This window comes from Algoriphagus aurantiacus (assembly GCF_035156405.1).
GTDB classification, from domain to species: Bacteria; Bacteroidota; Bacteroidia; order Cytophagales; family Cyclobacteriaceae; genus Algoriphagus; species Algoriphagus aurantiacus.
Genome location: NZ_JAXRUT010000006.1, coordinates 115,343 through 230,685, shown reverse-complemented (window position 1 = coordinate 230,685; position 115,343 = coordinate 115,343). Strand labels below are relative to the sequence as shown.

Annotated in this window: 83 protein-coding genes, 1 pseudogene and 1 riboswitch (1 of these 85 cut by a window edge); of the genes and pseudogenes, 29 read left to right on the top strand and 55 right to left on the bottom strand. The window is 41.3% G+C overall.

What is annotated here, in order from left to right:
• Nucleotides 1-377: 377 nt before the first annotated feature.
• The 7 genes from SYJ56_RS08710 to SYJ56_RS08680 form a co-directional block, all read right to left on the bottom strand.
• Nucleotides 378-1,208, bottom strand: coding sequence for an endonuclease/exonuclease/phosphatase family protein (locus SYJ56_RS08710; RefSeq protein WP_323833499.1), 831 nt, complete (start codon nucleotides 1,206-1,208; stop codon nucleotides 378-380).
• A 31-nt stretch (nucleotides 1,209-1,239) separates the two neighbouring features.
• Entirely contained in the window at nucleotides 1,240-2,013 is a 774-nt protein-coding gene (locus tag SYJ56_RS08705; RefSeq protein ID WP_323833497.1) for an endonuclease/exonuclease/phosphatase family protein, read from the bottom strand.
• A 15-nt stretch (nucleotides 2,014-2,028) separates the two neighbouring features.
• Nucleotides 2,029-3,195: an Sb-PDE family phosphodiesterase gene (locus tag SYJ56_RS08700; RefSeq protein ID WP_323833495.1), complete on the bottom strand. Its 1,167-nt coding sequence runs from the start codon at nucleotides 3,193-3,195 to the stop codon at nucleotides 2,029-2,031.
• Nucleotides 3,196-3,212: 17 nt separating this feature from the next.
• Nucleotides 3,213-4,967, bottom strand: a complete 1,755-nt coding sequence (locus tag SYJ56_RS08695) for a RagB/SusD family nutrient uptake outer membrane protein (RefSeq protein ID WP_323833493.1) — start codon at nucleotides 4,965-4,967, stop codon at nucleotides 3,213-3,215.
• Nucleotides 4,968-5,077: 110 nt separating this feature from the next.
• Nucleotides 5,078-8,596, bottom strand: coding sequence for a SusC/RagA family TonB-linked outer membrane protein (locus SYJ56_RS08690; protein ID WP_323833491.1), 3,519 nt, complete (start codon nucleotides 8,594-8,596; stop codon nucleotides 5,078-5,080).
• A 116-nt stretch (nucleotides 8,597-8,712) separates the two neighbouring features.
• On the bottom strand, nucleotides 8,713-9,681 hold the full coding sequence (locus tag SYJ56_RS08685) for a FecR family protein (protein WP_323833489.1): 969 nt from the start codon (nucleotides 9,679-9,681) through the stop codon (nucleotides 8,713-8,715).
• A gap of 109 nt (nucleotides 9,682-9,790) precedes the next feature.
• Complete coding sequence (locus tag SYJ56_RS08680) at nucleotides 9,791-10,378, bottom strand: RNA polymerase sigma factor (protein WP_323833487.1); 588 nt, start codon at nucleotides 10,376-10,378, stop codon at nucleotides 9,791-9,793.
• Between the two features lie 266 nt (nucleotides 10,379-10,644).
• On the opposite strand from SYJ56_RS08680, the gene SYJ56_RS08675 reads away from it, so the two are divergent.
• Nucleotides 10,645-12,321, top strand: a complete 1,677-nt coding sequence (locus SYJ56_RS08675) for an alkaline phosphatase D family protein (protein ID WP_323833486.1) — start codon at nucleotides 10,645-10,647, stop codon at nucleotides 12,319-12,321.
• A gap of 315 nt (nucleotides 12,322-12,636) precedes the next feature.
• On the opposite strand, the gene SYJ56_RS08670 is transcribed toward SYJ56_RS08675, so the two are convergent.
• Entirely contained in the window at nucleotides 12,637-12,909 is a 273-nt protein-coding gene (locus SYJ56_RS08670; protein WP_323833484.1) for a hypothetical protein, read from the bottom strand.
• 228 nt (nucleotides 12,910-13,137) lie between these two features.
• Here SYJ56_RS08670 and SYJ56_RS08665 point away from each other — a divergent pair.
• Both SYJ56_RS08665 and SYJ56_RS08660 read left to right on the top strand, forming a co-directional pair.
• Nucleotides 13,138-14,703 (top strand): annotated as a pseudogene (locus SYJ56_RS08665) (TIM-barrel domain-containing protein); the annotation flags it as partial.
• A gap of 54 nt (nucleotides 14,704-14,757) precedes the next feature.
• Entirely contained in the window at nucleotides 14,758-15,306 is a 549-nt protein-coding gene (locus tag SYJ56_RS08660; protein ID WP_323833529.1) for a DUF5110 domain-containing protein, read from the top strand.
• Nucleotides 15,307-15,430: 124 nt separating this feature from the next.
• On the opposite strand, the gene SYJ56_RS08655 is transcribed toward SYJ56_RS08660, so the two are convergent.
• Genes SYJ56_RS08655 through SYJ56_RS08615 form a run of 9 tightly spaced genes read right to left on the bottom strand, consistent with a single transcriptional unit; the run spans nucleotide 15,431 to nucleotide 24,252 of the window.
• Nucleotides 15,431-16,198 (bottom strand): ABC transporter permease, encoded by a 768-nt coding sequence (locus SYJ56_RS08655; RefSeq protein WP_323833482.1) that lies wholly within the window; start codon nucleotides 16,196-16,198, stop codon nucleotides 15,431-15,433.
• Nucleotides 16,182-16,934: an ABC transporter ATP-binding protein gene (locus SYJ56_RS08650; RefSeq protein ID WP_323833480.1), complete on the bottom strand. Its 753-nt coding sequence runs from the start codon at nucleotides 16,932-16,934 to the stop codon at nucleotides 16,182-16,184. The genes SYJ56_RS08655 and SYJ56_RS08650 overlap by 17 nt, the downstream gene beginning before the upstream one ends.
• Nucleotides 16,921-18,159 carry a nitrous oxide reductase family maturation protein NosD gene (locus SYJ56_RS08645; protein WP_323833478.1) on the bottom strand — a complete coding sequence of 413 codons (1,239 nt, stop codon included), beginning with the start codon at nucleotides 18,157-18,159 and terminating at the stop codon, nucleotides 16,921-16,923. The genes SYJ56_RS08650 and SYJ56_RS08645 overlap by 14 nt, the downstream gene beginning before the upstream one ends.
• Before the next feature lie 18 nt (nucleotides 18,160-18,177).
• Entirely contained in the window at nucleotides 18,178-18,609 is a 432-nt protein-coding gene (locus SYJ56_RS08640; RefSeq protein ID WP_323833476.1) for a nitrous oxide reductase accessory protein NosL, read from the bottom strand.
• Nucleotides 18,610-18,627: 18 nt separating this feature from the next.
• Complete coding sequence (locus SYJ56_RS08635) at nucleotides 18,628-19,212, bottom strand: hypothetical protein (protein WP_323833474.1); 585 nt, start codon at nucleotides 19,210-19,212, stop codon at nucleotides 18,628-18,630.
• Between the two features lie 57 nt (nucleotides 19,213-19,269).
• Nucleotides 19,270-21,228, bottom strand: a complete 1,959-nt coding sequence (gene nosZ / locus SYJ56_RS08630; protein WP_323833472.1) for a Sec-dependent nitrous-oxide reductase — start codon at nucleotides 21,226-21,228, stop codon at nucleotides 19,270-19,272.
• Nucleotides 21,229-21,270: 42 nt separating this feature from the next.
• The gene (locus tag SYJ56_RS08625) at nucleotides 21,271-23,055 is read right to left on the bottom strand and encodes a c-type cytochrome (RefSeq protein WP_323833471.1); all 1,785 of its coding nucleotides are present in this window, start codon (nucleotides 23,053-23,055) and stop codon (nucleotides 21,271-21,273) included.
• Between the two features lie 3 nt (nucleotides 23,056-23,058).
• On the bottom strand, nucleotides 23,059-23,778 hold the full coding sequence (gene ric, locus SYJ56_RS08620) for an iron-sulfur cluster repair di-iron protein (RefSeq protein ID WP_323833469.1): 720 nt from the start codon (nucleotides 23,776-23,778) through the stop codon (nucleotides 23,059-23,061).
• 42 nt (nucleotides 23,779-23,820) lie between these two features.
• Nucleotides 23,821-24,252, bottom strand: a complete 432-nt coding sequence (locus tag SYJ56_RS08615) for an RrF2 family transcriptional regulator (RefSeq protein ID WP_323833467.1) — start codon at nucleotides 24,250-24,252, stop codon at nucleotides 23,821-23,823.
• A gap of 385 nt (nucleotides 24,253-24,637) precedes the next feature.
• On the opposite strand from SYJ56_RS08615, the gene SYJ56_RS08610 reads away from it, so the two are divergent.
• Complete coding sequence (locus SYJ56_RS08610) at nucleotides 24,638-26,293, top strand: hypothetical protein (RefSeq protein WP_323833465.1); 1,656 nt, start codon at nucleotides 24,638-24,640, stop codon at nucleotides 26,291-26,293.
• A 349-nt stretch (nucleotides 26,294-26,642) separates the two neighbouring features.
• Nucleotides 26,643-27,083: an RrF2 family transcriptional regulator gene (locus SYJ56_RS08605; RefSeq protein WP_323833464.1), complete on the top strand. Its 441-nt coding sequence runs from the start codon at nucleotides 26,643-26,645 to the stop codon at nucleotides 27,081-27,083.
• Between the two features lie 258 nt (nucleotides 27,084-27,341).
• Here SYJ56_RS08605 and SYJ56_RS08600 read toward each other — a convergent pair whose 3' ends face one another.
• The 24 genes from SYJ56_RS08600 to SYJ56_RS08485 form a co-directional block, all read right to left on the bottom strand.
• On the bottom strand, nucleotides 27,342-29,138 hold the full coding sequence (locus tag SYJ56_RS08600) for a glycoside hydrolase family 2 protein (RefSeq protein ID WP_323833463.1): 1,797 nt from the start codon (nucleotides 29,136-29,138) through the stop codon (nucleotides 27,342-27,344).
• A gap of 48 nt (nucleotides 29,139-29,186) precedes the next feature.
• On the bottom strand, nucleotides 29,187-29,969 hold the full coding sequence (locus tag SYJ56_RS08595) for an SGNH/GDSL hydrolase family protein (RefSeq protein WP_323833461.1): 783 nt from the start codon (nucleotides 29,967-29,969) through the stop codon (nucleotides 29,187-29,189).
• Nucleotides 29,970-30,103: 134 nt separating this feature from the next.
• Nucleotides 30,104-31,573 carry a cellulase family glycosylhydrolase gene (locus SYJ56_RS08590; RefSeq protein WP_323833459.1) on the bottom strand — a complete coding sequence of 490 codons (1,470 nt, stop codon included), beginning with the start codon at nucleotides 31,571-31,573 and terminating at the stop codon, nucleotides 30,104-30,106.
• A gap of 73 nt (nucleotides 31,574-31,646) precedes the next feature.
• Complete coding sequence (locus tag SYJ56_RS08585; RefSeq protein ID WP_323833458.1) at nucleotides 31,647-33,098, bottom strand: cellulase family glycosylhydrolase; 1,452 nt, start codon at nucleotides 33,096-33,098, stop codon at nucleotides 31,647-31,649.
• A 274-nt stretch (nucleotides 33,099-33,372) separates the two neighbouring features.
• Entirely contained in the window at nucleotides 33,373-37,038 is a 3,666-nt protein-coding gene (locus SYJ56_RS08580; protein ID WP_323833456.1) for a T9SS type A sorting domain-containing protein, read from the bottom strand.
• A gap of 544 nt (nucleotides 37,039-37,582) precedes the next feature.
• Nucleotides 37,583-38,785 (bottom strand): hypothetical protein, encoded by a 1,203-nt coding sequence (locus SYJ56_RS08575; RefSeq protein WP_323833454.1) that lies wholly within the window; start codon nucleotides 38,783-38,785, stop codon nucleotides 37,583-37,585.
• Between the two features lie 9 nt (nucleotides 38,786-38,794).
• Complete coding sequence (locus tag SYJ56_RS08570; RefSeq protein ID WP_323833452.1) at nucleotides 38,795-40,387, bottom strand: RagB/SusD family nutrient uptake outer membrane protein; 1,593 nt, start codon at nucleotides 40,385-40,387, stop codon at nucleotides 38,795-38,797.
• An 11-nt stretch (nucleotides 40,388-40,398) separates the two neighbouring features.
• Complete coding sequence (locus SYJ56_RS08565) at nucleotides 40,399-43,569, bottom strand: SusC/RagA family TonB-linked outer membrane protein (RefSeq protein WP_323833450.1); 3,171 nt, start codon at nucleotides 43,567-43,569, stop codon at nucleotides 40,399-40,401.
• A gap of 300 nt (nucleotides 43,570-43,869) precedes the next feature.
• On the bottom strand, nucleotides 43,870-47,865 hold the full coding sequence (locus tag SYJ56_RS08560; protein ID WP_323833448.1) for a hybrid sensor histidine kinase/response regulator: 3,996 nt from the start codon (nucleotides 47,863-47,865) through the stop codon (nucleotides 43,870-43,872).
• Between the two features lie 1,085 nt (nucleotides 47,866-48,950).
• Nucleotides 48,951-51,032 carry an alpha-L-fucosidase gene (locus SYJ56_RS08555; RefSeq protein WP_323833446.1) on the bottom strand — a complete coding sequence of 694 codons (2,082 nt, stop codon included), beginning with the start codon at nucleotides 51,030-51,032 and terminating at the stop codon, nucleotides 48,951-48,953.
• Between the two features lie 247 nt (nucleotides 51,033-51,279).
• The gene (locus SYJ56_RS08550; protein WP_323833444.1) at nucleotides 51,280-52,299 is read right to left on the bottom strand and encodes a zinc-binding alcohol dehydrogenase family protein; all 1,020 of its coding nucleotides are present in this window, start codon (nucleotides 52,297-52,299) and stop codon (nucleotides 51,280-51,282) included.
• Nucleotides 52,300-52,347: 48 nt separating this feature from the next.
• Nucleotides 52,348-54,264 (bottom strand): alpha/beta hydrolase-fold protein, encoded by a 1,917-nt coding sequence (locus SYJ56_RS08545; protein ID WP_323833442.1) that lies wholly within the window; start codon nucleotides 54,262-54,264, stop codon nucleotides 52,348-52,350.
• A gap of 51 nt (nucleotides 54,265-54,315) precedes the next feature.
• Complete coding sequence (locus SYJ56_RS08540) at nucleotides 54,316-55,158, bottom strand: sialate O-acetylesterase (protein WP_323833440.1); 843 nt, start codon at nucleotides 55,156-55,158, stop codon at nucleotides 54,316-54,318.
• Nucleotides 55,159-55,428: 270 nt separating this feature from the next.
• The gene (locus SYJ56_RS08535) at nucleotides 55,429-56,388 is read right to left on the bottom strand and encodes a ThuA domain-containing protein (protein WP_323833438.1); all 960 of its coding nucleotides are present in this window, start codon (nucleotides 56,386-56,388) and stop codon (nucleotides 55,429-55,431) included.
• Nucleotides 56,389-56,394: 6 nt separating this feature from the next.
• Complete coding sequence (locus tag SYJ56_RS08530) at nucleotides 56,395-58,911, bottom strand: glycoside hydrolase family 95 protein (protein WP_323833436.1); 2,517 nt, start codon at nucleotides 58,909-58,911, stop codon at nucleotides 56,395-56,397.
• A 138-nt stretch (nucleotides 58,912-59,049) separates the two neighbouring features.
• The gene (locus SYJ56_RS08525; RefSeq protein ID WP_323833434.1) at nucleotides 59,050-60,165 is read right to left on the bottom strand and encodes an alpha/beta hydrolase-fold protein; all 1,116 of its coding nucleotides are present in this window, start codon (nucleotides 60,163-60,165) and stop codon (nucleotides 59,050-59,052) included.
• Between the two features lie 123 nt (nucleotides 60,166-60,288).
• Nucleotides 60,289-62,427 (bottom strand): endo-1,4-beta-xylanase, encoded by a 2,139-nt coding sequence (locus SYJ56_RS08520; protein WP_323833432.1) that lies wholly within the window; start codon nucleotides 62,425-62,427, stop codon nucleotides 60,289-60,291.
• Between the two features lie 105 nt (nucleotides 62,428-62,532).
• Nucleotides 62,533-63,567: a DUF5627 domain-containing protein gene (locus SYJ56_RS08515; RefSeq protein WP_323833430.1), complete on the bottom strand. Its 1,035-nt coding sequence runs from the start codon at nucleotides 63,565-63,567 to the stop codon at nucleotides 62,533-62,535.
• Nucleotides 63,568-63,622: 55 nt separating this feature from the next.
• Complete coding sequence (locus SYJ56_RS08510) at nucleotides 63,623-65,380, bottom strand: RagB/SusD family nutrient uptake outer membrane protein (RefSeq protein ID WP_323833428.1); 1,758 nt, start codon at nucleotides 65,378-65,380, stop codon at nucleotides 63,623-63,625.
• A gap of 22 nt (nucleotides 65,381-65,402) precedes the next feature.
• Nucleotides 65,403-68,447 (bottom strand): SusC/RagA family TonB-linked outer membrane protein, encoded by a 3,045-nt coding sequence (locus SYJ56_RS08505; RefSeq protein WP_323833426.1) that lies wholly within the window; start codon nucleotides 68,445-68,447, stop codon nucleotides 65,403-65,405.
• A gap of 42 nt (nucleotides 68,448-68,489) precedes the next feature.
• A complete protein-coding gene (locus SYJ56_RS08500) occupies nucleotides 68,490-70,385 on the bottom strand; it encodes a RagB/SusD family nutrient uptake outer membrane protein (protein ID WP_323833424.1) in 1,896 nt (631 codons plus the stop codon).
• A gap of 12 nt (nucleotides 70,386-70,397) precedes the next feature.
• Nucleotides 70,398-73,829 (bottom strand): SusC/RagA family TonB-linked outer membrane protein, encoded by a 3,432-nt coding sequence (locus SYJ56_RS08495; protein ID WP_323833422.1) that lies wholly within the window; start codon nucleotides 73,827-73,829, stop codon nucleotides 70,398-70,400.
• A 146-nt stretch (nucleotides 73,830-73,975) separates the two neighbouring features.
• The gene (locus SYJ56_RS08490) at nucleotides 73,976-75,043 is read right to left on the bottom strand and encodes a FecR family protein (protein ID WP_323833420.1); all 1,068 of its coding nucleotides are present in this window, start codon (nucleotides 75,041-75,043) and stop codon (nucleotides 73,976-73,978) included.
• A gap of 1 nt (nucleotide 75,044) precedes the next feature.
• Nucleotides 75,045-75,701, bottom strand: coding sequence for an RNA polymerase sigma factor (locus SYJ56_RS08485; RefSeq protein WP_323833418.1), 657 nt, complete (start codon nucleotides 75,699-75,701; stop codon nucleotides 75,045-75,047).
• 200 nt (nucleotides 75,702-75,901) lie between these two features.
• Here SYJ56_RS08485 and SYJ56_RS08480 point away from each other — a divergent pair, with 200 nt between their 5' ends.
• Nucleotides 75,902-76,249: an alpha/beta hydrolase gene (locus tag SYJ56_RS08480; RefSeq protein WP_323833416.1), complete on the top strand. Its 348-nt coding sequence runs from the start codon at nucleotides 75,902-75,904 to the stop codon at nucleotides 76,247-76,249.
• On the opposite strand, the gene SYJ56_RS08475 is transcribed toward SYJ56_RS08480, so the two are convergent.
• From SYJ56_RS08475 to SYJ56_RS08460, 4 genes are all read right to left on the bottom strand, one after another.
• Nucleotides 76,246-76,551: an AtuA-related protein gene (locus SYJ56_RS08475; protein WP_323833414.1), complete on the bottom strand. Its 306-nt coding sequence runs from the start codon at nucleotides 76,549-76,551 to the stop codon at nucleotides 76,246-76,248. The two genes, SYJ56_RS08480 and SYJ56_RS08475, sit on opposite strands and share 4 nt — an antisense overlap.
• 1 nt (nucleotide 76,552) lies before the next feature.
• On the bottom strand, nucleotides 76,553-77,893 hold the full coding sequence (locus tag SYJ56_RS08470) for an acyclic terpene utilization AtuA family protein (protein ID WP_323833412.1): 1,341 nt from the start codon (nucleotides 77,891-77,893) through the stop codon (nucleotides 76,553-76,555).
• A 96-nt stretch (nucleotides 77,894-77,989) separates the two neighbouring features.
• Nucleotides 77,990-79,267 (bottom strand): CitMHS family transporter, encoded by a 1,278-nt coding sequence (locus SYJ56_RS08465; RefSeq protein ID WP_323833409.1) that lies wholly within the window; start codon nucleotides 79,265-79,267, stop codon nucleotides 77,990-77,992.
• Between the two features lie 39 nt (nucleotides 79,268-79,306).
• A complete protein-coding gene (locus tag SYJ56_RS08460; protein WP_323833407.1) occupies nucleotides 79,307-80,329 on the bottom strand; it encodes an alpha/beta hydrolase in 1,023 nt (340 codons plus the stop codon).
• Between the two features lie 178 nt (nucleotides 80,330-80,507).
• Between SYJ56_RS08460 and hrpB the strand changes: the two genes are divergently transcribed.
• Nucleotides 80,508-82,994, top strand: coding sequence for an ATP-dependent helicase HrpB (gene hrpB / locus SYJ56_RS08455; RefSeq protein ID WP_323833405.1), 2,487 nt, complete (start codon nucleotides 80,508-80,510; stop codon nucleotides 82,992-82,994).
• On the opposite strand, the gene SYJ56_RS08450 is transcribed toward hrpB, so the two are convergent.
• Together SYJ56_RS08450 and SYJ56_RS08445 are read right to left on the bottom strand one after the other, a co-directional pair.
• Entirely contained in the window at nucleotides 82,991-83,623 is a 633-nt protein-coding gene (locus tag SYJ56_RS08450; protein ID WP_323833403.1) for a hypothetical protein, read from the bottom strand. The genes hrpB and SYJ56_RS08450 overlap by 4 nt on opposite strands.
• A 52-nt stretch (nucleotides 83,624-83,675) precedes the next feature.
• Nucleotides 83,676-84,203 (bottom strand): HEAT repeat domain-containing protein, encoded by a 528-nt coding sequence (locus SYJ56_RS08445; protein ID WP_323833401.1) that lies wholly within the window; start codon nucleotides 84,201-84,203, stop codon nucleotides 83,676-83,678.
• 48 nt (nucleotides 84,204-84,251) lie between these two features.
• Here SYJ56_RS08445 and SYJ56_RS08440 point away from each other — a divergent pair, with 48 nt between their 5' ends.
• The 5 genes from SYJ56_RS08440 to SYJ56_RS08420 all read left to right on the top strand — a co-directional run bounded on the left by SYJ56_RS08440 (nucleotide 84,252) and on the right by SYJ56_RS08420 (nucleotide 88,531).
• Nucleotides 84,252-84,962 (top strand): hypothetical protein, encoded by a 711-nt coding sequence (locus SYJ56_RS08440; protein WP_323833399.1) that lies wholly within the window; start codon nucleotides 84,252-84,254, stop codon nucleotides 84,960-84,962.
• A gap of 219 nt (nucleotides 84,963-85,181) precedes the next feature.
• Entirely contained in the window at nucleotides 85,182-85,631 is a 450-nt protein-coding gene (locus SYJ56_RS08435) for a GNAT family N-acetyltransferase (RefSeq protein ID WP_323833397.1), read from the top strand.
• 344 nt (nucleotides 85,632-85,975) lie between these two features.
• Nucleotides 85,976-86,989 carry a DUF3500 domain-containing protein gene (locus SYJ56_RS08430; protein WP_323833395.1) on the top strand — a complete coding sequence of 338 codons (1,014 nt, stop codon included), beginning with the start codon at nucleotides 85,976-85,978 and terminating at the stop codon, nucleotides 86,987-86,989.
• Between the two features lie 31 nt (nucleotides 86,990-87,020).
• Complete coding sequence (locus SYJ56_RS08425) at nucleotides 87,021-87,251, top strand: alpha/beta hydrolase family protein (protein ID WP_323833393.1); 231 nt, start codon at nucleotides 87,021-87,023, stop codon at nucleotides 87,249-87,251.
• 314 nt (nucleotides 87,252-87,565) lie between these two features.
• Nucleotides 87,566-88,531 (top strand): c-type cytochrome, encoded by a 966-nt coding sequence (locus tag SYJ56_RS08420; protein ID WP_323833391.1) that lies wholly within the window; start codon nucleotides 87,566-87,568, stop codon nucleotides 88,529-88,531.
• A 119-nt stretch (nucleotides 88,532-88,650) separates the two neighbouring features.
• On the opposite strand, the gene SYJ56_RS08415 is transcribed toward SYJ56_RS08420, so the two are convergent.
• The 3 genes from SYJ56_RS08415 to SYJ56_RS08405 form a co-directional block, all read right to left on the bottom strand.
• Nucleotides 88,651-89,031 (bottom strand): TM2 domain-containing protein, encoded by a 381-nt coding sequence (locus tag SYJ56_RS08415; protein ID WP_323833389.1) that lies wholly within the window; start codon nucleotides 89,029-89,031, stop codon nucleotides 88,651-88,653.
• A complete protein-coding gene (locus tag SYJ56_RS08410) occupies nucleotides 89,024-89,329 on the bottom strand; it encodes a DUF2752 domain-containing protein (RefSeq protein WP_323833387.1) in 306 nt (101 codons plus the stop codon). The genes SYJ56_RS08415 and SYJ56_RS08410 overlap by 8 nt, the downstream gene beginning before the upstream one ends.
• A gap of 109 nt (nucleotides 89,330-89,438) precedes the next feature.
• Nucleotides 89,439-90,518 carry an oxygenase MpaB family protein gene (locus SYJ56_RS08405; RefSeq protein ID WP_323833385.1) on the bottom strand — a complete coding sequence of 360 codons (1,080 nt, stop codon included), beginning with the start codon at nucleotides 90,516-90,518 and terminating at the stop codon, nucleotides 89,439-89,441.
• Nucleotides 90,519-90,568: 50 nt separating this feature from the next.
• On the opposite strand from SYJ56_RS08405, the gene SYJ56_RS08400 reads away from it, so the two are divergent.
• Both SYJ56_RS08400 and SYJ56_RS08395 read left to right on the top strand, forming a co-directional pair.
• Nucleotides 90,569-91,447: a TolB-like translocation protein gene (locus SYJ56_RS08400; protein ID WP_323833383.1), complete on the top strand. Its 879-nt coding sequence runs from the start codon at nucleotides 90,569-90,571 to the stop codon at nucleotides 91,445-91,447.
• Nucleotides 91,448-91,456: 9 nt separating this feature from the next.
• Nucleotides 91,457-92,371, top strand: coding sequence for an SMP-30/gluconolactonase/LRE family protein (locus tag SYJ56_RS08395; protein ID WP_323833382.1), 915 nt, complete (start codon nucleotides 91,457-91,459; stop codon nucleotides 92,369-92,371).
• A 267-nt stretch (nucleotides 92,372-92,638) separates the two neighbouring features.
• Here SYJ56_RS08395 and SYJ56_RS08390 read toward each other — a convergent pair whose 3' ends face one another.
• The 4 genes from SYJ56_RS08390 to SYJ56_RS08375 all read right to left on the bottom strand — a co-directional run bounded on the left by SYJ56_RS08390 (nucleotide 92,639) and on the right by SYJ56_RS08375 (nucleotide 98,737).
• Nucleotides 92,639-93,973, bottom strand: a complete 1,335-nt coding sequence (locus tag SYJ56_RS08390) for a hypothetical protein (protein ID WP_323833380.1) — start codon at nucleotides 93,971-93,973, stop codon at nucleotides 92,639-92,641.
• A 17-nt stretch (nucleotides 93,974-93,990) separates the two neighbouring features.
• Complete coding sequence (locus SYJ56_RS08385; protein WP_323833378.1) at nucleotides 93,991-96,414, bottom strand: TonB-dependent receptor; 2,424 nt, start codon at nucleotides 96,412-96,414, stop codon at nucleotides 93,991-93,993.
• A gap of 303 nt (nucleotides 96,415-96,717) precedes the next feature.
• Nucleotides 96,718-97,827, bottom strand: coding sequence for a BamA/TamA family outer membrane protein (locus SYJ56_RS08380; protein WP_416377792.1), 1,110 nt, complete (start codon nucleotides 97,825-97,827; stop codon nucleotides 96,718-96,720).
• A 205-nt stretch (nucleotides 97,828-98,032) separates the two neighbouring features.
• Nucleotides 98,033-98,737, bottom strand: a complete 705-nt coding sequence (locus tag SYJ56_RS08375) for a DsbA family oxidoreductase (RefSeq protein WP_323833374.1) — start codon at nucleotides 98,735-98,737, stop codon at nucleotides 98,033-98,035.
• A gap of 715 nt (nucleotides 98,738-99,452) precedes the next feature.
• On the opposite strand from SYJ56_RS08375, the gene SYJ56_RS08370 reads away from it, so the two are divergent.
• The 12 genes from SYJ56_RS08370 to SYJ56_RS08315 all read left to right on the top strand — a co-directional run bounded on the left by SYJ56_RS08370 (nucleotide 99,453) and on the right by SYJ56_RS08315 (nucleotide 112,969).
• Complete coding sequence (locus tag SYJ56_RS08370) at nucleotides 99,453-100,136, top strand: GNAT family N-acetyltransferase (protein WP_323833528.1); 684 nt, start codon at nucleotides 99,453-99,455, stop codon at nucleotides 100,134-100,136.
• Between the two features lie 130 nt (nucleotides 100,137-100,266).
• Nucleotides 100,267-101,460 carry an argininosuccinate synthase gene (locus SYJ56_RS08365; RefSeq protein WP_323833372.1) on the top strand — a complete coding sequence of 398 codons (1,194 nt, stop codon included), beginning with the start codon at nucleotides 100,267-100,269 and terminating at the stop codon, nucleotides 101,458-101,460.
• Complete coding sequence (argC, locus tag SYJ56_RS08360; RefSeq protein WP_323833370.1) at nucleotides 101,453-102,421, top strand: N-acetyl-gamma-glutamyl-phosphate reductase; 969 nt, start codon at nucleotides 101,453-101,455, stop codon at nucleotides 102,419-102,421. Before SYJ56_RS08365 ends, argC begins: the two co-directional genes overlap by 8 nt.
• A 153-nt stretch (nucleotides 102,422-102,574) precedes the next feature.
• On the top strand, nucleotides 102,575-103,720 hold the full coding sequence (locus SYJ56_RS08355; protein ID WP_323833368.1) for an aspartate aminotransferase family protein: 1,146 nt from the start codon (nucleotides 102,575-102,577) through the stop codon (nucleotides 103,718-103,720).
• A 3-nt stretch (nucleotides 103,721-103,723) separates the two neighbouring features.
• Nucleotides 103,724-104,695, top strand: coding sequence for a Rossmann-fold NAD(P)-binding domain-containing protein (locus SYJ56_RS08350; RefSeq protein ID WP_323833366.1), 972 nt, complete (start codon nucleotides 103,724-103,726; stop codon nucleotides 104,693-104,695).
• A 12-nt stretch (nucleotides 104,696-104,707) separates the two neighbouring features.
• The gene (gene argB / locus SYJ56_RS08345; RefSeq protein WP_323833364.1) at nucleotides 104,708-105,508 is read left to right on the top strand and encodes an acetylglutamate kinase; all 801 of its coding nucleotides are present in this window, start codon (nucleotides 104,708-104,710) and stop codon (nucleotides 105,506-105,508) included.
• 21 nt (nucleotides 105,509-105,529) lie between these two features.
• Nucleotides 105,530-106,600, top strand: a complete 1,071-nt coding sequence (locus SYJ56_RS08340) for a M20 family metallo-hydrolase (protein WP_323833526.1) — start codon at nucleotides 105,530-105,532, stop codon at nucleotides 106,598-106,600.
• 2 nt (nucleotides 106,601-106,602) lie between these two features.
• Nucleotides 106,603-107,946, top strand: coding sequence for an argininosuccinate lyase (argH, locus tag SYJ56_RS08335; protein ID WP_323833362.1), 1,344 nt, complete (start codon nucleotides 106,603-106,605; stop codon nucleotides 107,944-107,946).
• 99 nt (nucleotides 107,947-108,045) lie between these two features.
• On the top strand, nucleotides 108,046-109,587 hold the full coding sequence (locus SYJ56_RS08330) for a SulP family inorganic anion transporter (protein ID WP_323833360.1): 1,542 nt from the start codon (nucleotides 108,046-108,048) through the stop codon (nucleotides 109,585-109,587).
• Nucleotides 109,584-110,231, top strand: coding sequence for a carbonic anhydrase (locus tag SYJ56_RS08325; protein WP_323833358.1), 648 nt, complete (start codon nucleotides 109,584-109,586; stop codon nucleotides 110,229-110,231). Before SYJ56_RS08330 ends, SYJ56_RS08325 begins: the two co-directional genes overlap by 4 nt.
• Nucleotides 110,232-110,323: 92 nt before the next feature.
• Nucleotides 110,324-110,432, top strand: a riboswitch (SAM riboswitch).
• 168 nt (nucleotides 110,433-110,600) lie between these two features.
• Nucleotides 110,601-111,905 (top strand): O-acetylhomoserine aminocarboxypropyltransferase/cysteine synthase family protein, encoded by a 1,305-nt coding sequence (locus SYJ56_RS08320; RefSeq protein ID WP_323833356.1) that lies wholly within the window; start codon nucleotides 110,601-110,603, stop codon nucleotides 111,903-111,905.
• 8 nt (nucleotides 111,906-111,913) lie between these two features.
• Nucleotides 111,914-112,969, top strand: coding sequence for a homoserine O-acetyltransferase family protein (locus tag SYJ56_RS08315; protein WP_323833354.1), 1,056 nt, complete (start codon nucleotides 111,914-111,916; stop codon nucleotides 112,967-112,969).
• 47 nt (nucleotides 112,970-113,016) lie between these two features.
• Here the strand turns inward: SYJ56_RS08315 and SYJ56_RS08310 are convergent, their stop codons facing one another.
• Nucleotides 113,017-113,460 (bottom strand): DUF2147 domain-containing protein, encoded by a 444-nt coding sequence (locus tag SYJ56_RS08310; protein WP_323833352.1) that lies wholly within the window; start codon nucleotides 113,458-113,460, stop codon nucleotides 113,017-113,019.
• An 80-nt stretch (nucleotides 113,461-113,540) separates the two neighbouring features.
• Between SYJ56_RS08310 and pdeM the strand changes: the two genes are divergently transcribed.
• The 3 genes in view from pdeM to SYJ56_RS08295 are tightly spaced (at most 49 nt apart) and all read left to right on the top strand, a layout consistent with a single transcriptional unit that may run on beyond the window.
• Nucleotides 113,541-114,197: a ligase-associated DNA damage response endonuclease PdeM gene (pdeM, locus tag SYJ56_RS08305; protein WP_323833351.1), complete on the top strand. Its 657-nt coding sequence runs from the start codon at nucleotides 113,541-113,543 to the stop codon at nucleotides 114,195-114,197.
• A 49-nt stretch (nucleotides 114,198-114,246) separates the two neighbouring features.
• Nucleotides 114,247-115,137, top strand: coding sequence for a cell division protein FtsX (locus tag SYJ56_RS08300; protein ID WP_323833349.1), 891 nt, complete (start codon nucleotides 114,247-114,249; stop codon nucleotides 115,135-115,137).
• 2 nt (nucleotides 115,138-115,139) lie between these two features.
• Nucleotides 115,140-115,343, top strand: the 5' portion of a protein-coding gene (locus SYJ56_RS08295; RefSeq protein ID WP_323833347.1) for a DUF3098 domain-containing protein. Its footprint extends 6 nt past the window's final position; only the first 204 of its 210 coding nucleotides appear in the window; the start codon lies at nucleotides 115,140-115,142; the stop codon falls past the right edge of the window.

Here is a 115,343-nt window from a genome sequence, read left to right as displayed (position 1 = left end):
GCAGTGATTTGTAATATTCTGCTGTCTCTATAGGTAAAGAACGATCTTCCGTTCCTACTTGAATTAAAGTTGGAGGTGACTTTAGTTATATTGCGTAAAGGGGAAATATCCCTATACCTGACACAAGAACTCTAACATAGTACAACTAAACGGAACGCAGCACAAACAATCTTTAGTCCTAAATATTGTTGGAAAACCCAAACTGTAGGGATAACCAACTTATTCACCTTAATAGGTGCAAAACCCTGTACAGAGTGGTTAAAAGCAATTTTATAAATAAACAGAGGCTATCCCATCTTTGGGACAGCCTCTGTTTTTGATTGTGGTAAAAAAATACCATATATAAAAGAGTAAAATATGACAAATAACCCGAAGGTTCAAAGTCTTAGTTTGGCCAATACCGGCAAATGATCCGACGCGTAATGTTCTTGAATCACCTCATGGAACATGGTCTGAATTTCAAATCCTTTGGAATACAAAATAAAGTCAATTGCTTTTCTAGGAGTAACCACTGGAATTGTATTTGGACATCCTTGCTCACAGGTCCTGTCAAAAGTCCTATCCAGATGAGCCATCGTCATGCTACTTGCCTCCACATTGAAGTCTCCCACTAGGATTATCGGCAATTCTTCCTTTTCAAAATAGGTGGTGATTGCTTTGGCTTGGGCAAGTGCGTTAGTATCACTGGTAAAGTCCAAATGTATGTTTCCAAACCTGACTGGGACTTCACCAGGTAATTCCACAGTAAGCACGGATAGCGTTCTTCTCTCGGTTCCGGCTTCCTCTGGTAAATGAATCGTCTCCATTTCTGAAATAGGGTATTTGGAAAGGATTGCAGTTCCATATGCCCCACCTTTATAATCAATGCCTTTTGAGAAATAGAACTTCATTTCCGTGAGCTCGGCAAGCTTTGCGGCTTGATCCAGATGCATACCAGACCGCTCATTATTCACATCTATTTCCTGCAAGCCTATCAAATCCGCATTTGAATCTAAGATCACCTTCGCTATACCATCTACATCTATCAGCCCGGGTTTACTTGGGGGATTGCAATGATGCACATTATAACTCAATACTTTAATATCCAGACCTTCTGTGATTTCTGGTTGTTGGATTGGATCTGACTCGATTGCAGGGTCCTGAGCCTTAGCACACGAAAGAATCAAACAAGTCAGCAATAATATTGTAAAGAAACGTAGTCTTTTCATATGAACTTTAAAAACGAAAAATTAAAAGAATTCAATTGGATTTGAGAGTCAATTCTGCTTCCAGGGGTAGGTGATCTGAATACTGAATAGTTAAAGGTACTTTGACATGGGATATATTCTTGCTATGGTCTTTACTGATCCAGATATAGTCTATCTTTTTGGAAGGATTTATGACTGGGAAAGTGTAGTCCAACTTATCATCCGCCATTTTCATTTGCTCTGAAAACAATTCGATTTCTTCTGTTCCGGGCTCTGAGTTAAAATCACCCGTGAGGATAAGTGGCAAGTCGGACTCTAGAAATTCCAGCGTTTCATCCGCCTGAATCAATCGCGTAGATTGATCCAGGGCTAAGTGAACGGTGGCAAAGACAATCTCTTTTCTATCCGGCAAGGAAATTTTGGCAGAGAGCAATGCCAAGGATCTATTTTCTCCATTTTTTATAGAAGTGATTTGGTTATGTTCTTCACTGATAATTGGATATTTAGACAAAATCCCCAAACCGTATGCACCGCCGTCGTATTCAAAATGCCTTTGAAAAGCATAATGCATTCCGGTAATTTCTGCCAAAATCTTCATTTGATCCACACTTCCAGAGCGGTTGCACATGCTATCCACTTCTTGTAAACCCACCAGATCTGCATTGGAGACTTTGATATATTCCCCCATTTCCTCTAGCGTATTTACCTCATTCTTATCAGCACCATGATGGATGTTGTAAGAAATAACTTTTAGGGATTGCGCTGAAGAGCAATGCACATCGAGTAAGATTACAAACAGAACAAGAAGGTGGCTCTTGAAAATCATAGTGGCAATTTCAACTTAGTCTTGATTCGTAGTTACTATAAATTCAGTCTGTAATCCTGAATCAGGCGTTACCAGTATATTCTCTACCAATACTTTCATTTTGACTTCCTCAGGATATTTCCAAACAGCTTTTAGGATCACTTGAACCGAATCCTGGGCTGGAATAGTGACCTTTCCCAATGGAGCCCCTTCTATATCATATGCCGCTTGCATTTTGGTCTCAAAGGGAATATCACTGGAATTTACAAAGTTTAGTATCAAAAGAGGTTCGGCTTTTCGCAACCTACGCTCCGTACTCACCTGGATAGCGGATTTAAATAGTGCTTCTGCTTCCGGCTGTCTGGCAACAACATAGTCACCAAAATACAAGGCTGTTCTCTTGGCAAATAACGCTTCCTCCACTCCTTCCGCAGTTTTTTCTTTTGCAAAAACCAACGTCATCGGTCTGTGGGTTTCCTTGTACCTAGGATGGTTATCGTAATGCTCATCAGTATTGCATAGCATGGTGAGGTTATGCTCCATAGCCAACCTATGTGCAATCACATTATAATTACCCGAATTGACGACTTCGACTCCTTTAAGAATATCCAAATCCAATAATTCTTGATGGAAGGAAGTAAACAGCACTGTATCTTTCTTATCCCACCATCCCCAGCTCGGGTGATTATATACTACAAATGCATCTTGCTTCTTGGCAGCGAGAAATGGTCCCATCAGCTGGTCATGTGTAATGCTGTCTTTCATCACAAATTCCGCCTTACCACTCTTCATATACTCGGTAGGAAGAGCATTGGCATCTTCCAGAAACAACGCATTGTGATGATACGGGGCTACCCTAGGGGATATTTCCACACCTTTAATTATTATCAAACCTTTACTTTCAGCAGCTTTAGATGCGATTTCATAGGACTTATTGTAATCTTTCTCTATCAGATCAGGAAAGCCTTCGTAATCGATGTGCTCTGTAAGAGAAATAACATCAAGATCATCCCGGATAGCTTCATTCACCCGAAAGGTCGGCCAAACATGTCCATCAGAAAAGACAGTATGCATGTGAAAATCACCTTTTAGAGTATAAAACCCAGGAATATCGGGAAGGATAACCGAACTTTTTTGTGCGAATGAAACACTGCTGATGACCATGGTCATCAGCAGTAAATATCTAAATTTTAGTTGCATCATTTTTTTTGATTTTATGATCAATCCCAGCCTGGGTTTTGCTCCAGATTTGGATTAAGAACTATATCCGTGTTTGAGATTGGGTGCAGGTATTTTTTCTCGGAGAATTCTCTATCCTCATCATCTCTCCAGATCAAATGTCCTTTAGTTCCTTCAGAAAGCTGAGATGCAGTGCCATCAATTATAAAGTAGATAACACCGGGAACTTTTGACTCCGGCACTGTTTGAACAAAAGCTACATCAGGTGTACCATTGCCATCAAGGTCCATTGGTATATCCAAGCCCGGAACGTAAATCCCTTTCCATTGCATTTCTATCAATTCTCCTTTTTTCCAGCGAAGCAAATCATCGTATCGAAATCCCTCATAACAAAGCTCAATGGCTCTTTCTCGTCTTACTTCAAGTAAAAACTTATCACTTATACCAGGATAATAAGTGTTTTGAAGGTAGCTATCGGAAGTGGACGGCAGCATTGAATTTACACCCGCCCGTTCACGAAGGGGAGCGATTGTTTGATTCCATACACTTTCATCAAACTGCCCAAGTTCTGCCTTTGCCTCGGCATAATTCAAGAGAACCTCTGCATATCGGATTAAAGGAATGGAATTATAGGATTCAGATATCCCATCCAGCGCTTTATTGTCCAGGCTATGTTTCAATATATGATATCCAGTGAAGGTATATCCGAAATTTGGAGGTGCAGGACTTCCGTCACTACGGGTATACCCAAGTGAACGGACTGTCTGGCCAAGTCTATAATCACGGTTTTTCATTTCATCCACAAACACTAATTCGTCAAACCCTGCCTTATCTGAAAAACGTGTTCCATCTGTCATCAGGTAAGTATTGACGAACTGCTTGTTCAATCCCCAGCGTGCACCATAGGTAGCGCTGTTAAACTTCCAAGTGATATTATGCCACCTTCTTAATGCGTTATTGTACACCACAGCTAGCATCACTTCAGTATTAACTGGATTTTCACTGGTAAATAGTGCCCTATAATCAGTCGCAGGGCTTCCTGTACTGAAGATAGAATACATTCCAGTTCCTATTACCTTATTGGCTGCATCCGCCGCTTCTGTTAAAAATTCATTTGCCGAGGCACTAAGTCCTGCTTCAGGATGGTATTTCCTGAACGTTCCCTCGAAAAGCGCAACTCTTGACTTGAATACCAATGCAACCTGTCGGGTGATCATAGAAGAAGTGTTGTCCTTGGTATCCCGGATATGCTCCACTGCAAAATTCAGGTCTTCCATTACGTTGGCCATTACCAATTCACGTGGATCCCTAGGCTTATACAATTCTTCTTCATCTGAAGTATCCAATGTTTGCCCATACCAAGGCACATCACCGTAACGTTTTACCTTATCGAAATAAAACCAGGCCCGGAAGAATCTTGCGATGCCTTCATAGTGATCTCTGGCTTCCTGTGGAATGACTTCCTGATCAAAATTTTCGAGGAAATAGTTAATGTTCCTTAGATCTGTCCAGTTCCATGCTCCTTCATCTACTGATGAGTAGGTTCCCGAGATGAAAGTCGGAGATTGGTTTTTTGAAGTAAAATCTCCCAATTCATCGCTTTGAACGACTTCGAGACCTCCAGGAAGCATCCTTTGGTAAAAAGAAGTGGTATATAATTCTAAGTCTTTTTCGGATTGGAAAAAGGTATTTGGCACCAGTCTATCCACTGGCTCAGTATCCAGAAAGTCTTCGCAAGAGCTGAATGACATAATGGAAAGTATAGCCGTAGAAAGTATTATCAATGATTTTTTCATATGATTATAATTTGTTTTCAATGGTCATATGGAATCTTACAAGGGGAATAATCACCCCTCTGTGTGTCGCCTGCGACATGCTCGATTTCATGATCAAATAGATTCAATAATTAGAAAGAAAGATTCAAACCCACAGTATAGGTTTTGAGCATGGGATAGGCATCACCCTGTCCATGGCTATTCGTCATATCTCCTGTAGGGACTTCGATGATTTCCGGATCAAAATTATCCGTGTGTTTGTATAGACCGGAGAAGGTCAGGATATTCTGTCCACTCACATAGACGAGTGCCTTCTTCATCCCTATTTTGCCTAGGAGATGAGCAGGAATGGAGTAATCCAACGTCACATTTTTCAAGCGTAAGTAGCTGGCATCCTGTAAATATCTTGTTTGCGGTGCGCCAAGAGATCTGCCAGTTCCCAACGCAGTATATCCTCTGAATCTTGGAAAATAGGCATCAGGATTCTCTTCTGTCCAAATATCATCCATCATCATTTTTGGCTGGAAACCATACGGCCTGTTGTATGGACCGTAGAATAAATCCGCCTCAGGTGCGAAATACCAATCACGCTTGCCTACTCCCTGTAAGAATGCTGAGATCCCAAAGCCATTCCAGTTACCGGAAAGTGTAAACCCAAACTGATATCTCGGCGCACTGTTGCCGATGATTTTTCTGTCGCCAGGATTATCTACTGTATTTGTCCCTTGATTTATAACCCCATCATTGTTCAGATCTGCATACTTCAAATCACCGGCTAACCATTGTCTGTTATTTGAGTTAACCAGAAAGCTTTGATCTGCATGATTGGCGACGTCTTCTTCAGATGTGAAAAAACCCATCGTTTCATATCCCCAGATTTCTCCGATTTTTGAGCCCTCATAATAGGTACTTGAGATCAGTTTGTTGGGATTGTTGAACTTGGTGATTTCTGCCTGGCTGTCCCATAGAGAACCTGAAATACTATAGCTGAAAGGTTTAGAACCCAAGGCGAATTCATCTTTCCATGCCATTGTATATTCCCAGCCTTTGGTGGAAAGATCAGCGAAGTTGCCGTAAGGGACAGTTGCCCCGAATACATTTGGAAGAGGCTCACCATAGGTAAACATGTCCGTGGTCAATCGATTATACCAGTCAAAGCTTAGTGTGAATTTGCCAGAAAATAAGGAAGCATCCATACCTATGTCAAAGGTGGTGGCCTTCTCCCAAGTCAAGCCATTTGGAATCGCACCAGGCAGGTAGGTATAACCTTTCTGTATTCCATCTAAAATCACGCTGGTCTTGGCTACTGTCATTGTTTCCATATAGCGATAGGGTGCTACATTTCCATTTCCTAGCGTTCCATAGGAAGAGCGGATCTTCAGATTGTCCAACCAGTTTTTTGTATTGCTCATGAAGCCTTCCTCAGAAATATTCCATCCTGCCGACACTGACGGGAAGAATCCAAAGCGCTGGTCACTTGGGAATTTGGATGAGCCATCATAGCGTCCATTGAATTCCAACAAGTATTTCTCTTTAAAACGATAGTTTAACCGATAAAAGACGCCCATGTATTTCCATTCACTTCCGCCACCCCGTATGGTATAATTGAGCCCATCCATTAGATTAAAATCAGGCTTGGTCTCAACCAGTAATCCATCCCGTTGGGAATCCAGATTTTCTAATCGGTTGCTCTCCACATTATAACCCAACAGCAAGGTGAAGTCATGCACCTCATTCAAGTTCTTTTTAAGCTCTGTGGTGATATTTGATCCCCAATAGGTGGTCTCATCCGTAAGTTGACGGAGTAAGCTTTGTCCGAAGCGGGAGGATTGATCAGGGGCTGTGCTAAAGTCCACGAAATTATTGTAGCGAACGTCTTTGTTGAAATTCTTGGAGAAGGTGAAATTGGCTTTGAAAGTCAAAAGATCGCCAAAGGGAGTTGCAGTAAGCGAAGGTGTGTTTCTGATAAAGAATTTACTCTGATCTGACTTGCTGCTGCCATCCACATAAGAAGCTCCTATGTAAGACCCTGATCGTGTAAAGCTACCGTCTGGGTTTTGCATCACCGCCATAGGAAAGCCCTGCACAGCCAAGTATCTCCAAATCCCGGCATCGCCATTTGCAAGGAGTGGATATTCATATTTATAAGTACTGAGATCAAAATTGTTTTCGAGAGACAACCAATCTATAATGTTTACTGCTCCTTTTGCACGGAGGTTGTATTTGTTGAAGTTATCCGAAGAATAGTTGAAAATCCCATCCTGATGATAATAAAGGCCTGAGATATAATAGCTCGCTTTGTCAGATGCACCTGATGCGCTGATAGATGCCTCCGTAGCAGGCATATTGTCTTTGTGCAGGTATTTGAACCAATCAGTATTCCCAAAATATTCATACCTGTTCAGCTCTTCGTTAAAAACCGTCTCTGGGAGATTTGGGTTTTCGTTGTGGTTTTTCAGTTCTTCCAGGTATTCCAGGGAAAAAGGAAAAATACTGTTTACAGAGATCGGATGGGTTTTGTAATCGTACCATGCAAAGAATGCCTCATCAAAATTCTTAGCCCATTCATAGCCATTGGTAACGAGATTGGGCACTACTGTCCGTTGATTGACCGAATGGCTGATTTTCACATCCACACCAGAAGATCCTTTTTTAGGGTTTTTGGTAGTAATCAAAACCACTCCAAAAGCTGCTCTAGAACCATAGACTGCTGCAGAAGAAGCATCCTTCAGGATAGTTACACTTTCCACATCATTAGGATTCACCAAGTTGGCATCTCCCTCTACCCCATCGATCAATACCAACGCATCCCCGCCTGCTCCTATGGAAGTAGCACCACGGATATTGAAAGCTGCTGAACGAGTGGGGCTACCATCCACCATTTTGATATTCAAGTTGGGAAGAGCTCCCTGAAGCATTCTGGTCAAGTTTGGCGAAGGCCTATTTTCAATAGCCTCTGAACCAATCTGAGAAACAGCTCCCGTCAGATTGATTTTTTTCTGTGTACCATAACCTACTACCACTACTTCTGCCAACTCCTGTGGAATCAGTAAAAAAGTCATTTCATCTTCACTGATAGTAGTCATTTCCGGATTATATCCTAAAGCTGAAGCCTTGATTTCTTTCCCCAAGAGGGTTTCATCGATTTCCAGTGACCAATTGCCATCCAGGTCTGCCATGGCACCTTGGCTGGTTTCGGATATAAAAACGCTTGCCCCCATGATGGGCTCTTGAGTCTCTACGTCCACTATCCTTCCTGAGATTTTTATTTTCACTTCAATAGCCTCCTGGGATTTCCTATCCGTTTGTTTTACTGCAATGGATTCATTGACCTGCTTAAAGCCAAGCCTTGTCTGGGCTGCCACTTCATAAAGCAAGGTTTCCAGATCGGCATTGCCTGAAAGTGCGATTTGCTTATTCTCTACTACTTCAGGATTGAAGTGAAACCTAAATTCAGATTGTTTTTCCACCAGGTGAAAGAAATCCAGAACTGAAGTTTTTTTGGACTGTATTGTAATCTGTGTCAGATTAAGATGTTGCGCATATGAGCTATTGGCCAAAGCCAGACCACTTAGGCAATAAGTCATCGTGAAGACTACCATGAGGCACTTGGATGTATCCCACATGAGTTGTAGTAATTTTTTTTTCATAATTTTGATAAATAAAGGTTGAGACTTGGAGGTGCCGCATCGCCAAAATTGTACACCATCAAGTCAGTTAATTCATTCGATCTTTGATCCGGTGGTTCTTGAAATCACCGGATTTTTCATTCGCAGTGGTTTACATGGATTGTCACATTGGCATCATTTATTTTATAGGTTAGGTTTAGAGCGTAGCTGAGGGTTTCAAGAATTTGCTCCAGGCTTGCCTGCTGAAATTCTCCGCTATAATTACAGTTTGTCCCATATCCCTTTACTTCAATAGATACATCATACCATCTTTTCAAAGTAGATTGGATCACCTCAATACTTGCATTGTCAAAGGTGATTTTGCCAAGTCTCCAATCAGGAAGCTCCGCTACATCAAATAGCTCAGGCTCACTAAGACCTGCCTGAGCTGTCCAGCTGATTTTTTCACCCATCAGCAGAATGGCAGAATCCAGCTTGGAGTGCTGATCAGAAAATTTAACGCTTCCGGAATAAACAGACAGTTCTACTCCCGATTGATTGTAAGATTTAAGGTTGAAGGATGTGCCGAGAACTTCCGTAGCCACAGCCCCCGTCATAATCTTAAAAGGTGATTCAGGATTACGGATGACTTCAAAAAAAGCTTCTCCGGATAAACTAACCATACGATTAGATGGAAAGTCTTCTGCATACTCCAGTTTCGACCCTGTACTTAGCCAGACTTTACTACCATCAGGAAGTAGAAAAGCAGATACCTTCCCGATGTCATTGCTATATGATCCTGCTGCCAGTTTTGCTTTTTCTGGAGGCTCAGGCAGCGTAGTAAATAGCCCATAGCCAGCTCCGCAAAATATGAGAAGAATTGCCGCTTTCCAGAGCCAACTTCCGAAAACTGTCTCCTTCTCATTCCTATCCAGTACTTTGACAGCATGAATTTCATTGAAGATATTTTCCCAAGCCTGCGATTTAAGCCGGTCGTTATCTATAGGTCTGGTTACTTCCTCATTTAATGAGTTGTACCATTGATTCAGTTCTTCAAGCTGAGATCTATTCTGCTCTTTTTTACTAAAAAGATTCCTTAACCGTACTTTAATTTTGTGTGAATTCATATACTGTCTCTTCCTACTTAAGAGACATGATCCACTGCTTTCATCTAGTCACAATTCATTATTGAATCATGAATAAAAAATTCTGTTTAGTAACAAAACAATAATCAAGTCAAGCTATCATTAGTGAGATTAATGCACCAGCCATCAAATTGTTTTCCAGTTGTGCCTGAAGTTTGGAATTGGCCTGGCTTAGATGATTTCTTACAGTGGACTCCGCGATGCAGTAGGTTTCGGCCAGTTCTTTTACAGTCTTGTTTTCAAACCTGTTCTGGATAAAAATCTGTTTGCTTCTCACTGGCAACTCCTCTATTCTATCCATTAAAAAAGTATAGAGTTCATTAAACTCCATAATCTTAAAACCGTCAATTGAATCGGTATGGGAACCGTTAAGCTGGGAAGAATCCAACTCATCAAATATTATTTTCTCTTGATCTATCCATTTAAAAAACTGATACTTAAGCATGGTGATCAGGTAGCTTTGGAGATTCTGTATTTCGCCAATACGCTTTCTATATTTCCAGAAATTGATAAAAGTCTCCTGGGCCAGGTCCATAGCCAAATCCTGGGATTTGGTTTTTTTGAGGGCATGATGAAACAGCATATCCCAGTACGAATCGAAGAGCAGCCTGAAGGAAGCATCATCATCCTCGTCTTGGATTTTGCGGAGGAGCAGCTGTTCGTTTAGTATAGCTTTCATGCACTTATATTTGAAGTAAAGTTACCTGAAGCAGCAATGCCTGAAGGAATAATGATGTTAAGAATAGGTTATGATTGGATACAGATACCTATCTAATTAAGGTATGCATATTCCGTTTAAACAGTGAAAAACAAAAGCCTGCCTCTTTTTTTCAACTTATTTGAAGCAGTAAAAACAAAAGACTTGCACACTGACTTTTGAAGGCAATAGGAAGCCAAATTAAATACCTAATTAATAATTTGGTAAAGAGTATATCCTTTAAAAAAATGTGGAATGAGATATTTTTGGCCAGCCTAAAGGCGTACTTACTTTTCACTTTACCTATCTCTCTGCCCATGGATTCCTCACCTCATATTAAGCAATCTCAGTTGTTCATCAGTTCTGAAAAAATAGACAGAAGGACATTTCTGCATAAGACAGCAATTACCTTATCCGGTGTAAGTCTTATTGGGTCAATCCCCTATTATTCAAAAGCAGGAGAACTCAGTGACTATCCTTTTACACTTGGGGTCGCTTCAGGAGAGCCTTTACCTGATGGCATCGTACTCTGGACCAGACTTGCTCCCAAGCCTTTAGAAGGCGGAGGTCTCACAGATCAGGAGCTGGAAGTGAGTTGGGAAATAGCGTCAGATCCCGGATTCAGAGATATAGTGCAGCATGGAAAAGAATTGGCCACCAAAAATTTTGCACATTCTATCCATGTGGAAGTAGCTGATCTATCACCTTCCAGCTATTACTACTATCGGTTCAAGACTGGAGGCTTTATATCACAGACAGGTAAAACAAAAACTGCTCCTGACTACGGTGCCGATCTGGCTGAATTACGGTTTGCCATCACTTCATGCCAAAACTACGCCGCTGGATTATATACGGCCTATGATCATATGGTAAAGGAAGACCTGGATGTAGTTTTCTTTTTGGGTGACTATATCTATGAAAAGGGAAGTGGTGCAAATGCACTTCGAAAGCATCTCCCGGAAAAGGAGATTATGACATTGGAGGATTACAGGATCAGGTATGGACAGTATAAGAGTGATCCTTCCCTAATGGCAGCGCATGCAGCTTTTCCTTGGATAGTAGTCCCTGATGATCATGAGGTCAAAAACAACTGGGGCGGGCTTGGCCCTCCTTATGATGACAATGCTGCATTTCTGCAACGGAGAGCGGTGGCATTTCAGGCTTATTATGAACATATGCCCTTGAGAAAAACTTCGATCCCAGAAGGCATAGCTATGAATATTTACAGAAAATTCAGTTTTGGTAATCTAGCGGAATTTTCCATGCTGGATACCCGTCAATTCAGAACCGATTTTGCATGCAGCGGTAACTGGGAAGAAAATTGTGCTGCACGCTTTGATCCAAGTAGAACGATGCTGGGTGAAGCACAGGAAAATTGGTTGACAGAAAACCTTTCGCAATCAGCATGTACTTGGAATATCTTGGGACAACAGGTTAGGATGGCCCAAGTTGGTAGAAAAATGGACGGTGCTATAAAGTATGCTGCTGATTCCTGGGATGGGTATGCCGCTACCAGAAATAGGCTGATGAATAGTATCAAAGAAAATCAGGTAAAGAATCTGGTTGTGCTTACGGGTGATTCCCATAAGAACTGGGTCAATGAACTTAGGCTGAATCCTGATGATCCTCAATCTGAAGTAATGGGTACGGAGTTTATGGGCACCAGCATAAGCAGCGCTGGAGATGGAAATGAATTTTCTACAGTTGGTTTGGAACTGATGGAGGTCAATCCGGACATCAAGTTTTATAATGAGCAGCGAGGATATGTAGTATTGGTAGCCAAACCTGATGAGCTTAAAGCTGACTTCAAAGTAATGCCTTTTGTCACACGACCCGATGCGCCTATTTATACTATTGCTTCATTTACGATTGAAAATGGAATAGCTGGGCTATATAAAGCAAGCCAATACGAAAAAATAACTTGATGAGGACTCCTTATAAGGATTGCCTTTACGATCTAACCGTTGATGATTGCTTTTCCTCTTACATTTTATTTAAAGAAAGTCAATTCTTAAAAAAAAATCTACAAACGTCATAATTCGAGACAATATCGGGTTGAGCATTTTATACTCCACCTAGAACTCCACCTGCTCTTCAAGTGGATTTCTTGTGAAATTAAAAGAATACATTCTAATAATAGGAAGGGTCATTTTCTTTTATATACCACCTTAAAATTATCTCTATCAGTTAATAAAATGGCTTGGGAAAAAGATCCGCCAACAAAATAGTCTAATTAATCTCTATACCTTGAGGCAATTTGCTATAGTGCTATAGGTATGTGAATAATATCTCCAAAAGCTCATAATCTTACTCAAATTTATTCGTCTTCTGTATTGCCAGCTCCACTCAAAAAACTCCAGATTATTGTAAAAATGGGTAGTCGCAAAAACCGCAGAAATTAAAGAGACGATCATGATCATGATATTCATTAGACTGAGTGAAACCTTGCTGAGATCATCCGATACCTGATAAATTGATACGGCAGCCAAAATCATAAACAAGGTATAAATCATCGCAAAACGAAGTTTCAAAAAATCGTAAAAGGCATATTTAAGTAGAGGTATTTATGAAAAATCCGGTAATCACTCCTTTTTGAAAACAACTTGTCAAAGGATATTTTCACTCACCCTACTCGCCTTTCAGCATTATTAATTGGGCAACCTCATAAATGAAGCAATTATATTATATTGAAAATAAAATTCATTTATGGCAGATAATTTAAAATTTACTAATCCCTGAATATGAAAAGGAAATCGGAAAGGAGTCTTTTTAAACCCTATTTGCTTCTACTGGTGCTAATCCCGTTTTGTTCGAAAGTACGTGCACAAAATACCCTGATTTCAGAGATGGATGATTTGAAATGGGAAAAGATTATGCCTGGCATTTGGAAAGCAAGTTTAGGCGAAATGGGATTAAATCCCATGGACTATGCCAATGCCCCCAAAACAGATGCTATCAAGGAGTTGGGAGATGCTCCATTTCCCTTTGCTCAAGATGCCAGTAGAAGCCTTCTTACTCCAAATCGAGCAAGTATAAGATTGCCATTGAATGAAACAGAAAAAATCTATGGCTTAGGATTGGAGTTTGAAGGAATAAACAGACGTAGTAATGTTTATTCTCTAAAAGTGGACCATTATGGAGGGATAAAAGGATACACTCATGCACCGGTTCCCTTCTATATTTCAAGTGGGGGGTATGGTGTTTTAATTAATTCGTCAAAACGTATAAAAATACATGTTGGGGTTGGTAACAGAAAAGACAGTAACCTTCCTGAACGCATAGACCGGACAACAGGGGAAAATTGGGCTGCACGCCCGTTGTCTGATGCAGTTGAAGCAAGTGTCGAAGGAGGCGGAATGGAAATATTTGTTTTTTCCGGACAAACAACTCTCGAAGTAGTGCAGCGCTATAACCTGTTTTTTGGAGGCGGAATCATCCCCCCTAAATGGGGCTTAGGATTCTGGCATAGAATGCACACCGAAAGTACGGATGAGGACGTGTTGAAAGAGATAAAGGATTTTGAAGAAAACAAGTTCCCTTTGGATGTAATAGGACTTGAACCGGGCTGGCAAAGTTTTGCCTACCCTTGCTCTTTCGATTGGGACAGTACACGCTTTCCTGATCCCAAAAACTTTGTCCAGACTTTAAATGAAAAAGGGATAAAAGTAAATCTCTGGGAGAATCCGTATGTAGCACCAATTTCAACTATGTATAAAGATATCAGGCCTTTTACAGGAAGTCATACGGTCTGGCTAGGGGAAGTTCCTGATTTTACTATTCCTGAAGCCCAAGAAGTATTCTTAAAACACCACCAAAAGAATCATTTAAATTTAGGCGTGAGTGGATATAAATTTGATGAGGTTGATGGCTACGATGTTTGGTTATGGCCCGATCATGCCACCTTCCCTTCAGGTAATGATGCGGTAGAAATCAGACAACTTTATGGCATGACGATGATGGACATGTTTGACCGTCATTTCAAGGAACAAAATCAGCGGACTTACAATCTGATCAGATCCGCTTATATAGGAACAAGTAATCATAATTTTGTGCTGTACAGTGATTATTATGATCATATAGGCTATGTGACTGCATTAGCCAATGCTTCCTTGTCAGGACTTTTATGGACTCCTGAAATTCGAAGCGCTGATTCCGCAGAGGAATGGATTCGCTGATTTCAAACGGTTAGTTTTTCTCCACTCATGATGCTCAATGCATGGTCTTCTGGCAAAAAACCTTGGAGCTACCCCGAAGTAACAGACATGGTCAGAAATACTATAGAGCTTAGATTGAAACTGCTCCCCTACCTTTATACCGCCTTTTATGAATACAATCAAAAGGGCATACCTCCTTTCCGAGCTATGGTATTGGAGAGCGGATACAATTCTCAGGAGACATTGTCTGGAAGTGAACTTGATCATGCGAAAAATCCATACGCTGAGCAAAAAAGACTGGAAGTCACCGATCAATACATGATGGGTCCTTCCATATTGGTAGCCCCTGTGTTTACCGGACAAGAGGAACGTACAGTTGTTCTTCCAAAAGGGAATTGGTTCGATTTCTATACCGGGGAATATGCAGGCAATGATGAGACTATTACCATTAAAACTAAGCTCGAAGAAATACCGCTTTTTGTGAAAGATGGTGGAATCATCCCAATGTTGTCAACAATAGACAACAAGTCAGATCAAACCTTAGAAGTCAGGCATTACGGTACAAAGGAAAATTCCTATTTACTATACAATGATGACGGAATCAGCTATGACTATGAGCATGATGAGTATTCCCTGACAGAACTCAAATCGAGCCTGAACTCGGAAGGGGAGTTGAAAGGAAGTTCTAAAGCATTGAAAGAAAACAAATATAACTATGGAGATATTGTTTGGCGCCGAATGACAGTCAAGCAATAGTTAAGAGCAAAATATGGTTAGGCGTATTTCAACAGATGGAAACTAGGCGGATGATCCTAAAAATAAAAAAGCCCACAAAGGAAACTTCCTTCGCAGGCCTTAATCAAATCACAACCATATTACTTTAGAAATCTCTCTTCTTAAACACCCGCATGGCAAGTAGATTTGGCCAGAGTACCCATATTAACAAGGTTCCTCCCGCTATGAGAATTCCCATGGAGCTGTTGAAAAACTGCTGAAAAAATGCTCCGGTATAGCCCATCAATGCTGAAATATCCAGCTGCATAAGCATAAGAATTCTTCCTAGATCCACAGGATTCAACATGACCAAACCAAGGGTGACTTTTTCCAAGGGATAATCCGCAAAACTGTAAATCAGATACAGGACAAAACCATCATAGACTAGGGAAAAGTAAATCCAAAGTCCCAAACTAATTCCGATAGCTTTTGCTTTGTCACGCGTCAAAACACTGGCGAGAAAGGCAAATCCTGCAAAAACCGCACTCAGGACCACTCCCACTCCAAGCAAGGTTATCAAACTGCTATCCGCTCCCCACAGCAACATCGGCAGTCCGAATCCAATCAAAATCGATAAGCTCAGCATCAAGATCACCGCCAAAAGTTGGCTGAGAAATACATGTGTACGCTTCACGGGCTGGGCAAGTATCAACTCTATAAACTCCAAGTTGTTGTAAAAATGGGTTGTTGCAAAAACCGCAGAAATTAATGGGACGATCATGATCATGATATTCATCAGACTGAGCGAAACCTTGCTGAGATCATCCGAGACTTGGTAAATAGACACTGCTACCAGAATCATAAACAAGGTATAAATCATCGCAAAACGCGATTTCAGAATATCGTAAAGGGCGTATTTAAGTAGTTTCAACATGGCTCATTTCCCGTTTAGTTGTCTTTTTCTTTAATGTCCATTGCATCAGTTTGGCAATGGCCGATGAGAATCTGTCTTCCCCGGTTAACTCTTTGAGGTTTTCAATGGTGTCATTGAAATAGACCTCTCCTTCGAAAATATAAACCGCTTGATTGGTGAGTTCCTCTAGATCGCTCATGATGTGCGAAGTGATCAAAATGAGCTTACCTGAGACTCGTTCCTTTTTGATCTTAGCTTTAAGAATCTCCACCGCAATCGGATCAAGGCCAGCCGTAGGTTCATCCAAAATCAAGATGTCCGGAGTAAACAAAAAAGCCAAAGCTGCACTTACTTTTTGCCGGGTTCCACCAGAAAGTGTGCCAATGGATTTGTCCTTCATTTGATCAAGTTCGAAAGCTTCCACCAAGCCCAAGTCATAATTCTTTATTTCAGGACGCATATCTTTCATCATGGAAAAAAGCTGCCCAATTTTCATATTTGATGGGTATCGGCCAATCTGCGGCATGTATCCGATGTCTTGCCGATAGGAATGGCTTCCCTTAATGGAATTACCTTTTACTAATATTTCACCACTGTCCGGCATTACCATTCCCAGGATCGTCTTGATTATGGTAGTTTTTCCGCTTCCATTGGGGCCCATCAAAGCATAGCTGTTTCCAAGCTGAAATTCCAGATTGAAATTTTTCAGAACTTGCAGTTTGCCAAACTTCTTGGATATATTTTTAACCGAAATCATAAGGTCTCATTTTTGGGGATTCATCAATCATTTCATCGGGTGTAAGTGTTGGGATGATTTTCTCCATCCGATCCAAAAGAGTCACCATGAAACTCCTCCAAAGGATTACTGCCGCCGGGATTTTTTCCACAATCACGCTGTAGAGATTAACAGGGCGATAGCCAATATCACCGACCTGATCCCGGTCCAAGTCATAGCCCTCATATTTATCCCAATAGTTTTCTGTCAAGGTATTTAGAACCAGTGAGCCATTTGTACTGATATCGAAGGTGTTTTGGGTGAAATTATTTGCTTTAAATGTGTTTTGGTCACAACTCGCCATGAGCTTGAGTGCCCAGCCATTTTCGCGGAATGTATTATTGGTAAACTCAATTCTGCTACTACCTTCCATGTAGATTCCAATGGTGTTTTTCAGGAAAACATTTCCAACAACTTCACTGTCACTGATGTCCTTCAGCAAGATTCCATAGGCACTGGAACCCCAGTTTTCCTCGAATCTGTTTTCCCTCATTACAACATTTTTAGTGTACATGACGGCGACTCCGGCACCATTTTTACGAAAAGTATTTCGGATGTAGCTGTTGTCGTGCGAAAACATAAAGTGCAATCCATAGCGCATATTATTCTCCACTACGTTTCCTTTCGCTTGCGTATTGGTCACAAACTCCAGATAAATCCCGTCTCTATGGCCAGAAACCTCGTTATTTCCGATATAGGAATTTTTGCACTTCCAAAGGTGAATGCCATTTCCAACTTCAAATTCCCGAATTGCCGAAGCTGTGATTTTATTGTTGATAATGGTCATCTGGGAGGAATTCGAAAAATGTAGACCGAAGTAGGTATTCTCAAGAATATTGTCGCGAATGATACAATCCTTGGAATCGAAGAACTTGATCGCCGCAGAATCATCCATATTCGATCTGCCCGTATTGATCAATTTCAAACCCTGAACAGTCAGGTTGGAAGTAGCGACGATCAGGATATTTCCTTTGAAATCCGCATCAATTACCGGGTAATTCTCTCCGATCAGTATCAATGGTTTTCGGATGATGATCCCGAATTGCTTGTAAGTTCCTTCGGAAATAATCAAAGTATCTCCTGCCGAGGCACGATCCACCGCTTCCTGAATCGATTGACCCGGAGTGATTCTGATGGTAGCCGCCAATATTTCTGGGGCTCCGATCAGGCAAAGAAGAAAAAAGAATGTAAGTGTTAAAGTTTTCATGGATTCCTGCGAATCAGGCTATTTAAACTGTGTGGTAAGCTCTCCCCATGCGAGGTATACTCCTCCTGATTTATTCTTGTATTCCTTTAAAAGATCATAATCCGGAAAGGCCACGATGTTACTTGCCATTGGAGTTTTGAATTCCTCGGACTTAAGATAAAAGGCGAAGTTTGCATCTAGGAGAACACCTGGATTCAAATAATCCGTCACGAGAATATGCTTGTACATCTGGCTTTTTCCATCTTCGGAATCCATGTATTGCAGCATGCAGTTGACATCATCGAAGATGAATACTTTACCTTTCTCGGTGACTAGTTCAGCTCCGAATTTCGGATCCATCAGGGTCATTTTGCAGTGATGGCATCCATCCTGACCAAAGGCGATTGGTCTCGGATCTGCGGAACAGGATGCCAAAATGATCAAAATACAAAGTAGTGATAAGCTTCTCATAGTTTCTGGGATTAAGGGTTAAATGGCCTGGACAGGTTTTTGAAATCGGTCTCTGAGAATTGCCAGAATGAGTAGACCCACTCCTGCTATCAGGATCCAGCTTCCCGCGTCCGGGCCGGAATAGGCTAAGAAATTCAACAACTCTTTATATCCAATCAATGGAGGCTGATAACTCATCCCTTCCACTTTTATGGCTGCTTTGGGATCAAGGTTGTGACCATATTGATATCCCCAGCGGTACATATCTGCCAATACTGCCATCCCGAAGAGTGACATCAGACCAAAAAAAGCATAGAGACTCCATCTTTTCCCAATCAGAAAAGCAATAACTCCTAGGGCAATCAATGCCCCGATCACATAGATCAGGAAGGTGAACTCAGGAAACATTTCATCTCCGATATGTCTCATTCCGATGTAATGGTTTACCCCGTTGATCTGATCCACATTTCCGCTCAGGTGATCAATCCAAATCTTCATGTTGAGTCCCTCGGGGTATTGAGGAGCCCACAGGCTGATCTGCCAAAGCGGCGTGAAATAAGCCGGAATGATAAGAAGGGCTGAAAGTAAAATCAGGATTCTGTTGGATGTGCTGAGCGATTGCATGATTGGAGGGGGAAATAACCGTCGACCCAGGAGGAGTCGACGGTAGGGTTTGGGTGATTACTCAGCTTCTCCTGTAGAATATTTAACTGTATTGCTCGATCCCTTTGGTGATACGCGCAGGTAGCCTTGCATTTCCTGGTGCAGTGCCGAACAGAAATCTGTACAATAGAATGGGAAAATACCTACTCTATCCGGTACCCACTTCAAGGTGGAAGTCTCACCTGGCATGATCAGCAATTCGGCCGTATTGGCGCCTTTGATTGCAAATCCATGCGGAACATCCCAGTCTTGCTCAAGGTTGGTCATGTGGAAATAAACCTCATCTCCCACTTGTACTCCTTCAATATTGTCAGGTCTGAAATTGGATCTGATCGAAGTCATATAGACGTGAACCTGATTGCCTTCACGCTCCACTCGCGCATCATTAATGCCTTTCAATGCATGTGGGTGCATATTTTCCTCAATCTTGAAGAATTTAACCTGCTTGTCTTTAATCAGACTTGCCGGGAATGCTTCAGCATAGTGCGGTTCACCGATTGTCGGGAAGTCGAGCAAAAGCTGCATTTTATCACCGGAAATATCATAAAGCTGTGCAGAGTGCGCCAGTTCAGGCCCAGTTGGCAGGTAACGGTCTTTGGTGATCTTGTTGTAAGCTACCATGTACTTTCCGTGAGGTTTACCTGTTGGTCCGCCCGGGATGCTCAAGTGTCCCACAGAATAGTAAGTAGGAACTCTGTCCAAAACCTCAAGGGTTTCGATATTCCACTTTACGATTTCAGAAGACACAAACATGGAAGTGTACGCATTTCCTTTTCCGTCAAATTCAGTGTGAAGTGGACCAAGTCCAGGCTTCTCTACTTCTCCATGGAGTACTGATTCATATTTCAGGACAGGCATTCCATCGAGTGTCCCTTCGAAGTCCTTGTTTTCGATTGCCGCAAGCATTTTGGTAAAAGAGAATACCGGGATGATTGCTGCAAGCTTACCGCTACCGATGATGTATTCACCTGTCGGGTCTGTGTCAGTTCCATGAGGTGACTTGGGACAAGGGATGAAATACACAATGTCCTTCAGGATTTTCGGATCCAGCACAAGTACGTCTTCCATCATAGTGGAAGTAGCAGTGTGAGTCTCCTCATCCCATGTGTTGTGTACATAGTTGGCTTTTTTCCTGGTTCCCTCCCCTGCTTTGATGTACTCCTCAGCCTTTTTCCAATTCACAGCCATGATATAATCCTTGTCCTTTTGGGAAGCATTTACTTCCAAAAGCGTATGGGCCATCTCGGTATTGTAAGTGGAAAAGAAGAACCAGCCATGTGATTTGTTTTTACCGGCACGGGCCAGGTCAAAGTTGAATGGTGGTGCCTCAATTTGGAATGATAGGTTCATTTCGCCGGATTCCTTGTCCACGGCAATGAATGAAATATGGCCTTTGAAATTTTCCTTGTAAGAATCAATCGAAACATCCGTATTATCTCCGGTTGGCACGGAGAATCGGGTTCCTGCCACCACATACTCGGTATTTTGGGTAATGAATGGAGAGGAATGATTACCGGCTGAATTAGGAATCTCGATGATCTCCACTGTCTTGAAGGTGGTCAAATCGATCCTCGCAATTCTTGGAGTATTGTTTGCATTTGCAAAAACCCATCTTGCATCATGCTCAGCATTGGTGGTAGAGACAGCGATGTGGTGCAAGTCATCCCAGGGAACGAAGCCAAGCGAGGTGTTAAGCATTGGCTTGGTCTCTTCAGAATATCCCCATCCATTTTCCGGATGTACAGAAAACACAGGAAGTATCTTCAAGACTCGGCCTGAAGGCAACCCAACAACGGAAATTTGTCCATTAAATCCCCCGGAAACGATGTTGTAGAATTCATCGTGCTCTCCGGGAGCAACGTACACTTTGGAGGCTGCATCACCTGAGATGGCGCTTTGAGCGCTTTTCGGTTTACAACCTGGTGCTAAAACAGCCGCAATCAAGCCTGCTGCAAGTAGCCATACAATTTTTTTCATGTGATTATAATTTTTAAGACGGGGTCGAGTATTTGTTAGAACCTATATTCCGGCTCTTTCCAGATCGTTTTTCCTCATAAATTCCAAGATACCACGGGCGTCAACTGCTGAGATATTTTGATTTGGCATCCGGGTCAGACATTCTTCCAATAGTGCTTGTGCCTGAGGATCATTATCCAGCATCACATCCACATTGGTGATCATATTCATGATCCATTCCGGCTCTCTTCTGGAAGTAACCCCTTGAAAACCTGGACCTACTAGCCTCTTGTCATTTAATTGATGGCATGCAGTACATTTCATGTCCACGATAGCTTTGCCTGAGGCCGCCAATGTCTCATCTATACCTTCACCGGTTTCTACAGATTTAAATTCTCCGATTCCTTTAGGATCGGCTTGTACTTCTTCTTGGGGAGCGGTTTCGGAAGTAGCAGTACTATTGCTGTCAGCACTTCCACCTCCACATGAGGTCAGGAGTATCCCTAGAATACCCATTGACAAAATCAGTGTTCTTTTCATAGTTTCTTGATTGATTTGTTTTTTTAATTGGATTGTAGGATTAGATATAGCTTGTTTGGAAATTTCAGGAAATCGCAAACCTGCCATAATGAAGGCAAGACTGAGTGGAAAAAGGCATGAGGCCATAAAAAGCCATAAGTTGTATTCAGGTAAAAATCCCATTTCCAGCAAAACCAGTGTGCCTTGTAGAAAGAGTAAAACCTCAGTGATCACAAATCCGGCGATCAGAAGAACCCATCCTAGTTTGCTGATTGGAAGTTCATTGATCCAGCCTCGGGCTATTGCCACAGCTGAAATACCCATTGTCATTACGCCCAGTAAAACCAGGTGAAGAAATCCAATGACATAGATTCGGATAGAATAGGAAATCACTGCTATGGAAGGAAAAACCAAGAGTCCTTGTAGGATAGCTTTTACCACCAGACTGACCAAGGCCAAAATCAACAGCAGTTTGGCAATACCTCTGATACGATTTGTTTTGAACAGTTTGGAAACTGACTTCAAAATCCAGAAATAGGCAATCAGCTGAATAATAACGGCAATGCCATTGATTTGAAAGAAGATCGGTTGCGGTTCGGCCCAGGTTACCGCCAGCATGAAAGTCATGACCACAGATATCGACAGCACCCATTCCTGATAGGCTGGCCAATTGATCTGAAACCCTTTTTCCTCGAAATAAAGAAGGATCAATCCGAGCACTCCCAATACAAACCAGCCATTCAGCTGGAAGTGAAGGAACCATTGAATCGTCATAAAGTAGAGTTCATGCATCTTCCCTAGGGTCGCGGATACTGGCCCTAGCGACCAAAGACCAAACGTTGAAATCACCATAAACCAAATCGCCAGACGAATCAGACGCGTTGCTGCAGTCTTTTCACCTGACCGGATTACTTTAAGAAGCTTGTAAGCAAATCCATAGGAAATCAACATATGAAGTGTAGAAAAACTGATGCTGATGGCTCCATATCCCTGAAAAGAAAAAGAAAAAAGCATTCCCAAAAGAGGGATGACAGTTCCGAGGAAAAGCCACTTGTACTCCTTGATTTGGTCTTTTTCCTTCACAAGGCCAAAAACCATCCCTCCAATGAGCATCAAATGTCCCCAACCCAGCATGGCAAGGTGGGAATGGGTATGAAGAATATTCCGGTAGTCGAAGTAAGGGATCTCAATCACATGAAATGACCGCATCACCAATCCCAGACAAACAGCCAGAAAGAAAAATCCAAACGCCCATCTCATCCAATTCTGACGGAATTGATCCCCTGAAGAAAAAGAGAAGATGGACGATATTGGATTTTGAGTGATCATAGATCAGGCATTCAGACTGTTAAATACTTCTTTGGCCTCTGGAAAAAGGATGTTATTTTCCAGGTGGATATGCGTGTGCAGGTCAGATTCAAATTCCTGGAGCATTGCAAAAGCGACTTTGTATGTCTGGCAAGCATCTGAAGGAGGTGTATAATTGTTGCTCAATGCTGCTATTTTTCTGAAGCGATCGCCCTCGGTTTCATGCTCTTCTTCCATCATGGAGATTGGATTTTCGATGCTGCCAAAGTGGGCTGGAGAAAGCGGAAAATGGTTTTTAACTGCTGACTCCATGGCCTTGATGTATGGGAAAAGAACAAACTCTTCCTTTTTCATATGGGAAGTCAGTGCATCGGCTGTATTGAAAAACTCATCCCGGATCTCCAAAAGCTCTGGATGGTTGTCACCGTGAACCTTTGCTATTTTCTCCACATAGAATTTGAGTGATGGAATAGTAGTCTCCACATATTTATGGTGGACATTGACTATATGGTCTACCAAATCAGTCATCGAGAAGTTCTGGTAATTCTTCTCATCTTGTTGCTTCCCCGACTGAACTAGTTCTGCAGAGATTTTATTCAAATCCACCCCTTTCTTCTCACAGGCTTCGCTGAGTTTGATCCCTCCTTTGCAACAGAAATCTATTCCGTAATCGGTAAAGATTTTAGCGGTACGAAAATTACTCGCCACGATGTTGCCTACTTTTTTTTCTGCGATCTCATTCATAATATTTAAGATATTTTTGTCCTTTATTTGTTTAAATTTTTTTTAACGCTTTAGAAAATTGGTTCCGTTCTGAATCCCCATTGCCATATCTTCCAAAGAAGTAGTCATCATCATTCCGGCCAAATGTTCTCTGATTGCTTTGAATTTATTATGAACTGCGCAGGGATGGTCTTCCGAGCATTTTTCAAGGCCTAAAGCACAACCCGTGAAGATTTGATCCCCGTCAATCACTTCTATAATTCTATACAATTGGGTTCTTTTTCCGTCCTCATGGATCTCAAATCCTCCATTTGGACCCTTTACAGAGGAAAGAAGATTTTCCCGAACTAAAACCTGTAAAATCTTTGCAGTAAAAGCTTCTGGAGAATTGATTGCCTTTGAAATATCTTTCAAGCCTACTCTATCGTTTCCCTCCGGCAAGGTTGAGATGTAGATCATCGCATTGATAGCATATTTGCAGGATTTGGAAAACATCTGACCGGATTAAATGGTGATCAAATGTAAATGAAAATATTAAAGGATAAAAATATCTTTTAATATTTTTTTAAAAGATATTCAAATAGAAAGCCTCCTCATTTTTGAAAATGAAAGCTTCTGTTATTCATCACTACTAATTTATTCAGATTTGAAAAGTTGATTGTCTATCAGGTTTAAATCTACTTGAGATCCCTTTCACCGCTTTTTTTTCCAAATCAGCCCCAAAAAAAAGCAAGCTACTGCTAATCTCTGGTTCATCTAGACATATAAAATATTAAAGGATAACCTTGTCTTTTATAATCATGTCACTAACTTTGAATTAGAGGAAGGTTCTTGAGAGCCTTTATCAAGAACCTTATACAGTATTTTTTATCCTTTATTTATGATTCAACTAGCTCTACTTTCAATTCGGGAAATACTTGCCCTCTCCAGCCAATCTGAAAAGATATTTAAATCATCTGGAGTAGATATTAAAACTCATGGACATAAAACCTTGTCTGAAGTATGCCTATTTAAAAGACTTGATTTGGCTGTAATTCTGGAAAACTTAAATGATGGAATTGAAAACACTTATTCTGAGCTGTATGACTACAAAAATTATTCATTAAGTCAGCTGATCCAGTACATTAAAACAGTATATCATGACTCAATTCGGGGGAAAAGTGAGCTAATTATGAATCATCTACAAACCCTTGTTTCTTCCAAGAGTAATCCCGGAGATCAATGGAAAATAATTTTTACCAAATTTTCCATAGCATCTACGTATTTATTCCGGCACATGAAGCAAGAGGAACTGATTATTTTTCCCTATATCCGAGCTATAGAAAGGGATAATCATCGTAAAGCTTTGTTTCTCAAGCAACCTTTTCTATCCGTGGTAAAAAATATCCATCAATTAATGCAGGAGCCTTACGAGGAGGATAATTTGTTCGAACAAATCAAAATCCTGACAGAAGACTGCAGATTTTCCAATGGTTCTACAAATCATTGCCAAGAGGTATTTATCCTACTTCAGGATTTCAATTCGCATCTCTATAAACACATTCTCCTAGAGCAAAATATTTTGTTTCCAAGAGTTTTTAAACAGTTTCAAGAAGATTCAAAAACCATCTCGGCAACTTACTATTCCATGCTGATGAAAAGGAAAATCTGGCTTCTTATCCCTATCATCACCGGGACCTCTGTCTTTCCTTTTCTTTTTGGATTTACGGAATTGGGTTTGATTTTTCTTCTGGCTGGCTCCCTAGGTCTAAGTATCATTATGCACTTGCAAACCCTTAAGCACCCCGGATTTCATTCTACCCTTCTTTATATCGGGTCAGCCTTTTGGTTCATAGGCAATTTACTAGCTTTTCAAACTGGGCTAATTGCCGCAGGGAGCACTTGGTGGATCGGATTTCTTTTATTTACCATTGTCGGAGAACGACTTGAACTGAGCCAGTTTCTGCCAGTTCCAACCTGGTCCAAAATAGCTTTGAAGCTGCTACTTGCACTATTCGCTTTTGGTTTGATTATTCCTTTCCATTCTTGGGGTAATGAACTTATGGGCTTAAGCTCATTTCTAATAGCCCTCTGGCTGCTAACTTTTGATATGGCAAAAGTTGCAGCACGAAAAACCGATCAATTCCGCTACATCGGCATTGGGCTGCGGGTAGGATATGTCTGGCTGGGCATTCATGGAACGATCCTGTTGGGAATTGAAAACCATATACTTTATTATGATCTATTGCTCCATACCTTCTTTTTGGGATTTACTTTTTCCATGATTTGGGCCCATGCCCCGATTATCTTCCCTACCGTCACTGGCATCAGGGAGACACTCTACCATCCGATTCTGTGGCTTGGATGGTTACTGTTTCAAATCAGTTTAGCAGGTCGAATATTTTTCAGCCTTATCGAGGCATATGAGCTTCGCAAAGCTTTTGGCTTAGCCAACAGTTATGTGATTCTCATTCAGTTTGGTCTGATGGCAGCCATAGTCATATGGAAAATTAAGGAAAAGGAGCCGAGTGATTACCTAAACCGAGAAGATTTGTGAAAACACAACCACTTTTGGGTTGCCGTGCTTAAGCATTGGCGCCTAACCTCCGGATATATCAGATTCTAACAAAGGGGATGGATAGCAGGGTTTATTCAAGAGAATTTCCACCCTAATAGGTAATAGCGCTTGAATTTATACCAATTTGATAAGAATGAACTTTACGTTTCACAAAATGAGAATTGGAAAAGCTTCCCTTAGAAGTGTCCATAGATTAGGTACTGCTCCCGAAACGAGTCAATTTGCACAAACAGATTTTGTAGCTTTTACATGAAAGTTGGGAGGTAGTTGACGTTCAGCTTTTGTCTTATAAGTTAAGCTGGTTATATTTCGGACAAATTTATCCATTATGTTTTCCCAAGCTGCCAAGTATGCCATCAAGTCAGTCATTTATGTTTGGACCAAAAGTCTTGAAGACAGGAAGGTAGGAGCAAAAGAAATCGGAGCTGAAATTAATGCTCCGGAAGCCTTCACCGCAAAGATTCTCCAGTCTTTGGTAAAAGCTAAAATAATAGGGTCACTCAAGGGACCAAATGGAGGCTTTTTTGCCGATGAAACTCATGCTAAAATCAATTTGAAAGATGTGGTGAAAGCTATAGATGGGGATCATCTATTTTCAGGATGTAGTTTGGGTCTTCCTAAATGTTCTGAAAAAAGTCCCTGTCCCCTGCATTTTGAAGTAGTCAAAGTGCGAAGAGAAATCGACAATATGCTAACATCAAAAAGCATAAAATTATTGGCCGTTGAAGTGATAAAAGGCACGGCAACTTTGAATTACCTGATCAAATGAATTTAAAAACAAGTTGATTTTAGTTAGCCATATCAAAACCGGGACGCTTGGACTTCTCCGGATGGTGTAGGTCATAGAGGTAGTGGCATTACAAACCCTCCCTTCACCTACCAACCAAAGCCATTGCCAGAATAAGAAATAACATCATCTCATTCAATACCAATAAAGAATATAAATTGTTGATAAGCAATTAATTACATTCTGAATCAGGAAATAGTCATTCAAAACCTCTCCCCCATCTTGATCGCCAAACATTCCTTATTTACCCTCAAAATATTCCTTCATGACATACCAAGCTTTCTTTTTCTCTCCTTTTTCTGACATCAAGCCTTTTCTGTTGTAACCCTTTTGATAGACAGAATGCATCCGTCCCAGTGACCTGTAATCAAACAAAAGCCATGGGCACACTCCTACCAAGTTGGGAACTGTATTGAACATTTCAACCTGGTCGGTATAGATTTTCTCTTGATATCCCTCAGTCCAGTAAGCGGCTTCATCTGTTGGGCCATCATTATTCCCGTACACGGCTTCACCACCAAATTCAGAAATAAATACCGGCTTATTAGGGAAATTCATATTCCATTTTGTCTCAGAAGGCTTGCCTTGCCACGGCAAGTACCAGCCAAAATATTCGTTGATAGCAATAATATCAGAGTGATTGTACAGGGAATCCCAAACCTCCACCGTATTGTTTTTGTAGCTCTGTGTATTGATTACGTGGGTAATCAAACGCGCTGAATCCAGTGCCCTGCACTTTTGCGTAAGTTCGACAAGTCTATCATTTCTATTGAGCGTGCTGGGGTATGTTTCGTTTGAAAGCGCCCAAACAACAACCCCGCAACGGTTTTTGTCACGGCCAACCATTTCTTGGAGCATTTGCTCCAATTTTGCAGGCATGAGACTATCGGAAAACTGGATATGCTGATACACAGGCAACTCGTCCCAAACCATGATTCCCAATCTCTCGGCTTCCTTCACCATATTTTCACTGTGAGGGTAATGGGCTAGACGGACTAGATTACAGCCCAGTTCTTTTGCTGAATTTAGCAATAGCCTAGCATCCTCGTCTGAATATGCTCTGTTCTTTCTGTAAGGGTTCTCTTCATGGATATTGACAGCCTTGAGAAATATCGGTTTGCGATTTAGCAAGATCTGGTTACCCTGCACTTCGATGCTTCTGAACCCTATAGTGTCAACCAAAAAATCCGTGTCGCTTTTAAGAGTTACCCTATAAAGCTTGGGGTTTTCGGGTGACCAAAGCCCAAACTCTGATTTAAATTCTACAGGGGCAAAGCCATCATCATCCGTTCTTGTTTTGTAGCGTAAATTTAGTTCCGGAATTTCGATCTCGATGTCTTGTTTTTCATGGCTTCCATTCATCTTAACCCACCCTAAGACGGTATCAAGACTTCCTTTTTTTAACTGTATGAAATAATCTTCAATAAAGGTGTTGTCTGTTTCGATTAAATCCACATCACGGGTAATACCTCCATAGTTGAACCAGTCATACCCATAGCTTGGGAGGCCGTTTCCTTTGCGGTTATTGTTGACTTTCACAATAACGGTATTATCCCCATCCTTGATTTTGTCTGTAAGTTCAAACTGAAAAGGGGTAAAACCGCCTTCGTGACTGCCAATTTTCTCGCCGTTCAGATACACGTCAGCCAGATAATTAACTGCCCCAAAATGTAGAAACAGCCTTTTCCCTTCGATAATGGAGTAACTAAATTGCTTTTTGTACCAGATTGTCCCTTCGAAATAAGTCAGCTCGCTCATCTGGGAATTAAAGTCTCCGGGTACATTTAATACCGGGGCTTCTTCAAACGAATACTCATAAAAATCTGTTTTTTTCACAGGTTTTTTCTCCGCCCACAGTTGCAGATATTCACCTGTGCCGGTAGGGTCAATAATTGCTTTCCACTCCCCGTTCAGGCTCGTCAACTTTCTGGATTGGAGGTTAGTCATTGCGGTCTGCGCACAGATATCGTTTCCTAATAGGATAAAGGCTCCAAAAACCAATATCCATCCTGTATTCATTGTTTTTAAGTATTTCATCATTTTTTTATCAATCTGATCTTCTCGATCTTTAAGAATATAGTCTCTTCAATTCGCATATAATTTCAAGAATGTCAATCGATTTCCGACTTGATTTATCCATTCCCTGGCCATCAGTTCGTGACCGAATACAGTTGGGTGTACTCCATCCCAAATCCAATAATCTATAGGGGCGCTCTCCTGTGCTCTTTCAAAAACTTTAGGATAATCAATGATAACGGCATCAAAATCGACAGCAATTCTTCTGATAATTCCGTCCCGTTCAAGCGTCAAGGGGTGCCACTTTTCATATTGATCCTTGCGCCAGCCCGAAGCAAAAAAGAACGGCAATCCCAGCACGATCAAAAGTTCGGGGTTTTGATCACGACATGAGGTAAGCAGCTTACGATAAGTAGTCTCGAACGTTTTTGCATCCACAGCATCCTCCCTCCCATCGATCAATGCGTTCACATCATTGATACCGACAAGTAAGCTTAATACGTCCGGTTTCAACTCCAGCGTATCCGTTTGCCACCTCTTTTCCAGATCGCTTACTGTATTTCCGCTTATACCCCGGTTGATAAATTGAAAGCCGTATTGTGGGAAATCAGCACCGATTCTACAGGAAACTGCAAAACAATACCCATGTCCCAGAATGTGGTTCGGATCTTCGTTTCTTCCCCGGTTGCCATCCGTTATGGAATCACCCTGAAACAAAAAACAAAGGTTTTTTTCAGGCTCCGGGGATATTTTTATGGTGTTTGAGCAGGTGCCGGCCATTCCGGTCAAGGCCAAGCTACCTACCGAAATGTGTTTTATAAAATCTCTACGAGTGGAGTCTTTTGCTATCATTCAATTTTTGGTTTTTAGATAGGGCTTGCTGAAATACCTTTATCAATAAACTCTTTCTTCATTTTTAAAAAAAACCAATATGAACATTCTCTTTCCACCAATTAGGGTGAAGAAGAGAATGTTCATACTACAAATTATTGATTATATCCTTCAATAATGGCATCATACATACGCTGGTCTTTTACCACATTGTTAGACCTATCCAACATAAAACCTATCTCCCACCAGAATGGCAAAATACCATGTGCTTTAGCCTGTTTGGTCACAAATTTTGCCCAGTAATCTACAGACTGGTTGTGCATCTCCAGATCCAAAGGAAGAAAATTGCTGTTGGTGGCGGCAGTCCGTCTCCAGATTGCATATTCACCCAGCACCACAGGGATACCTTTATCAACAAACTTCTGTTTCATCTTTTGGAATTCAGCAATGACTTCATCCTCTTCTCCAAAGGTGGCGTTGCGCTCTGGCTCAATAGTAGAATGATTCCCAGCCCCCCAGTAGTAAACCATCTTGCCCCAACTTACATCTCCATTCATCACTAGCGTAAATACAGCAGGCGTATAGCTATGCACCTCGACCATCAACTTGTCAGGGATATTGTCTGTTGGAAGCTTATTCATCAGATTATAAGTTTTATTAGGGTCAGTTATAGGCCCCTGCACAACCAGCACCCGGTGACTGTTCCTGCCTCCGGTAGCGCGGACTGCATTAACAAATGTCTGGTGGTAACTGTCGAGTATGGCCATCTGCTGAGCATCTTCAACCACAGGTTCATTCGTACCGGCAAAAATAAGGTGTTCATCAAAATCACGCATGGTTGTAGCAATCTGCTCCCACAAAGCCTTTAGCTTCGCATTAACGGAATCTTGCATTGCCGCATTGACATTATTTTCCAGCCAGCCCCAATCCCCGTGAGTGTTCAGTATCACATACATATCATTGTCCACACACCATCCAACTACTTCCTTCACCCGTTCAAGCCATTCAGGGTCAATTTCCATTTTTTCAGGATCGCTTAAATGACTCTTAACCCAGCCAGTGGGAAGCCGTACAGCATTGAAACCTGCTTGTTTTACAAATTTCACATACGATTCTGTAAGCTTACTACTCTGCCACTCACCTTCGACTGGGGATTCCATGGTATTTCCAAAATTTATCCCCAAATGCATTTTGGCGGCCAACTCAACAGCATTGCTGCTCATGCCGGAAGCATCAGGCGGCAGTGGTGAAGTGTTGTACGATGGGTATAGCGCAGAAATCTGTGAAACGCTAATCCTCCGGGCCTGACCGCTTGACGAAGTGACATTTAATATGGCAGTACGGGTTAGACCAGTGGCATTAGGCACTGTGGTTAACTGTATAGTAGCATTTCCACTGGATCCGTCCATTTGGCTCACTTGTAACCAGGAGGAAGCCGGATTGGCAATACTCCATTCACTGTTACTTGATATCGTTATTTCCATTTCCCCTCCTTCTGCTTCAAAATCTGCCTTATTCACGGAAACGTCAAGTACAGGGTCTATACCTCCCTCTTCCCCACAAGAGGAAAGCAACATTATCCCCAATAACACTGTCAATAATCTGTTTAATTTTATATTCTTCATTTGGTTTATTTTTTTTCCTGTTTTTATTCTAGACAATTAATAAACATACCGGACTACCCTATTAGAAGCATTCTTATTTTCCTCCTTCAATGAGTGCATCAATTGTACGTTGGTCTTTCACTGTATAATTCCGCCTGTCCAAAGCACCGCCTGTATCCCACCAGAAGGGTATCATACCATTTGCTATTGCCTGCTTTGTAACATAAGTAATCCAATGATCCACTGAATTATTGTGGGTTTCAAGGTCAAGGGGGACATGTTGGTTATTGTCACGCCTATACGCTCCATACTCACCGAATATTACAGGGATTCCATTATCAACAAACTTTGTCTTCATTTTGCCAAAGAGTCTGACTACGTCATCCTCTTCTCCCCAAGTGGCGTTGCGGTCAGGCTCAATAGTTGAATGATACCCTTCACCCCAGTAATAAAACATCTTACCCCAACTTGCATCGCCATCCATCAACAAGCAGAATTGGGAAGGAGTATAATAATGTATCTCAGCCATCATCCGGTCCTCTACCTCATCTGTAGGAAGTTTATTCATCAGATCATTGGTCTTTTCAATATCTGTTGACGGTCCCTGAATCACAAGCACCCGATAACTATTCCTACCGCCGGTCGACCGCACTGCGTCCATAAAGGTTTGATGGAAGGTATTGAGTATTCCCATCTGTTCAGCATCCTCAGCCGGTGGCTCATTGGTACCGGCAAATAGCAGGTGCTCATCAAAATCACGCAAAGCAGTGGCTATTTGCTCCCAGTAAGCTTTCTGCTTGGCATTGACCGAATCCTGCATATCCTTGTTGATATTCTGATCCAGCCAGCCTCCATCCCAGTGTATATTGAGTAAGACATACACATCATTGTCTACACAGTACCCCACAACTTCTTTCACCCTGTCAAGCCATGCAGGGTCAATCTGCGCAGTCTTTCTGTCCATCACATGGTGCCAATCCCAGGAAACCGGAAGACGAATTGCGTTAAACCCCTGCTGTTTTACAAACTTCACAAACTCTTCAGTAATCCTAGGATTGCCCCATCCTTCCTCACTTCCAGGGGCTTCCATGGTGTTGCCGATGTTCCAGCCCAGCTTTAGTTTGGCCGCAAGCTCTACTGCGTTGCTGCCCATCCCTGTCGCATTAGGCGGCAGTGGAGAAGTGTTGTAAGACGGGTATAGCGAGGAAATCTGTGAAACGCTAATCCTCCGGGCCTGTCCATTTGGCGCGATGACATTTAATTGAGTGGATCGGGTCAGGCCTGTGGCATTGACCAAAGCAGTTATTTGAACAGAGGTACTTCCACTACTGCCTGCTACTTGGCTCAATTGCAGCCATGAAGAGGCCGGGTTGCTGATACTCCATTCACTGTTACTTGTAATTGTAATTCCCACTTCCCCTCCCTCTGATTCAAAATCAGTCTTACTCACAGAAACATCAAGTACAGGATCTATCCCGCCCTCTTCGCCACAAGAGACAAGTGCCATTATTCCAAAAATCATGGCCAGTATCCTGGTCGATTTCATCTTCTTCATTTTTGTCTATTTTTACTATTGAGTTTTATTTGCTTTCATGTTTTCCATATTCCTGTTTTTCAAGTTGAAGGCTAAGTATTGAAACCTGACAGGTTTTACGTTGATCTATAATTGGCCAAAGTAGGAATAGCTTCTATTTTTGAGTTATCCCTTTCCAATTATCCGTTCTGAACGGAACGGCGGGCAGCCCATCGGAATTTACCAGGTACATATCGGATTATCGGCCCAGGCATTTTATCAACAAAACTTGGATGGTTTAGGGATTTTAGTTAACGATTAATTTCTTGGCTATATTAAACTGGCCGGATCGTATATTGACGAGGTAAACTCCTGCATTTAAGAGCTGATCAAATTCCAGTATTTCATACCCTTCTGTAGTTTTCTGGTATAGCAATCTGCCCTCACTATCATAAACACTGATGATTGCTGTTTGTAGAGGCGCCGGTAATGCTATTGAATACCTTCCTCCTTGGGCAGGATTTGGGTATATGACAACTTCATCCGCAGTAATCTCCGGCTCTTTTGATATGGCAGGTGTATTCGAATCAAGTATACTTAGTCCTTCAAATTCATTTGAACTGAGGATTTTTACCGAAAGACTGTCAGCCGTGGCATATCGGATGTATCCATTACAGTTCAACCATTCGCTGAACGACCCTCCACAGGTATTTTGCCATACTCCCGTGTTGGTTTCCTGATCTTCTGACTGATAGGTGAGCCCATTGATGAAGACATGATCTATTTGTACATTTCTGGGGCCATTGTCATTGATATAGTGGACCTCTACTGTTCCATTTCCCGAAGCCGTGTAATCGGCATAAGAAGTAGTAAGTGTCCAGGTAGCCACCGTGTTGCCATCTACCCGCAGGTCGATGGTTTCACCTCCCTGGGTTCCCCGTGCTCTCACTACAATCTCTCCGGGAAGGTAAGGTGAGAGAAAGCTTCCGCCTATTACTTGTTGGGAAATGCCGGGATCCTGCCAGGCCACTGCTACATTGTCTCCACCACTGCCTTCTTTATGAAGCACTTCGATATAGTATTTCTGCCCTGCAACCAGATTGATGACAGCAGACTGCTGTGTGCTATACTTATTCCATTCTCTCGAATTGGTCCATCCACTCAGATAAGCTATCCTGGTGCTATTGGCGGGACTCTCATCAGAGCTCAGATACAAATCGGTGTTGTCATCTCCGGCCACCCAGAAAGTATAGTTGCCACTGGTAGCGGGATGAATAAACCCTCGTATCCTGGTTCCGTAATTGTCTCCCCAGTTCGTTGGGCCTTCCAGGCTGGTAAGCTCGTCACTACCGGTTGGGTTGTTGGGATAATTAGAGTTGGAAGTGAGATTGCTGATGCTTGATCCACTTATCCCGGTCCAGTATTCCCTCAGGATAAAACCGGTACCTCCTCCTGAGCTGGCCGTAACTGTCAGGTTAAAAGTCTGCGTACTCTGGCATCCACCGGTATTGGTGTAAGTAGCCACATAGTTTCCTGCCTGGCTGGTTTGAATGTTAGAAAGTGTCACTTCGCGCGTGGTAGCGCTGAATCCGTTGGGTCCGCTCCAGCTCCATGATCCTCCCTCGGTGGGCTGGGGGCCAAACTGCACGCTGCCACCAGGAGCGGCAGAAGCATTGGCTGTTTGCTGCCAGGATCCGACATTGATCTGGATGTAGGGAGTAATGGCAGTAGGGGTACAGGCAGCAGGCTCTCCATATACGATACCACGGCCTGCCGTACTCATATATACCCTTCCAAAGACATTCATATCTCCCTGCACGAATTGCCCATTACCCGGGCCTCCATATTGTTGCGAGTCTGTATTGATCCTGGACCAGGATGCTCCCTGGTCTGTTGAGCGATAAACACCTCTGACATTGCTGACGGTGCCCCAAATGTAGATGGTAGGATAATCTGATCCGGGAGCAGCCACTCCAAAACCAACAGCTCCACAATTGCTGATACCGCTTAGGGTTGAAAATGATTGTCCGGAATCGGTTGAACGTGCCAGCCCCCCGTTGTTCAAAGCTATCCAAACATGGCCTTCCATACCGGGAGTCAACCGGATGACTTTTGAGCCCCAGCTTGCGACTGTAGCGGCCTGGGAAAATGAAGATCCACCATTGGCACTTACCATTACCGCTCCATTTTCAGGGTTGTATGCATAAAACTTATTGGAATTGACCGGATCGCCGACCGGACGAGCTTCATTAAAACTCAAACCACTTACCGTGGACCAGGAAGATCCACTATTAGTTGACCGGTAGGAGACGGAAGATTGCCTCGGGGAATGCAAAACAGTATTGCCGTTAGCCGACAATGCTACCTGTCCTTGTGTGCCATTCATGCTGTTTTGGCTCCAGGTTAATCCCATATCAGTGGAATAATGCATGGAGTTTCCCACCCGAACAATTTTGCTTGTGTTTTGAGCAGCTACTGCCAACCCGGTGGTGGTCCCTATTTGTGGATTATGAATTGGCGCGTATTGATTAATGTTGGTGTGCCTGAATCCGTCATAGTCGCCGATGACAGAAATTACCGGGCCATTAGGGATACTTTCCAAACCAAGGGGCACTGTTTCTTCGAGCCCTTTTACCGTAAATCGCCAAGTGCCGCTGGAATTGATGTTATCATTCACAAAAATACCATTACCCGAAGTGACCCAAACCTTTTGGGTGTTGAAGGGGTCGAATTCTACTGAGCCCGCCCAATGGATGGAGTGTCCGGTAATCCATGTTACACCATTTGGATCCATGGTAAATCCCCTATCTACTACATCCACCCAGCTTGATCCACCATTTGTGCTCAGGAATATTCTGTCGCCCCATGCACTGTTTTGTTGCATATACGTGTTGATGGTAGAAGCCACAATCCTGTTCGGATCATTTGGGTCAACGCTTATTCCTCCGAATGCCCTATTGAAACCAGAAGGTGTAATGTTTGTCCATACACCTGATGAAATGTTGTATCTCCATATCTGCCCATTTTCCATTGGCTCCGGTTCTGACCAGTGCCCGTGAGGGCCAGCACCGTTGCCATAAGTGACATATAGGTTTCCGTTACTTGCCAAAGCTGCCCGATGTGGCATATAGGTGGTAGTAGCTCCAGAAACAGCAGAAAAAGACTGTCCGCCGTTATCACTTCGGTACAGATTTGTACTTCCGCTGTGCGAAACGCCAACAATGATCCTTTGGGTAGCACCGCCTGAAACACTGCTTCCGTCTAAAACCACAAAACTTATCCCGTTTTCGTTAGGGGTTGTAGTTACATTAAGTGAGCTCATCCTGCTCCATGTGGCACCAGCGTCAGTACTTCTAAATAATCCATTCCATCGCGTGCCACAGTACAGAATGTTGCTGTTATTGGGGTCTACTACAAGCTTTTCACCGGTTTGCCGCCCCATGCCATTACCATGTGCTTTGAACTGGTTGGTAACATCTGTAACGGTAAAGGTATTACCGTAATCGGTTGAACGAAGAATGGCTGTTTTCCCACTGTTGAAATAAGAGATACCTACCAGCATATAGACCTTGTTTGGTGACTGGGGATCTATGGCCAAGGACTCGACACCAAGGTACCCGACTTCATCGTCAGATACCCAGTCTAACAACGATACCCAACTCGAAGTGGAAGCGTCCCATCTGTAGGCGCCTCCCACGTCTGTCCGGGCATAAACCAGGTTTTGTTCGGTTTTACTGGTGATAATTGCAGACACAAATCCGCCACCGCCAATAGCTACATTCTTCCAATCGTAACCTGAAGTGGTCTGTCCCTCCGCTTGATGGACTTGAAATATAAAAATTACCACAAGTAGAGAAAGAAAGACAAGTAGCTTTTGCCTGAAATGCAAGAATATTGAAACGAACATGAAAAGTCCGCAAACAAAAGGTTCAAATGTCTTTTTCTTGAGCGTACTAAATGATATTATTTTCAATGTATTTTGGGTTAAATAGTTAAAATAGGTCTATAAGAAATTAAAGGAAGACATAATCATTATCGGTGCATTGTACTTTTTTCCAACCACCCCGCTACCTGACAGGCACCAACTTCCAACCGAAAGCAACCGTTAACAAAATATCTTTTATTCACCCCTTGAAGAAGTGTAACCTGCACCTGACAGTGTAATTTCCCCTGTCAATAAGTCTAAAACCGTGATTTGTGAGTAATTCTTCGACCCAGTAAAAAGGAAGGAATCAATGGGCGATTACTTGCTGTGTTACATATTTTATGTGATAATTATGGTAGATACGGATGAACTTGCGCCTCCCCCTTGCCCAGTTAATATGATGAATGAAACCTGACAGGCTTATTATTTGCCAGAAAGTGTTTATATATCTTTCCGTGAAATAAATCCTGTCAGGCTTTCATCACATTTCAAATTTGACGAAGTAGGATAATTAGAATTTTACATCTTTTAATTACCCTGAAATTATCAAAGACGGTATTTACCCCTTCAATCCGAATAAACTAGTCTTATCCTACTTCGGGATATAGTTGTAAATTTCAAATTCTGCTTTATTGGGATGTTTAAAGCCCAGTTGCATACCATCTTCAGTAAGCGTAATGATAGTTGCCTTGACAAATATCGGTTCCGACCCCATATTCAGGGGACTAACGCCAGTAAACGTAATCGTCTTCTTATCTAAATCAAGGAAGTATTCACCTGAAGACACACCATTTTTCGCATCAGTCAAACCTTTTTGATTCACCGTTACAATAGGTGCTGGTACTGGACTTCCTTTAAGTTTAAAAGTCATCGTGCCGTAGTCTTTAGGGGCAGGCATCCAAGTCTGCCATTCTGGATCATAAATCCAACAATTACCTCCATCTATTGCACATTGATTACCCCAGCCCCAACCATCGCCAGAGAAGAATAAAGGGCCTTTGAATTTTTCTGAAACACCCTCGGCATTGAAGTCAAGTCCCCAAGTCTTTTCACTACCTATACCACCTGTAAGCATTTCCCACAACGGATCACTATAATATTCCAGGATAGATGGGTCGAAAATCGGAATAAAGTAGGTTAAGGTTCCGACCTCTGTTGTATATGTAATTCTATTTGACAGAGAAGCATCGCCTTCAGAAAAATCTTCAGGCACTTTCACTATAGCACTAGAATCAGTATACACAACACTTGCTAAATCAACACTGACGCCTTGAAATGCTATTGAAGTGGGGTCTTTAAGGTTAAATCCTATCATATTGATATGCTGACCAGGAGATATCAAACTAGAAATCGTATCATTCGGTGAGGCATCAAAATTTCTTATATAAGAAATCAAGGGTTCCCCAATAATACTGATTGTATAAGTAGCGATTCCTCCAGGGTTAACCACTCTGATTTCATTAATTTTATCACCCGGTATCGAATCAAAAGGAATAGCAGGTATCTGTACCACCAGACTTGCCTCAGTGAGAAAGGTGTTGTTGATTGCTGCCGGAGTACTGCCAAAATACACCTCCGCAACCTGGCTCAAATTTCTCCCCATAATCACCACCCATTGACCCGTATTGATTGTATTTACAACAGTATCATTGGGAGATGCATCATAATTTCTAACTTCTGTAATGATAGGTGCGGGCACCTGGTCGTCCTTCTCACAGGCAAACATCAGTGTCAGAAGTATTAGCACACTCGCTAATCTCAATCGATTAACATATTTATATATAGTCTTTTCCATGATATATTATTAATTATCTCCGAATGAATACGGTACAGGGGGTTCTAACAACTTAGGATTGGCTGTCACCTCAGATGAAGGTAAAGGGAACTTGAAAGTATTGTTTGTTGCCGGAGTTATTTCCCCGTATGGCGAACGCGGTGTTACAACACCATTGCTATATTCAAAAGGCACACGTTCTTGATTATTGAGAATACTTATTGCTTTTGGAGAGTTGTAATAGGAAAGCCTCACCAAATCAGTCCAAAACTGGCCTTCTGCAGCCAACTCAATTCTTCTTTCATTCAACAACATATCACTGTCTATAGCCCCTACAGCATCAAGTCCTGCCCTTGCACGAACTTCGTTGAAATAAAATAGGGCTTCCACATCCGCCGTAATGGCATTATTGCCCAGAATGGCCTCTGCATATATCAGATAAACATCCGCTAGCCTCAACAATGAATTGTGCTGGGGAGAAGAAGTCAAGGTCATTGTGGGCGCACCGTTGTCCACATTGGTACCGACAATATGTTTCTTCAAACCCGCATCACCGGGAAATTTATAACCACCGCCCGCAGCATTCAGCTCCGGATAATAATCACCTTTTAACATAAAAGTGGCTTTGCGTCTGATGGAATCCTCCTCTGTGTACAAATTGAACAGATCAACAGTGGGCTGAATACCATACCAACCTCTCGCTCCATTGGCTGATATTTCAACACCGCCTGGGGAATATATCTGAAGCATGTTACCTTGCAACCATTCGAGACCCGGAGACCATTGCAAGGCAAACAGGGATTCAGGATTGTCATTATACTCCGTTCTGAAAAGGTTAGCATAATTATCCAGCAGTGTCAATCCACTGTTATTACAAACATTCCCTGCATAATGTCTCGCACTGTCCAGCAATACCTGATCCCGACTGCCTGAAAAATCCGAATTTAAACCCGCCCATGTCAGGTAAGTTTTACCCAACATGCCTTGAGCAGACCAAGTAGTAACCCTTCCTTTTGAATCGGAAAGCGGAAGGTGATTCGCTGCAAAAGTCAGGTCGTTCACGGCAAATTGATAAACGTCGTTAACCTCATATCTGGGAACCAGGGGAGAAGTGATCAGCGAGGTATTATCTTCTATGATCGGAACCGCCCCCCATAATAAAGCAAGGTTATAATATGCAAACCCACGCATAAACCTCGCCTCGGCAATGGCCGCATTCTTATCCTTTTCAGAAATAGAAGCAGGTGCTTTCTGGATAATGGCGTTTATGGTAGTATTGCTGTGGGCAATAATTTTGTACATGGATTTCCAGTTGGATCTCATGATTTCATTCAATCCGGTGACGGAGAATGTATTTAGCTGAACTGCATCACCCCAATAACCTAAGGCCATATTACCGCTCAGTACTTCACCCACGGGCAGGTAACAGTTATAGTTCCACTCGGCCCATGGTGAACCTCCGTATAAAGCAGCCGTTGCCAGTCTCAAATCACCGGTGGTCTGATAGAAATTTTCAGCGCTTATCTCTGACAAAGGAGGACGGTCAAGGAAGTCCTCACCACAGGACGCCAGCAAACCTATTATACCGATGAAGGAATAATTTACTATATGTTTCAATTTCATAATTCAGGATTTTATTTGTTTAGGGAGACGCTTGCACCAACCGTGAAAACCCGGGGCTGGGGATAAAAGCCACTATCCACACCCGCATTCAGAGGATTCCAAGACCCTATTTCAGGATCCATTCCTTTATAGTTAGTTAGAAGAAATGCATTTGTAACATTTACATATACCCTCAGCGAATTCATGTACGCCTTCTTAATGAGTTTTTCAGAAAAGGTATATCCTAAAGAAATATTCCTACATCTGATAAAAGATCCGTCTTCCACGAATTTGTCTGAAGTTCTATTATTATCGTTTGTATTATCATTTCTGATACCTACAATTCTGGTATCCGGATTGGATACGTACACATTGTTAATGTCGGAGGCTGAACCTTCAGGATCTATAAGTTCAAGTTTGGCATAGTTATTCAATGCTCTCATGTAACCGAAACTAGTCCCGGGAAATTCTCCATTGATGCGCATTCGGTTATAAACTTTATTCCCATAATTGGCATTGAAAAACACATTCAAGTCAAAATTCTTATATGAGAATGAATTATTTAGGCCGAGTTGAAATTTGGGAATTGGCGAGCCAAGAAAGGTCTGGTCATTTTCATCGATGATCCCATCTCCGTTCAAGTCTTTGAAAATCAGATCACCATACCATACACTTCCTCCTGCTGAACCGACATTAAGTCTCTCTCCGTTTCTTACAGGAATTGCATAAGTTTCAAAATCACTCGCTTGCGCAAATACCCCCTCAACTACATATCCGTAGAATTCACCGATTGATCTGCCCTTAATAGTTTTACTATACTGTCCATCCAGTGATGCCTCGTCGGTAAGAAGGTTAATCACTTTATTGACGTTGCGTGACACCGTAAGGTCAGTCGTCCATACGAAATTTTTGTTCCTTATATTTTTTGAACTTATTCTAAAATCAATCCCTCTGTTATTGACTTCTCCAACGTTAACAAAAGGAGCATCTATCGCACCGGGAGACCATCCCACAACAGTTCCCGAATACAGCGGTAACGGAATCTGCATCAAAAGACCCTCCGTATTTCTATCGTAGAGGTCTACCGAGAAGTTGAGACGCCAGTTAAAGAATGTTCCGTCAAGACCGATATTGGAATAGTGAGTCCTTTCCCATTCTACCAGAGGGTTAGCCATGTTTCGTGTCAATTGTGCTATGCCTGACAAGCCGGTAGCCACAGTACCCAAAGTAGATGTATAGGCGAAATCTCTGATGTTCTGATTGTTTGTCAAGCCATAACCGACACGGAGTTTAAGTTCATTTATATCCTTCAAATCCTTCATGAACCCCTCATTGTTAATCTTCCAAGCAAGGGCTCCGGAATAGGTAGTTACCCACCTGTTTCCTGCAGCAAATCTTGAAGAACCGTCTGCCCGGATGTTGCCCGTCAACAGGTATTTGTCATCCAGTCCTAAATTTATCCGGCCGAAATATGACTCTTGGGCACTATGGGTTTTCGATCCGGAATTGGTAGCCGTAAGAGGATCACCACTGCTGATTACCTGTACATTATTGGAGGGGAAGTTGTTACGGGCGGCCATCGAATTTTCAGACTTGTTCAATTGAGCTTCATGACCACCCATCACGTTTACATTGTACCTTTCACCAAACATTCGGGCATAGGTAAGGTAACTGCGTGCAGTCGAATAGAAGCTTTGCGCAAAAGTGAAAGAAGCTGAATTGATGGTTCTTTCCACAAGTCCCATGGTGTAGGTTGGAAAAAACCTATCCTGTGTGGCCATAGAAAAACTACCCGTCACCTCATTTCTTAAGGTCAAGTCTTTCGTAATAGATATCTCACTATAGACATTTCCGAACAGCTGATTTCTTCTTGCTTCATCCTTGTTGATAAGTGCTATAGCATACGGATTTACCGTATTGTTCACCCAGCCATTTGGATTAAAGGCTCCACCCCAGCTCCCATCAGCATTTGTCACAGGTATATCAGGGGTCTGGCTTAGTGCAGTATTTATTACATTTGAACTGGAAGAGTTGACATTTTCATTGATGTTTACCAGCTGAAGACTTGTACCGATTTTCAACCAATCGGTTGTTTTATTGTCTAGGTTAAGCCGTAGCGAAACTCTTCTAAAATCTGAACCCAGAGCTATCCCTTCCTGTCCGAAATAGGAACCCGAAAGCAGATATTGAGTTCTACGATCACCCCCGCTTACCGTAATAGTGTGGTTGGACATAGGAGCATTTCTGAATAACTCTTTCTGCCAATCTGTCCCCTTGCCCAAATATTCAGGATTAGCAAACTCGGGTCTTTCATCAAAACCCCATCCCATTCCTGAGTTTCTTTCATTGATAAAAGAGGCATATTCCTGCAAATTCATGAGAGGCAATTTGCTGGGGAGTTGCTGCACGCCCGTATAAAACTCATAAGTGATGCTTGGCGGTGACTCCTTTCCTCTTTTTGTGGTAATTACGATCACCCCATTGGTAGCCTGTGATCCATAAATTGCCGTTGCAGAAGCGTCTTTTAAAACATCTATAGATTCTATTTCTGATGGGTTGATTCCTGCCAAAGGATTGGTACCGGTCCCCAAGGTGGCCGTGCCACCCATAATGACTCCATCAATCACATACAAAGGGTTGGAAGCTCCAAAAGACAATCCCCTTACCTGCACATTTACAGCTCCACCCGGCTGTCCGGAAGCCTGCTGTATAACAACTCCGGGAACCTTCCCCTGCAGTGCCTGATCTATTGTGACAGGACTGGTTCTCCGGATATCTTCCCCGGAAACCGAAGAAATAGACCCTGTAACATCCTGCCTCTTTGTAGTCCCATATCCAATAACTACCACCTCATCCAGGGAATTCATTTCCGATGTCAAAACAACGTTGATGACACTTTGGCTGCCCACGCGGACTTCTTCATGACCAAATCCGATAAAACTAAAGACCAAAACAGTTTCGGGAGAAGGGACTTCGAGTGAATAACGCCCGTCCAAATCCGTAACCGTTCCATTGGTCGTCCCTTTGACAACAACATTCACTCCTGGCAGGACATCATTGTCCAGCTCCGATTTCACTACACCTGATATTTGGATGGTCTGTCCAAACATGGTTGTTGACCAGAAGCACATCAGAATAAGGCTGAGACCATACCTTAGCCTTGTACCAGGCCACTTAAAGCGTGTACACGTTTTTAACTTCATAATAGATTATTTTAGGTTATTGTTAATTCGACCATACCATCGGTCGATTGACGGTGAAATGTAGGAATCCTAATTCCGGGGGAGGGTTCGCTATGTTTTCAATAAGGGTCTTTGATGTTTTATCATGCCCTATCCCAGCGTCACTAGTGGTGTATCGTAAAAAAAAGTCCCCGAAACTGTCTAGGGCAGACTATTCCGAGGTGTGAAAAATAATAGGATGGGTCGCCCGTCCTAAATCAAAATCCCGATATCGCGATGGAGTGATGAAGCTTATTTGGAAGTTTTTACTTTCGGATCAGACTATTTTATACTACGTAAATACTCTGAAGGTAAAATACCGAATTCGTTTTTGAAATTGATGGTGAACCTTTTAGGTGAGTTGAAGCCAACGCTATAAGCAACTTCCGCTATTTGCAACTGGTTTTGCTCCAGAAGTTGCCTGCCTCGTTTTAGGCGAATGGTGCGGATAAACTCAGCCGGACCTTTTCCGGTGATATTCATTAACTTCTTATATAAATGACTTCTGCTAAGACCTACCTCACTTCCAAGATCCTCCACAGAAAACTCCGGCTCACTGATATGTTCTTCCACAACTTTAATGGCTTTTTCGATCAGTTTTTGATCCAGAGAAGTTATTGTTATTTCGCTGGGAGAAACATCCATCTTCTGACTGAATGTTATATGACTCAATTCTGTCCATTCCAAAAATTTACGGATCCGCAATTTTAAAAGATTAAAATTGAAAGGTTTGGTCAAGTAATCATCTGCTCCCATTTCCAATCCCTCAATTTGGTATTCTTCGGCCGTACGGGCGGTTAACAGAATGACCGGGATGTGTGACCAATGTATGTTTGTTTTTATTCGACTGCATAGTTCTGTTCCGGTCATCACAGGCATCATGACATCACTCACTACCACTCGAACATCATTAATTTCAAGTTGTTCTATTGCTTCCTGACCGTTATTGGCTAGTATAACGGTAAATTCATCCGACAAGCTACCTGCCATAAACTCACAGAGGTCTAAATTGTCATCAACAAAAAGTAATACAGGCTTAGAAGGAAGAACCTGTCCATCTATTTCCTCAGCAAACTCATCAATTGATACATCTTCAAATTCCAGCCCTTCTGCCTCCCCGGTTTCGATTATTGGGAGTTTGAAAGTGAATACAGAGCCCCGAGGTTCATTGTCTTTCACCGCAATGATACCCCCATGCATATTAACATACTCGCTTACAATATGAAGACCGATTCCACTGCCCAAATTATCCTGTGCTTGGGAGGCCTGATAAAACCTTTCAAATATATGTTCCTTGTCTTTGTCTGCAATTCCTTGCCCTGAGTCTGAAACATTTACACATACAAAATCGTCCTGCCGGCAAATGCTCACTTCAACTGCTTCTCCGCTCTGGGTGAACTTAAAAGCGTTGGATAGTAGGTTGAGCAAAATCTTTTGGACCTTTGCCGAATCAAACTCCATCAGAAGGTATTCCGTTTCGCAAGTGAATACAAAGTCCATATGCCTATCAAGTGCATAATTATGGAAGGGTAAACATATATTCCTTATAAAGCCAATAAAATCTCCTTGTCTCAAATTCAAAGATTCAGCCTTTGCGTCCAACTTACGAAAGTCCAATAAAGAATTTATCAACCTCAATAATTGCCCTGCATTCTTGTTGATTAAATTCAGCTTTTGACGTAGACCATCTTCGAGATCCCCTTCAAGAATTGCCTGCAATGGTGTAGTGATGAGCGTCAGAGGAGTCCGCAAATCATGACTGACATTGGTAAAAAACTTCAGCTTCATTTCATTGAGATTAACCTCCTGTTCTCTTTCCAATTGAGTCCTTTGCTGCTCAAGTCTGGTGCGATGATGGTTCCGAGTACGGAATATAGCGTACAAGATGATCCCGATACCGAAAGCTATATATAAAGCAATTGCCCAACTTGACAAATAGAAAGGAGGGGTGACTGTAATATACAAAACAGTCGGAATATCATTCCAAACCCCGTCACTGTTACTAGCCTTGACATAGAGCTTATACGTGCCCGGCGCCAATGAAGAAAACACAACCTTATTTTCTTGTATTGTAATCCAATCTGGACTGAATCCGTCCAGCTTATAGGCGTACCTTACCTTTTCGGCGTACAGCAAATCACCCGTAGTGAACTGCAATGCAATCAGTCGATCACTATGCTGAAAAGTCAGGGAATCTGTTTGTTCCATAGGGAGCTTCAGAAATGTATGACCATTGTAAAGGGAATCCACTTTAATACTATTATTCCCTACACTCAAGCCCGTAAAACTCACTTCGGCAAGCGGTTGGTTTTTTTCCACTATTTTATTTGGATTGACAATGCTAAACCCTTCTGTTCCGCCTACAAGGATATCACGGTTGCGGAGCTTATATATAGACCGATTGTTGAAATAGTTATTTTTGAATCCATCTTTGGTAGAAAAATTTCTGCTGCTTACCCTCAGGAAATCTTGACTATCACGCTCTGTGGAAAGAACCGAAAGACCATTGCTTGTGGTCACCCAAATGTTATGGTTATCATCTTCGATGATGCCGCGTACGATATTATCGGTAAGACCATTGCTCTCATCTATAAAATAAAGTGTATCCTTCTTCACATCCCAAAGGGTAACACCACTTGGATGTCCTAGCCAAATATTACCATTTTCAGCTTTATGGACATTGGATATTAGCATTTGACTGAAATCCTGAGTTCCCTGGGAATTCCCCACAAGAACAGTACAGCTGCCGGTGGTAATGTCCACCACATTGAGTCCAAAGACAGTTCCGACGTATAGCTTATCCCCACCGTCATAATGCATATCAAGAGGATGCTTCATCCACTCACAGACGGTTTCAAGGGAATCCAATCCCACTTTGTCATTGCGGAGATATTGTATTCCCCCTTCCAAAGTGCCAATCCATATATTTCCGTACCGATCTTCCTTCATGCTCCAAATGTTATTTGAAGCCAGTCCACTGTTCCTGGTTGTGTAACGCCTAAACTCCCCATTTTCATAACAAATAAGACCTTCCAAATATGTTCCGATCCAGATCCGTCCTTTATGGTCTTCCAATAAAGAAACAATAGCCGTGCTGTTGCCTATTGGCAGCTTCTTGATTTTCCCGCTAGCTGTATTTTCTTTTAAGAATAATCCATTTCCATCCGTACCCAACCAAATATTTCCTTTCAGATCCTCCAGAATCGCACTGACATCCCTGCATTCGGAATAGTCGGCATTGATGATGTTGTTAAAACTGTCATGATAATATGACATGCCTTTTTTATTATGCCCTATCCATATAATCCCGCTATCGTCCCTGTAAAGGCATGCCACATTATTGGATGATATCGATGTTTTATTTTCCTGATCCTCCAGTAGATTGGTAAGGTTCCCGCTCGCTCTATCATATATAAACAACCCGTTATGATCGGTTCCTATCCATACTTGGCCACTTTCATCATCCAGAATACCCAAAACCCTGTTGCTAGTCCCTTTGCCATTTGAACTCATCAATAATTTCTTCCAACCGGCATTTGGGTTGGTCCGATAATATACCAGACCGGATTTACCGGAAAAGAGCCATAAGCCACCGCGGCTATCTGCATATACTTTATTGTATAGTTCGGGGTGCTCTATATCTTCTAGCCTATACAGTTTCTGAGTCCCCGTCTGCTTATGCATTTGCCATAACATTCCCGGTTCTAAAACTCCATACAAATATTCTCCATCATCACTTAAGCGGACAGAAGCCACTTCATCTAACTGCACATTCAAATTGAAAACACTCACGGTGCTTGTATGTGTATTGTAGTGATGCATCTTCTTCTTATCCAGCACCCATATATCCTTTTTTTTATCCACATACACTTGAAAATCCTGATCTACAAGTATTCCCAAGCCTCGCAAAAATCCAGAAACGTCAGTTACGAAATTATCCTTGCTGCGGATGTACACCATATTAGAGAAGTTACTGATCCAGATATTGCCCAGCCCATCTTCCTTCAACCCCCATATATTATTTAATGGGCTGGTATTGGATTCTCCAAGTGCAGCAGAGTAACTTTTAAATCCATAGCCATCGTAACGGTTTAGTCCAGATTCCATTCCAATCCATAAAAAGCCATAGCTATCCTTTAAAACAGCGCTGACATTACTATTGGAAAGCCCTTCATCGGTCGTGAGATGTTGAAATTGATAATGCCGCTGCCCTATCACATTCCCTGTGAAAAAATGCACTAGTATTAATATACATAAAACACGGTTTAACCACTTCATACTTAACTGCTATAGGATAATTGTAAAATATAAGATGAAATCGAGCATGACGCAAGTAACACACGGAGGGATGATTATCAACCACCTGCCGGCAGGTGCGAGATTCCATTGCCCGCCCCGACTAATCGGGGCGACCAATAAAATCAAATTGTAAACAGGTGAAAAACAACATGATATTATGAAGCACCAAGAGATTCAGCGGATTTTTCAAACAGCGAAATCGACCCTTGGCATACATTGCTTTCTTTCAAATTCTCTTTTTCGAAACCAAACCGGATGCTTATTTACAGTTGTGATCTTCGCTAATCCCCCTGAATATTGAATTGAAAAGGCTCAGGGCATCAATACTCACAATTACAGGTAATTTCCCTAACGGGGAAATTAAGATTCTCAGAAATCCTGGTCTTATAACTTCCCAAGAAGCTGCAATATGCCAAATCCATTTGGGGTCAGAATAACACTGCAACATGGCAAATTCCAAACGGTCAAACAAACATCACATGTACTAGAAGCCACGTTTCGTAAACTGTCATAAATGCCGTGCTAGCAAAGACTATAACAAACCTAAACTTTATAATATCCCATAATTTTTTGCATAAAGATCCTAATAACAAACTTTAGTGGAGGAGCTTTATGTGTTTAATAAGGTATAGGCATGTTTCCATATTAACTAAATGAGTACTTTTCTCAGTTTAGCTAGAATCTGGATCCTAAAAAATACTTGAACAATAGGAATTTGAGGCTAAAGGTTATATATGTCAGCTATGAAAAAACTAAATAAGCTTAGGCCAAATCAAAAAGCCAACAACCCCAACTAGCAAGGATTCAGAGGGAGTATGGTTATTCCCGTATTCTTTTTTTATAGTACAATCAGCTTAACTGCTTTTGCACACACCCCACTTTTTCACCAGTAGATGATGGAGTGATTGCTGGTCTTTCGTAGTGGTTTCCAAAAACATGCTCGCCAGATTTGTTGGTTTCGAGTGATTCCGTTTCCAGCCGGCGAGCATTTCCTGGAACGTATGCAACTTACCTTTCAGCTTTTTGACAAACTATTCCCGTATCCAATGACTTCAGAATTTCTGTTACTGTGTAATCACATCAATTTCAGCATATCCGACTGTATTATTGTTGTTGGTATTTCTTAACGCTTCCAATTTGATGTAACGCGCTTTCTCCGACTTAAATGATTTGACTTGCTTTAAAGGGTTGTTTTTGATATTTGAGAATTCACCTTGGTTCACAAGTCTCCATTGGCTGCCATTCTGAGATACATAAAACCGATAATCCGTGATGATGCCGTCACCCCACCAGTTTTGGTCAGGTAGATAACTAAACCCAATCAGATTCTGTTCTTTTCCCAAATCAATCACAATACTTTTAGGAAGATTGGATTCTTTGTCCTGATACCAGGATGATCCCGTATTTCCGTCGATTACCTTATTCACCTCTCCATCTTCTACTCCCACTACTTTCCAGTTCTTTTTAGAAATATCAAATTTCTCTTCTGTTATCGGACTGCTTTTCCCTGTATTGGAATTATATGCCACAGCTTTTACCAGGATCTTACCATCGTCTGTACTGAATGGCTCAGTGTACTTACTTGAAGTTGAAGTAGGTTCAACACCATCCAGCGTATAATAAATTTCCGATTCGGAATCACCCGGGGTAATAATCACTTCACCGAATTGGTTCCGGTTAATGATAGGAGCCGTAAGAATCTGTGGAGCATGATACACTCCGACAGTTGAGATGAGCGGGCTACTCTTTGAATCGGTAATATTCAATCTTATTTTGGTCGCCTCTACTGTTGGAAAACGTAAAATCCGCTTATAGCCTATTGTCGTCTCTGAAGCCAGCTCTTCCCAATTACCATCAATAAGTGCTTCCAGTGTAAAAGTCTTCACGCGCTGGCCCAATCGAATATACTCTTGAACTAAAAATCTATTAAAGCTTGTAGACTTATCGAAAGTGATAGTTAGAGAGCCGGTAGAAACTCCATCATCGGTAGTCCAATAAGAATCAGTGTTGGTATCGATTGCTTTATCGGCCGAAAAAGTAGAGCTGTTTCCCCGCACGTTACTTGCCTCTGTCTCTGCATTTTCCACTAAATTCTCATCAAATACTTCCTTAACGGCATTTGCAAATTCCAATACTGCCTTCTCGTCTTTTTCATGTATCAGACCATTGGGCATTATCGGAAAATTCAATAACAACGTACCATTCCGACCAATAGAGTGATAATACGTATTCATTAATTCAGGTAAGGTTTTTACTTTATCATCTTCTTTGGGATGATAAAACCATTCTGGACGTATAGAGGTATTTACCTCAGCCGGAACCCAGGAGTCTCCATCTTCCACTCCATGTCGTAACATATCCTCCGGCACATCCCCGGTGGCATTCAATAAACTCCAATTGGTCTCTCCAACATATCCAGCTTCGGTACCCACCCAGCGTAAATCAGCCCTGACACCCCCATCGTTCCAGATCACTATGTTAGGCTGTAGTTTTCGAACCAAGTCATATGTATTCTGCCAATCGTAGTAAGTACTCCGATCTATTGTACGGGTCTCGTTCGCCCCTCCATAATATCCGGAACCGCCATGAGCCCCGTCAAACCATACTTCGAAAATCTCACCGTAGTTTGTCAATAGTTCAGTAAGCTGGTTTCTAAAATAGGTGATGTATTCAGGACTGCCGTACTCTGCATAATTTCTATCCCAAGGAGAAAGATAAATGCCGAGTTTAAGCCCATACTCCTTACATGCTTCAGCCATTTCGCGTACGATATCTCCCTTTCCATCCTTACATGGTGAATTTGCTATCGTATAATCGGTGTACTCGGACGGCCAAAGGCAGAATCCACTGTGGTGCTTGGCGGTTAGAATAATCCCCTTCATTCCAGCTTCCTTGGCAATCCTTGCCCATTGTCTCACATCCAACTTTTCGGGATTGAATATGGCGGGGTCCTCATCTCCAAATCCCCAAGACATATCTGTATAGGTATTGACAGAGAAATGTACAAATGCATAATATTCCAAATCCTGCCAAGCCATCTGATTTTCTGAAGGAAGGGGTCCAACGGGCTCAGGCGGTTTGACCTCTTCACAAGAGCTCACAACAACAACTAAAACGGAAAGAAAAATGGATTTTAAAAGATACATGGTAATGTTTTATAAAAAGGACTTTACAGGGCGTAATTCCGGATGGTTTTCGGTTTACAACTATACTAAAATTTTCTAGTATTACTGGAATTCAGCCAAGGCCGTACAGCAATTTCGGCTCACCTTATCCTATTGATTTATCTACTTAATACAAATGGTGAAATCGAGCATGAGTTCGAGTTACCGTCTAAAGTTAATTGAGATAGATATTATCAAAAGTCTTTGAAAAACGCTCTTGAGTAGAAGTCTATAGCTCAACCATAGCTTTGATCACACCAGATTCAGGGTTAAGAAGTGATTCAAATCGCTTAGGTAAATCCTCAAAGGGTACACGATGGGTTATCCAATGGTCAGTAGCTACTTTGTCCTCTTCCATAAGAGATATAATCTCTTCGAAGTCAGCTCCCAATGCATTTCTGCTGGCGAGTAGTGTGATTTCCTTTCTATGAAACAGCGGATCAAAAAAAGTAAAATTTCCTTGGTAAAGTCCGATGAAAACTATTTTTCCTCCAAAGGCAACATAGTCAAGGGTGTTTTTCATGGAATGCTCATTCCCGGTAGCATCCATTACCACTGTGGGAAGATCTCCATCAAAAAGATCCCTCAGTTGCTCGATGACATCAGCAGAATTAGCATTCACAGTTCCTACAAGATCCAAATTCTGGAAACAGAACCGCAAACGGTCTTCGTTGATATCCAAAGCAACAACTTTAGCCTGCTTTATCGAAGCAAATTGCATGGTAGCCAAACCAATTGGGCCAGCTCCAATTACCAAAACTTTATCCTCTGAGGTTATATTGGCCCTGCTTACTGCATGACATCCAATTCCTAAAGGCTCAATTAAAGCCAGTTGATCATAGGAGAGTTTTGATGATTTATGGAGGTACCTGGCAGACACTTTGATATACTCCTGCATGCCACCATCCTGATGAACTCCAAATACGGAAATAAATTCTCCGCAGTTGGTTTTACCCAATTTTACAGCCTGATCTTCTTTGAAATTAAAGTAGGGTTCTAGCGCACATTTATCTCCGATTTTCACACGGGATACCTGTTTCCCTATTTCAACAACCTCTAATCCAAGCTCATGACCTAATATTCTGGGATAGGAAAAAAATGGTTGTTTACCTCTAAAGGCATGCATATCAGTACCACAAACACCTATTCTGTGGACCTTCAGAAGTACTTGGTCATCCTCCAAAGATCTGTCTACGCTCGTTTCACTTACTTCCCAGCTTCCCGGCTCCTTTAGTATTACTGTTTTCATTTGCATTCCTTGTAAATTGTTTGTTACATAATTAGACTTGTCAACAATCTAAAACAATGTTTGGGAAAAGTTGTATAAATTACTTCTCCATACAGGCCAGGTATGTCCTCCCGGATATTCGGAATAGGTATAGTCGATATTTATCTCATCGAATTTTCGCATCATTATTTGACAGTTTTCGTATGCAATATCTTCTTTTCCTCCCATTGCAATCCAAAACATAGCAAGCTCTGAATTGATTTTATCTGAATTGTCTTTCATAAAGGCATATTGGGCATCTACTATTTCAGTCTGTCTTGAGGCTATCCAACCAGAACTGAATACTCCGAGATAAGCGAATAGATCAGTATTATTCACGCCTGCATACAAGGTCTGGATTCCTCCCATGGAAAGTCCTGCCAATGCCCTGCTTTGGGAGTCGGATTTAGCCCGGTAGTTTTCTTCAATGTAAGGGATAAGACTTTCTCTGAGTTCTCTTTCAAATTGTTTTAATCCATTATCTGTAAAAGCGCTTGCTGGCATATTCCCATCTGGCATCACCACAAGCATAGGATTGGCTTTTCCTTCAGCAATCAGATTATCCAAAATCAGGTCAGTTTTACCTTGCCTTGCCCAACCTGTCTCGTCTTCTCCACCACCATGATAAATATATAGGGCTGGATATTCCTCCACAGTATTCGAATCGTACCCAGGAGGTGTGTAAATGAAAAACTGTCTCCAGGTTCTCAGCACATTGGAAAAGTAACGTACTCTCCTAACCTCACCATGTGGAACATCTTTGAGCTCATAATAGCCATCTCCTTTGAATGGGATTTCAATTCCGCTAGCCATCCTGCCCATTCCATAAAAAGTTTCACTTGCCGGATCGGCTACAGCCAACCCATCAATGATCAATGAGTAATAATGAAATCCCTCACTAAGGGAATCCGTGGTAACTTCCCAGATTCCTTCCTCATTTTTCACCATATCGTATTTCTTTCCCAGATCCAGCTGCAACTTGTTAGCCTCAGGAGCATTTATTTTAAATGCCACCCTGTGATCAGGGAATATCTGAGGATAGCTTGCCGATCTAATATTTGTCTCAGCTGGTGTTCCTAGTTTACTATATTGGTTGAATTTGGATTGATCTACAGGTTTGAACAGGAGTTGGGAGAACATGTATAACCCGTTTTTCCATACCTTAAAATCATGTCCGCCGGTTTCTAGATAATAGATATGGGGCACATCATTTTCTACTAGATATTCATGCGTTTGAGTACTAAAGCGCAGCAATCCATCCGCATCTCCGCAAGAGATCCAAAGCACTTTCAGCAGCTCTTTTGCCTTTTCCGGATCAGGAACCAATTCCTCTGGAGCTTTGGTATTCGGTGCAGATGAAAACCCACCAACCCAAGCAAATTTATCTAGATTGCCCAAGCCGAAATTCAATGATTGTCCTCCGCCCATTGAAAGTCCAGCAATCGCTCGATGTTCCCGATCAGTAAGCACTGGATATTCTTTTTCGATAAAAGGAATCAAATCATTCAATAGATCCTGCTCGAAAGTCGCAAAAGCTTGTACTTTATCCGGGGCCATAATATTACCCCCCGCTCGGTCGTCCTTCATGGCTCGTCCATTTGGCATCACAACGATCATTGGCTCCAACTTTCCATCTGCATACAAATTGTCTAATATCACTTCAGGATGGCCACCATTAAGCCATTCTTTCTCATCACCACCTATCCCGTGGAGTAGGTAAAGAACCGGATACTTATTGCCTTTGGAATATCCCGGAGGTGTATAAATCAAGGCTTTACGTTCAGTACCCACCGTCTTTGAGGTATAAGTAATGGAATCAATCTTCCCGTGTTCTATGCCACCTCTGGGCTGATCAAAGCCCGCCGGAGCTTCTTTTTCCAGTTGCTGGGCCTGGATATGGCTACCAAAAAGCAACAATAGGAGTACTAGGTATTTTGAGTGTTTCATATAGTTTTATAGGTTATTGTTCTGGGAAAAGTATTGGGATACTCCATGAAATTATTCATACAACAGAAGTTCACTCATCTTTTCGCCGTATCTGGATCCCAATAATCGGTATCCTGCGGCTGAAAAATGAAGTCCATCAGCTACAGCTTCGCAATCTTTGGAGGAAATCACGTAGGAATTTGGAATCACATCTGGCAGCTTTGCGATAATAGGGTTCATACTTGCACATTTACCTCCTTCTTCAGCACTCACCAATTCTCCAGCCAATAAAGGGACTGAATTTGGTTCAAGCCCAAGGTCGCTAAGTAGATTATCGTAAACCCTGGCAACCTTATTTGGCCAAGTTGCATCGCCAGTATTTGACTCACCCTGATGAAGCAAAACACCTTTAATCACCCCATCTTGCTGTGCCTGTTTTGCAAGTTCCACCAGCCTACCATAAGGGTTACCGTCATACTGGGCAATCATTCCTTTCATCCAATCCGGTGCAGTTTCTACATAAGATTCATAACTGTCCTTTTGGAAAAGTTCAATTTTACAACCTCCAACAGACACATTGATGATACCGATCTTGATGCTGTCAGGAAGACTTTGCGCCAGCGTCTTGCCAAAATAATCTCCTGGAGTCAGTCCGGTATTGCATCGGCTGAGCGGGGGAACTGCTGGATACCAATTGCCTTTTTCTCTTTCCAGATCTGGACAGTCAACTGCCTGCATAAGCATAAATCGGTTATTGGCCACCGTGTCCTGCGCTTCAAAGCGGGCACTTCCTTCCATATTCGATTGACCGAAACTCAGAAAAACGTAAAGGTTGGGATCTTGGCAAAAACCTTTCATAGATACAAGGCAAAATACCAAACAGACAATGTAAGGGAATGATCTACTTTTTTTCATAGGAATTAATGGTAAATATGATTATCCGCAGAGATGCCAGTTGCCTCATTTTCTTTGGCTTGCTGGCAGGAAGACCGATGACGGGTGACCGAAGTAACCTCAATACTAGGGTTTACCTTATCCTTTATTGCTTTTATTACTTTACTGTCAGAAAAGCGGATATACATAATGATTAAATAGGTAATGGGTTTAGTGAATAGTAATGATTAAAGATGCTTAAGTAACGTTTTTCTTGACCAGATCGCAATAGCTAACAATAGCTTTACTGGCTTAGTCTTCGTCAACTGTAGCAAATTCCCCGGCTGGTCTTAAACTGGCATTTTTTCCATCAGGAAAACTGGCCGGCATAGGATAAGTCACTTGTCCGGTTGCCAACCATTCAGCCGCTCTTATCACGGTGGTCTGGAAACCGACACATCGATACGACTCGGGATAGGTTTCCCCATGCCATAGGTGCCCCATACTTGAATTGTAAACTTTCCCGTTGCCATATGAGACAATCCATTCTACCGGCCAAATTCTTTTGGTATCTGTGCTGTCATAGGCACTTGATAGTACCGTTATATTTTCAGCATTGCCTCTTGGAAAGCTGTACACTTCCGTATTTACCGTCTTCCAGGACTTAGGATAGCCCTTATTAATCGGATGACTGGTCATGACCTGAATGAGTGCATCGAATCGATCCCCATGACTTGTTCCTTTCCCTACTCCTCGCTCATATCTCACTAAATTCATCATAGAATCTACTTCTATAGCTATGCCCATGTCGACAGCTCTCCATCCCAGTCCAATCATTTTGTCATACTCGCGCCACTGGGGAAATGCATTGTTTGCCGAGTGCAGAATATATAGCCCCCCTCCGTTTTTTACATATTTCTCCAGATTCTTCTGAGCTTGTGTTGGCCAGCTCAAAGCTAGATTATGAATATTATTGGTATTTTGAATAACTACATCATAAGCTGCAAAATCAGGATTCCATATCTTCCAACTAGCACTGTCCAAAGGGATAGTAGTCACTTCCACATCAAATTTTCCGCTGCCTTCCAAAATCCATTTTATGACAGCAGAAGTTTGTTTCCAATCGTGGTTACTAAAACCATCGACGATAAGCGCCTTGGAGACCGATTTTTGCTGTGTCATTAACTTAGAGCCTAAGGCAGGAAAGGAGACTATGCCATAAACCAACAAAGCCATTATTAACCTGAAACCTAATGCTCTGAAGTTATTCATAGTTGCTCATCTTGGTTTTACTAAGGATAAAATCCCACCCTGTTTCATAGAAAATTGACACCTCAATTTTGATATTAGAAGTGTAATAAGCTGCCCCGCAGAAGTTGACAAATCATAGGAGACCGATTCTCTCAGCTCAGGAAGCTCTATTGTTGCCTCATTAGAAATAATAGGCTCAGGAGTTTCGGGAATAAAATAGAAAGGGTTTGAGTTCTCTCCTCCAGCACTTTCAATCGATTCTCCATTAGCTAATTGCATTGCATTAGGTAAACGAAGTCTAAGATTTCCACCAATAGTAGATTTAACCACCAATTTCTCTATTTCTCCATCCTTCCATACTAGCTCTACTACCTCAAATCCTCCTCTTGCACGGATGCCAGTAATACTTCCTGTAGACCAAACATCTGGTAAAGCAGGCAGGAGATGAATTTCTCCATTGGCACTCTGCACCAGCATTTCGGTGATGCCGGAAGTGCATCCAAAATTCCCGTCAATCTGGAATGGCGGATGTGCATCAAACAGGTTATTGTAAGATCCCCCACCTCCCTGATTTGAACCCACAGGTGAAAGCTGATTCTGAATCAGTTTATATGCATGGTTTCCGTCTAACATCCTTGCCCACCAATTGACCTTCCAGCCCATACTCCATCCTGTAGAGACATCACCTCGTTGGATCAAGGTTTTTTCCGATGTAACTGCTAACTTAGGAGTCCTGTATGGGGAAATTTGATTGGAGGGGAATAATCCATACAAATGTGAAATATGGCGATGGTGATCATTCGGATCATCAATATCTTCCAGCCACTCCTGAAGCTGCCCGTGTTTACCAATGTGCATCGGTGGCAGGCGGTCACGCATCACGCGTAATGTATCAGTAAAAGCATCTTGTATGTCCAACAATTTTGCAGCTTGGATTACGGTGCTAAATGCATCGAAAACTAGCTGGTTGTCCATGGTAGTGCCGGCATCCAAGGAAGATCCTCCATGTGCTTTGGGCGCATTTTCCGGTGAAGTACCTGGATTCACCACCAACCACTTTTTATCCGGATGCTCGACCAGAAAATCTACATAAAAGGTGGCTGCTCCCTTTAATACAGTGTAAATTGACTTCAAATACTCCAAGTCACCAGAATATAGAAAGTGTTCCCAGAGGTGTTGGCTGGTCCAAGCTCCTCCTCCACTCCATATTCCCCAGAAAATTGCATCCACAGGTCCGGTAATTCTCCAAATATCCGTATTGTGGTGAGCCATCCAGCCACGGGCTCCATACATTACTTTGGCTGTTTCTTCTCCTGCTTCTGCCATTTCGCTGACCATTTTGAGAAATGGTTCATGCAGTTCTGCCAGATTCGTTTTTTCTGCAGGCCAATAATTCATCTGCGCATTGATGTTGATCGTATACTTGCTGTCCCATGGAGGAGACATTTCACTGTTCCAAATCCCTTGTAGATTGGCAGGCTGCCCTCCTGCCTGAGAAGAGGATATCAACAAATACCGTCCATATTGATAGTAAAGCGTGACCAATTGGGGATCATTGGTGGTTCTGAAATTCTTTAACCGAACATCAGTCGGAAATTGGGAAGCTTCTGAATCTCCCAAATCCAAGCTGACCCGATTGAAATAGTTTTGATAAGCCTCTACATGTGTCTTTAATAAATCAGGAAATGAACGTACAGATCCTTTCTCCAGAAAACCTTCTGCACGGCTAACATCATCTCCACCCAGGTCTTTATAATTATTGAAATTAGTGCCAATGGATATGTAAATTGTTGCTTCATCAGCACCGGTCACGACATGTGAACTGTCATTAGCTGTGAGCTCCCCTCCTTTGGTTTTGATTCTTGATAAGGCGGTGAACTTTACCTGACCCTGTACCCCTTCGTGGTCGGTAGTAGTGCCTGAGAGCACAAGATCTTTAGCGGCATTACTACCCGCTTTAGCATTGGGCTGTGGGGTAGTTAAGTAGGAAGTAAACGAAATTTTACCCGGTTCATTGGCTGTGAGTCGAACAGCAATCACCTCATCTGCAAGGGAAGCAATTGCTTCTCTGGTGTATGTGACTCCATCAACAACATAGCTCACTTTAGAAATTGCCTGCTCAATATCAAGCTCCCTCCGGTAATCGGTAAAATTAGTATGGCCAGGAAAGTCAATGATCAGATTGCCTACAGGCTGAAACTTCTGTCCGTGGGATTTTTTGCTTTGGATGGTTTTGGCAGCGAGTAGCTCAGCTTCCTTCTGCTTGCCTTCGAAAATAAGTTTTCGGATTTCTGGCAAGGCATCAAGTGCATCAGGATTGTCATTTCGGTTTGGACCTCCTGACCAGACAGTATGCTCATTTAGTTTAATGATTTCCTGTTCTACGTTTCCATAGATCATAGCGCCAAGTCTTCCATTTCCTATGGGCAAGGCATCCGTCCACACTTCACCTGCTGATTGCTTGTACCACAGCTTTAGCTGATCATGTTGTGCGTATCCTATACTTACTATGGATACAAATAGAATTGTAAAAAGCTTCTTCATTGAAATCTATTAATGGTTTTCTTAAGTTAAAGAAAAAAAAAGTTGAAAAATGGAATTAACGTTTAATGGTAATTCCAATTTGCTTCTATCGCTGGCTCATAATTAAGCTTTGAAAATCATTCACAATCAACAAGATAATTACTTCGAAAACAGAAGTGGGGCTAGTTCATATAAGCTACGTCTCCATGTCTGGAATTCATGGGCAGTACCTTCAGAAACATAAGAAACCGCATTATATCCTGCCTCTTTTAATGCCGAGGCTGCATTTCTTACCCGGTCAGGATTCTCTTTACTACCTGCGCTGAGAAAAATTAAAGCCGGCTTTGAAGAATCCTTCAGTTCTTCTGGTGAATAGACTCCACCGCTTAGCAGTGCATAGCCGGAAAAAACATCTGGCTTATTCAATGTGATGGAGTGAGTTTCCATACCTCCCATCGAAAGTCCGCCCATTGCCCTATTTTCCTGATTGGCCAGCGTTCTAAAAGTTGAATCCACGTGCGGAATTAATTCATCCACAAGTACCGTTTGGAAGGCATCTACTTTAAAGTCCCTCAATCCTCCAAATTTTACTTCGTTGGTCATCCCGTAAGTCATAACTATAATGAAAGGTGTTATTTTTCCTTCACTTATCAGATTATCCATGATCAGATTGGCATGGCCCTGATTACTCCAAGCCGTTTCATCTTCCCCCCATCCATGTTGTAGATATAAGACGGGGTAGCGCTTGGATGGATCTTTTTCATATCCTGGAGGAGTATATACAAATGCCCTTCTGGAAGTACTCGTACTTGGTGAAGGAAACAATACCTGCTGTACATTTCCATGAGGCACATTCTTAAGCGCATAAAAATCCTGGTCGTGTGCAGGAATTTCAATACCGCTTTCCCAACGGGTAGAACCATAATAATTCAAAGCGCCAGGATCATTAAAAACTCCACCATCAATTGTCAAATGATAGTAATGAAAACCTTCATCCATGGGGCCTTCAGTAGTTCCCCACCAAATTCCGTCTTCACCCTTAACAAGGTCTGTCCCTCCTCTTCCTCCAAGACCGAGACTCACATTTACACTTTCTGCGAGGGGTGCTTCAACTTTAAATCTTGCATATCCCTGCGAATTTACTTGGGGATAATCCTTTCCGGGTTGGTTTTTGACTGAGCGTTTAAAATCCTCCTTTATTTCTGATTCCTGTGCGATGCAGAGTGTACAACTAAAAATAATAAGGAGCCCCAAGACTAAAGAGTACTTTTTCATAATTGATAGGTTAAGGGTTATTGAGAATAGGAATTGGTAATCGATTCGTAATTTTAGAAGGCTTGCTAACAATAGTGCTAGCTAGTATGCCACTTTTGGCAGCTAACTAGCACTTATAATCATTTACATTCCTTCCAGTCCTTCCGCAAATCCAACATATGCTGGCTTTCGGTTTAAATTGAGGTCCCACAGGCCTTGCTTGTCTCCTGGTAGCCAGTTAGAATTTTCATCACTGTCTCTCACTCCCCAAACTGTGATTCCATAGCGTTGAGTGGCTGGAACAAGTTCCAGGTATTTCTCTACAACAAATTGGTACATTTCCCGCTGAAGATCAAGCGCTTCGGGAGTTGGATTAGTGGAATTAACTCGTACATCCAATTCAGATACTTTTATTAGCTTTCCTGTTGCTGCGAGCATCTTGAACATTTCCACTATTTTTTCTTTATCCGAATCAATACTGATATGCATCTGAGTACCTATACCATCCACGGTAACTCCCTTGGTTTCAAGGTAGCTCACATAATCAATCAATCCCTGACACTTAGCCAGACTGTATTCTAGGTTATAATCGTTGATGAATAACTTATCGTCAGGATTTCCATGCTGTGCAGCAAGTTCAAATGCTTTTACAGCATAGTCCTTACCTAGGTAATCCTGCCAAAAAAAGTGATCTGTTGGAAGATTGGGATTGCCAACACCGGTTTTTAATTCCGAAGGATTGTTATCGTCCATTGGCTCATTGACCACGTCCCAGGCTGTGATATGGTCTTTAGAATTAGCAAGCATCCCAGAAATCCATCGTTCAAACTCTTCGGATATTATGGAATTCTTTTCTTCCTCGGTCTTTTGAACTAACGTAGTACTTCCACCGGATAGTGATGCACTGCTGAGCACAACATTATCAAGGTAAACTGTACCTGCATATTCACCATATGAAACTACAAAGCGTATGCGATCATCAGCGGTTGCCATTACAGTCAATTCAACCTGCTTCCATTCCTTGGTTACACCAACCTGGCCGAAGCCATTGGAAGAATAATTTGGGCTCTGTAGTTCTGGTCTAATGATCCCTTCGGCATCCCCTTTTACCCAGAAACTCAGCTTATACTCCTCACCATTTTTCAAGGGTTCAGCAAGTTCATAAGAGGTCTGTACCTCCCAGAATCCACCCGTCACAGAAGGATTGGTTACAAAAAATGATTTACCAGATCCACCAAATCCCATTCCTTCATCTGTTACTCCCCGAGAGGAACCATTTCCCCAGCCTCCCCAGCCAGTGCCAGTTTCAAAGTCTCCTGCAGAAACAAGGTTAGTTATTGCCGGCTCTCCATCTGGATCATACACATACAGGTTATTGATATCTATGCTGTAGGATGCATCAGGAACGTAGCCCAGATTAAAATTCATTTTAAAACTACTTCCTTCAAAATCACTCACAACGAAACGGATCTCCTGCCAGGAGATACTTGTTTCGAAAGCTGAACTATCAGAACCTGTATTCATCCAGTCGATTTCCGGGGCATTGTTGGAAAGTCCTTCAAAGGTAATACCTCCCGTACCCACAACATCAGATTTAATATATACGACTACTTCATATTCCTTTCCCTGTATTACTGGGATTTCAGGAGTTGTTAGCTGTAAACTTTCAGGATCAGTACCAGAACCGGCAGTTAATACGAAAGCAGAAGTTCCCGCACCCATTCCCTGACCAGATTCAATCGTGACGTTTCCTGTCTTTTCCCACTCTTCCATTTCGCCAGACATAGGGGCTGAAAGATCTAATTCATTGGCAAATGGAGGTGAATTTACTACCAGAGGCTCCAAAAGGCTATTTAAATACGTTGCATTTTGATTGGCATGCCATACTAACGTATGTCCAAAAACAGAGGTCCCTGCAGTTGAGGCGGCTTCCAAGGTGGAATTCACATTGCTAAAATCAAAATTCCCATTTGCCTGAACCACGGCCCCGTGCTTCATACCATATCCAGCGGTGATTTCATCAAAATTACTGTTGATCAATCGGTACATTACGCCTTTACCGGAATATTCGGCCATGTCCACTGCGCCCCCTAGTTTGAAATCCGGGTAAGCCAGGGTATCGATATAACTTTTAAGCACGCCATAGGAATTAAGCACTTCCTGTTCAGCAATAGGCATAGGCTTTTCCACCTGAAATTCATCAGTTGCCATATGATTCACACAGGAGCTGGCTCCTATGGAAATTGCCAGTATTGACAGACATTTAATATATATAAATTTCATCTGTTTATAATTGTTTTTAATGGTCATATGGAATCTCGCATACTTTATAATCATCCCAGTGTGTGAATTTTTAGTCCTGCTCGATTTCATAAAATCTTGGTCTAATTAATTATCACTATACACTGGAGTAAACGTTTCAAAACCAACACCTCTGTCTCGAATTACCAGTGTATCCATGCTGGTTATCTGCATTTCAGGCAAATTGATTTCATAGGATAAATACAGTACATCCCTATCCTTATTCCCCCAGCTGTTTTTTTCTCCTTTGGAAACAAATTGGCCTGTCCCGCTTGCTGAATAGCCAGTGCCTAAGGCAGAAACAGTACAATTACCACTTTCATCAAAAGTCAGTTTCAAATCCGCTGAGATATTTTCTCCATCCTGACCTGGAAAAGCCAGCGGAAACTCCACTTCATTAAGCTCACTGGTGATCAAAGAGTTGACCTCATCATCCTCCACAAATTCTTCGTGTCTGTTTACTGTCTCATCCAAACCGGAATTCCCTGTGCTTCCCTCAATGATATCCTGCCCACGACGTAGGTAATTTCCATGCCAAGGATTAACATATTTAAGCGCATACAGCACAAAGTCTTTGGGTTGCACCGTCCAGTCCGCAGGATTGTTTCTTAAGGGATTTGGCACCAAGCCTTCTCCTGATAAGACAGAGTCGGCATTAGCTATTTCAGTGATCCGCAACGGTAAGACATAACTGTTTTTGATAGCTTTAGGATCGTTAAAAAATCCACTGTTCAATTGGATATCTATTCCGCCAACTACTTCACCTTTCGGAATTACAATAGTCTGTTCTGCTAATTGATAGTATTCAGAAGGCAGTGCCTCCACCGGATCTCCATCTTGATTGAACAGCAAACCCTGAGTAAGGCTTTCTTCCACAGCGACAGTTACATAGACGTCCTTCGGTGAGGAATACACACCACCGGTGGTTGCCAAAATCTGAAATTTACCTTCGTTGTCATTAGTAGTATCAAAGATATCATCTCCCAACGTGATAGTCCTGACCGGATATTGGTAGGCAAAGTAGACGGTTTGGTAATCAAAATCAGGAAATTCCCAATCCTCATTTTGACAGGAGGAGAAAACCAAACAAAGGAGTAGAATTATATAAACAGAATTTTTCATAGGTCAGTGAGTTTAGGGTCAATTGGGATCCCGTAGGTAGAATTCATTAGGGAAATTACCATCCGGAGTTTTGCTTAAGTTCTGAAAACTTCAGTGTTTCACTATAGGGAACGGGGCCATATATCATGTAATCACTATACACCCTGTTTTCCACATCCATTACTTCGTGAGTATCATTTTCGATAGTAATTCCTTGGGCTGTTTCTGTTAAATCAGCATCCCATCTTCTTAAGTCCCAAAACCTAAACCCTTCAAAACTCAATTCCAATCTCCTCTCGTTGCGGATTAGTTGACGCATTGCGTCTTGATTACCTTTGATGGACTCCAAATACGCATCGCCATTATCCAAACCGATTCCTGCCCGCTGCCGAATCGCCTTAACTACATCGTATGCTGAAAAACCAGCTGTGCCGGTACCCATGGGACCGTAAGCTTCATTGGCAGCCTCTGCATAGATTAAGAATATTTCGGTATATCTGATTCTTGGCTTTACATGAACCTGTGAATTGGTAGAGTTGGGGTTTAAGTTGACATCCTGACGAAGTAGCTTTCGCAGATAATACCCGGTTCGTGTAGAAGTCTCTACCTTATTCAAAGCATCGTTTGAAATTCCGTCCACTGCTGTGATAATGGTAGAATTGCTAGGTCCGGCAGTACTTCCGTTAAGTACCACAAATTGCTCCAGTCTAGGATCCCGTTGACTGTATGGAGACTGTGGATTGTACTCACTCCCTGCCTCAGCGATAGGGTACCCATTTGCCATAGGAAATGCATCCACGAAATTTTGGGTTGGATTAATCAAACCATCGCCAAAAAGTGTAGGAGGAAAGTTATCCGCTTCCAAGTTATTACTTTGGCCAATAGAGGTGCGCCATAGAATTTCAGCAGGATTTATACCACCTCCAATAGCATTAAGCTCAGAAGCGTTGCTAAACCACGTGACACCATTGGGAGCCAAACCGCTTACTCCCCCGATAGTATTCAAAATTGAAGCGGAGTGTTCTGCGGCAGTTTTCCACTTCTCCAGATCACCACTTGGATTGAATGCAGGACTGGCAGCCAACAAGGCCGCCTGAGCCATCACAGCTCTGACAATTCTTCCTGAAACCAGCTGAAAGGCATCATCACCAAAAACACGATTGTATTGACCGGTTTCAGCATCTCCATATTTAGATGGAATCAAAGAAGGGTCAGTAATATTCCCCATATCCAGGGGAAGTAAGGACAAAGCTTGCTCTGCATCGGCATACAATTGGGTCATGCACTCCTCAAAGGAGTTTCTGGGAATGTTGAACTCAGATTCCACATCCTGTGATTCCGTTAAAATCGGTAAACCCAACAATTGTCCATCCGCCATTCCTCCATGAGCCTGTAGCAAATAATACATAAACAAAGCCCGAAGTCCATAGGATTCACCCTTAAGTCTATCTACAAACATTTCGTTGACTATAGGATCCACGGCAAAGTCCACACTATCTACATCCTCTAGCATCACATTCAGGTATTGAATGGCTGACTGTGCTCCAGTCCACTGATTTACGGGATTGTTATTGGATGCCCACTGGCCTGTCGCCATTGTCAAGAAGGCATGATTTGGGTCATTGCTTACCGCATCGTCAGTGGCCATTTCACTAAAACTCCATCCATTGGTAGGAATTCTCAGGTAGGCATTGATCAGAAGGCCTTGTGCTAATCGAGGTCTTTCCAACATATCATCCCTCCCTTGTATATTTTCAATGGCAGGATCTATCAAATCCTGGCAACCGGCCATCATTAGAATCAGGCCAATCAGAAACCATAGTTTATTTTTCATCTTATTCAATTTTTGGGTCATGTTAAAACTTTGCCTGGATACCGAAATTATAGAATCGGGTTTGAGGTGCACCGCCAATATTCATTTGTAAAATATCATTGTTGGGTCCTACAGTCAGCAGGTTTGAACCACTGATGTAAGTCCCCAATTCTTTGATAAATCCATTACCAAGTATGGTTCTGGGAAATGAGTATGACAGCTGGACTTTTGACAAATCCAATCTGTTGGTACTGTAAAGCCAAAAATCAGAACTCCTAAAGTTATTTGCGCCATTAAGCGTGGTCAAACGAGGGAATGTAGCTGTATTCTGAGTTTCCTCCGTCCATCTGTCTCGAACCACCGCGGAGTATTTGTCATCGGCATTTACCCAGAAGTAATCATTCGATCTCATGGCATAGGCGCCTGTTCTCAGCGTAGCCAAGGCAAACAAAGTGAAATTATTTACAGATGCGGAGAGATTGAATCCCATGGTCAAAGGAGCCCCTGACCAACCCCCTCTTCCCAAATACACTTCATCTTGGGCATTGACTACTCCGTCATTGTTCTGGTCTTTGTATTTGATATCTCCCGGTCTCACCTCACCAAAAGCCTGGGTAGGTGAATTTTCTATATCGTCAATACCGGTGAAGAAACCGAGATTTTCCAGCCCCCACATGGCATCCAGCGGCATGCCTTCTCTGTTCTGATAGCTGTTCTCAAAATTTTCAGATCTTCGGGATGCTTCTGTAGTATAATACAATCCTGATACGCCGAGTGTCCAGTTCACCTCACCTACCCTCTTGTTAAGGTTAAGTCTGAAGTCTACCCCACTCCTCTTGTCATTATTATAATTCACGTAAGGAATCCAAGAGGAAATAGGCCAACCTGTAACAAAATAGCTCGGATAAAGAATACTGTTTTGCACGAATAAGCCCGTCATTTTACTGGTGAACACAGAACTATTCAAGGTGACTGAATTATTGAAGAGTGATGCATCTAATTCCAAGCTGATCTCCTCCCTTTTGGGAAAGGTGAGGTTGAGGTTTTCTCCCCTTCTTACGTCAGTGCCAGTGTTGTTAAGACCATCCTTCCATTCATACCACGAACCTTCGTCTGTATAAATTGCTTCATATAAGTAGAATCCATCGATGTCCAGATCGGTATTGAGAATGCCTGCCGAAACAGATAGCCTCAGGTCATTCACTACAGAAGAGGAAGAAAGAAAATCTTCTTCTCCAATTCTCCATCCCAGGGTCATAGTCGGTGAAAATGCCCTACGCATTCCCTCGGCAAGTTTGGCCGAATGCACCAATGCCCCACTGAATTCAGCATAGTATTTCTGAAGGTAATTGTAGCCTAAATACACCCCAAGATTCGCATTGCTTGTTTTATGGTAAATAGAGGATTCAGCTATCTGATAACCGTTCGCAATCAGCATTGCAGAAACCTGGTGCTTGTCTTGGAATAAGCGTTTGTAATTTAGCTGCGCAGAAAATGATACGGTTTGAACAAAATTATTATCATTGATATTTTGAGTTCTTGAGCTCGCATCCTGTCCAAATTTTGTCATACTTTCTATTTGATCGATTCCGTTATAATTGGTCCACGATGGTTGGTAAACCGCATATTCATTATCGAAAGAAAGGAGGTATGAAGTCGAGTAATTCAATCCAAACAAAGAACTAAATGACAGCCCTTCGGTGACATTTCTCAAATTAGCATCCACACCTGCATTAAACTGAAACTGTCTGCTTGTGAATTTATTAGAGCCACCTGCATAAATATCAGCCATAGGATTGGTCTGATCTAGCTGTGTACCACCAAGCAGGTATTTACCTTCAATCAGATGGTCACTTGTCTCTACAAATCCCATAGATGCTTCATCGCTTTGTTCAATAAAGTCTATTGGAATAAGCGGAGTGAATCTGTTAGGTCTTAAGATTGTAGAGCCTTCCCAAAAGTCAATATTATCATCGCCGATGCTATAGTTGGCATTGACTCCGTTACTGTTATTGAAGATTGCTGAAGCATCTACTTTGGCAGTAATAAAATCATTGAGATTCAAGTCAATATTACCTCTGACATTAAATCGTTCATTTTTATTTTCGGTAGCTTGACCAAAGTCTAAAACAGTCCCTTCAGTCATAAAACCAACATTGGTATAGTACCTAGCCGTCTCATTACCGCCGGAAATTTCCAGGTTACCGTCATTCCTGATATAGGACTCTTGTAGGTATTCTGGGCTGTAAAAATCTACATTTGGATATCTGTAGATATTATTTCCTGAAGAATGATTATAAATATCATTCTCCGAATAGAGAGGAGAAAGCCCATCATTAGCCCTGGCTTCATTGTAAAGTGACATATATTCTCCTGAACCCAGATACTCAGGATAGCTTCGTGGAGTGTGGACACCGACGTTGGTACGTAAGATGACATTCTGCGTATTGGCTACTCCTCTTTTAGTGGTAACCATGATTACCCCTTTGGCAGCTTTGCTGCCATATAGCGCCACTGCACTAACTCCTTTTAAAAAGGTAACTTGAGCTATTTCGGTAGGATGAACACTTCCAATGTCCCGGGGAACACCATCTACCAATATTAATAATCTACTGTTACCCCAAAGATTCCCATTAAACCCACCTACATAACCTTCCAATCCATCCAATGGATATGTGATGTAATTATTAGCTAAAACCTCCGGCATGTTTATATAAGATATTCCTCCCATCAGGTCTCCTTTATCCTTATTTTGAAAGGCAACTTTCACATTCTGTCCTGTTAGGTTGGTATACAATGTGATGTCCTCCAAGTTAGGGGAAGACATAATCAGCAGGGTTTCATATCCCGGAGCAGCTACGGATAGATAGGTATTGGATGTAACTACCAAATTCACTACACCAAGACTGTCTGAGACCGCTGAGTAATCATCCTCCTCACTAGTGACAATTGCACCTTGCACGGGCCTACCGGTACTGGTCTTGATCACCGGATTGATTTCTATTTTAAGGGTATTCTGTGCCCTAAGCTGTAGTGGAGACACCAGCGCCAGGACACACCATACCATGACTATATTTATATATTTCATTGATTTTTCAGTTAGATGATGAAAAGTATTCAATCGCAACGCTTACCAGCCTGGATTTTGGGTCATCTCCGGATACAATGACACATCAGAAACCTTCAAAGGAAGCCAATAGTGTTTTTCCGTGAATGGGCGTTGTAAAATCACCTCTTCTCTGATATTTGCTACCCGGTTTTCTTTGGGATCATCTGAGTTAAAGTCACCAACCCGGTCGAATTCTACTGAACTTTTTATGGTATATGGTTCCTCTATCAGAAGTAACCATCTCCGAAGATCAGTAAATCGATGCCTTTCAAAAGCGAGTTCAACAGCACGTTCTCTTCTCAGTTCAGGAAGAAAATCCTCCACCGAACCCAGAAAATTAGAATGCACTGGAGCCATGCCTGCTCTATCCCTGATTTCATCCACTGCCTGTGCCGCGGTTTTGCCAAAAGTAGCACTGGGAGTATTGGGAGAATTGTATCCCATCAGTGTAGCTTCTGCATACATTAGGTATATGTCTGCCAGTCTCATATAGGGAACATTTATATGCAAGGAAGTCCCCCAATCATACGCATTGTCGTATTTATTGGCTTGTAGAGGGACAAATTTCCTACTCATGTAGCCTGTACGACTTCCGTTACTTAAGTTTCTATAGCTCCCTCCAGAGAATAAGTTTGCATGCCTGTTCACTTCCTGACTTTGGTCAGGGATGGAACCTTGGATAATTTTTATTCCATCATAGCTGATGTCACTATAGAATCTAGGATCACGATCTTTCCATGGGTAATTTGGATCATATCCTGATGCAGGATCTGCCTTAGTAATGTCTGCTGGAAGAGGAAGCCCGTTGGCCATGCCGTAATTGTCGTGCACATAATTTGCTGTAGGCATGAACATCGTCGCATCCCCCTGACTGATCAGCAAAGGCATAAATTGCTTTGAAATCTGGTAGTTACTACCATTTGCACCTGTGGTCGGAGCTCTGAATATGGCTTCTGTTCCTCCCGGCATAGCCCAGTTTTGGCCAGTGGTATAGAACATGTTTGATTTCTGTGCAAAGGGCATCAAGGAATATATTGTCTGCCCACTTTCTACCAACTGAAGTAATTCACCGAAAACATCGGCAGCTCGCTTACTATACCCGGCATCATAAGACCTGCTTCCCGTATCTGTAAAGTTCATCAATGGACTGCCAGCCCAAAGAAGATTTTTTCCCAGGTAACCCAAAGCCATAATTTTGTTAATACGCATGGTATTCTTTCCTATGGTATTTTTCCCTATGGTAGTATTGTCCCAATTAAGGGGTAAAAGGTCAGCTGCTCTTCGTAAGTCCTCTGCTATTCTATCTGCACTTTCTCTATAGGACAGGCGTGGAAGGCGTAGCTTTTCATCGCTGGGTAATACGGTATCTATATAAGGTAATCCACCAAAGTATTGGATCAGTTGAAAGTGGAACCAGCCTCTGAAAAACAGCAATTGTCCCTCTATCAACCTTCTTTCCTCATCGGTAGCATCGGTCATTCTATACAGATTCTCCAAACCGAGATTGGCTTTTCTTATCCCAAACCAGGCTAATGGCCATAAGGCTTTCCGATGGTGTCCGTTAGTCGTAGAAGCATTTCCTTTGTCAAACCAGCCTACTCCTCCGCCAAGTTCACTCTGCCATGCCCAGAAATTTCCCCGGTCAAAATTGTAGGAAACCGTAAATGTGCCCGCTGTGGATTCTATTTCATCATCACCAAAATTCCATGCACTCACCCAATAGGCAAGTGTGAAATTGGGTACGCAATGGTATAATTCTTCGGTAAATCCCTGAAAGTTTGTGAAATTCTGAAAAGCAGTTTCTTCCGAAATAATTGAATCAGGAGAGCGCTCAAGGTAGTCGGCACAGGAACCGACAAGCATAAATAGCGTAACTAATACGCTTCCCCTGTATATATTTTTTATATAGGTTTTCATTTGGATTTCTGTTTAGAAGGTAACATTAAGACCAAGGTTGATTCTTCTCACAGTAGGGTAAGCGCCTGCAAAGCCAGCAGAAGAGAAGTTAGACTCCCGATCATCTGGCATATCAGTCCACAAAAGCAGGTTGTTGCCATTGACATAGACCCGGAAGGTCTCCACACCAATCGTTCTCACCCAATCTGAATTGAAGAGGTAAGCGATTTCCGCATTTTTCAAGCGTAAGTACGAGCCGTCATAGAGATAGCGCTGTCCATTACTGTAGCCTGGCAGCAATGCTCCCCACCTAGGCATAGGCGCATCAGGATCCATGTTGTCTTCTGACCAATAACTACCTTCCTCGTATACTCTATTCAACCGATTATTTAGACTGCTCAGCGGAACATCACGGGTCACATTGTTTACACCGTAAAACTGAACGTATAAACTAAGGCCTTTCCAATCCACCCCGATGTTGGTACTGAAGGTATTTTCCGGTACACTTGAAAAACCATACGGTGCTCCATCAAAAGAGTCGATTACGCCATCTCCATTAAAATCAAGTATTTGTAAGCCGCCGGGAAGTTTAAACTGGTCATTAGAATTATGGGGTGTACTGGCGTACACTTCATCCCATGAACTGTAGTACCCATTACTGATATGGGTTCTATACTGACCCAACTGGTAGCCCTGATCTTTCTGATAGGCAACCTGCAATTCCGGATCATCTCTTTCCTTTACTACATTTTCAGCATGAGTCATGGAAAAGTCAGCCCAAACTCGGATTCTGTTTTCAAACGTATGATTGAGTCCCACTGTAAATTCGAACCCATTTGTAATCACTCTACCAAGGTTGGCAGCAGGAGCAGTAGTCCCATAATAACTTGGTATAGAACGGTCTCCTGACATCAGGATATCCTTTCGGTCATCCTTGAAATATTCAAAATTCCCATTGATAAGTCCGTTCAATATATCAAACTCGACACCAACATTTGTCTTGTAAACGGTTTCCCAGTGAACTCCGGGATTACCCACCGAAGACTGCCTGTACCATGTATATGGACTATATTCTCCATCTACTCCCACAATCCCAAGCTGGGAACTCTCTCCATATGCCCACTGGTCCATAAACAGAAATCTACCCCCGATATTATCATCACCGACTTCACCGTAACTCGCTCTTATCTTCAAGAAATCAATACCTGAAAGAGACTTCATAAATCCTTCCTCGGAAATCACCCAACCTAGACCTCCGGAAGAAAAGAATGCAAAACGATACTCCGGAGAAAACTTCTCAGAGCCGTTGTATGCTCCACTGTAATCCAACAGGTACTTATTTTTATAATCATAATTAGCACGAAAAACCCAGTCTTCCCTATAAGATGGAATCATACTTCCAGTCGCATCTTGCTGCCGGCTCATCAATCCCATCAAGGAATAGTTATGATCATCGGCAATCGTTCCTGAATAGTTTAACTGAAATTGATAATACAAGCGTCTCTGTGCACCTTGCACAGTACCTCCTGCAGTACCCCAAGTAACTGCTTCTCTGAAGTCGAAACGGCTATTAGAATCTACAATATCATCATAGAGGTGCATTCCTGTTTCCGGATCTACCCACTTTTGAAACGGCGTATTGTAGAGATCATTTACACCCCGATTTTCCTCTGTAAAGGAATTATCAACTGCCAAGGTACCTCTGAAATTCAGCCCTTTCAGGATCATTCCCAAATCTTGATTTAAGACAAAATTGGTAGAGAGTTGGGTAGTAGTCAGGTATTGCAAGCCACTGACTGCAAGTATCCTAACGGAGTTTTCTGCAGCAACATCATCGGGCGTATATACTCCCCATGCCCCATCAGAATAAACTGGCATAAATGCATCGGGTGGATTGGCGTAGGCAGCACTCCAAAAGCTACTGGAATTTCCACCACCCCAAGGGGTCTTGCGGGTACCATAGGAACCACCAAGATTTACCTGTAGCTGCGTGCTTGGGGTTAATTGAAAATCCAAGTTGCTCCGAAAATTCAAACGGTTATAATTATAGCCCGGTTCATACCCTCTATTATTGTCAAAATTCCTAAAGAGGTCACCCTCATTTTGAAAATCTATACTGGCAAAATATTTGGTGAATTTTGTCCCACCTCTTATCCCTATATTGGCGTTATAAGCCATGGCATAATCCTTAAACAAGGTTTCCTGCCAATCTATATTCGGATAGCGTTCAGCTTCAGCCAAGTCTGCTGGATTTCGGTATTTTTCCCGGATAGAATATGGAATGTAATCTGACCATCCTGCTTCATTTGCCGATAGCTCATTCTCTATTGCACGGTTTCTGACACCAATTGCATCAAACGCGTCAAACTTACCCGGTAATTTAGAAACCACTTTCATCGTAGAGCTGACATTTGCAGTGATTTGGGCTTTTCCTACCCTACCTCTTTTGGTGGTGACAATGATCACCCCATTTGCACCTCTAGATCCAAATACTGCAGTGGCAGAGGCATCTTTCAAAACAGAGATGGTCTCGACGGATCCAATATCCATGGTATTAAAAAATTCAGGTCGTTCTACCCCATCCACCAGGATGAGTGGTGAGTTTCCATTCCAGCTGTTTTGGCCTCTGATAACGATTTGGGGATTCTCTCCACCCGGTACTCCCGTACTTGCGGTAGTAATCACACCAGGAAGATTTCCTGTCAATGCTGACCCCACATTAGAAATACCTCCCGTACGTTTTAATACTTCTCCGGATGTCTGGGCTACAGCTCCTACGATGGTTTCCTTCTTTTGCTCAGCGTATCCCACCACGATAACTTCGTCAAGGGACTGCAGATTTTCTTCTAAGGTCACATTAATGACCGACTGGTTGCTTACTGTGATTTCCTCTTCTATAAACCCTATAAAGCTAAACAGCAGTACATCGCCTTCTTTTACCTCCAGCTTATATTCTCCATCCAGATTTGTGGTGGTTCCTATGTTCGTACCCTTGATCCGTACTGTAACTCCAGGCAAGGCAAGGCCTGTAGGATCAAGCACCTGACCGGTTATCTCAACTATTTGCTGAGGTTTCACTTCTGCAGGTTTTTCTTTTTTCGGAGCTCGCGTGATGTGGATGTTGTCATCCAGTTGGACGAATTTCAGATTAGTTTGACTTGAAATCTCTAGCAGAACAGCTGATAATGCAGCGTCTGTTAGCGAGATATCCACTGTAAGTTCATCTATAGCAACTTTAGCTTTATTATAAGTGAATTGAAAACCGCTTTGATTCTCTAATTCGTCTATTAATTTGCTGAGGGTGCCTCCTTTGCAGTTTACCGTAACAGAGACATCATTCAATGTCTTAAGTTGTGCATTGCTCGTATTTGCCAATAATACGACCGTACAAAACAGCTGAAAGATAAATGCACAAACAAAATATTTGGAAAGCATAATGATTTTCCTAAGTATTGATTTTTCCATACTTTTATGTAAAATTTTAAGTGTGATAACTTGGAATTTTAGCCTTTGATAAAATTGACAGTTGGACCAAAGGCTGTAGGCAGGAAAGCATTAGCTTTTCTGCCTATTTCACACTTAGCTAGAATTTTGGTAGAATTTTTTCATGGTTATTTGGTTTGAGGGTTTAGAATTGTTACTGTTTTACTTTCAATTTTGTAGTCAAATTCCGAGGAAATGCTTATTCCGTCCAGTACTTGACTTAAGGGTTTATCATGATATTTACCAGAGTAAGACCAATCAGATTCTACGGTGATTTTTGAAATTATCTGGACACCAAACCAAGCCTCTATTTTATCAACCACCTCTTCGAAGCTGTCATCCTTGAATATCAAGTATTGTTCTTTCCATCCAAAAACCTCCATCGGGTCAAAGGTGGTCATGGAAACATCACCGTCTTTTGTTTTGATTAGCATTTCATTGGGAAGCAGGGAAATGACCTCTCCGGTTTCTCCTTCTACTTCCACCTTGCCTTCTTCAAGTGCTAGCTCAAACTTTTCTCTATTCTTTAGATTAAATGATGTGCCAATCACCTTGACTTGATTATCTTCAGTTTCAATAATAAATGGCCTATCCTTATCCTTAGCCACGTTAAAAAATGCTTCCCCCTTCATTCGGATGACTCTACGGGAGGAATCAAATGTTTCCGGATACTCTACACTACTCTCTGAATTAAGATGGACAATGGTCCCGTCATCCAACTTAAACCTGTATTTCTGACCCGCAGGATTGTAGACGCTGAGCCATTTGGTAACTTGTTGGGTTTGAACTTCCTTATTGTCTAAACCAATGAAATAATTAATACTATAAGCTGTCGAAAAAGCCAAAAACAGAATTGCAGCTACTTTGTGCCAAACTCCCCAGTGAAAAAAATTTCTATCCGATCCCTCCCTGTTACTTTTTTCTACAATGTTTTCATATAAATCCATGTAAGCCTGATCAGATAATTCATACTTGGTCTGGTAATCAACAAGTATAATTATCTCTCTAGCCTTCTGTACAATGTGCTTTCTGTCAGGATTATTTTCAATCCATTTCATCCAAAAATGATTAGTCTCCTCTCCCGGGTTTTTTACCCATTGGATGAAAAACTCATCATTTAAAAAATCAATAATATCAAAATCTCTATATCTCATTTTATTAGTCTGTATTCCGGAAAGGAGCTTTTTTCTGTTCATTTCATTCGACTTCAAATATCTCCTTTAGCTTTTCCAGTCCTCGATAAACCAATGTCCTCGCTGTTTTAACCTGACTGAAGTTCATTATTTCTGCTATTTCCTTATAGGACAGTTCCTCCTGATAAAGCATGATTATTGCCTGCCGCTGCTTGGGGGGTAATTTGTTTAATGCCTTAGTTATTTCTGATTTCATTTCGGCATCAAACTCTTCCGCAATCAATTTCGATTCGTGAGACTTTTCAATGACAAAATATTCTTGATCCCCTTCGAGAGAAATAGTATTATCCTTAACCTTTTTCTCTTTCTTGATTAGTTTAAAAAGATCTCGTTGGAACACCGTGAATAGATACCCTTTAATGCGTTGAACATCGCCCAAACGGCTTTGGCTTTTGCGAAGATTGACAAACATCTTTTGCAAACAATCCCGTACTAATTCATCACTCTGGCAGACTTGCATCCCATAATTGTACAGATCTGCTACATGTTTTCTGTAGATGTAATTAAATGCAGCTTCATCACCCTTCTTGAACGATGCCCATACTTCTATGTCAGATTTCTCCGTATACACAATCATAACCTGACTATGCTGCATATAAAGCATCGCCGATGATTCCTGGGTATCAATTCGATTATTTTGGGTATTCTGGGTTTTTTTCATTTTGAACAGGAAGATGTCTCCACTCTTCACCTATAAAGAGGCGACTGGGCACCTAAACAACCTCATTATTTTAATAAAATATTATTTATCACTAAAAAAAACTGTGAAAAGCATTTTTTGTAATTTAAAACGAACTGAATAAACAGGTTATCGAAACTTTATTTTGTGCAAAAAAAATATCCCTTTGTTGATAAACCACTGTGTCCCACACCTGTTCTCTGCACTGTTGGAATTTTGTAACGGATACTTCCGCAATTGTGGATCGCTATAAGGAATTGGATAAACAAATCCTGCTTCCAGAGAAACCTAAACTTTATGAAAAAGCTGTCCAGTCCATTGATGTTCCTATTCTGATTTTGACAGCTTCCAACGATACAATCACCACTCACGGTGATGCATTAGCACTGCAGGGTAAACTTGGTAAAAAATGCCAACTTGTCCAATTTGATGGAGATCACCTCGCCGGATTTCAGGTTGATCATGAAAACAAGGGATTTGCTGGATGGTATGTGGAGCAGATTGATCGGTTTGTAACGAAGAAATTTTAAGATAAAACCTCCATCATTAATAAATAAGAACTCTTGGATTTGCCATGCTTGTCCAAAGTCGTTGAACTGGTAACCCCTCCTTCAAGTGCATCATACAGTACAAAGTTCAGAGCTCCCAACTGTGGAAGGGCATAACGGACAACTTTACCTTTTACCCGATCGCCAAACCATGCTTTAACCTTTTCTTCAGTTACCTGCCGGAGTATCAGTTCAAAATTTGACCTGTCGTATACAATCAGGGAGATGTTACTGATATTACCCTTATCTCCAGATCTGGAATGGGCTATTTCCCAAAGTTTCATATCATGCTATGGTTTGGTAAAAGTTTTTAGTAGTCACTTCTGATTTTAGCAAAAGTACTGAAGCGATGGATAGCAGTTCAGATACTTTTTGAGACGCACCGCCTCCGCCTGCTGGCCCATTGGTATAAAGTGCTTCCACTTCTAAGCCGATTTGACTGGCAACCGCAGTGGAGCCTGATTTTCCAGCGACTCTTATTCTGACTTCTGAAGGCTCCATTTCATGGATCGAAGTACCAAATGGATTGATAGCATTTATGCCTATGACTTCAAATCTCAATTCTGAGAGATCCTTTCCTTCTAATCTTCTTCGAATGATTTCTAAAGCCAGTTTTGCCCTTTTCAGACAATTGATCCCACCATAGCTTATCTCACCTTCTCCTAAAAAACCATTCCGGTATCCTACACTTACCTTGAAAGTATCAGTAGCTCTATGACCATTCGCGCCTGTAAATGCAATTTTATCTTTCCCCTTTTCCTTAAATTCCACTTGCGAAAAGTCAGCCACACAGTCCGGTGTAAAATACCTTGCCGGATCATGTATTTCATAAAGCATTTGCTCCGTGCAAGTTGCTGTGGTCACCTCTCCACCTGTGCCCTCAAGTTTGGTCAAAAACCCGTCCCCCGATTCATCTACTTCTACTATAGGGAAACCAAGATTCCATAAATCAGGAACATCTTTAGCCCCTGGATCAGCAAAATAGCCACCGCATACCTGCCCTGCACATTCCAATAAATGACCAATCAAGGTTCCTTTACCCAGTTTGACAAAATCATCCATACCCCATCCAAACTCATAAATCATAGGAGCTAAAAATAAAGAGGGATCTGCTACTCGGCCTGTAACAATAATATCTGCACCATTTTCTAACGCTTCCACTATGGGCAAAGCACCTAAATAAGCATTTGCAGAGATAATTTTATCTTTGATAGAGTTTAGTGGGTTTCCGGTTTCCAGGATGATCAAATTATGCTGTCTATTGACAATATCAAGCACATCATCTCCCATAACTGCTGCAATTTTCATCCCATAAGCACCTGCTTTTTTAGCCAGATCAGCTATTATGTCCATTGCTTTTTCCGGATTGGCAGCGCCCATATTGGTAATCACCTTGATTTTATTTTTATAGGCCAAAGGAATGACTTGCTCCATTCGATGAACGAGCAGATGATTATACCCTTTATCAGGATCAATCCTTCTTTGTTCTTGGGCAAGGGCAATAGTCCGCTCTGCCAGACATTCAAATCCGATATAATCCAAATTGCCCTTTTGCATTAAGTGAATGGCAGGTTCTAATCTATCGCCACCATATCCCGCCCCGCTTCCTATTCTGATTTTTTTCATATGATTATATTTTGATTTTCTATGGCCATATGGAATCTCGCAAGGTTTATAATCATCACAGTGTGTGAGGTTTTTCCTCATGCTCGATTTCATGTTCTAAAAGGAAATAGCTCCAACTAAAAGTGATACACTCAATATAATCATGCTTACCAAAAAAGCATACGGAATAGTTTTTCTCTGATGATCCGCCAGATCAACTCCTGTTAAGCCAATTAATAAATAAGTAGCTCCAGTCAATGGACTGACGGGGAAACCCGTGGTCATTTGCCCCATGATAGCTGCCCTTCCTACTTCTATTCCTGAACCTCCAAACTCAACAGCGGTGGAAGACAATAACGGTAAAATCCCAAAGTAAAAAGAATCAGGATCGAAAAGTAGACTTGCAGGCATCGCCAAAACTCCTGTTATCACCGCCAAATGGCTTCCAATCCAGTCGGGGGTATAAGCCACAGCTGAGTCAGCCATTGCCGCGATCATTCCAGAACCTTTCAAAATCCCCGTAAAACAACCTGCTGCAAAAAGTATACTGGCCATCAAAATCGCTGCTTTGGCATGAGCATCGATGCGTTCTCCCTGCTCTTTCACTTTTGGATAATTTATGGTAATAGCAATGCAAAATGCAATCATAAAAATCACATGGGGCGGAGCCAAACCAGAGACAAGTATACCCACTGCCAAAAGGATCAAAATTATATTGAACCAGAAAAGTTTTGGTCGCTCCAATTTACTTGCTATGCTCTCCTCTCTGACAAGGTCAAATGACTTGACTGTAGTTTTTTCACTGCTACCTAGGTAATATGAAATCATAAGGACAGCAACTAGACCTACCAATACTGGAATCAGTAAAGGATTAAACAATTCTGTTACGGAAACCTCCAATGCTGAAGCAGCACGGATCGTTGGGCCGCCCCAAGGCAAAATATTCATAGTTCCGGCTGATAGGGCCACAATGCAGGCAAGATTTGACCGCTTCATTTGCAAAGCATCATACAAGGGTAAAAAAGCGGGAATAGTCACCAAAAATGTCACTGCACCAGAACCATCCAAATGGACAATCATAGCCAAAAGCGCTGCCGCCACGGAAATCTTGGCTGGATCATTTCCCGCAAACCCCAGCAATTTTTTGATGATTGGCCGAAATGTACCTGCATCAGTCAGTACCCCAAAAAATAAGATGGCAAATATAAACATAACTCCCGTAGGAGCTATGGTCTGGATCCCTTGAGTTATGAAATCAACTAACTCAAAACCAAACCCGCCTATCAATCCCATAACCACCGGAACAAGTATCAAAGCAACCACTGGAGAAGCCTTTTTGGTCATGACCAAAAAAAGCAAGATAACAATGGTAAGAAATCCTAAAAGTGACAGCATAAGCTAGAAATACACCTCATTCCGGTTGTTTATATGAAGTCAGAATTCTAAATATTCATCAAAAAAAGGCAATACCTGCTGGGGGATTCTGCCTTCCTTAGTGTAAATCCCACTTACATGAGTGCCGATATATTCCTCAGCAAAATGTTCAACTCCTACATTTTCCAGTCTTTGACTGAACATCTTGCACTGGATTGTGAATCTTTCACCGGCATTTCTACCCCAATCTAGCTTGATGGCTTTCAGTTTTTGCAAATTTTCGAGGTTATCATCAATCATGTGTACCGGCATATTGGCATACCATTTTTTCAGAACATTTTCATGCACGATCAATTGATTACCCTTGTATTCAAACGGAAAATCGCAAAAAAATGGTGGCTTGTCTGGATTGGGCGACCAAGATCGGGCAAAGGCAACCATTACACTGCCAAAATATGTTTTACCTAATTCCTCAAAAGTATTGATTGTCGAAAGCTCTTTGAAAGTATCACTATTAGGACCATACTCCCGTACAATAGTCAGCGCACCCGGGCTGATGGCATAAACTGTATTGAAAATTTCCGGGTGATGCATCGCAAGTTTGATTGCACCATATCCTCCCATGCTATGCCCAGTAATCCCCCTACTCTCTTTTGTGGGAATCGTACGGTATTTTTTGTCTACATAAGAAACGAGGTCAAATGCCGTAAAATCTTCCCAATCCCCAAAATATTCTGAATTGCTGTAAAAGCTGCCTCCATAAGTGGTCAACTGATTTGGAATGACCAAGATAAAAGGACGGATTCTTTTCGAAACAATGGCATAGTCTAGTATTTCCTTCATTCCTGACATTTCATGCGTGCCGGTAAATCCGTGTAGGAAATAGATTACTGGATACCTAGTTTCACCTTCTTCGTATGTTGGAGGAAGGTAAACACTGATTTCTCGGGTGGTTGTTTCGCCAAAATCATTTTCCAGAAAAGTACTATAAAGAGAGTCCACCCGTATTTCTCCTCCTGTCTGGCTTAGAGTGAATTGATGAACTCCACTTATCATCAATAAGATCAGGAATAATTTCCTCATGGTTTTTTGGGTTTACTTTAAAGGGAACTTTGTAACAGTGTCGTTAATTACTCATAAAATGGAAGAGGAGCAAAAGGTAAAGTATATTTATCGAAGTTGGTTCATGCCTCAATAATCGCTGTGATGCAATACTCCGACAACTCCCTTTCTACTTAAAGAAATCCTATTTTTGCAGAGCATGCTTCAAGATTTCGATCACAATTCCTTTGATCTCCCTGTAGCGGAGATAATTCCACAAGTTAAATCCCAGCTTTCCCAGGCTAATTCGTTGATTATCCAAGCGCCTCCGGGTGCCGGAAAAAGCACCTTGCTTCCCCTCACGTTGCTGAATGAACCCTGGATGGCAGGCAAGAAGATCATTATGCTAGAGCCTAGGCGATTGGCTACCAAAACCATCGCCCAGCGCATGGCATCCATGACGGATACCAAGTTGGGTGATCTGATCGGATATAGAATCCGCTTTGAATCGGCTATTTCTAAGAACACAAGACTGGAAGTGATCACAGAAGGGATTTTGACGCGCATGCTTCACTCAGACAATGCCTTGGAAGATGTGGGATTGGTGATTTTTGATGAGTTTCATGAGCGAAATCTTCATTCTGAAGTTGCACTGGCTCTTTGCCGTGAGGTGCAGCAAGTGCTAAGACCAGACCTACGGATCCTACTTATGTCCGCAACTATAGACACCGAAGTGCTTTCTGGTTTGCTTAAATCAACAGCGATCGAAAGCAAAGGCCGGCAGTATCCAGTGGAAGTGAATTACTTGAATGAAGTGAATGAATATGCCATAGGTGAAGATGCAGCAAGGCAGATTATTCCATTGACTAAAGTTTATACCGGGGATTTCTTAGTTTTCCTTCCCGGACAGGGAGAGATTCGGAAAGCACAGGAAATTTTGAGAAAGGCATTACCGGATGATCTGGTAGTGCCTCTCTATGGACAACTTTCGCCCGGGGATCAGAATAGAGCAATTATGCCACATCCTTCAGGGAAAAGAAAGATTGTTCTTTCCACAGATATTGCGGAAACTTCCCTGACCATCGAGGGAGTGACGGTGGTGGTGGATTCAGGCTTCGCCAAATCATCCAAGTTTGATCCTAGATCCGGACTTTCAAGACTGGTATTGCATAGAATCAGCAAGGATTCTGCGGATCAACGAAGTGGTAGGGCAGGTCGATTGACCGCGGGTCATAGTTACAGACTGTGGACGAAAGCCATTCAAAATCAACTCCACGAGTACCGTACTCCTGAACTGATGGAGGCGGATCTCACGGGACTTGTGTTGGATATGAAAGCCTGGGGTAAGCAGGATATTCGGTCCATGACTTGGCTTACTCCTCCTCCTGCAGGCACTTTGGCATTGGCAGAAAAGACATTGGAATCCATAGAAGCTATTGTAGATGGAGAACTGACATCACACGGTAAGGAAGTGCATCAGTTGCCTACCCATCCCCGTATAGCGCACATGCTGATTAATGCAGAGGAAATTGATCAACTAGGTTTGGCTACCGATATAGCAGCGATTTTGGATGAACGCGATCCTTTAGGGCCAGATGCGGGCGTGGATTTGAATTTGAGAATTGAAGCGCTTCGGAGATTTAGAAAACATAATGTGAGCATTCCGAGAATCAAGAAAATAGAAAAGATGGCTACATCCTATCGCAGGATGTTTTCCATACAGCCTGATAACAGCCCTGTTGATCCATGGCAGACAGGTTTGCTCCTAGCCTATGCATATCCTGAGCGGATAGCAGCAGCAAGACCCGGCAACAATGCTCAGTTCCAACTAGCAAACGGTAAAATAGCACAGGTTGGGCACAAGGATGATCTTGCCCACGAATCTTGGTTGGCTGTAGCTCATGTGGATGCACGTGAAGGAATAGGGAAAATTTGGATGGCTGCCCCTATCAATCCAAAGGATTTAGCTCCAATGCTGAAAACCAAGGAGGTATTGAAATGGGATAGAAAAAAAGGCGGACTTCAGGCTCATTCTGAGATTCGGATTGGGTCCATTATTCTTGGCACACGGCCTTTGGCGAAGTACCAGCCCGGAGATGTAAGGGAAGCTATTTTGGAAGCTATCCGTGAAGAAGGTGATTATCTGCTTGATTTCAACGAAGAGGTGGAGCAGTTGATTTTGCGTGTGGAATCTCTTAAGGCATGGAATCCGAAACAAAATTGGCCTGATTGGTCTATCACTTCACTTTGTGAGAAACCTGAAACTTGGATAGCACCGTACTTGGAGGGAATACAAAAGAATGATGATTTCAAAAAGTTAAACATCAGTCAGATTTTATTGCATTCCCTTGATTTTGAGCAACAAAAAGAATTAGAAAAGCTTGCTCCTTCTACTATTGAAGTTCCTTCAGGAAGCAAAATCAAACTGGAGTATAGAAAAGAGGACATACCGTTGCTTGCGGTGAGACTTCAAGAATTGTTTGGGTTGTTGGAGACTCCCACAGTCAATAATGGAAAAGTAAATGTCTTAATTGAGATGCTTTCTCCAGGTTATAAGCCGGTGCAACTTACTCAGGATCTGAAAAGTTTTTGGCAGAATGGCTATTTCGAAGTAAAGAAAGAACTAAAAAGACGCTACCCCAAACATGAATGGCCGGATGATCCAATTTCAGCCAAAGCTGTGCGAGGTGTGAGAAGGCGGTCTTAAGCAGCTACTATTTTTAGGTTATCAAGGAAATTTAAAAATTGCAAAAATGACGCTATAGTAAAAGGGGTCATTACTTCACTGTCGATTTTCTCTAAGAATGACTGACGAAGGATAGGGTAATCTTGAGGATTATATAATCTACTAAGTGCGGTAGATCTGAATGCAGATTCCACCATATTATAGGCATCAAAAAGATTTTCTTTTTGATGTAGGAATTCCTGCTCAAGAATGACAGGATTAATCATTTTATCCAACCAATTGAATCCTGTCTTTAAAAAAAAGTCTTCAATTGAATTAACTACTTTAGACAACTCATTTTTACTGGAAACTATAATTTTATTTGGGGATAAACTCCCCAAATTGTACGGGGTCTGGGCAAGAGTAATCGATTGATTGGCATAGGTATTGGGTGTTGGCAGGTATTTTTGGATCAATTCTTCTACCTCATTGATACGTATACCTAGATGATACTCGATATAACTAGTAATTGATCCCTCTACGTAATGTACAAACACAACTTGCTTGCCATGTATAAAATCTTTCTCAAATAACAATTGAGATTGATTTAACACAAATCCATGATCTCTAAAAAACTCCGAGTGCAAGCAAACAACATCCATTTTTTTCATGACGAAAACCTTTTTTTTGTATGATAAAAACACAAGAATCAGGCAAATATTGTTAATCCTCAGAAAATAATTCTCTAATTTCTCGTAGGATTGGTTCTACTTCCATTCTTTTTAATTGCATACTCCCCTCATCCTCAGGGTTGTGCAAGTAGTGATTCCAATGCTTCTCTGTCTTCCTAAGCGTACGAGGTGTCATGTCAAATTCCACTTCATCCAAAAACATTTTGGCTAGTGCCTGAGCCTTGAAATTTCCAAAAAGAAAAACCCTGAAAATATCCACAAAGCGAAGGCTTAAATCGAACTCTTCCAAAATCTGAACAAAGGCACCTTGATGAGCTCGATTCTTTTTGTCGTTAATCGCCTCAAAAATGGCATCAAGGGATTCCTCATTGAAAGGAGATTTTGAAAGAGCTCTACACGCCAAGTATGAAACCTCCCAATTATCCCCCTTCACCAATTCTATTACCTTATCTCTCCCATTTTTATCCAGGATTTTGCCCAGTTTGTCTGCAAAATAGAAAGCTTCCTTTTCATTTGGATCGCTCATACGTTTGATCAAGCCTTCAATTTCCTCGTCCATGATTTTTCGGTTTATTTGTGCAAATATAATTGAAAAGCCTCTTTCGCTATGATTTCCGGTAACCCAAAGTTAATTAGTCTTGAAAAGTACCAGACCATACTGGAAGTCTCTGAAAAGAAAGGACTGTTGGGTACCTTCGAACAGACTAAGCATCAGTGGGTAATATCTGATTCGGATGCTTGGCTGGCCAAGATTTCTCTTCCTTGGAACACCAGTCCAAGTGATTCGGGTTTGCTTTCTGTAAAAGATGATTTCCATTTGGCTTTGGTGATGATCCGTGCGGGAATAGCTGTGACGGGCTATTTTCATAATGGGGAAATGCTGGATCATAAAGTATTCCGAGCTTATATGGTGAGGCAAAAGCAGGGCAAAAGCCAGATCAAATACCTTAAGACCAAGGGTAAATCCAGAGCTGGCTCTAGGCTGAGATTGGGTGAATCTGAGCAGTTCTTTGAAGAGATCAATGAGCGCCTCCAGCAATATGAAGAGAATTTTCCTATTACCACCTGGGGAATCAGTTGTGGAAAAACCCTCTGGCCATACTTTTTCGGGAGCGATACTCCTACTCCTTTTTCCAAGAAGGCAGAAAACCTAATGAGCATTCCCTTCCATGTGCAGCAGCCTGATTTTGAGACTCTACAAACTATTCACAAGAAATTGATCGGAATTCATTTAACACTTTCTGAAAAAGGAGCAGCGTTTTTTGAACAAGGAGATGGCTCACAAATATCTGAGAAAAATGATGAGGAAGATTGGTGAGTTAAATAAAAACTCAATGGTCTATATCCAAACTTCAATGATCAAGAACTGGGTATTCTGATTACAGATAAATGGTTGTATCTCATGACTTAGACCCGTCAGAACACAGTCTTTAGCTCTTGTTCACTTTCCATAAGCAAAAGCCACTATTTCTAAGCTTGTGTTTTAATGGCTGACAATCATGTTATAAATTGGGTAGTTCAATTAAGAAGTTAATCAATGGAACGGGAAACTATCATCAAGCCTTTCGAAGAACTCAGCATACATGAGCTTTATGCAATCATTAGACTTCGTAATGAAGTGTTTGTGGTAGAGCAGAATTGCATTTTTCAAGATGCTGACAATAAAGATCAGCTAGCATTTCATGTGATGATCAAAGCAGAAGGTCTATTAGTAGCATATGCTAGAATTTTACCTGCCGGTGCATCATTCGCTGAAGTGTCCATTGGGCGAGTGGTAAGTGACATTAAAGCGAGAAGGACTGGTGCAGGAAGAAGGTTGATGAAAGATTCACTCTCGTTTATTTTAGACACATATGGACCTTGCATTGTAAGAATTGGTGCGCAAACCTACCTGAATGCATTCTATAAGTCTCTTGGGTTTGAGGATGCTGGAGAAACATACTTAGAGGATGGTATCGAGCATATAGAAATGACGACTCAGGTTTAGATTTCTAGTCAAGAGTTCTAATATTTAAGAATCTGCTTAAAAGAGTTGAACACTTAATTTCATGTGATATCGTCTCAAAAGCGCTTCATCTTTAGTAACTTATGGAGTTCTAGATCATACTAGAGCCCATGAAACGTATTTTACTCTTTTATTGCTTTATCAGCTCTCTACAGTTTTCCTGTTCCCAAAAAGAAAAACATGAAAACCTCGATCCTCAAAATTCAGAAGCTACAGTAGAGCTTTTATTAAATGGTGATCTTAGCTTTTTGGAAAGACTTAAATAAAATAATTAGCCCTACTTTGTAGCTACATAAAATCATTTCATGTTTAATAAATAGGTTACTATGAAAAAGTTCATTGTGATTAGCCTGATCATTTTTACATCGCTATTTCTGGCTTTTATTTTTTCCCAAGACAGGCCCGCGACTCAATTTTTGAATTCTTTGACTCAAGATCAAAGAGAAAAAGCGCAGCTAAGCTTTGATGATGTTTCTAAGTCTAGCTGGCATTATATACCAAGTACAATGTTTTCCCGTGCAGGCCTAAAACTGGCTGAACTATCAATAAATCAGAAAGAATTGTTTAACGAATTACTTCAGATGTCTCTATCTGAAATGGGTTTTATCAAAACTCGCAAAATCATGGATTTAGAAAATGTACTGCTTGAGATCTCAGGAGACTCTGCTATGCGAGATCCAGAGAAATATTTTATAGCCTTTTATGGTGATCCAGAAAAGGACAGCCTTTGGGCATGGTCTTTTGAGGGCCATCATATTTCATTGAATTTTACAGTTTTGAATAATGTGCAATCTCTGGCGCCTCGATTTTTAGGTGCTAGTCCAGCAACTATTCTTTCTGGCCCAAGGAAGGGAGAAAGGACATTAGAAAAGGAGGAGGATTTAGGGTTTGAGATGATCAATTCATTAAGTCAGGAACAGCAGAGTGTTGCCATTTTTCAAGAGAATTTATTCAATGATATTTATACCAAGAATTCTCCTAAAGTAGAACCGTTAGTCCCAGTTGGAATCAAGTTTGACGAATTAAATCCAAGTCAAAAGAATACTTTCTTAAGTATTATTGATATGTATTTATCGACCATGCCGGAAGAGTTAGCGGAAATAAGGATGGAAAACATAAAGGGAGAGGAATTAGGAGAACTTAGGTTTGGATGGATTAGCAGCACGAAGTTGGGACAAGGACATTATTATAGAATACAGGGAAAATCATTTTTGATTGAATTTGACAATACCCAAAGTCAGGCTAATCACATCCACACGGTTTGGAGAGATTTTGATGGAGACTTCGGGAAGGATTTAATCAGGGAACATTATAAAAATTCAGATCACCACGATCATTAAAACGAGCTTAGTAACATGTATAAAACACATTATGTTGATTGGCACCAAAGACGTACTGATTCCTGTAGTAACTGCTCAATACTATAAGTTGGTCATGGAAAAAGTAGGAAGTAGATGCGACCTGATTCTTTATGAAGACCAACCCCACGGATTCTTCAATTATCCAAGATTTGAAAATTATAAAAAGACTGTTGAAGTTACTGACGAATTCCTTCAATCTTTGGGCTATTTGCAAAAACAACCATTCGTTATGATAGAGTAAAAACTTCAGTTTTCAAGCAATTAGCCAGGATAAATTAGTATCGATTTTTTAGCAAGCAAACAGCTATACATCACTAGTTTTTTAGTGATTTACCATTCAATACAATATTAGAATAGTTTAAGTGCTATGCTATTAGTTGTATTATTCTAAGAATTTCATATTACTTTTATTGTTTTTTATACCTACATTAATGCTGTTATTCACTAGAATCACAGCCACTATTTTTAATCACAGTGATTTAATCAGAATATATCCTAACATATTTCAGGAAATTCTCTTTTGACTTGTCACATAAATTTTTAATCCATTTCATTATGAAAAAAGTTTTCAAGTTTCTCGGGTACCTAATTGTAGGCGTTCTACTCATCGTAATCATTCTTTTTGCCTATGTCTCCTTCTCATGGAAGAAATCATATGATGCCCCTTACCCAGCAGTGTCTATGAGTACAGACTCTACCGTTCTTGCAAGAGGTCAATACTTGGTTTATGGGCCTGCCCATTGTGCCACATGCCACATAGCTCCTGATGATTATGAGACCATGAGTGCTGGTGAACTGGTTCCCTTAGCTGGTGGAAGCCAAATAGTAATTCCTCCTGGAATATTTAGACCTCGAAATCTTACACCTGATGTAGAAACTGGTATTGGATCTTTGACAAATGAGGAAGTTGCCAGGGTGATGAGATTTGGAGTGGGTCATGATGGAAGAGTTTTGTTTCCATTCATGCCATTCGAGAATATGACGGAGGATGATTTGAATTCGATTATCTCTTTTTTAAGATCCAGACCTCCAGTTTCTAAGAAAATTGAAGCATCAGACTATACCTTCCTTGGCAAGGCAGTACTTGCACTTGGAATGATCAAACCAATAGAACCCGGTGCAATGCCCCAGAAGTCCTTGAAACAAGAAGCTTCTGTAGTTTATGGGGAATATTTGGCTAACTCTGTTGCTAACTGTGTAGGCTGCCATTCACCTAGGGACCTCAAAAGTGGAGAGTTTACAGGGCCAAAATTCTCAGGTGGTCTAGCCTTTGAAGAGGTATCAGCTACTTTTATTACACCAAATCTGACTCCTGATCCTGAAACTGGATTATTGGCGCAATGGACTGAAGAAGCTTTTGTCCAGAGGCTTAAAGCAGGGTTGGTCCATGAAGGTACTCCAATGCCTTGGTCTAGTTTTGCAATGATGGATGAGGTAGATATAAAAGCCATCTACATGTACTTGAAATCTTTACCTCCTACGAAAAACCTTATTGAACATACTGTTGTAATGAAAGAATAAGTTAGCTCGAATAGTAACTAGCTCAGTCGGTAAAAGTTGATCTAAATCACTAAAATCAAGTATTTCCCCAATAAAAAAGCCGGAAGAGATTCCGGCTTTCGCATTCGTTAAGTTTATAATTAGGTAGTCGTGTTCGTTGCGTCTCCAGGATAGTTAGCATTGAGCATGTTCATAGTCTCATGTGCTACCCTGATGTTGTACTCGTATGCGAGGCTCTTATAATTAACCAAATCGACTATAGTACCAATAAAGCAAAGTCCGAGGGTCAAAATATACAGAATACCCAAGCCTATTTGTCCCAGAATAAATCGATGTAGTCCCGCAAATCCAAAGAAGCCCAGTAAGGTTAAAATCAAAATCATCTGAGCGTCTTTTCTTCTAGCACGGTAAACTTGTGCGAAAAGAGATGCCTGATCCTCATCCATGTTTTTCATCAAACCCTGGATATAACCCAGTTCCATTCCTTCCAACTCGGGAAGATGTCTTAATACATTAGCCATAATTGTGTGTTGTTTTTAAGTTTTTAATAAGTTGCCAGATTCGAGTGGTAATTACCACATACGCCAGCAAAGCCAGCGGATGCATGTCCCAGGAAGCTTGAAATTCCCCTCTTGCGAGAAGACTCATAGATCTACCTAGGCCACAACCCGGACACCATTCAAATCCCAGTTGACTCAAAGGACAGAGACTAAAATGACTCCCTCCATGAGGATCCAAGAAAAGAATTGCTACTAAGCTTCCGATCCAGAAGATCAGCTCTAGCGGCAGGTTTGATATCCATTGGGTTATTACCTTCATGTCTACTAGATGTACGAAAAAGATGCCATTGCTTGTAAACGCCCTAATTGGGCCAATATACCCGTTGGAGTTATGATTGATGAATGCAAACGTACATAAAAGTGTTCGTTTATGAACGCTTTAATTCAGGTAATTTGATTTCTAATTCTTTGCCATAGAGCACTTTTTGGTTGGTTTGAAATTGCCGTGCGATTTGGAGATATCCTTTATTAGCTCCATAGTTTTTCCAACCGGAAAATTTAAATACCAACCCAAGCAATTCCCCATTGACCGGGACAGAAGATTGGATACCCAAAGTTTTTGAGACTTCATTTCCAAGAAAGAAATTCAAGATGGGCTCTACCTGAGTCGAAATTAAAGCATCAGGAATCGATCTTTTATAATAACCGATCAGGGCCTGGATCAGTTGATAGCCAGCATCTGAGGATTTTAAATGACGTTTTCGGATTAATTTTTCAAGTGCAAAAGTCTCCTTTGGGTTTTCCGGCCAATAAGTTTCTTGGATTCCCATCAATCGCCCAATCCACTTCCAGTACTTCATTATTACGTCTACTTCTGCAGTTTCTACCTTAAACCCCATTTTTTTCCATCCACGGATTACGATCAGGCTAAAAGACAGATTGGTCCCGATCAGATCTTCTTGATTGATGGGTTTGCCGAAGCGATCATCCCAATCAGGAGCATAATGAGAAATAAAATAACGGCTGAAAGCGTGAATCAGACGGACTTTTGCGCAAGTGAGAAAGGCTTTCTTTTTAGTGAGAAACGCCCGTGGCTCGAAAATATCTAAAATAAAACTCCCAGTTTCACCTAATCTGCGACCGATATCACTAAGTATTCGCTTGGACCGGACAAGGACCTCTGCACCATCCCCAAAAGCATAGGCATAAGGAAGAGAGTAAAATCCAAGCATGGACAGGTAGAGGTCTCCTTTTTTATCAAAGATTTTCTGGCCCTTTACCAAAACCTCTTCAGGAATATCATCTTGTGTCAGGTAAAAGTTGAAGAAATCCTGAAACTCTTTAGGATATGATTTTTCAATTTTATCTGGTATTTCACTCCAGGTATTTATTAAAGTAATTAATTCTGGATTTAAAATTAATAGGCTAACCAACTGATCTGCAAGTGGATCTTGAATAGATCTTAACCGATCAAATTCGATATTCTGGTATAGTTTTAATTTGCTCACATCATTCTAACCTTGATTTTGTATTTTGGTTGAAAAATTCAGTAAATCAGATGAAAAAGAGTTTTTGCTTTCCGTTTATTTCATTTTTTATTAGTGCCTTTTCCGGCTTTGCCCAAAGTGGATCTGACCTTTTGATAATCAATACCGGTGGAAAAGGAGGTAATCTTAAATTGTTGACTGAATCAGCCCGTACGCTGACAGACCGACCAGAATATGATAATCAACCTAGTTTTATCAATGAAACCCAATTGGTATTCTCTGCGGCAGATGAAAATGGAAATCACGATATCATTGTTTATAATTTCGAATCTGATAAGTTTACCAATCTGTCAAAAACATCTGATCGTAGTGAGTTTTCACCAAGTATTACCGACTGTGGGATGTACATCTCAGCAGTAGTAATGGAAGAAGACAAAAAACAGAGAATTTGGCTATACCCTACCAGTTTTGAACCTGCTGAGTTACTCTATGATGATATAGAGCCTGTGGGATATTACGATTGGTACGACAATAAAGCCGCTATGTTTGTCCTTGGAGAGCCAAATAAACTGGTGTATGCCAGAGGGAGAAATGATATAATCGAAATAGATTCCGCAATAGCTAGATCTGTAAAAAAACGCCCCAAGACATCTGAAATCACTTATTTATCTCAGCCTTCAGAAAGCCAAGCAGGGATTATTAAGAGCTATGATATAGAAAATGGAAACAGAGAAGTATATCTTGAGGGGATTTCGGATTCTCAGGATTTTATTTGGCTTGATAAAAAACATCTGATGATGGCTTCCGGAAATGAGGTTTTCATCAGAAAATACAATAACCCGGAATGGACATCTCTTGGTGAAATCACCTCCAGTACACATCAAAATATTACCCGCATGGCCTACAGCGAAGATCTAAATACGCTAGTGGTCGTAATGAATAGAAAATAACAATACACTATGAACCCTATTAAATCAACCCTATTTGCGGCTTCGCTCATTATTGGTGCACAAGCTTTTTCTCAGGAAATTGACGACAAAAAAGGCATTGTTGCAAAAAATGCAGAATTAGTAAAAGTCCAGGATGGCTTTGCCTTTACCGAAGGCCCTGCAGTAAATCGCTTTGGAGATGTATTCTTTACCGATCAGCCAAATAATCGCATTCATAAATGGAATGCCTTGTCTAATGAAATCGGCGTGTTCAAAGAAGATGCTGGAAGATCAAACGGAATGTATTTTATGTTAGATGGCACTTTGGTAGCCTGTGCTGACAACAAAAATGAACTTTGGGCTTTTGATACTGATGGCAATCATGAAGTGTGGATTACTGCTTTCAAAGGCAAAAAACTAAATGGTCCAAATGATCTTTGGGTCCGTCCGCGAGGTGGCATTTATTTTACTGATCCACTTTACGTTAGACCCTACTGGGAAGGCCGGAGCAAAGAGTCTGAGCAGGAAGGTCAGGATGTTTACTTTTTATCCGCTGATAGGACAGAATTATTCAAGGTGGCTGACGATCTAGTGCAGCCAAATGGAATAGTGGGTTCTCCCGATAGCAAGTTTCTTTTTGTGTCGGACATAGGCGCCAAGAAAACCTATAAATATGAAATCCGTGAAGATGGCTATTTGATTAATAAGGAACTTTTCTGCGAAATGGGCTCTGATGGAATGACCATAGATGAGCGGGGAAATGTTTATCTGACAGGTGATGGCGTGACAGTATTCGATCGGAAGGGAGAGCAGATTGCCCACATTGAAGTTCCGGCAAAATGGACTGCAAATGTGGTCTTTGGTGCGTTGGATAGAAAAACATTGTTTATCACGGCCTCAGATGCAGTTTATACTTTACAGATGAAAGCCAGAGGGGTTTGGTAAATGGTGATCACCGGCTAAGGTTTTTCACAAACAGGCATGAAAGTGCAATTCGATCTAGCTTCTAGAAAAGTAGGATAATGGAACTTACAAATATGCTATAAATGTCACTAAACCGTGCCCTCCGCGCACACTGTGGTTAAAATGAATTACAGAAAAAATCCCAGAAAGGAAGCAATATATAAAGCTTCTTCTCCGGGATTTTTTTTTGGCTAACCCTCCTCTTTTCTCTTCAAAAAGATCATGGATAAGCCTTGGAATCCGCTGAATTTAGAAGATACCGATGTAGTGATTTCCAGGCTGGTTTACCAAAGTAGCTCCTTTTGTGGCCACGCCTGTATTGCTATCCAAAATGTAAATGTTACCGTTTTTGCCTACTGGAGTGATCGCGATGTAAACCTCTGATCCGTCTGCTACGAAACCTTGGTATTGGTTGAACTCTAGATCAGCATCATAAGGCAAATCTACGATAGAAGCTGTTCTTGCATTCAAGTCCATCCAGACTACGAAGCCATTTTCAGCTCCATCATGAGAGATCAGCGCAAACGCTTTACCATCCTGAGCATATTTCCAAGCTTCAATGGTTACTCCTGTAAGACCAAGTGCCTCATTCAAGCTGAAAACATACGAATTATCATATTCATTATTCTGGTTGATTTTTAGGATATGAGAACCGTTTGGATCCCTCTCTGTAGCTTGATAGATGTTGTCATCATCACCCAGGTAGCTATAATGACTTCTATAGCCGCTATTGTCACCATGACCAACTGTAGAATTAATCACTGTTGGATTGGCAAAGGATGGATAATCAACAACCACAGACTTGGATCCTAATCTTTCGTAGTCTCCTTGGGTCTCACCTGTTTCCACATTGTATTTGCGCATCCAAGTTCCAATGACAAGCTTGTCACCAGCTGCGTTCAAGACAGATCCATCCAACCTGAAAATTGTATGACCTGCAGCTTCCTCTTCTTCGGTAAGAGGGATAGGGTATTGTACAAAGTTTCTGATCAGAGATTCCTGTAAATCCAGCGCCAAAATAGTTGCTGTACCTCTGTAGTAAGCAAAAGGATCACTTTCATTTCCAGTCTCCGGAGCATTGTTAGCCTGAATGTTAGCCATATTCAAAGCAACGCCTGTTTTGTCTCCATCGAATAATTTCAGCCAACGGGGAGATGTCCCCGCGTACTGTGAGATATTTACAGACACATCAGATTGAGAAAACTCCCCGCCTCCGTTCACTGTATATTTGGAAAATTCTCCTCCATTGTCACCTGTGTAAGCAATATTAAAAAGTGTACTTCCATCTTCAGAAGACTGAAGACGCGCAGTTCTATTGGATTTCACTCCGTATCCATCTTCGTAGACACTGATCTGCACATCTGGATTTTTAGCTTCTTCTTTGGTCACAGAATAAACCATAGTTCCTCCATTTCCATCTCCCGGGTTGGTGCCCATTAATGCACCTGCAACAGTGATCCATCGGTCTTCTTGCTCTACAGGAGGAATGATTGGATCTACATCGTTGTTATCACTACAGCTGGAAAGGATTACAGTACCCATTACCGCTCCGAGTACTAAAAAGTTTAAGAATTGCTTTTTCATAATTTACTTGTGGTTGGTTAAAATTTATTGATGGTATAGTTTAATTTCAGGTAGAAGCCTCTTCCAGGTTTTTGAACTGCAAAATTGTCGTAAGCCTGTTTATTGAAGATGTTTCTCAAATCAGCACTTAGGACTAATTTTTCACTTGGAAAAACGTAATTCATTCCAATGTCCTGGATAAATTGTCGTGGAGTTCTGAAGTCTTCAATCTCCAGCCAAGTGGTGTAAAAACGGTCTACAAATCCAAAACTGTAATAGAGATTTACTTTAGATCTTTCTTGTAGCAAGTCCTTAAATCCATACTGGACTGTAGAATTGATAGTGAAAAAGGGCTCGTTAGGAAGTTGCTGATTATAATAAGTGTACTCATTGCCGTTGTTGTCGTATCTCATGTTAAACACTGAGTTGAACTTGGAGAAATTGACCAGAACGCTAAGGTTATCTCGGAAGGAATAGTTAATCTCCCCTTCAAAACCAATGGATTTTGTTTTTCCCAAATTCTCAAAAGGATCTGTCTGTACGGCGTCATTCAATCTAGGATTGATTCTCCTTACGATCTTGTCCTTTGTATCCCTTAAAAATCCTGATCCATAGACAGTGAACTTATGAGTGGTATTCAAGGTATATGGACCGCCTCTCAAACCTATGTTTAGATTGTTGCTGATTTCAGGTCTAATTCCAAGGTTTTCAATGATATTTTCTCCTGGACTGCCAAATATTTCATTTTCCGAAGGCATTCTTACCGCCTTCTCTCCGGACAACAGAATTGTAATGTTATTCTTTAAGGCATAAGAAGTAGCCAATCCATACCCGCTCGTATTTCTGTCGCTGCTTACTCGATCTTCCACCTTTACTCTTTCACCATTTTCGGTGACCAGTTTTGGATCCATCCTATCGATTTTCTGCTGGTAATACTTGCCAAAAAGATTGGCTTTAAACTTTGATTCAAAAAGTGTCACCTCATATGCTAAGGCAGAAATATTCTTAAATAAATCTCTGGTACCTATGAATTCTCTTTCAGCCACAGGCCTCATTTCATCCCGCTGTGTCCTATCTATGGTGTAATACATATGACTAAATACCAGCTTATGGTTGGCAGAAAGAGAATAAGTAAGCCCCCCTCTGAAGGTTCCAATGTTTCTGTTGATGTGGTTGATCGTCGGAGCTCCCTGCTGTGCGCCGCTTGGTCTTAAAATTGGATCACCATTTAGCCCTATACTCTGCTCACCAAACCAATCGTAGTTCCAGCGAACCGTATCATTCACTACTTGTTTTCTGTCGCTGAACATCCCATTAAATGTCACTTCCAAACCCTTTGTTAGGAAATCGCTTTTTGAATAAGTCAAACTCATCACATTAGCTTGGGACTCTGTGAACCTACCTTTGTATGGAATAGTCATGTAGGTTCCATGCTGTATTTCATTATAATCATCAGATACGTTGAAGCCCAAGTAGAACTGATCTGCCCACTTTACGTCGGTAAAACCAAGTTGAATATTCGCACCCACGGATCGATAGGCATCATTAAAGCGCTTGGCTCTTACATATTCATAGCGACCATTTGCAAGAATGTTTCTTACAAACTTGCCCCAGACTTCATAGTCGTTGTCAGAGTGGTTGTAAAATGCGGAAGCTCTTGCTGTAAACCCTGTGTTTGAGTTGCGGTATGATCCGCTGAAATTTGCTTGCTGGGTATTAAAAGATCCATATGACAGGGAAGCTGTAAGGTTGTTCATGGCACCTTTCTTTAAGATCACATTGATAGCTCCGCCTAGTGCATCATCTGCTAGATGTGCAGGGATTACACCCTTGTAGACTTCGATCCGCTCGATCAATGCCGGAGGAATACTATTAAGACTAAAAGAAGCACCATAAGTAGAAATGGGAACGCCGTCAATGAATATTCGGACGGAATTGCCAGACATACCATTAAGATTGTAGGAAACAGTAGAGCCCAAGCCTCCGTTTTGGCGAACTCTCACACCCACTGATCTATTCAGCAGATCGTTGGTTTGCAGAGACTGGAGCGAAGCCCTCTTAGTTTCAATTACATTGACTGCAAAGCCGGTAGCCTCTATTTCACTTTTAAAAGATTCTCCCTCTACCAGCACTTCGTCAAGTTCGCTATCACTAGACCTTTTCACTACATTAGAAAGTTTCAGGCTAGGCCTATCAATGGTGATTCCAAAGTTAATTTGCTGGATTTCGATACTTCTTACTTGCACCTGATGTGGGCCAAATGGAATATCATTCAATTCATAACTACCCTTACTATCCGTCAATGCTTGCTTTTTGAGGGATACGATAAAGACAGATGCATAAGTGACTGGGGCGCCATCCTCAAATTTCAAGGTCCCAGATACTTTTCCGGTTTGAGCATTACAAAAAACGGAGGCCAAAAAGCTGAGCTTAAAAATCAAAAGAGTATAAATTGTTTTCATATGCTGCCTGTGTGTGACTATGGCAGCAAAATTATACTTTAATTATAATTAATCTAAATAAGGTTAATGAAAAATTTTAAAATGTTAAACATCTTCCGTAAAACAGCTTGAAATATATCATATAACTCATTATTAATTAATGTCATATAAAATATAGGATGTAAAAACTCGAATAAAAAAAGTTAGAAATCGACTTGATGATTCTTATAAACCAGCGGTTTAATAGAACGATTTTAGAATTGAAACTTACTTTTTAGCAGTTAAACTGCTTCATTTCCATCTCATCGAAACCATACATAGTCTTTAGAATGCTTCTCCAATAAAAATATAGAATCCTGATCCCTCAGCAGTGAGCGCATATTCTAGGCGCGTGTAGATATCTTTTTTCGGGAAAAGCAAAAAACGCAAACCAGCCCCTGCTGACCAAGCTATTTTGTCGAGGTTAAGATTGGAGAAATCCGAGAAGACGGTAGCTACCCCGGCAAAGGCAGCTGCACCAATTCGTTTTGAAAAGCCCAGCGGAAGGGGAAGAAAACGCATTTCAACCTGTGTGGCTAGTTGGTTATTGTCACGAAAACGTCCAGAGTAATATCCCCGCATCATACTGTCTCCTCCCATCAATGCCATCTGATTGAAAGGAATGTTTCCAGTATTAAACTGCCCCAGAAGCTGTGCTGCAAACACATTGTGCTTCCCCACTGGTATATAAATTCTAGTATCTGAGACCACCATATTGAATTCATAGTCACTAATCCCTTCGAAGTATCTTAGATATCCTAACTCAGAGAAAAACCCATTTCGTACGTTAAGCACATTGTGCCTGTCATCATATACTATCCCAGCCCCTACACCAAAATTGGTGGAGCCTTCACTACCAATCGGCAGTTCAAAATCAGAAGTCTCAGGAGCTGTGAGAAAATTAACTGACCCAAGACGCTGAAAATCCAATTCAGCTCCCACAAAAAGATTATTCCTTACTTTGCGCAGTACCCGCTCTTTGATGAGAATTTGGTTAGCTTCCACCAGAGCCAAGTAATCCGGTGAGCTATCCATTCCGATTCCATAGTATTTCAAGGGGAAACTCTGGAATCGTAATCGCCCAAGGAAAAACCACTTACTCTGATCAGAATACAATGCGTGGTCAAACCAAAGTCCATATTGGTTTTCCAAAGTGAAAAAAGTAAAGCCGCTAATCTCACTAAGGCGGTTGGTTGTGTCTCTTTTGGAATAATACACATAAAGCGAAGAAAGTCCGATTTCCCAGCTAGTCTCCGGAGAATAGGCCACCGTGGGATAAACCAAAAACTGCGGGTTTCTTATATCCGAAGTATCATTGATGAGACTGTTGATATATTTTTTTACAAAACCTTGAGAATAGGTTATCCTGCTCTCACAAAAAAGTAGCAACAGGATAGGAACACTTATTTTTAGGATGTTTTTGATACTGTGTGTTGAGGGGAATGCAAATGTAAAATACTAAGACGTACTTTTCTCTAACTACTTAATATCCAGAAGGAATGTTTCTCTTTTAGAGGAAGTAGGTATGAATTGAGATTTATTAGGCTGAAAACAAAAGAGGATGATAAGTTCATGATCATGTTGATTCAGCAGTGACAAATTAACAGTCACCATCAATTTCACAGACTTCCCCAGCACCCTTGGCTACTTCTATGGTAGGGTTGGTTTTCGAAAATTCAGCCCATGCTTTCACTAGTGTCTGATCAAAAACTTCATCTGCCTGCGCACCCGAAATTCCGTACTTCCTATCCAATACAAAGAATGGAACACCTCTCACACCCACCTGCCTGGCTTCGTAAATATCTTGCTCTACCTCGCTTTCGAATTTGTCAGAAGTCAGTACTTCATTGATCACACTATCATCCAACCCAATTCCTCTTCCCAGACCTAATAACACAGCATCATCATCAATATTGACAGCACTTGTAAAGTAAGCCTTTAGCAAGCTTTCTTTCATCTCATCGCCTTTACCGGCAGACTTAGCTAGATGCAGCAGTCGATGGGCTTTTCGTGTGTTTGCCACCACGGTTTTATCAAGATGATATTCCAAACCTTCCTGAGCAGCCATATTAGCTACATTGCCGGTGATCTCCTTTGTTTGTTCCAAAGTCCATCCTTTCAATTCTGCCAAGTATTCTGCCGAACTCTTATCAGGCTCAGTGATCTGCTCAGGATTTAGCTGAAAGCTTTTCCATTCGATCTCAATTTCATTTTTGTGAGGAAATTTAGAGATCGCTTTTTCTATTTTTCTTTTTCCGATATAGCAGAAAGGACATGCTATATCTGACCAAATTTCTATTTTCATGTGTTTATATTTGATTTTCCTTGGCCACATGGAATCTCGCATGGGTAATAATCATCTGTCTGTGTGACGCTTGAGTCATGCTCGATTTCATAGCTAGATTCTTTACTTAACTTATGGTGAAATAGAAATCCAGTAAAAAGAGTTCAGCAAGCAGTGAAAACTAAAGAATGTCCATCCTGTGCTATGGAGGTAGATACCAAAGCCAAAATTTGTCCTATATGTAAATTTGAATTTCCACAGCGATCCCCTTGGATCACCTGGATAGCTATTCTGCTTTTGATAGTGTGGATTATAAGCTATATAATTTAGGGTTGTCAATTACCAATTTGTTAATTAGCCGCCAAATAATATTCCGTAAAGTCTATTTTTTACAAATTAGTATGCCTGACTTTTCGATATCCGTAAAAATTCAAGTTATACCTGAAATTTTTTAGCAAATCTCTTGCATTTTCCTTAGTAAGGAATGAATTTTGTCTCCCAATTCGCATGATACAAGTAAATCACATAGCGCCATCTTTCATTTCTGCTACTTCCATAGCTCAGAGGGCTGTTGCTATTGCTTTTTTCACTCCGCTAAGGACGTGTAGATTTTTCTATAGGGTTTAACCCTTCGATAAATAATTGTATTCCTATGTGGAGTACGTGCCCGCCCTTTTACACTTTGATTTATTTACAAATTTTCCGATTACACCGGAATTAACACATGCAATCCCTAATGGATAACATTTCTTTCCAGATTATTGTAGCAAATGCTTCTCACAAGGTTTACTCCACACAGATCACCGACGAGATGGAAAATTCCGCAAAAGCTCGTGGCACAGGTATAGCCAAGCGCAGCCCTGCCTATGTAGAGACCAAAATGGAAGAAGGCAAGGCTGTAATCGCACTGACCTCTGAGGGTAAATGGGCAGGTTTCTGCTACATTGAGGCTTGGGGGCATGGTAAATACGTGGCAAACTCTGGTTTGATTGTATCTCCTGAATTCAGAAAATACGGTCTTGCCCGCCAGATTAAGAATGAAGTCTTCAAACTCAGTCGTCTCAAATATCCTGATTCTAAGATTTTTGGATTGACTACGGGAGCTGCGGTGATGAAGATCAACTCTGAACTTGGATACATTCCAGTCTCCTATTCCGATCTTACAGATGACAACGAGTTTTGGAAAGGCTGCCAAAGCTGTATCAATTACGAGATACTAATGAGCAAAAACAGGCAAAACTGCCTTTGCACAGCGATGCTTTATGATCCAAACTCGAAAAGAAATCACACCCAAGAGTTGGCTCTACGCGATGACTTCAAAAAAGATCTCAAATTATTTGATCGCTGGGTAAGATTAAAGAAATACGTGATGCTTAAATTGAATAAGTCTAAGGACACCATTTCAAGCATCTTTTTATAAATCAATTCTTCCTTTTTGGAAGCAAAAACCATATTTCGATGAAATCGAGCATGACCAAGAATGTCTCACAGTGGGATGCTTATTTGTTTTGCGAAATTCCATGTGACCTTTGAAAGAAAAATATAAACACATGAAAAAAATAGTTTTAGCCTACAGTGGAGGCTTGGATACCACATTTTGTGCCTTGCATCTTTCCAAAGAACTAGGTTATGAAGTGCATGCAGTTCTAGTGAATACAGGAGGATTTTCCGAAGAAGAATTGAAGGATGTAGAAGAGAGAGCAAAAGGATTAGGAGTCGCATCATTTAAAATCCTTCATGTAATGGAAACCTATTACAATGAAGTGATCAAGTATCTCGTATTTGGAAATGTATTGAAAAACCAAACGTATCCTTTATCTGTGTCTGCAGAGCGTATCCTTCAGGCCAAATCGCTTGCTGAATATGCCAAATCTATTGGCGCTAAAGCTGTAGCGCACGGTTCTACTGGTGCAGGAAATGATCAGGTTCGATTTGATATGATCTTCCAGACTATCATTCCGGATATCGAAATCATCACTCCTATTCGTGATTTGAAATTGAGTCGTGCGGAAGAGATCGAGTATTTGAAAAAGCACAGCGTAGCTATGAACTTCGAAAAAGCTGCTTATTCTATCAATAAAGGAATTTGGGGGACTTCTGTAGGCGGAAAAGAAACACTTACTTCCTCCGAATATCTTCCAGAAAATGCCTGGCCTACTCAGGTGACGAAAACTCAACCGAAGGAAGTTAAATTGACTTTTGTAGCTGGCGAACTAAAAGGAATTGATCAAACAAGTTATGATAACCCGGTGGATGCTATTCAGTCTCTTCAGAGCATGGCAGCGCCTTACGGAATCGGCCGTGATATTCACGTGGGAGATACGATCATTGGGATCAAAGGCCGTGTAGGATTCGAAGCAGCAGCACCTTTGATCATCATCAAGGGACATCAACTGCTGGAGAAGCACACGCTTACCAAGTGGCAACTATTCTGGAAAAATCAGTTGGCTGAATTCTACGGCAATCACCTACACGAGGGACATTACCTAGATCCAGTGATGAGAAATTTAGAAGAATTCATGGGCAGCACTCAGACTTTCGTAAGTGGTCAGGTTCGGGTTTTACTTCAACCCTATCGGTTTACTTTACTAGGAATCAATTCTGAACATGATTTGATGTCCAATAAGTTTGGTAGCTACGGCGAAATGAACAAGGGTTATACAGCAGAAGATGTGAAAGGCTTTACCCGGATATTGGGTAATCAGACTTCGATTTTCCACAAGGTAAACTCAGACAATGACTAAAATCAAAACAGCAATCATAGGCGCGGCGGGATATACTGGAGGCGAATTACTTCGTCTGCTGGTTCATCATCCTGCCTGCGAACTGATCTATGTACATAGCAATAGTCAGAAAGGCAAAAAAGTTAGTGACGTTCATCCTGATCTGATCGGAGACTGTGATTTGATTTTCACAGACGAAGTACTAACGGAAGGAATTGATGCTGTTTTTCTTGGTTTACCCCATGGTCAGACCAAGGGGTTTTTGGAGCAACATTCCTTTTCTTCCGAGACAGTTTTGATTGATTTGTCAACTGACTTCCGGGATGAGTCCAACGGATTTATCTATGGACTTCCTGAAGTTAATTCGGAGAAAATCAAGACTGCCAAAAAGATTGCGAATCCTGGATGTTTTGCAACTGGGATCCAATTGGCCCTGCTTCCTGCTATCGCGAAAGGCTGGGTGAAAGACACAATCCAGATTTCTGGGGTCACGGGAAGCACTGGAGCAGGAAAGAAACTTGCTGAGACTTCACACTTCAGTTATCGATCTTCAAATATATCTGTTTATAAGCTATTTACACATCAGCATTTAAAGGAGATTAATCAGACTTTTAAACAACTGAATTCTGAATTTTCTTCGGAAATACTCTTCGTTCCCTATCGTGGCAATTTCCCGAGAGGTATCTGGATTACAGCTTATTTTCCTTTTGAAGGAACCCAAGAAGAAGCGGTAAATGCATACCAAGAGTTTTACAAAAATGCTGCCTTTACACACGTTTCAGAACAGGATATCGACATGAAGCAGGCGGTGAACACGAATAAAGCGATTGTTCATGTGCAAAAAGAAGCCGGGCAATTGGTGATTTATTCTGCCATTGACAACCTATTAAAAGGTGCCTCAGGGCAGGCAGTTCAGAATTACAATTTAGCGTTTGGACTTGAGGAGAGGATGGGCTTGAATTTGAAAAGTATAGCATTCTGAGATATTAGAAGCTAGGCACAAGATTCAAGGTTTGATGAATGCTACTTCGATATTCAGTATTCATCATTTCTCATTCATCATTCTCCAACTTAGAAATGATTTACGAAGTCCAAAAAGACTCCGTAAATCTCATTTCGTAATTCGTAAATCCTTATGAAATTATTTGATGTATATCCCCTAATTCCAGTTACCATCGCAAAGGCTGAAGGCTGTAAACTCTGGGACGAGCATGGACAAGAATATATAGACTTATACGGTGGACACGCTGTAATTTCCATTGGTCACACACATCCTCAGTATGTAAAGCGAATCAAAGATCAGCTCGATCAGATCGCATTCTACTCTAATTCAGTTCAGATCCCTATACAAAAAGAATATGCAGAGAAACTAGGCAAGCTATCAGGCTATCCTGAGTACGAGCTGTTTCTGTGTAATTCGGGAGCTGAAGCCAATGAGAATGCAATCAAACTAGCTTCCTTTGCTACAGGAAAGTCTGGGTTCATTGCTTTTTCAGGCAGTTTTCATGGAAGAACATCCGGTGCAGTAGCTTTAACAGACAATCCAAAAATCGTTGCTCCATGCAATGCGCGTGAGGATTTCCATATTCTTCCATGGGCAGATTTAGATGCAGTGGAAGAGACGCTGAAGTCCAATGAAATAGCCGGAATTATCATTGAAGGCATCCAGGGGGTGAATGGTATTCAGGTTCCAAGTGCAGAATTCCTTCAGGGCTTAGCTTCTCTTTCTAAGGAATATAAAGCGAAATTGATTTTGGATGAAGTTCAGTCTGGTTTTGGCAGAACTGGAAAATTCTTTGCGCATCAGTTAGTCGATGGTCTAAAGCCGGATATTATCAGCATGGCAAAAGGCATGGGAAATGGATTTCCAATTGGTGGAATCCTGATCTCTCCAGAATTTAAAGCAACCTATGGTTTGCTGGGAACTACATTCGGTGGAAATCACTTGGCTTGCGCAGCTGGTTTGGCAGTGGTTGAAATCATTGAAAAAGAAAACCTTCTGGCAAATGCCACAAAACTTGGTGAACAGCTTTTGGAAGAATTGAAAGGCATCTCAGGAATCACCGCTATTCGCGGTATAGGTTTGATGATAGGAATTGATTTGGATCGGGATGCTGGACCCGTTCGCTCAGAATTAGTCAAAGGATACCACATGTTTACCGGAAGCGCAGCAGGTAAGAATACGATAAGAGTCTTGCCTCCTTTAAATATCGAGTGGAATCAGTTAAATTCGTTTTTAACCGCATTAAAAGAAATCTTAAGTCAATCCCCTTCCAATTAACAAATGGCAAACATTATTCAGCCACTACAGCACTTTACAAAATTTGAATCATTCGATTTAGGCAACCAGTTGATCGAACAAGCGCTTTTATATAAAGCAAATCCGGCTCTTGACAAGGCGAAAGGCGCGGGTAAGCGCTTAGGATGTGTTTTCTTAAATCCTTCTCTTAGGACACGTGTTTCTACTCAGCTAGCAGCTATGAACCTGGGGATGGATCCAATTGTGTTGAATATGGACAAGGAAGGCTGGGCTCTAGAGATGCAAGATGGCGCAGTCATGAATCGTGGTACCGTAGAGCACATTAAAGATGCCGCTGCTGTACTTGGATCCTACTTTGATATTCTTGCAATTCGTGCTTTCCCTTCTTTGACTAATAAAGAGGAAGACATCAGTGATTTTGCCTTTTCTCAATTTGTTAAATATTCTGGAGTTCCTATCGTGAGTCTGGAATCTGCCACCCGTCACCCGCTACAAAGCCTAGCTGATCAAATAACGATAAGAGAGAATTGGACAGGAAAAAAGAAGCCCAAGGTTGTATTGACTTGGGGGCCCCATATTAAAGCTATCCCTCATGCAGTAGCTAATTCCTTTGCGGAGTGGACGCTGGGAATGGATTACGATCTCACAATTACCCATCCTAAAGGTTATGAATTGGATGAAGAATATACTAAAGGAGCAACTATAGAATATACTCAAAGTAAAGCACTAGAAAATGCTGATTTTGTGTATGTTAAAAATTGGTCTTCGTTTAATGATTATGGCAAAATCATTTCTACTGATGACTCTTGGATGCTCACAGAAAAGCATTTTGAACATGCCGAAAATGCTAAAGTAATGCATTGCCTTCCTGTCAGAAGAAATCTAGAGTTATCTGATGAGATCTTGGATGGTGAGCGTTCCTTAGTGCAGCAGCAAGCCAAAAATAGAATTTACGCCGCTCAAGCAGCCATTAGCTACCTGCTAGGAAATACATAAAGTTTACGCCCAATGAAAATAAGTATAATTAAAATCGGTGGTAATGTCATCGACTTTCCTGAAAAGCTTGAGGAATTTTTAGCCCTTTTCGCCAAATTCCCTGGACACAAAATACTTGTTCATGGTGGTGGAGTTATGGCTTCCCGATTTGGAGAATCGCTTGGTGTGATGCCCGAGATGGTAGACGGAAGAAGAATCACAGATCAAGAGACTCTTGATGTGGTAACAATGGTCTATGCTGGTTTGATCAATAAGAACATAGTAGCTAAACTTCAAGCGCTGAAAGTAAATGCGATAGGCATGTGTGGTGCTGATGGCAATATTATTAGATCTATTAAGCGTCCTGTGAAAGGAATTGATTATGGATTTGTAGGTGATATTCAAGAAGTTAATACTAAGTTAATTGATCATTTACTTTCAGGTGAATTGCTTCCTGTTGTAAATGCAATTACACATAATGCGAAAGGACAATTGCTAAACACGAATGCAGATAGCATTGCTTCGGCACTAGCTACCAGCCTAGCCAAAGAACATCAGGTCAATCTCTATTTCTGTTTCAATAAGAGCGGGGTTTTGATTGATGAAAAGAATGAAAATTCCATTATTCCTCTCATCAATGAGGATATTTACGAAGAGCTTCGCAAAGAAAATGTAATTCACTCCGGAATGATCCCAAAATTGGACAATGCGTTCGAAGCATTGGAAAAGGGTGTAAACCATGTTTGGATCGGAAAGGCAGAAAACCTTCATCTGGCAGCAAAAGGTAAACTCTCGGGAACAACCATCGAGAGAAGCCGATATGACCTCTACTAACTCAACAATTTGAAAATATCGATGGATTTATATGATGATGCAGTACAACTTCTTACTCAGTTAATAGAAATCCCGTCTTATTCTAAGGAAGAAAACTATACTGCAGATATACTAGAAGAGTTTTTCACTGCAAGAGAAATAGAAGTCCACAAATCAGGAAATAACATCTGGGCATTCGCTGCTACTTTTGATAAAAATAAGCCTACAATCTGGCTGAATTCCCATCATGACACGGTCAAACCTAATGCTGGCAATACTAAAGATCCTTTTCTTGCAATCACGGAAGAGGGAAAATTATTTGGTTTGGGAAGCAATGATGCCGGAGGACCGCTAGTAAGTCTAATTGCAGCCTTTACTCATTTTTATGGTCAGTACCTCCCTTTTAACCTGATCATGATAGCCTCAGCAGAAGAGGAGATTTCAGGTAAGAATGGAATCGCATCCGTCATAGACCAGCTTCCAGCATGTGATTTGGCTATCGTGGGAGAACCTACTTTGATGGACTTGGCAGTTGCCGAAAAAGGTCTGATGGTGATTGATGCAAAAGTACATGGCAAAGCAGGGCATGCTGCACGAGAAGAAGGCGTAAATGCTATTTATCTAGCTTTAGATGATCTACAAAAAATCAAAGATTTTGAGTTCAAAAAAACTTCCCAATTCTTAGGTAAAACTAAAGTTTCGGCAACAGTTATCCATTCGGGACAGCAGCATAATGTGGTTCCAGATCTTTGCGAGTTTGTGTTGGATGTCCGGGTTACCGATGCATATTCATTGGAAGAAGCACTTGAAGAATTGAAAAGCTCTCTCAATGCTGAATTAATTCCCCGTTCATTGAGACTGCAATCATCACATGTACCAGCAGACCATTTAATTCTGAAAGTCGGCGAGCTACTTGGACTCAAAACTTACGGAAGTCCTACACTTTCAGATCAAGCTTTGATCCCCTACCCATCTATAAAAATTGGCCCTGGAGACTCAGCTAGGTCACATTCTGCAGATGAATTTATTTACTTGAACGAAATTCAGAAAGGCATAGTAGGCTATATCAAGATTCTTGAAACCTACGCTGATATGCTCACTCAAACTAATTAGAAATGAAACTTTGGCAAAAAGAAACAGGCAGCAAAAAGGAAGTGGAAACCTTTACTATAGGCCGAGATCCTGAATTTGATATACTTTTGGCACCTTTTGATGTGCTTGGTTCTATGGCTCATGCGCAGATGCTATCTACGATTGGTCTTTTGACAATTGAGGAAAATGAAATTCTTCAGCGTGGACTAAAAGATATCTATTCTGAAATCCAGGAAGGAAAATTTGAGATTGCTGATGGAGTGGAAGATGTCCATTCCCAGGTTGAGTTTTTGTTGACCGAACGGTTTGGCGATGTAGGTAAGAAGCTTCATAGCGGTAGAAGCAGAAACGATCAAGTTTTGGTTGACTTGAAACTATACTATCGAGCTGCTATCCGTGAATTGGTGGAAGAAAGTTCAGCACTTTTCGAACTATTAATAGAACTGGCTGATAAACATAAAGGTGATTTGATGCCAGGTTATACGCATACACAACTCGCCATGCCTTCATCATTCGGGCTTTGGTTTAGTTCTTTTGCAGAAGGCATAAGTGAAGATATGGGCATGCTAAAGGCAGCGTTCGACTTAGCCAACAAAAACCCGCTGGGTTCTGCTGCTGGATATGGCTCTAGTTTTCCTTTAAACAGGACATTGACTACCAGTCTTCTTGGTTTTGCTGATCTTCATCACAATGTGCTAAATGCGCAAAACAGTCGAGGAAAAACTGAGCGTACATTATCATTTGCCTTGGCAGGCATGGCGGGTACACTAAATCGTCTGGCGTCCGATGTGTGTATTTTTATGAATCAACACTTTGCATTTATTAAGTTTCCAGATGATTTGACTACAGGAAGCAGTATCATGCCGCATAAAAAGAATCCTGATGTATTTGAATTGATCAGAGCAAAAACCAATCAAATTCAAGCGGTACCAAATGCTGTCTCAATGATTTTGACAAACACCACTACGGGTTATCATAGAGATTTGCAATTACTTAAGGAGGAGATTTTTCCCGCTTTAGAAAGCCTAAAATCTTGTCTTAGTATGAGTGCTTTTATGCTCAAATCTATCATGGTGAAAGAAAACATTTTGACAGACCCTTTTTACAAGCATCTATTTTCAGTTGAGGTCGTTAATGACTTGGTGTTAAAAGGGACTCCATTTAGGGATGCATACAAGCAGGTTGGGATGGATATAGAATCAGACAATTTTGCGCCGGATCAAAGTAAACTAAACCATTCACACGAAGGAAGTATTGGAAACCTGAACCTTATGGAAATTAATCTTAAAATGAAGAATGCAATCCAACAATTTAATTTTAACGACGTAGACCAATCCTTCAAAGATCTTTTAAAATTACACATTTAGCATGTTTTACATGAGTAGCTATAAAAATCCCATGCGATAATCTATTTTTACACCAAAATAGAAGAAAATTTTCATCTTCATTAAAACCCTATCTTTATAATGAATACCCTTTTTGGAAGCAATCTCAAATATGATGTGAAAGCCAGTCTTGTGGTTTTCTTAGTGGCATTACCACTTTGTTTGGGAATTGCAATTGCAAGTGGTGCACCTCCAATGTCGGGCCTAATTGCGGGAATTGTTGGAGGAATAATCGTTGGGGCCCTATCTGGATCACATGTAAGTGTTAGTGGTCCGGCAGCGGGATTGACAGTAATTGTACTCGATTCTATTAGCAGTATGGGGACTTTTCCCCTTTTTCTAGCTACCCTTGTTGTAGCTGGTTTGATCCAGTTGGCTTTGGGGATTTCTAAAGCTGGTGTAATTGGATATTACTTTCCACATGCTGTCATTAAGGGAATGCTTACTGCAATCGGCTTGATTCTAATCTTAAAGCAAATCCCACATGCCCTGGGCTACGATGTTGACTTGATGGGTGATCAGGCATTTATGCAGACTGATGATCATAATACATTTTCTGAAATTTGGTATGCAATCAAATATCATAGCATAGGTGCGATACCAATTGTGGTGATTGCAATGGGTATTTTGATACTTTTTGAAAGGCCAAAAATTAAAAATCATAAGATTCTAGGAGTCGTTCCTGGCGCTTTATGGGCTGTTTTATCTGGGATATTAATCAATTTTCTTTATGGAATTTGGAAGCCTGAATGGCAGCTTACAGGAGATCACTTAGTAAGTATTCCAGTTTTGGATAATTTTGGACAATTAGGTGATTTGCTGACTTTTCCAGATTTCTCCATGATTGGCGAAAGTACTTTTTGGATTGTAGCGGCTACCATTGCGATCATCGGAAGCCTTGAGACTCTATTGAGTATTGACGCGGCAGACAAACTCGACCCAATGAAAAGGACTACTCCGCCAAGTAAAGAATTAGTGGCTCAAGGCATAGGCAATTCTATCTCTGGGCTAATTGGAGGACTCCCCGTGACTGCTGTGATCGTGAGAAGTTCAGCCAACGTTGCTTCAGGCGCTAAAACCAAAATGTCTGCCATCCTTCATGGAATATTATTGATGATTTTAGTATTGAGTATTCCCAATATTTTAAATATGATTCCGCTCAGTTGTCTTGCTGCAGTATTGTTTTTAGTGGGATACAAACTTGCTAAGCCAAGCATTTTCATAAATATTTACAAAAATGGATGGGATCAATTTATTCCTTTTATTGTCACTGTAGTTGCCATCCTATTCACTGATCTTTTGGTGGGTATAGGTATTGGAATGGTATTCGGATTATTCTTTGTTGTAAAAACTAATTTCGTTCGCGCAGTAACGTTGACTGAATTGAACGGAAACTACCTTTTAAAACTTCAAAAAGATGTCTCTTTTTTAAATAAGGCGATATTAATGAAAAATCTATCTAAAATTCCATCAGATAGTAAAGTGATAATTAATGCTCAAAGAGCACAATTTATTGATCACGACATTCAGGAAGTATTAAATGACTTTATAGCTTCCTGTTCAGACAGAAATATTACAATTAAAGTAGATGGATATCAGCATCAAACCCACGAAAACATATGAAACCTTACGAGAAATTGTTAATACAGAATAAAGCTTGGTCATCCGATCAAAAACTGACCGATGGGAAATTTTTTGAAAGATTAGCCAAGCAGCAGTCCCCTAAATTTCTTTGGATAGGTTGTTCTGACAGTAGAGTTCCTGCAAATCAGATTACAGGGACGGACCCGGGAGAAATTTTTGTACATAGAAACATAGCAAATATGGTAGTTCATACTGATCTCAATTTGCTTAGTGTTTTAGAATATGCTGTAGCAGTACTTAAAGTAGAGCATGTCATCGTATGTGGTCATTATGGCTGTGGCGGAATAGAAGCTGCACTAAGTAACAAGAGCTTTGGTATCATCAACAAATGGCTTCTCAATATCAAAGAGGTATATAAGCAATACCAAAAAGAGATTGATTCAATCGAAAATCATGATGAGAAAGTAAATGCTCTGGTAGAATTCAATGTAATCGAACAATGCCAAGATCTAATAAAAACATCGATCATTCAAAAAGCATGGAGAGATAGATCGGCGCCCAAAATTCATGGATGGGCTTATGGGCTAAATGATGGATTGATCAAAGAATTGGTAAATATTGATCCTGATTTTAACAATATCAATCCTATTTTCAGGTTCGATCAGGAAGAATTAGATAAATAATTCAAGTTTTTCAGGTCAGCGAGTGAAAATATATTTTGATTTTCAACTCGCTGACCCTTTATTTGCATCATCCTTTCACTTTTAAGTGCTCGGATTTATAAAGAAGAGGCGAGAGACAGGCTCATAGACCCTCTGGCAACCTGGAAAGTCCAAGGTGCCAATTCCTGCCAAAAGAGATATTCTCCTTTGGAACTATAAGTTCATATTAAAATGCACTCAGGACACACCTTACAAACTTCTATTTCAATACTATCGTTAGTAAAGCATCATGCTTTATTCCCGTGCTGATTCTATTTCTGCCTATTTCGAATAATTCGTTATAGGCTTTTTAATGTTCACTATTTTTCAAACCATAAATCCAAAAAAATCATGTCAAAAACCCTTCACTTCGACACACTGCAAGTTCATGCTGGCCAAGAACCAGATCCAGCCACTAACTCTCGCGCAGTTCCTATCTATCAAACTACTTCCTACGTATTCAATTCTGCAGAGCATGGAGCAAATCTTTTTGGCTTAAAGGAATTCGGGAATATATACACCCGAATCATGAATCCCACCACGGATGTATTTGAGAAAAGAATAGCAGCACTGGAAGGCGGTGTGGCAGCTGTTGCTACCAGCTCAGGCCAAGCAGCTCAATTTCTAGCATTGAACAACATCATGGAAGTGGGAGATAATTTCGTGTCTAGTCCATTTCTATACGGAGGAACTTTCAATCAATTTAAAGTTTCATTTAAAAGAATAGGCATCGAAGCTAGATTTGCCAAAGGAAAAGGTCCTGAAGATTTCGAAGCACTCATCGATGAGAAAACTAAGGCAATCTATCTTGAGACAATAGGAAACCCTGAATTCAATGTTCCTGATTTCGAAGCTATTGCAGCTGTAGCCAAGAAGCATGATATCCCATTGATAGTAGATAATACCTTTGGAGCCGCTGGATATTTATGCCAGCCTATCGCCCATGGAGCAAATATTGTCACTTCCTCAGCTACCAAATGGATTGGTGGACATGGTAATTCCATTGGAGGTATAATAGTAGATGGAGGTAACTTCAACTGGGGCAATGGTAAATTCAAACAGTTCTCAGAGCCTTCAGAGGGATATCATGGCTTGAATTTCTGGGAGGTATTCGGAGAAAATAATCCACTAGGACTGCCCAATATTGCCTTTGCAATACGCGCGCGAGTAGAAGGACTTCGTGATTTTGGACCTGCTATCAGCCCATTCAATTCTTTTCTCTTATTACAAGGAATAGAAACACTTTCACTAAGAGTGCAAAAAACAGTGGAAAACACATTAGCCTTAGCACAGTGGCTAGAAGCTCATCCTTCGGTACAGAAAGTAAATTACCCAGGATTGGAATCATCTCCATACCATGAGTTGGCTAAAAAATACTTGAGAAATGGATTTGGAGGAGTTTTGAGCTTTGAACTGAAAGGAGATAAAGAACAAGCTTCAACTTTGATCAATAACCTGGAGTTGATTTCTCACTTAGCCAATGTAGGCGATGCTAAAACACTAATCATCCAACCAGCAGCTACTACCCACCAGCAGCTTTCAGATGCTGAACAACTTGCGGCCGGTGTCACTCCTACTCAACTGAGAATTTCATGTGGTATCGAACACATCGAAGATATCAAGTCAGATTTGCAACAAGCATTCGATAAAATCTAATTCTATAAATGAACCTTAAAAGTCAATACGCTACGATTACTATGTCCCAGGAAACATTTCATTCTAGTACACCTTTGCATCTGGAATCTGGAGAAATTCTTTCTGAAATTGATATTGCCTATACCACCTATGGGCAACTCAATTCGGATAAATCCAATGTGGTCTGGGTTATTCATGCGCTTACCGGCGATTCTAATGCATCAGAATGGTGGAATGGTCTGATAGGCGAAGATAAATTCTTCGATCCTGCTAATCATTTCATCATCTGTGCAAATCTGCTGGGATCATGTTATGGTTCTACGCAGCCGTTTAGTGAAAATCCTAGTACCGGAAAGCCATATTATTACGATTTTCCTCAGATGACCAGCAGGGATATGGCCGTAGGACTAGAGCGATTGAGGGTTCATTTACAACTAGACAGTATCCATAGCTTGATCGGTGGTTCTCTGGGAGGGCAAGTTGGACTGGAATGGGCGTACCTGCTGGGCACTAAGCTTAAAAATGCAATTATTTTAGCCTCCACAGCTAAAAGCACTCCTTGGGTTATTGGCTTCAATGAAACTCAAAGAATGGCTATAGAGTCTGATTGCACTTGGGGTGAATGCCATGAATTGGCAGGAAAAAAGGGGTTGGAAACAGCACGTGCCATAGCAATGCTAACCTATAGACACCCATTGGATCTTAAATCTAAGCAGGTGGATACTGATGGTAAAATGGATGATTATCGTGCCTCCTCCTATCTGCGCTATCAGGGTCAAAAATTAGCGAGTAGATTTAATGCACTCTCCTATTGGACACTCAGCAAAACGATGGATTCCCATGATCTTGGAAGAAATCGTGGTGGATTGGATATTGCCTTAAGTAAAATCGAAGCAAATGTGTTGGCAATTGGTGTGGATTCTGATTTACTCTTTCTCCCAGAAGAATCTCAGTATATCAGCCAAAAAGCGAAAAAAGGGACTTACAAGGAAATCACTTCTTCAGCTGGACACGATGCTTTCTTGATTGAATTTGAGCAGCTTTCCTATATTTTGAAATCATTTTACCTACAGCAAAAGCACTAAACGTTAATAAAATACATTGGTAAAAAAATAAGGCAGAAATTTCTTCCTTATTTTTTTACCCTATTCCATTCCACAGTTCGACTCACCCACGAATCGCCTAAAAAACCTTTGATCTCAAGAATGTCTTTCTTTTTAAGTTGTAATTCGCAATTATAACTTTTGCCAGATTTCGGGTCGTAAATTTTGCCGTCGCCCCAAATCCCATCCTTATACCTTAACCCTTCTAAAATAGTGAGCCCCATCAGCGGACGGTCCCTTAGAACTAGTTCTTCATTTAAACCATCGGTATATACCTCCGAAGTATCTTCATCTTGCATAAGCCAAATGATTTTGCCAATCATTTGAGAATCATTTTCCATGATTTCTATCTGGGCGGTTTTCTCTGTATTCCACCACACACCTTTGATTTTTGATTTGGATTGGGCAAGCGCACTTTCACTTCCTACTAGTATCAAGAAAATGCATATCGAAGCAAATTGACAAGTTTTCATAAAAAATCAGTTTAGTAAAATTTAAATTAGGCTAGATTTGATTTTACCCAATAACGTCCTAAAACCATACCTAATTATTAATGTATTCTAGTATTACGTTTTCTGGTACTATCATTCAGTTGCTACCTGAGAAAGCAATTTGGATTGCTGAAAGCTCAACTTTATTTATTGCTGACTTGCATTTTGGGAAAGCCGCACATTTCCGAAAATCAGGAATTCCCATACCAGAACCTATTCATAAACATGATTTAGAGACACTTACAGCACTAATAAAAAAATATTCTCCAACTGATTTTTACATTTTAGGTGACTTATTTCATAGCGATTGGAATGAACAATGGGAATCATTGAACGCATTCTTGTCAGACTTTAATCATGTCCGATTTCATCTGGTTAAAGGAAATCATGATGTACTGCCTCCCTTGGCTTATCGTCAATCATTATTTCAAATTCATGAAAATCCAGTCGAAATGGGGAATTTATTTCTCACTCATGAGCCAGCTAAGCATATTCCTGAAGGAAAATTGAATATCTGTGGACATATACATCCCGGAGTTCGCCTGTATGGCAAAGGCAGGCAATCTATAAGAATATCATGTTTTCATCAAAGCGAGAATCAACTGATACTTCCGGCATTTGGTAGATTTACAGGTCTTTCTTTAGTCAAGCGTAAGGCACAAGATCACATTTATGGAATTAGTGGAGAAAAAGTCATTAAAATCCTTTATCAAGAATAGATTGGCAATATCCTTGGGGAAAGTTACTTTTGAGCAGAAATCATAATATATGGCCAACTATCCACGAAAGAAAAAGACACTAGGGCACTTCAAATTCGGAAGTGTTCTCTTCAGCACTACCCTATCACTTTTTATAGTAGGTCTTTTCGGAGTGATCTTGATCCAGGCAAAAACACTGACAAGTATGATCCGTGAGAATATCGAGGTACAGGTATTCTTGGAAAAAAACTTGGGACAAAAAGACCTTGATGCGATTCATGACAACCTTTCCAAGCGATCTTTTATCCTTCAAAAAGGAGATACGCTGAATCTAAAGTTTGTATCAGATGAGGAAGCAGCTTCTACTTTTATAGAAAGTACAGGAGAAGACTTCACTAAATTCCTGGAAGACAATCCACTTCGCGACAGTTTTGTGTTGACAATCGCGGAAGAGTTTCAGACTTCAGAGCAATTAGAAGCTATTGTAGCTGAAATCCAGGCAATTCCAGGGGTATTTGAAGTTTCTTACATGACCGATTTGGTGGATTCAATCAACAAGAATTTACTCAAAGTAAGTTTAGTCTTAGGCGGGTTTATTTTGATTTTGATCATTACCGTAGTCATGTTGATCAATAATACCATACGTCTGGCCTTGTTCTCTCAGCGTTTTTTGATCCGTTCTATGCAGCTGGTCGGTGCTACCAGAGGATTTATCAGAAAACCATTTCTGTCCAGAGCATTCTTATTTGGAATGATGGCAGGTGCTTTTGCATCAGTGATTCTATTCGCTTTGGTGAAATATACTCAGGCGAATATTGAAGGATTCGCAATGCTTCAAAATCAACAATTGTTATTAGCTCTCTTCGGTATTTTGATTACAGTGGGCGGAATTCTCTCTGTACTCAGTACCTTGCGAGCAGTAAATAAGTATTTAAATATGTCTTTGGACGAACTCTATTAATAATGAGCAAATCTTCTTTCCCTTTTTCCCGCAAAAACTACAAGCTGATGTTTATTGGCATTGCGCTTATAATACTAGGTTTTATCATCATAGGCTTAGATGGTGAACCGCACGGTAACGGCGTTTTGGGACTTACTATCGGTCCGATAGTGACCTTGGCTGGATTTATTTTTGAGTTCTATGCGATTTTTGCCAAAACTGAAAGC

Coding starts and splice junctions, on each gene's coding strand:
- SYJ56_RS08710 (WP_323833499.1), bottom strand. CDS start 1,208: ATGAAAAGACTACGTTTCTTTACAATATTATTGCTGACTTGTTTGATT.
- SYJ56_RS08705 (WP_323833497.1), bottom strand. CDS start 2,013: ATGATTTTCAAGAGCCACCTTCTTGTTCTGTTTGTAATCTTACTCGAT.
- SYJ56_RS08700 (WP_323833495.1), bottom strand. CDS start 3,195: ATGATGCAACTAAAATTTAGATATTTACTGCTGATGACCATGGTCATC.
- SYJ56_RS08695 (WP_323833493.1), bottom strand. CDS start 4,967: ATGAAAAAATCATTGATAATACTTTCTACGGCTATACTTTCCATTATG.
- SYJ56_RS08690 (WP_323833491.1), bottom strand. CDS start 8,596: ATGAAAAAAAAATTACTACAACTCATGTGGGATACATCCAAGTGCCTC.
- SYJ56_RS08685 (WP_323833489.1), bottom strand. CDS start 9,681: ATGAATTCACACAAAATTAAAGTACGGTTAAGGAATCTTTTTAGTAAA.
- SYJ56_RS08680 (WP_323833487.1), bottom strand. CDS start 10,378: ATGAAAGCTATACTAAACGAACAGCTGCTCCTCCGCAAAATCCAAGAC.
- SYJ56_RS08675 (WP_323833486.1), top strand. CDS start 10,645: ATGTGGAATGAGATATTTTTGGCCAGCCTAAAGGCGTACTTACTTTTC.
- SYJ56_RS08670 (WP_323833484.1), bottom strand. CDS start 12,909: ATGATTTATACCTTGTTTATGATTTTGGCTGCCGTATCAATTTATCAG.
- SYJ56_RS08660 (WP_323833529.1), top strand. CDS start 14,758: ATGGTATTGGAGAGCGGATACAATTCTCAGGAGACATTGTCTGGAAGT.
- SYJ56_RS08655 (WP_323833482.1), bottom strand. CDS start 16,198: ATGTTGAAACTACTTAAATACGCCCTTTACGATATTCTGAAATCGCGT.
- SYJ56_RS08650 (WP_323833480.1), bottom strand. CDS start 16,934: ATGATTTCGGTTAAAAATATATCCAAGAAGTTTGGCAAACTGCAAGTT.
- SYJ56_RS08645 (WP_323833478.1), bottom strand. CDS start 18,159: ATGAAAACTTTAACACTTACATTCTTTTTTCTTCTTTGCCTGATCGGA.
- SYJ56_RS08640 (WP_323833476.1), bottom strand. CDS start 18,609: ATGAGAAGCTTATCACTACTTTGTATTTTGATCATTTTGGCATCCTGT.
- SYJ56_RS08635 (WP_323833474.1), bottom strand. CDS start 19,212: ATGCAATCGCTCAGCACATCCAACAGAATCCTGATTTTACTTTCAGCC.
- nosZ (WP_323833472.1), bottom strand. CDS start 21,228: ATGAAAAAAATTGTATGGCTACTTGCAGCAGGCTTGATTGCGGCTGTT.
- SYJ56_RS08625 (WP_323833471.1), bottom strand. CDS start 23,055: ATGATCACTCAAAATCCAATATCGTCCATCTTCTCTTTTTCTTCAGGG.
- ric (WP_323833469.1), bottom strand. CDS start 23,778: ATGAATGAGATCGCAGAAAAAAAAGTAGGCAACATCGTGGCGAGTAAT.
- SYJ56_RS08615 (WP_323833467.1), bottom strand. CDS start 24,252: ATGTTTTCCAAATCCTGCAAATATGCTATCAATGCGATGATCTACATC.
- SYJ56_RS08610 (WP_323833465.1), top strand. CDS start 24,638: ATGATTCAACTAGCTCTACTTTCAATTCGGGAAATACTTGCCCTCTCC.
- SYJ56_RS08605 (WP_323833464.1), top strand. CDS start 26,643: ATGTTTTCCCAAGCTGCCAAGTATGCCATCAAGTCAGTCATTTATGTT.
- SYJ56_RS08600 (WP_323833463.1), bottom strand. CDS start 29,138: ATGAAATACTTAAAAACAATGAATACAGGATGGATATTGGTTTTTGGA.
- SYJ56_RS08595 (WP_323833461.1), bottom strand. CDS start 29,969: ATGATAGCAAAAGACTCCACTCGTAGAGATTTTATAAAACACATTTCG.
- SYJ56_RS08590 (WP_323833459.1), bottom strand. CDS start 31,573: ATGAAGAATATAAAATTAAACAGATTATTGACAGTGTTATTGGGGATA.
- SYJ56_RS08585 (WP_323833458.1), bottom strand. CDS start 33,098: ATGAAATCGACCAGGATACTGGCCATGATTTTTGGAATAATGGCACTT.
- SYJ56_RS08575 (WP_323833454.1), bottom strand. CDS start 38,785: ATGGAAAAGACTATATATAAATATGTTAATCGATTGAGATTAGCGAGT.
- SYJ56_RS08570 (WP_323833452.1), bottom strand. CDS start 40,387: ATGAAATTGAAACATATAGTAAATTATTCCTTCATCGGTATAATAGGT.
- SYJ56_RS08565 (WP_323833450.1), bottom strand. CDS start 43,569: ATGAAGTTAAAAACGTGTACACGCTTTAAGTGGCCTGGTACAAGGCTA.
- SYJ56_RS08560 (WP_323833448.1), bottom strand. CDS start 47,865: ATGAAGTGGTTAAACCGTGTTTTATGTATATTAATACTAGTGCATTTT.
- SYJ56_RS08555 (WP_323833446.1), bottom strand. CDS start 51,032: ATGTATCTTTTAAAATCCATTTTTCTTTCCGTTTTAGTTGTTGTTGTG.
- SYJ56_RS08550 (WP_323833444.1), bottom strand. CDS start 52,299: ATGAAAACAGTAATACTAAAGGAGCCGGGAAGCTGGGAAGTAAGTGAA.
- SYJ56_RS08545 (WP_323833442.1), bottom strand. CDS start 54,264: ATGAAACACTCAAAATACCTAGTACTCCTATTGTTGCTTTTTGGTAGC.
- SYJ56_RS08540 (WP_323833440.1), bottom strand. CDS start 55,158: ATGAAAAAAAGTAGATCATTCCCTTACATTGTCTGTTTGGTATTTTGC.
- SYJ56_RS08535 (WP_323833438.1), bottom strand. CDS start 56,388: ATGAATAACTTCAGAGCATTAGGTTTCAGGTTAATAATGGCTTTGTTG.
- SYJ56_RS08530 (WP_323833436.1), bottom strand. CDS start 58,911: ATGAAGAAGCTTTTTACAATTCTATTTGTATCCATAGTAAGTATAGGA.
- SYJ56_RS08525 (WP_323833434.1), bottom strand. CDS start 60,165: ATGAAAAAGTACTCTTTAGTCTTGGGGCTCCTTATTATTTTTAGTTGT.
- SYJ56_RS08520 (WP_323833432.1), bottom strand. CDS start 62,427: ATGAAATTTATATATATTAAATGTCTGTCAATACTGGCAATTTCCATA.
- SYJ56_RS08515 (WP_323833430.1), bottom strand. CDS start 63,567: ATGAAAAATTCTGTTTATATAATTCTACTCCTTTGTTTGGTTTTCTCC.
- SYJ56_RS08510 (WP_323833428.1), bottom strand. CDS start 65,380: ATGAAAAATAAACTATGGTTTCTGATTGGCCTGATTCTAATGATGGCC.
- SYJ56_RS08505 (WP_323833426.1), bottom strand. CDS start 68,447: ATGAAATATATAAATATAGTCATGGTATGGTGTGTCCTGGCGCTGGTG.
- SYJ56_RS08500 (WP_323833424.1), bottom strand. CDS start 70,385: ATGAAAACCTATATAAAAAATATATACAGGGGAAGCGTATTAGTTACG.
- SYJ56_RS08495 (WP_323833422.1), bottom strand. CDS start 73,829: ATGGAAAAATCAATACTTAGGAAAATCATTATGCTTTCCAAATATTTT.
- SYJ56_RS08490 (WP_323833420.1), bottom strand. CDS start 75,043: ATGAACAGAAAAAAGCTCCTTTCCGGAATACAGACTAATAAAATGAGA.
- SYJ56_RS08485 (WP_323833418.1), bottom strand. CDS start 75,701: ATGAAAAAAACCCAGAATACCCAAAATAATCGAATTGATACCCAGGAA.
- SYJ56_RS08475 (WP_323833414.1), bottom strand. CDS start 76,551: ATGAAACTTTGGGAAATAGCCCATTCCAGATCTGGAGATAAGGGTAAT.
- SYJ56_RS08470 (WP_323833412.1), bottom strand. CDS start 77,893: ATGAAAAAAATCAGAATAGGAAGCGGGGCGGGATATGGTGGCGATAGA.
- SYJ56_RS08465 (WP_323833409.1), bottom strand. CDS start 79,267: ATGCTGTCACTTTTAGGATTTCTTACCATTGTTATCTTGCTTTTTTTG.
- SYJ56_RS08460 (WP_323833407.1), bottom strand. CDS start 80,329: ATGAGGAAATTATTCCTGATCTTATTGATGATAAGTGGAGTTCATCAA.
- hrpB (WP_323833405.1), top strand. CDS start 80,508: ATGCTTCAAGATTTCGATCACAATTCCTTTGATCTCCCTGTAGCGGAG.
- SYJ56_RS08450 (WP_323833403.1), bottom strand. CDS start 83,623: ATGAAAAAAATGGATGTTGTTTGCTTGCACTCGGAGTTTTTTAGAGAT.
- SYJ56_RS08445 (WP_323833401.1), bottom strand. CDS start 84,203: ATGGACGAGGAAATTGAAGGCTTGATCAAACGTATGAGCGATCCAAAT.
- SYJ56_RS08440 (WP_323833399.1), top strand. CDS start 84,252: ATGATTTCCGGTAACCCAAAGTTAATTAGTCTTGAAAAGTACCAGACC.
- SYJ56_RS08435 (WP_323833397.1), top strand. CDS start 85,182: ATGGAACGGGAAACTATCATCAAGCCTTTCGAAGAACTCAGCATACAT.
- SYJ56_RS08430 (WP_323833395.1), top strand. CDS start 85,976: ATGAAAAAGTTCATTGTGATTAGCCTGATCATTTTTACATCGCTATTT.
- SYJ56_RS08425 (WP_323833393.1), top strand. CDS start 87,021: ATGTTGATTGGCACCAAAGACGTACTGATTCCTGTAGTAACTGCTCAA.
- SYJ56_RS08420 (WP_323833391.1), top strand. CDS start 87,566: ATGAAAAAAGTTTTCAAGTTTCTCGGGTACCTAATTGTAGGCGTTCTA.
- SYJ56_RS08415 (WP_323833389.1), bottom strand. CDS start 89,031: ATGGCTAATGTATTAAGACATCTTCCCGAGTTGGAAGGAATGGAACTG.
- SYJ56_RS08410 (WP_323833387.1), bottom strand. CDS start 89,329: ATGAAGGTAATAACCCAATGGATATCAAACCTGCCGCTAGAGCTGATC.
- SYJ56_RS08400 (WP_323833383.1), top strand. CDS start 90,569: ATGAAAAAGAGTTTTTGCTTTCCGTTTATTTCATTTTTTATTAGTGCC.
- SYJ56_RS08395 (WP_323833382.1), top strand. CDS start 91,457: ATGAACCCTATTAAATCAACCCTATTTGCGGCTTCGCTCATTATTGGT.
- SYJ56_RS08390 (WP_323833380.1), bottom strand. CDS start 93,973: ATGAAAAAGCAATTCTTAAACTTTTTAGTACTCGGAGCGGTAATGGGT.
- SYJ56_RS08385 (WP_323833378.1), bottom strand. CDS start 96,414: ATGAAAACAATTTATACTCTTTTGATTTTTAAGCTCAGCTTTTTGGCC.
- SYJ56_RS08375 (WP_323833374.1), bottom strand. CDS start 98,737: ATGAAAATAGAAATTTGGTCAGATATAGCATGTCCTTTCTGCTATATC.
- SYJ56_RS08370 (WP_323833528.1), top strand. CDS start 99,453: ATGGATAACATTTCTTTCCAGATTATTGTAGCAAATGCTTCTCACAAG.
- SYJ56_RS08365 (WP_323833372.1), top strand. CDS start 100,267: ATGAAAAAAATAGTTTTAGCCTACAGTGGAGGCTTGGATACCACATTT.
- argC (WP_323833370.1), top strand. CDS start 101,453: ATGACTAAAATCAAAACAGCAATCATAGGCGCGGCGGGATATACTGGA.
- SYJ56_RS08355 (WP_323833368.1), top strand. CDS start 102,575: ATGAAATTATTTGATGTATATCCCCTAATTCCAGTTACCATCGCAAAG.
- SYJ56_RS08350 (WP_323833366.1), top strand. CDS start 103,724: ATGGCAAACATTATTCAGCCACTACAGCACTTTACAAAATTTGAATCA.
- argB (WP_323833364.1), top strand. CDS start 104,708: ATGAAAATAAGTATAATTAAAATCGGTGGTAATGTCATCGACTTTCCT.
- SYJ56_RS08340 (WP_323833526.1), top strand. CDS start 105,530: ATGGATTTATATGATGATGCAGTACAACTTCTTACTCAGTTAATAGAA.
- argH (WP_323833362.1), top strand. CDS start 106,603: ATGAAACTTTGGCAAAAAGAAACAGGCAGCAAAAAGGAAGTGGAAACC.
- SYJ56_RS08330 (WP_323833360.1), top strand. CDS start 108,046: ATGAATACCCTTTTTGGAAGCAATCTCAAATATGATGTGAAAGCCAGT.
- SYJ56_RS08325 (WP_323833358.1), top strand. CDS start 109,584: ATGAAACCTTACGAGAAATTGTTAATACAGAATAAAGCTTGGTCATCC.
- SYJ56_RS08320 (WP_323833356.1), top strand. CDS start 110,601: ATGTCAAAAACCCTTCACTTCGACACACTGCAAGTTCATGCTGGCCAA.
- SYJ56_RS08315 (WP_323833354.1), top strand. CDS start 111,914: ATGAACCTTAAAAGTCAATACGCTACGATTACTATGTCCCAGGAAACA.
- SYJ56_RS08310 (WP_323833352.1), bottom strand. CDS start 113,460: ATGAAAACTTGTCAATTTGCTTCGATATGCATTTTCTTGATACTAGTA.
- pdeM (WP_323833351.1), top strand. CDS start 113,541: ATGTATTCTAGTATTACGTTTTCTGGTACTATCATTCAGTTGCTACCT.
- SYJ56_RS08300 (WP_323833349.1), top strand. CDS start 114,247: ATGGCCAACTATCCACGAAAGAAAAAGACACTAGGGCACTTCAAATTC.